Raw genomic sequence first — 97,951 nt, 5'->3', positions numbered from 1 at the left:
GTGGTGTATATTCAGTATGTGTAGATTTACAGAATAATATATATAGTGGAGGCAATGATAATACCATTAGAAAAATATCTTCTAATGGAGCAGAAATTTGGAAATATTCAAACTACAAAGATTGGGTATTGAGTATATGTATTGATTTAGAAAATAATATAATTACTGGAGATAGAAGCAGCTTAATAAAAAAACTACAAAACACACATACAGTACAAAAAGTAGCTTATTATAGTTAAACTCGGGAGGTAATAAAAATGAACAATCAAAAATATTTAACAGGATTAGAACACAAAGAAGGAAATATATATAAGGTGAATTTAATACACAATATGCCTTTTGACCAAACATATGGGTTAAATAAATCAGCTCAAGAATTAGAATTAAATGGAGTATTAGTTAATGAAGTAGTAGAAGCAGAACAAAGAGAAGGTTTTGCACCCATTATGTATGTAGACAAGACAACAAAAGAGATTACATATGAGTATGTAGAAATACCTTTAACACCAGAACAAGAAGTATTAAAAAAGATTAAAGAATTAGAACAGGAAAATGCAAATATAAATTACAGCTTAATGATGGGAGGATTAATATAATGTTAAATTACGATAAAATAAAATACTACTATGATAATAAAATGTGGACTAAAGAGATGGTCAAAAACTCAGTAGTTAAGAATAAGATAACAGAAATAGAATATAAGCAAATAATAGGTGAGAGCTATATGGTATAGTTCTTTTTTTATTGTAAGAAATAGAGAACCACATCAATATGCAGTTCTCTAAACACTTTAAAGAGGTGATAATTTGAAAAATAAAGATATTATAAAAAAACTAAAACATACACCAAATAATACAAATAAAAGATTTGAAGATATAGAAAACTTGAAAGAGATAGAAAGCGTAAATCACAGCATAGCTACAGGAGAATATATAATAGAAAACAGTAAGAAAGGATATTTGACTAATCTTAATATAAAAGGAAAGACACTAATTGATTTATGGGGAAAAACTAGTTCAGATTTTTCTTTATGGAAAGCAACTTTTTTAGATGGAAAAATAAACATACTAACAGAAAATGATATAAGATATTCTAATTTTTTTACGACCAATTATACTTTATATAAACCAGATACTATATATACAATAATAGTTGATGTTGATAAAAACACTTTACCTAGTACAAGTGGAATATATATTCATAGTTTAGGCGAAGAAAACTCAGTATTTATTCCTAATCTGACAAATATAGCTATATTAGGAGGAGTAATTGGTAAATTCAGATATACATTTACAACAATATCAGATTTAAGTAATTGTAACATTGTTTTAAGGAGTGTTTTAGATAATGATACACTTGCATCTGGTTATGAAGTAAGTTTGAAAATTACCATATTAGAAGGAGATTATACAGATATTAATATAGATTACTCTAACGAACTATTAAGTGTTGGACAAAGAGATAAAATAGAACTTTTAAGTTATCAATATAGTGGAATTAATATCTTTAATAAAAATGCCGATTTTAAAGATAATTATATTTTACAATACCTTAATGGAGAAGAACTTATTTCTGAAGCTAGCAATCATAAATATACATTAGATTATATAGAAATAGAACCAAATACAGAGTATACTTTTTATAATTGTAGTAGAAATATTTGTTGGTATGATATAAATAAGAGTTTTATACAAGCACCATTAAATGAAAGAATAATAGGAGATAAAGATATTTTTTATGTTACTAGAAGCCCTCAAAATGCAAAATATCTAAGAGTTACTATAATAAAAGATTTGCATGATGATGGTAATAAAACAATTATAACTAAAGGAAATGAATATGATAAAAAGACAATTCCATATACATTAAGAAGCTTACCAAATGGAATAAGAGATGAAATAGTCTACAAAAATGGTTCATATAAACTAATACAAAGATGTGAAGAAATAGTTTTTAATGGTAATGAAAATTGGATAGAAGTTCATGGAATGTATGAGTTTAGATTAAATTTAGATATATCTGTATTAAGATTAGATATGTCTAAGTTTGTAACTAACTTATACAAGCAATCTCATGTGGATTATATATATAATGTTCAAACTGAATCAGCATTATCTATATCAACAGAAAATGGAATAGGTGTAATAGATATAGTAGATACTTCGATATCTCCTTTTAGCATTGCCAATTTTAAAGAGAAATTAAAGAAAAATCCTTTAAAAATAATTTATGAATTAGAAATACCAAGAGAAATTGAGTTAAGTTACTTGAATTTAGAACAATATGATACTCAAACTAAATTTATCTGTGACTCTGGGGTTATAACTCCAAGTATCAACTTTGAAAGTACACAAAATTTAGGTAGTCATATAGAAGCTATCAGAGATAATATAAAAAACTCTAATATCAGAACTGATTTTCCATTTTCAATAAACTTTCTTAATGGATGGCAGCCATATCTTGGATATACTAGTTCTGTTGTAAACTATTGCACAAACAATAACTTTGTAACAATTAATGCAACAATTAATGGAGGTGTTACAGCAGCAGGTACTATTATTGGAAAGATACCTTTAAAATATGCACCTCGTAAAGGCATAATAGTAATATTTCAAACAACAGATGGAAAGTATTATAACGGAATCATTCGTACAAATGGAGAAATTGAGATATATTATAATGATATAACTTATAGAAGTTGGTTGTATTTATATGTAAATTATTTAATTTAGAAAGGAAAAAATATGTTAAATATAAAAAAGAAAAAAGAAATTTTAATAAAATATGGTTTTGAAAATGATTTAAATAATATAGATAATTATTTTGTTACAGAAGATAAACAATTATTTACTCCTTCAATAAAAAATGGGGTAGTAAATAAAGCGGGTGAACAAGTTTACAATGAATGGTTAGAACTTCGAAATAATCCAATTGAATCAGAAACATCAATTGATGAAATAAATACAAATAAGATTATAAGTTTAAAAGAAAATCAAAAGGAGCAAGACAATATGTTAATAGATAATGCTTACAGAATAGCTATGTTAGAACTTAACACAAATAATGTGCTATAAAGTTATAAAAATTTGGAGGTAAGAATATGTATAATATTTTAAAAAGAATGATTGAACAAAAAAATTATGAAACTAAAGAAGAGTTGCAAAACAAGTTAGATGTATTCTATGCATTAAATAGAATTAAAGAGAATGAATACACAGAATTAACAAACATGATAAATAAAGAAGAAGTACCAAAAGAACCTATTATCTAAAGCACACAGGTTCTTTTTTTATATCAATTTTAGTAGGAGGTCATCATGGAACAATTATTAACAGAATTAAGTAGTTTAGGAGCAATAGGAATCTTATGTGCTTTATTATTCAAAAATACTATGCAAGAGAAAAAAGAAGATAGAGACATGTATAAAAAGACAGTAGAAAACTTTATCGAACTATCTACACAACAACAGGAAATCAATAAAAATATACTTGTTGAAATGGGAGCAATGAAAACTGATGTGGAGGAAATAAAGGAAGATGTAACAGATATAAAGGTAATGCTACAGAAAGAAGGTGATAAATGATGAAAGTAGCAATAGTACCAGGGCATACTCTAACAGGAAAAGGAACTGGAGCAGTAGGTTATATAGATGAAGGAAAAGAAAATAGAATACTAACTGACTTAATAGTAAAATGGTTAAAACAGGGTGGAGCAACTGTATATACAGGTAAGATAGATAAATCCAATAATTACTTAGCAGAACAATGTCAAATAGCCAACAGACAAGATGTAGATTTAGCAGTACAAATTCATTTTAATGCAAATAGTACAACCTTAAATCCAATGGGTACAGAAACAATATATAAAACTAATAATGGTAAAACATATGCTGAGAGAGTTAATTCAAAATTATCAACTGTATTTAAAAATAGGGGCGCAAAAACAGATGTAAGAGGTCTTTACTGGCTTAGTCACACAAAAGCACCAGCAATATTAATTGAAACTTGTTTTGTAGATAGTAAGGCTGATACAGATTATTATATTAAATACAAAAATACAGTAGCGAGATTAATTGCAGAAGGCATATTAAATAAAAATATAAATAATGAGGATAAAATCATGTATAAACATACAATAGTTTACGATGGCGAAGTTGATAAGATACCTGCGACTGTAATTGGTTGGGGATATAAAAAAGAAGAATGCTTAGTTTGTGATATAAAAGATTATAAACCCTCCAAAACCGAGAATCTATATGTTGTAGGAGGAGGAGCATGTAATAAGATAAGTTCCATAACGACAGAAAAATATACTATGATAAAGGGTAATGATAGATTTGACACCCTTTATAAAGCATTAGATTTTATAAACAAATAAACTGATTAGGAGGTAGTAACTAGAAATAGTTACTACCTCTTTTTTTTAATCATTTTCAGCTTTCTCAATAATTATTTTTCCATCTTCTAGTGTAACTATAACTTTTCTTTCATCTTGAGATATACCCAGTTCTTTAACCCAATTGATAGGTAAAGATAATCTAGTAGTAGTATAGCCATTTCCACTTTTATGAAAACTTATATTTAATTCTCTTTGCTCCATTTAATTCCCATCCTTTTTTAATTCTTTTGTAAAGTAAACTAATAGTGAGATACTTATTAATAATCCGATGATATTCCATATATCAAAACTTTTTATTAAGAGTATTACATCGAACACTATAGTTATTAAAACAACAGCAATACATATTTTGTAAAATTTTCTACCCATGTTATTTTAGAAAGTATGTTATAATATTAGAAAGAAGTCACCTAGAAGGAAGGGTTTTTCCTTCTAGGCTTAAAACTTATAATTCTTTAATCAATCTAAGTATTGCGAGTACTAGATTAATTAAAACTAATGTGAAAGAGAAAACATTTTTAATTTTATTAAATTTGTTTTCTCTTTTATTTTTGACTCTTTCTAATCTGCCCACTTTCTTTGTCCTCCTTTCTTAGTTTTTGTCTTCTCACCTCCTTGTCTATAAATATATTATAATATTACGGTACGTACAATGCAACACTTTTATCCATATTTTTCAATAAATTTATAAAACCTATTAACATAAAATACAAAATATGATAAAAATAAGTGGATGTTTACATTATACACCCACTTATTTCAAATTTATTTCTCATCAGCTTTTTTTATTATAATCTCATCTTCCTTAAAAATAACTACTGCATTACGTTTTTCCCTTGTAAAGCCCATTTTTTCAAGTTGGCTTAAAGGTAAAGAAATTTTAGCTGAATAAGTACCTGAACCACCTTTACTGTAAACTATTTTAGATTCTTTTTGTTCCAAACTATTTTCCTCCTTTTTTATATTGCAATTTAACAAATATTAACAATAAAATGCTTACTATTAGCCCTATTATATTGCTAATATTAAAATGTAAGAATAAAAGTATTATGTCTATTACTATAGTTATAGCAACTATGATAATACAGATTTTATAAACTTTATCACTCATATTTTATAGAAAATGTGTTATAATATTTAGAAAGAAGTCACTAGGAAGAAGATTAAATTCTTCCTAGCTTACAAAACTATAAGTCTTTTAATAATTTAATTAGTTTATCAATTAAATTTATTAAAATAGGTAAGATAGAGAGAGCAGTTTTAACTTTGGCGAGTTTGTTTTCTCTATCTTTTTTTCTTCTTTCTATTCTACTCATTTTCTTTTTCACCTCCTTTCTATATTTATATTATAACATGCCGAACCGGCAAAAGCAATACTTATTTCCATATTTTTCAATAAATTTATATTAATGAACTATATTTCTTGCAAATAAAAATAAACGGTGGCAAAACCTAACTTGCCACCATCTTGCCACCGAAAATAAAGAATAGAATAAATTTAAATTAAGCATAATAAAACATAAACAACAAAACTAAACTTAATAAATTATTGAAATACCAACGCTTGTTAAAAAATAACAACAATAAACAAATAAAATAGATAAATATATCCAATTAAGGTATAATTAAGTTTTATATGATATAGTTATATTTGATAATTGACAATGGTAAAACTTGGAGGGAAAAAATGGATGAAAAAAAAATAGATAATATGAATTATTCATATAGTAACTATTCTAAAAAAACAGGTAAGCCAACTAGAAAAATAAAAAATAATAACCTTACACTTGAAACTAAAGAAGATAAACTTTGTTCTAGTTGCAACAAAGAAAATAATCCTAAAGATAATTACTGTAAATTTTGTGGAAATGAACTTTATGAAATAGTATCATTAAAATCGAGCGAAACAAAACTTGACTTAAAATCTAAAATAAAAGAACTCTCATATCACGCAAATACAAGAGGGATATTTTTAACGACTTTTTCAACTATATTCATATTGCTTGTTATTTCGTTAATATTTAAGGCTATAATTACTATTCAATTTAATGATATCAGTTACATGATAAATCCAGCACATATAATGTTAGCCCTTAATCTAGGTCAAATTAGCGTATCTATGTCTACTATGATGGGTTCTGGATTTATAAGTGCAAATATAGGATTGTTAATATTACTTATAATTCCTGTTTTAGGATTAATTATATCAAATTTAATTTTTATGAGAAAAAGATGTAAGGATTCAAAAACTACATTAGCCAATTCTCTTGGAGTGGGAATTTTCTATGGATTAATTTTAGCTATTTTATGTACTTTTACTAATGTTAAAACTAGCTCACATAGTATGCTAGAGTATGGATATGCTTTAGAGTATAGTTATGAATTTTTTAGTGCACTTTTAAATGGATTTGTATTAGGATTTATATGTACATATATAACTAATTATAGAAAAAGCTATGAAAAAGAAAATATGTATATGTCCCTTTTTTCAAATGCTATTAAAATATTCATATTAGGTTATGCTTTAGTGTTAGCAATACTTTTTATATTAACTATATCTGATAGTAGTTATTTAAATGAATTGAATATGAGTGGATATTCAAGTGGTATCGATTTATTTGCTGTATTGCCACAAATTGCTAGTTACATGTGGGCTTTTGCAAATGGAATTTCGGTAACAATAATAAATTCAACAGTTTCAATGCTTAGCTTAGGCTCATCCTCTTTATTTGGAGATACTAAATTAATGTTTTATGCAATGGGAGCTTTGTCTGCATTAATAATTTTATTAAATGGATATAAATTAAGATTTAAATATGATACAGATAATATTAAACCTGTAATAATATTTAGTATATATTATGCATTTTTAATGGGTATGTTGGCTCTATTTAGTACTTTTATACTTGATAGTAATATTAACTTCTTTAATACAACTAGCTATGGAACAACTCTAGTTATGCAATTTAAATTGTTCTCAACTATTATAATTTCATTTATATACAGTTTTGTGATATCTTTAATAGGATATAAGCTAAACTCAGCTGATTAAATATGATTGGAGGAAACTTCTGTGGAAGAAAATAATAAAAAGACAGTAGATGATAAATTTTCTAAGGTTAAGAAAAGATTTGGTAATGGAAAATTTAAGATTGAATTATATAAAGAAAAATCAAAGATAAATAGAGAAATTGATGATATTCAAGAAAAGAAGAGTAAAATATTTTTAGAAATGGGAATGTTGACTTATCAAAAAATTAGAGAAAATTCTATTGATGATGAGTGTTTTGATAAATTCTGTGATGAGTTATTAGAACTTGATAAGATAATTTATGAAAAAAATATGGAAATTAATGATATGGAAATTGCAGAAAGCAATGTAACTTGTGAATGTGGCTATATTGGAAATATAAATGACAAATATTGCGCTGAATGTGGTAAAAAATTTGAATTAGATAATGATTGCGATAATTTTATAGTTTGTGGTTATTGTGAAAGTGAAGTAGATTCGGAATCTGAGTTTTGTCCATGTTGTGGTAGAAAAATTATTATGGATTTAGAGTAATATTGGGGAACCTATGTATTATATACATGGGTTTTTTTATTGAAATCATTTGTATCTATATAGGAATGAAAATAAAAACCAAAAAAATGAAATAAATTTTCTTAAAACTGTGAAATATAAGGAAATACTTGGAATAAATCTATAAAAAAATAGAATTAATAAAAAAATATGAAAAAATATTGCAAAGAAAAAGTTTTCATGTTATTATTAATACATAAATTAAGAAAATAAATTTCAGAAATGAGGTAATCGAAAAAATGCTAGATAAGGTAAAGGGAAGACTAATAGTATCATGCCAAGCTTTAGAAAATGAGCCTCTTCACAGTTCTTTTATAATGGGTAGAATGGCTAAAGCTGCTCAAGAAGGCGGAGCAGTTGGCATTAGAGCACAAGGAGTTGATGATATTATTGAAATAAAAAAAGTTACTGGACTTCCTGTTATAGGTATTATAAAGAGAAATTACGAAGATTCAGATATATATATAACACCAACTAAAAAAGAAGTAGATGAGCTTTTAGCAACAGGATGTGAGATGATAGCACTGGATGCTACTAATAGAGTTAGACCAAACAATGAAGATTTAAAAGAAATTATAAATTATATAAAAGAAAATAATGTTTTAGTAATGGCTGATATTTCAAATTATGATGAAGCTGTTAAGGCGCAAAAATACGGTGTAGACTGCGTTTCAACTACATTATCTGGATACACTCCATATACAGAAATTTTAGAGGGTCCAGATTTTGTATTGATGGAAAGATTGGTTAAAGATTTAAAAATACCTGTAATAGCAGAAGGAAAAGTAAATACTCCTCAAGATTTAAAGAAAGTCTTTGAAATTGGAGTTCATTCATCAGTTGTAGGTTCAGCAATAACAAGACCACAATTGATAACAGAAAAATTTGTTAAAGCAATTGAAATTAATTAAAAATTAATTATATTTAACTATATTTGAAAATTAAAATTGGAGGTAAAGATATGAGAACAACAGATATGAAAGGAATTTATTCAGCATTATTAGTTTCATTTGATAAGGAAGGAAATATAAACGAAAAAGGGTTAAGACAAATAATTAGACATAATATAGATGTTTGTAAAATAGATGGTCTTTATGTAGGAGGAAGTACAGGAGAAAACTTCATGCTTTCAACTGATGAAAAGAAAAAAATATTTGAAATAGCTAAGGACGAAGTAAAAGAAGAAATAAAGTTAATAGCTCAAGTTGGTTCAGTTAATTTAAAAGAAGCTGTAGAGCTTGCTAAATTTACAACTGATTTAGGATATGATGCTATAAGTGCTGTTACACCTTTTTATTATAAATTCGATTTTGAAGAAATAAAACATTATTACAATACAATAATAAATTCTGTAGACAATAGATTAATAATATACTCTATACCATTTTTAACTGGTGTTGATATGAGTTTAGATCAATTTGGAGAATTATTTGAAAATGAAAAAATAATAGGTGTTAAGTTTACAGCAGCAGATTTCTACTTATTAGAAAGAATGAGAAAAACATTCCCAAATAAATTAATATTTTCAGGATTTGATGAAATGATGTTACCAGCTACAGTTTTAGGTGTAGATGGGGCAATTGGTTCTACATTTAATGTAAACGGTATCAGAGCTAGACAAATATTTGAACTAACGAAGAGTGAAAAAATATCAGAAGCACTTGAAGTACAACATGTGACAAATGATTTAATAACAGATATATTAGGAAATGGTCTATATCAAACAATTAAATTACTACTTGAAGAACAAGGCGTTGAAGCTGGATACTGTAGACAACCTATGAAAGAAGCAACTGATGAAATGAAATCAAGAGCGAAAGAAATATACAGAAAGTATTTTTAATAAAAATACTTTTAGTATGGGAGGATTGGTCAAATGGTAGGATTTACTTGGATAGATTTTGCAATACTAGTAGTTTACTTATTGGCAGTTTTATTTGCAGGATTGTTATTTTCAAAGAAGGAAATGAAAGGAAAAGAGTTCTTCAAAGGTGATGGAACTATTCCATGGTGGGTTACATCAGTATCAATATTTGCCACATTATTAAGCCCAATATCATTTTTATCACTAGCAGGTAATTCTTATGGTGGAACATGGATTTTATGGTTTGCACAATTAGGTATGTTTATAGCTATACCTTTAACAATAAAATTCTTCTTACCTTTATACAGTAGATTAGAGATAGATACTGCATATGAATACTTAGAAATGAGATATGAAAGTAAAGGACTTAGAGTACTTGGAGCTTTAATGTTTATAATATACCAAATAGGACGTATGTCTATAATAATGTATCTACCATCAGTAGTTTTAGCAGGTCTTACAGGAATACCTGTAAATGTGTTAATAATAGTTATGGGGGTAATAGCAATAATTTATTCATATACAGGTGGATTAAAAGCTGTTTTATGGACTGACTTTATACAAGGCATGGTACTAATAGTAGGTGTTACAGGTACGCTATTTTATTTAATATCAAGTATAAATGGCGGATTTGGAACAGTGATGGATACTCTTACAAGTGGGCATAAGTTCTTAGCAACAAATGAAGTTATGTTTGATAAAAACATACTATCTACAAGTGCATTTATAATATTTGTTGGAGCTGGTCTTAATACTTTTTCATCATATGTATCAAGTCAAGATATAGTTCAAAGATTTACTACAACAACTGATATAAAACAACTTAACAAAATGACATATGGAAATGGTGTTTTATCAATGGGACTTGCAACAGTATTTTATCTAATTGGAACTTGTTTATTTATATACTATACTCAAAACCCAGATTTAGCACAAACAGTTCAACAAGACCAAGTATTTGCATCATATATAGCTTATGAATTACCAGTAGGTATAACAGGAATACTACTTGCAGCAATATATGCAGCATCTCAGTCAACTTTATCAACAGGGCTTAATTCAGTTGCTACAAGCTGGACTTTAGATATACAAACTATTATAACAAAAGATATGAGTATGGAAAGACAAACTAAGGTTGCACAATATATATCATTAGGAGTAGGTATACTTTCTATAGTTGTTGCAATAATCTTAGCAAATGGAGAAATAAAGTCAGCATATGAATGGTTCAATAGTTTTATGGGGCTAGTTCTAGGAGTTTTAGCAGGAATATTTGTACTTGGTGCGTTTTGTAAAAGAGCAACTAAAATGGGAGCATATATTGGATTTGCAGTATCAGCAATTTTAGTTGTTTATCTAAAATATAGAATGCCAGAAGTAACTTCTTGGGCTTATTCTCTAATAACAATAACTACTTCTGTAGTAGTAGGAACAGTATTTAGTGCAATAGAATCTAAGGTTAAAGCAAAAGTATCTTTACCAAAAGCTGAAACTACAGTTTATTATGAAAAATAATATAGAATTTAAATAAGAAATTATCCTATAGAGTGGCTAGATTAGAGTGATTAGATATATAAATAATCTAGCTACTCTATAAGAATGTATAAAGAACTGTATATGTAAAAAACCTGAAAGTAGAATATACTTAAAATTATATAGGGAGATAGTGATTATGATATTTGGAAGTATAAATCATAGTAAGACATATTCAACATTACACGAAGACTTACTTAAGTGTTTTGAATATGCTAAAGAAAATTCATTGATAGATTACGAAAAAGGGACTCATACAATAGATGGTGATGATATCTTTGTAAATATTGTTGAGTATAAAACTTGTGAAAAAGAAGAAAGATTCTGGGAAGCTCATAAGAAATATATAGATGTACACTTGATGCTAGATGGATGCGAAAGAATAGATTTGAATTTTATAGAAAATTTAGAGCAAAAGACATATGAAGAAGATAGTGACTTTTTGCCTCTTGATGGGAAAAACAATGGCTATGTTGAACTTAGAAAAGGCGATTTCTTAGTATGTTATCCAGAAGATGCACATATGACAGCAATAAAAGTTTCAGAAAAAGAAAATATAAAAAAAGCTATTTTTAAGGTTTTGGTTAGATAATGAAAATTTATATAACTACTAAGGCTGAAAATAGTGATTTAACTTTCAGCGATTAGTGATATTTCGTAAATTTTAGTTAGATTACTATTTTCAGCCTTAGTTTTTTATAAGAAAGTTTAAATAGATATTAAAAGGTTTAGAATTGTATAGAGGAGTTAATTTATGGATAAAATAGATGTATTTTTATTAATAGGACAAAGTAATGCGAGAGGCTTAGGAAATCCAAAAGACAGTGTTATTCCAAATGAGAATTGTTTTGAATACTTAAGTAGCAACGAGATTATAAACATGAGATGTGAATTAGAGACTTCTGAAGGAGATGGTACTATAGCACCTGCATTTTCAAATGAGTGGAATAGACTTACTGGTAATAAAGTTTGTTTTATACACAATGCAAAGGATGGGTCAAGAATAAAAAATTGGAATCATGATAATAACTGGTTTTTAAATGACACTATAGAAAAATTTAATGCAGGGTGTAATACTTTAAGCAAGAATTATAAAATAACAAATAAATATGTTATTTGGATTCAAGGTGAAAGTGATGCAAAGTATGGTAGTGATGTTTTATACTATAAAGAGAGTCTAAAAAAAATTGCATATAGACTAAAGGAAGAATGTATCATTGATAAAATGTTTGTTAGTTTAACTGGTTATTGGCTTGGAGAAGATGAATATTTTGTTAGAACAAGACGAATTGCAGCAGCACAAGAATTTGCTTGTAATGAATGTGACATATTAAGCATAGGAAGCAAAATTGCTATGAAATTTCATGACCAAGGTCTAACTATTGATGATGTACATTATAGTCAAGAAGGTCTTAATATGTTGGGAGAAGATTTATGTAAGAATATTTATAAATATCATATAACTGAGAAAAAAATTATATTAAAGGATACCATAGATTTATCAGAAGCGAGAAAATATATCTGTGAGTTGGAAAAAATAAATAAAAAATTCATGTAATATAAAATTTTAATTAGTAATATTGGTTATAAAAATAATTTGTATGGAGATATGTTATGAAAAATTACGTTTGTATAGATATTGGAGGTACTTCAATAAAATATGGATTTATTAGAGAAGATGGGTTAATAATCGATAAATCCAGTTTAGATACTGAAGCAAAAGAAAAAGGTGGACCAGGAATATTATCTAAAATAAAGAAAATAGTTAAAAAATATATGAAAGAAAACAATATTGATGGGATATGTATATCAACTGCAGGTATGGTTGACCCAATTGAAGGTAGGATAGTATTTGCGTTAGAAGAATTAATTCCAAACTATAAAGGTATGGAATTAAAGAAAGAGATAGAAAAAGAATTTAATATAAAATGTGAAGTTGAAAATGATGTTAATTGTGCTGGCCTTGGTGAAATGTGGCTTGGAGCAGGTAAGGGAGCAACTTCTTCTATATGTATGACAATAGGTACTGGTATTGGTGGTTGTGTTATAATAAATAATAAGCTTATAAATGGATTTAGTAATAGTGCTGGTGAAGTAGGATATATGAATATGAATGGAAGTACTTTCCAAGAACTAGCATCAACTAGTAGTTTGGTAAAAAAATTAGCAAAAATAAAAAATATGGATGAAAATGACCTAAATGGGAAAATAATTTTTGATTTAGCAAAGAATAATGACGAAGATTGTTTAAAAGAATTGGATAATATGATAAAATCATTAGCAATTGGTATTGCAAATATATGTTATGTAATAAATCCTGAAGTTGTAATTTTAGGTGGTGGAATAATGGCACAAGAAGAATTTCTAAAACCTAAAATAGATAGAGCATTAAAGGAGATTCTTATAGAAAGAGTTTATAAAAATACTAATGTAGAATTTGCAAAGAGACAAAATGATGCAGGTATGCTTGGGGCATTGTATAATTTTTTAAACAAAATATAGAGAATAGAAGGTTTTTTAATGAGTATTTTAGAACAATTGGAATCACCAGCTTTTAAAGTTACAAAGTCAGATAAATTATTGATAGCTTATATAAAGGAAAATATAGAGGATGTATTTTATAAACCAATATCACAAATTGCTAAAGAGAGTAATATTGGTGAAGCAACTATAACTAGATTTGTTAAAAAAATGAAGTTTAATGGGTTGCAAGACTTTAAAGTTACTTTAGCGCAAGAAATATCAAGTAGTAATAAAAAAAATATTATAAATAAGAATATACAAAATGATGAGCCAGCTTTAGATACAGCCAAGAAACTTTTAAACTCAAATATAACTACTTTAGAGAATACTGTTGAGATAATCAATAGTGTAGATGTTCATGACTGTGCAAGACTTATAATAAATGCTAAAAAGGTTTACTTTATTGGTATTGGATATTCAGGTATAATAGCACAAGATTCAAACTATAAGTTTATGAGAATTGGGCTTAATTGTGTAAGTTTTGATAGTAGTCATACTATGATAATGATGTCTTCTATAATGGAAGAAGGAGATTTAATAGTTGCAATTTCTCATTCTGGGGAAACTGAAGAAATTATAAAAACTGTAAAACTTGCGAGAGCTAATAATGCTAAAATTATATCTATTACTGAAAATAAAAATTCTGAATTAAAGGATATTTCAGATGTGCACTTATCTTATGTATCTGGGGAAACTGTATTGGAAACTGGTTCAATATCCTCTAAATTGGCACAATTTTTTATTATTGATTTAGTATATACACAGGTAGTAAAAGAACTTTCAAATGAAGCTATTGAAAGAAAAATCAAGACTACAAATGCTATAAAACTGTTTAAAAATGAATAAAATCAGATATTTGTAATACTTTATGTGGTTTTCTTAAAAATTTAGTAATGGGGAGATTTTACATGTCTAAATTAAAAGACTATGATATTGACAAAGTAATACTTTTTAATAATTTATGTAGTGAAACTAAGAATCAACTTAAGGAAAAAGCTAAACTAAAAAGATTACAAAGAAAAGAAATTTTATTTTATGAAAAAGAACAATTGGACAGAGTATACGTACTTTTAGATGGGAAAGTATCTATTTTTAAGATAAGCGAAAATGGTGAGAGAAAGGTGATTTTTATATTAAATAATGGAGAAATTATAAATGACATTACCTTTGATTTTACGAAGAATTCTGCTGTTGGATGTGAGGCATTTGAAAATTCAATTGTGTCTTATTATAGCATTGAAGAATTTACAGAAATTATGAAAAATGATTTTCAGCTTACAAAAGATATTATTTCTTATATGGAGAGAAGGACAAGACGTTTATATAGACAGTTAAAAAATTCAATATCTATAAAAGTAGATAAGAAATTAGCAGCAAAATTGTATAGATTAAGTAAAGAGTTTGGAATTTATTGTGGAGAATGGACCTTATTAAATGTAAATCTTACAGTTACATATTTAGCTGATATGCTTGGCTGTAAAAGAGAGACAGTTTCTAGAATGATAAAAGTATTGCAAAAAGAAGAACTTATAAAGATTGATAATAAAGGTTTTTATGTAAAAGAAGCCGAACTATCAAAATACTTTAAAAATAATTAATTATAATTAAATAAAGATATTATTAAGAGAATCTATCCATAGATTCTTTTTTATTTATCTAAAATGATAATATTTGCCTTAAGTTTATTGAAACAGCTTAATTCTGATAGTATAATTAATTTAATATGAACAGTAAATATACAGATGTTGACACAGCTTCTATACTCAGAAAGGGATGTATCAAAATGAAAAATAAAAAATTCATAGGTTATGCTTTAGGTTTGATTTTTATATGTGTATTTGTGATGTTTTCTCTTTGGGATTTTACCTATAATGTTAATTCATTAGTAGAAAAAAGTAAAAAGATGCATTTAGAAGAGTTGTCATTGCAAAGTTCAAATACTATAAATGTTAAGCTTAACTCACTAACAAAGTTTATAAATAGTATTTCTAAAATTATTTCAGAGTCAGAGGGTATGAAGAAAGAAGATATAATGAAATTGCTAAATGATGTATCAAAGGAATCTGATTTTGAAAAAATCTATATTGCATATCCAGATGGTACAGCCTATACAGGTGATGGAAAGGTCTATAATATATCACAACATAGCTATTTTAAGAAAGCAATGAAAGGGGAAAGCAATATTTCAGAAATCATAAAATCATCTGTTAACAATGAAAATAGTTTTATAGTAGCATCTCCTATGTACAAAAATGGTAAAGTGATAGGTGTTCTGTATGGTTCTTATTATACAAGTAAATTAAGTGAATTTATAGATGTGACTAGTTTTAATGGAGAAGGAAGTACATATATATTTGAAAAATCAGGAAATCTTGTCTTAAAATCTACTCCAGGAGAAACTGATGACACCATAAATAATGTTAGCGATTTTTTTGATTTTATTTATGTTAGAGAAGATTACAGTTATAAAAACTTTATTGAAGATATATCAAATAAGAAAAGTGGATTTTTAGAATATAAATTCAAAGGAAAAGAGGAATATGCCACGTATACTCCAGTTGGTATAAATGATTGGTATGTATTGTCTTTTATTCCAAAGACTTTGATAGTGAAAGAGATTTCTAAGATAAACAAACTTGCAATTATATTAACAACTAAAAACTTCATAGCACTTTCAATTTTGATTTTAATTGTATTTTATAAAGAGAAAAAATCCAAAGAAAAGCTTGTAAAAGCAAATCTAGAGATATCTTCACTCACTAACAATATACCAGGAGGTGTTTTTAAATGTAGTGTAGGTGAAAAATATGAATTTGTGTTTTTAAGTGATGGATTTATTAACCTGTTTGAATATACTAAAGAAGAGATAAAATCCATGTTTAATAATAATTTTTATGATGTAATTTATAAAGATGATGTAGATAGAGTGAAAAATGAATTTGCACTTCAAATATTAGAATCAAAAGTAGTTGAAATAGAGTATCGAATGATTACTAAGAGTGGGAATTTTGTGTGGGTTGTAAATAAGTGTGAGCTTATAAAAGATTCTGATGGAAAAGAGTATTTCTACTGTGTGTTGGTTGATATAACAGATTTAAAAAAAGTAGAAGAAGAACTTAAGATTAATGAAGAAAGGCTTAGAATAGCCTTATCCAAGACTTCTAACATAGTATTTGACTATTATATGCATACAAAATCTATACATGTCTCTAGTGATGTCTCTTTAATATATGGATTACAAAAAAATATTGAAAATGGCATAGAATATTTTATAGATTCTGGGATAATACATCCTGACTTTGTTGATGTGTTTAAAGAATCTTTTAATAAAATGGAAAAAGGTGAAGAAAGTGTAGTATCTGTAATAAAAACAAGACTAGTCAATGGAAAATATATATGGAATAGAATGACTCTAACGAATCTATTTAATGGAGCAGAAATTCCAATTAGAGCGATAGGTCTACTAGAAGACATAAATGAGCAAAAAAAAGCTGAAATGCAATATAATCAAGAAGAGCAATATAGAAAAGCTATGTTGTCTGAAGCAATTGCTATATATGAAATTAATTTTTCTCAAGATAAATTTATATCAAGTAATATAAAGCCTGATAACAATTTAGGCTTAAGACCTGCTGGAAAATATTCTGAAGTAATGGAGGCTATTGTTGACGATATAGTTTTTATTTCAGATAGGGAAAACTTTAAAAAAGTATTTTATTATGAAAATGTCTTAGATTCATATAATAAGGGAGTAAATGAGTTAAAGTTAGAGTATCGAAGATATGACATTAATGGTAAGATTTTATGGGAACTTTGTACAATGCATTTACTTAAAGACCCCCAAAGCAATCAACTTAAAGGATTTGCGTACATTAAAGATATAGACAAACAGAAAAAAGAAGAGATTGAGCTTAAATTTAAAGCTGAACGTGATATATTAACAGGAATTTATAATAAAGGTACAACTGAAACTCTAATAAAGAGATTTTTGAGTTTAGACAGAGTTAAAGAAAGTAGTCATGCATTTTTTATTATTGATTTAGACGATTTCAAAGCTATTAACGATAATTTAGGGCATGTCTTTGGTGATAAAGTATTAGTTGAAGTATCAAAAAAATTAACTTCTATTTTTAGAGAGGATGATATAATTGGACGTATTGGTGGAGATGAGTTTGTAGTTTTCATAAAAAATATGAAGAATATAAAATTTATTGAAAACAAAGCGATTGAGCTATGTAATGCATTTAGAAATTATTATACTGGAGAAAATAAGTCATATAAAGTTTCTTGTAGTATTGGAATATCTATTATGCCAAATCATGGAACAACTTTTATTGAATTATATGAAAAAGCAGATAAAGCTCTTTATCATTCAAAAAATCAAGGAAAAGATAGATTTATTATATTTAATGACTCTATTTAAAGTTTAAATGCAAATGGAGGGCTTAAATTTTTAATATAAAGAATATTAAGTTGAATAAGAATATTTTAACTATCTTGATATGATTTAGTTATAAATGGAGGCATATTATGAATGGAAAATATAGATTTACTATTACTATGGTTATTTTTTTACTTATATTAAATACATCATTTGTTTTAGCCACTTCTGAGAAAGAAAAAGTAAGGGTTGGATATTGGCCTAGTTATGGAATTTCTGTTACAAAAGATGGTCAGTTATATGGATATACATATGATTATATGAATGAAATCGCTAAAATAAATAATTGGAAATTAGAATATATACCTTGTGGATGGAGTCAAGGTCTAGAAATGCTTAAAGAGGGAAAAATTGATATATTTGGAGCATTGCAAAAGGATGAAGAACGTGAAGAATACTATGATTATACAAATTTAAATTTTGGATATGAATATGGAGCATTGTATGTGAACTCCAAAAACAATACAATATCTTATAATAATCTAAAAGAGATTGATGGAAAAGTAGTAGGTACAGTTTCAGATAATCATTTTAAAAGTGTATTTGATGAATACTGTAAAAAAAATAAAATATCTGTAAAATATAAGTACATAGAAGGTGCAGAAGAACTTCAAAAGGAACTTGAAAAAGGAACCATTGATATGATACTTACAGGAAGCATTAGAGATATACCAAATACAAAGGTAGTATTACGTTTTTCATCAGAGCCTATCTATTATGCAACAACTAAGGGAAACAAAAAAATACTAGATGGTTTGAATTATGCATTAAATGAGATTAAGCGAGAAGATATATATTATGATGGTAATTTATTTAATAAACATTATAAGAGTACTGCAATAGCTAAAGAAGTATTTACTTTGGAGGAAAAAGAATATATAAAGAAACATCCTGTAATAAAAGTTGTATCAGGTCCTGATACGTCACCACTATCTTTTTTTGATAAAAATACAAATTCCTACAAAGGTATATCAATAGATATATTAAAATCAATTTCAAATAACTCAGGTTTAAAGTTTGAGTATATAAAGGTAGATAATTTTTCAGAGGGTTTAAAAATGGTTGAAAATGGTGAGGTAGATATTTGTGCAAATATGTTTATGTCACGGAGTACTGAGTTAGAGCATAATATTATATTTACTGATGGCTACCTTGAAACTACCATGTTAGGTTTGGCAAAAAATGATATTAGAATGGATGAAAAAACTAAGGTAGCAATGATTAAATGGACAGGGATAGAATCATTCGTAAAAGAATATTATCCAAATCAAGAAGTAAGTTTTTATCCAAATGCTAGTAAATGTATTGAAGCTGTCAAGAAAGAAGAAAGTGATGTATTTATAGGAAGCAACTATATCCTAAATAATATAATTAATACTGAAGAATCTGATGGGCTTATGTTTATGCCAATAAAAAATCAAGTCGTGGATATTGGAATAGGGGTTTCTGAAAAAGCAAATCCTGCATTATTGTCAATACTCAATAAATCCATCAATAGAGTTACAGAAGAAGAGGTTGCAATTGCAGTTACAGGCAGTACGAAGTACTTAGAGCATACAGTTACTCTATTAGATTTTATACAGCATAATATTATGGCATTTATTTTGATAATATTATTTATTATATTTATAGTTTTTGGAATATTTATTGTAAATTATAAGGTACAAATGAATAAATTAAAAAAGATAGCATATGTTGATGAAGTAACAGGTATAAGAAGTCTATTGAAATTTAAAATTGATGCTAATAAGCTTTTTGAAAAATATGGAACGTATAACTTTGTTATATATTATATTAACATAGATAAATTTAAATATATAAATGATATGTTTGGTTTTGAATTTGGAGACAATATTTTAAAATATATAGCAAGAAAAATAGGTGAAAGTATTTTTAAGGATGAAATATATGCAAGATTATCAGACGATAGATTTATTGTAATGACTAAAAAAAGTAATATAGAAAATTTAAGAAAAAGAGCAAATGATTTTTTTGAGATTGTGAATAGTGATAAAGAAAATACATTTAAAATAGATATAATACTTAAATGTGGAGCGTATTTAATTGATAAAGATGATGTAAATATTGATGTAATGATTGATAGAGCTAAGATAGCTTGTCAAACAATAGAAACCAATTATAAGAGTAAAGTTGCTTTTTATGATGATAAAATAAGGCTTTCTATACTTCGTGAAAAAGAAATTGAAAATAATATGGATAATGCACTTTTAAATAAAGAGTTTGTAGTTTATTTGCAACCTAAAATTAACCTTATAACAGATGAGATTGTAGGTTCAGAGGCTCTTGTTCGTTGGATTCATCCAATTAAGGGAACTATATCGCCTAATGATTTTATTCCACTATTTGAGAAAAATGGATTTATAGAAAAACTTGATTTGTATGTTTGGGATAATGTCTTTAGTACAATGTCAAAATGGATAAAAAATGGAATAAAGCCACCACCAATTTCTATAAATGTATCAAGAATTCATTTAAATAATAGAAATATAGTAACTAGTTTAAAATCTTTAATCAATAAGCATAATATACCAGCGCATCTAATAGAACTTGAGTTAACAGAAAGTTTATTTTTGTCAAATATAAGCATGCTTTTAGATATTTTAAATGATTTGCATGATATTGGATTTATTGTATCTATGGATGATTTTGGAAGTGGATATTCTTCACTTAGTCTTTTAAAAAAATTACCAATTGATGTATTGAAGATTGATAGAGAATTTTTAAATGAGACAATTACATCTACACGTGGAGAAAAAGTTATAAAGAATATAATTACATTAGGTAAGGATTTAGATATGCTAATTGTAGCTGAAGGAATAGAAACTGAAGGTCAATTAAATTTATTAAAAAATGCAGGCTGTAATATTGGACAAGGATTTTACTTTGCAAGACCTATGGATATAGAATCATTTGAAAAGCTTGTATTTAAAAGAACAGATTTTTAATTTAAAGTTATAAATAATAAAGAAATATTACTAGAGTTTAATAAACTCTAGTAATATTTTTTTTATTATTTTTAAAACTGTGATAATTATCACAGAAGTATCTAAAATAAAGTGTTAAGATTTAAACAAGATAATAAGTAAGCAAAACTAAAATATAAGAAAGGTGATAAAAATGAAATTAAAATTAGATTCATCCAAATTCAATGAAGGTCTGAATTTCCTAAAAAAAGACTACAAAATATTTGCACCAGTCATAATGCCATTTAAAGGTACTTTTTCAGATACGGACATGATAAGATACAAGGAAGTAAATACTTTTGAAGAAATGGAATTTGCTCAAAAATCAAACTTTTCACCAAAAGAAGTAGTGCTTCCTATTAATCAAGTCTTATTTTACTTTACTGAAAAAGAATTTAAGGAAAGCGATTTAGACAATAAAAAGATTTTAATTTTTCTAAGAGCTTGTGACATAAATGGAATAAAGAGACTCGATGAAATATATTTAAATAATGGAGAAGAAAAAGATTATTTTTATAAACATATTAGAGAAAAAATAAAATTTGCACTTGTAGGATGTAAAGAGAGTTTTAGAAATTGTTTTTGTGTAAGTATGGATTCTAATAAAACTGATAACTATTCACTTGGATTGAATATAGAAGGAGAAACATTGTACTTAGACATAAAAGACAATGAATTTGAAGTATTTAATGGAGAGCCATCAGAATTTGATGTTAGTCATGTAACAGAAAATTTAATTTCTATAGATATACCAGAAAATATTGATTCTAATGAGATAATAGGAAATCCAATATGGGATGAATATGACACAAGATGTATTGGATGTGGAAGATGTAATTTTGTATGTCCAACATGCTCATGCTTTACAATGCAGGATATTTTTTATAAGGAAAATGAAAATGTAGGTGAAAGAAGAAGAGTTTGGGCTTCATGTCAAGTAGATGGATATACAGACATAGCAGGTGGAAATTCTTTCAGAAAAAAACAAGGAGAAAGAATGAGGTTTAAAACTATGCATAAAATAAATGATTTCAAAAAAAGATTTGGATATAACATGTGTGTTGGATGTGGAAGATGTGATGATGCATGTCCACAATATATATCATTTTCAAAATGTATAGAAAAAATAAATGATTTAGTAACTAGTAAGGAGGAGATATAAATGAACTCATATATACCAGTAAGTGCAAAAATACTAGACATAGTTAAACATACTGATAAAGAATGGACATTCAAAGTGAATTGTGATACAAAAGGGGTTCTGCCTGGAAAATTCTATGAAATATCTATACCTAAATATGGTGAAAGTCCAATATCAGTATCAGGATATGGAGAAGATTATATTGATTTTACAATAAGAAATGTAGGTAAAGTTACTAGTGAATTATTCAATTACAAAGAAGGAGATTCGTTTTTTATAAGAGGACCTTATGGAAATGGATTTGATGTATCTTTATATGAAGGAAGAGAAATCGTAGTAGTAGCAGGAGGAAGTGCATTAGCTCCTGTAAGAGGAATAGTTGAATATTTTTATAATAATAAAGATAAGTGTGAAAAGTTTAAATTAATAGTTGGATTTAAATCACCAAAAGATGTTCTATTTGCAGAGGACTTAAAAAGATGGAGTGAAAAATTGGATATTTTAGTTACTGTGGATGGAGCTGATGAGGGTTATAGTGGAAATGTAGGATTAGTAACAAAATATATTCCAGATTTAGATATAAAAGATATAAATAATACTTCTGCAATTGTAGTTGGACCTCCAATGATGATGAAATTTACAGTAGGAGAGTTTTTAAAAAGAGATTTAGACGAAAAAAATATTTGGGTTTCTTATGAAAGAAAAATGTGTTGTGGAATAGGAAAATGTGGACACTGTAAGATGGATGATACTTATATATGTTTAGATGGACCAGTATTTGATTATTCATATGCTAAAAATCTTATTGATTAGGGGGTGGAGTTTGTGATAAGAGATTTAAATACTAAAAAAGTAATGAAAAATGCTTATAGAATTACAAAAACAAAATATAAAACTTCTTTAAGAGTTAGAGTGCCAGGAGGTCTTATTGACCCTGAAAGTTTAATCACAGTTTCTAGGATTGCAAATGAATATGGTAATGGTCAGATACACATAACTACAAGACAGGGATTTGAAATCTTAGGAATAGATATGGAAGATATGGAAGAAATAAATAATATCATACAACCTGTTATTGAAAAGATGAATATAAATCAAAGTGAGAAAAATGCAGGTTATCCAGCAGCAGGTACGAGAAACATAGCTGCATGTATAGGTAATAAAGTCTGTCCAAAAGCGCAGTATAATACAACTGAATTTGCAAAAAAAATAGAAAAAGCAATTTTTCCAAATGACTTACATTTTAAAGTGGCATTGACTGGATGTCCGAATGACTGTATAAAAGCTAGAATGAATGACTTTGGAATTATAGGAATGACCTTACCACTATATGAAAAAGATAGATGTGTGAATTGTGGAGCGTGTGTAAAAAAATGCTCAAAACTATCTGTTGGAGCATTAAAAACAGAAAATAATAAAGTAGTAAGAGATGGAGATAAATGCATAGGTTGTGGAGAATGTGTACTAAATTGCCCAACAAATGCATGGACTAGAGATGAAAAAAAATACTATAGATTAGCTATAATGGGTAGAACAGGTAAGAAAAATCCAAGACTAGCAGAAGATTTTCTTTTATGGGCAGATGAAGACAACATAATAAAAATAATACTTAATACTTACAAATATGTAGAGCAATATATAGATAAAGATGCACCAGGAGGGAAAGAGCATATAGGATATATAATTGACAGGACTGGATTCATGGAATTTAAAAAATGGGCACTTGAAGGTGTACAATTTGAAGAAATAACTAAAGTACATGAAAATATATACTGGAGTGGTGTTAAATATCTATAAGTAATAAAAAAATATATTTAAATAAATTATAAATTTAATAGAAGGAAGAGGGAATTATGCATAAAGAAACTTTGGATAAATTAACTAACGCAGCTATAAATAAAATAAATTTATTAAATACAAGTAAGATAAAATATTTAGTGTCTTCTGCTTTTGCAGGACTTTATGTAGGTATCGGTATACTTTTGATATTTACTATTGGAGGGATTTTGACAGATGCAGGTTCTCCTATGACAAAGATAATGATGGGGTTATCGTTTGCAGTAGCACTTAGTTTAGTTGTAATGACAGGAACAGAGCTGTTTACTGGAAATAATATGGTAATGTCTGTAGGTATGCTAAATAAAGGGGTAAGTATAAAAGATACTTCTAAAATATGGATATACAGTTGGGTAGGAAATTTAATAGGAGCTTTAATTTTAGGTATAATGTTTGTAGGAACTGGTTTAGTAGATAAAGGTCCTGTAGCAGAATTTTTTGCAAACACAGCAGCAGCCAAGGCATCTATGCCATTTATGTCTCTTTTCTTTAGAGGAGTTTTGTGTAATATCTTAGTTTGTGTCTCAGTTTTATGTTCATTTAGAACTAACAATGATAGTGCAAAAATAATTATGATATTCCTATGTTTATTTGCTTTCATAACAACAGGGTTTGAACATAGTGTAGCGAATATGACAATCTATAGTGTTTCATTATTTTCTCCAACAATTCAAACAGTTAGTATTGGAGGAGCTATTTATAATTTAGTAGCAGTAACACTTGGAAACATTGTTGGAGGAGCTTTATTTATGGGACTTGGTACTTACATACTAGGTAAAGAAAAAATTAAACAAGTTTGCTAGATAAATCTTACAACGCCCTCAATAAGTACAAATATTGTATTATTGAGAGCGTTGTTTTTAATTTTAAAAAAATATTTGAAAGAAAAAACGTATGCTGGCATATGAATATATATGTTATATATGATTATAAAGTTCGTTAATATATGAATTAAAATTAGAATTATAAATAGAAAAATTAGAATCCTCACGTAGAAAAGACGATTTTGAATACGATAATAAGTGTGATAAAATTGACTTTGTTGAAATTTTTAAGGAGGTATTTGATGACAAAAAAATTAATAATATCAAAAACTAAATTGTTTATTTTTATAATAGCATTTATATCTGCATTTATAGCTTTATTTGGAAGTAAAAATACACTTATAGGTGTGGCTATAGTAACAGCTATGCTAATGCTTTTGGAAAGGGATTTAACTATTTCTCCAATTAAAAATTTACTGAAATACTTGATAATAAACGTAACATTAGGAGTATTATCGTTTTTTGCAGTACAAAATATGTATTTAGGAATTTTATTAAATTTTATAGCATTATTTATAATAGGATATTTATTTAGTTATGACTTGAAAAGGGCTGTATATGTACCTTTTGGTCTTATGTATATATTTATGATAAGTATACCTGTAGGATTAAGCGAATTTCCTATAAGATTATCGGCTTTAGCTAGTGGTTCACTTGTCATAATGATTGCTCAATTTGTTATGAATAGAAATAGAATGAAAAAAATTGGTGACAAAGAATTAATATCTATATGTGATGAGTTGTTGGAAAAAATAAATCTTTTAAAAAATATTATTAACAGTGATAATTCTGTAAATAAGTCTAATATGAGAAAAATAGATAGTTGTAATTACACAATAAATTCTATATCAAAAGGTCTTAAAATGGTTATATTTGATAATAGAAAAGATGATTTTTTTATTAGTATTAAAGGAATGGATATAATAAATATCTTATTTTCATTAGAAAGAATAAGTTTAATCTTAGATAGATATAAAATAGATACTAAGGAATTTGAGGATGAAGACATAAAAAATATGCTAAAAGAAAGTAGTACAAATAGTAAAGAAGATGTTTTAGTTGTAGTATCTAAAGAAGTAAATTATATCAAGATGTGCTTAGAAAATAAAGATAAGATAACTGATAAAGAAATACTTGGATTTAGAGATTATGTTGTCGCTCAAGATACTAAAAATATAAATTTGAAAGAAATTTATAGTGCTTTAGAAAATCTATATGAATTTTTATTAGAGTACAAAAAGGTAAAATCAAAAGAGGAAAAAAGAGTTGAAAGAAAAATAAAGATACCACGTGAATTTAAAAGAATATCAATATATAAACAACATTTTAATTTAAAATCTATAAGATTTTCTTATGCAATAAAAATCGCTTTGGCTGCAGCAATCTCAGGTTTTATTATGGATTATTTTCACTTAAAAGATGGAAGATGGATAATGTTAACTGTGTTTTCATTAACGCAACCTTATGCAGAGAACTGTTTGCAGAAATCCAGAAAAAGAATAGAAGGTACACTAGTAGGAGCGGTAATATTTATTGTTTCATTTTCAATAATAAAAGATAATACATTAAGGTCATTAATAGTACTTTTAGCAGGATACATAAACTCATATGTAGTTGATTATAGAAAACTGATAGTGTGTGTAACTGTTTCAGCCCTTGGTTCGGCAGCAGTTATGGGAGACCCTAATGTTTTAACTATGAGTAGAATTTCATATGTAGTATTAGGTGCAATTATTGCATTAATAATAAATAAATTTGTTTTACCATATGATGCAAAAATGGGGTATCAGCATGTTATAGATGTGTATAAAGGTATAGTTAAAAATATAATTAATGAAGTTAATAAATCTATTGAAAATTCAACCAATGTTCATTATATAAAGAATCTATTATTAGTGCCATCACTTATTGAAGATAGACTTATGCTGATAAATACTATATACAAAGATGAACATCAAGATGATTTCTTAGAAAATCAACAATTACTAATAAGTAATATGTACAATTTATATATAAATGTCAAAAAGAATAATATTAGAGATGAAGATGTAGAAAGAATATTGAGAGATACTAGTTATATTTCAAATTATGATGCTGATAAATATGATGAAGGAAGAAGTGTAATTTTAGATAGTATTGAAAGTACAGTAAGTTTAGGTGATAAAATAATTTGTCTAAATTTACTTCAAACATTAAATGGTGTAAAAGAAATGTATAGAATAAGTAATATCAGTAAAATGTTAGTGCAAGAAGTTGCATAGTTTTCTAATCTAATCTAATTAAATTATATAAAAAGTCATAGCTTTAAAATAAAGTATATGACTTTTTCTTTTATACAATGTTAACAGAAAATAGTATATTAAAAACAAAAACCATATATTTATGAATTTTGTGTGAAAAAGGTTAAAATATTGATTTTTTTCATTGGTTGAAAAAACAATTTACTTAGGATAAACTATAATAGTATTCAAATATTATGGGGGTTAGATTTATGAGTAAAGATGTAAAGGTAAAGCGCAATAAGAAATATGATACATTTAGTATAACTATGGAACTTGAAAGACCTTTACTTTATGATGAGGTTGAAAACGAAGATGATAAAAATGATAATAGAAAATTTAATATAAAAAAGAAAATATTCATGGGAATAGGGATACTGTTTGTATTGATTCTGCTTAGTTTTTTCATATGGATAAACAAAACATATGAACCTCAAAAACTAGCAAAAGAAGCATTAGTTAGCAATAGTAAAGTTGAGGTAACCATAAATGAAAATATTTCATTTACACCGAAGGGTAGAAAAGTTTCTAAAGGTCTAATTTTTTATCCAGGAGCTAAAGTAGAAATTGAATCATATGCACCACTTGCAAGAAAAATAGCAGAAAGTGGATATGAAGTGGTAATTGCAAAAATGCCACTTAATCTAGCTATACTTGGAACTAATAAAGCACAGAAAATTATGGATTCTTACAATAATATAGAACATTGGGTAATAGGAGGTCACTCATTGGGTGGAGTTGTTGCATCTAATTTTGCACGTGACAATAAATTAATTGATGGAGTTGTGTTTTTATCTTCCTATCCAATGGGCAATGAACTAAAACAGCTAGGTAAAAAGGTTATATCTATATGGGGAAGTAAAGATGGAGTAGTTAATTTTAAAAATCTTATAGAAGCAAAAGAAAAACTTCCTGATGATACAACTTATGTTGAAATTGAAGGGGGAAATCATGCACAATTTGGAGATTATGGAAAACAAAAGGGAGACAATGATGCTATTATAAGTCAAGAAAAACAGCTTAAGATTACTGCAAATAGTATTATTAAATTTTTAAATAATATATCTTAAACAAAAGCTTGAAGTTTATAATATATATAAAGTATTATTTTAAGTAAATATTATTAATATAATAAAATTAAGAGTTGATTAAAAGGGGGATTTTAATATGGAATATGATATGCCACTTTATAGACCGCCAAGTGAGGCTTATAGTCTTATAATACAAGTTACACTAGGATGTTCTCATAATAAATGTACATTTTGTAGTATGTACAAATCAAAGAAATTTAAAATAAAACCATTAGAAGTAATAAAAAATGAAATTGATATATTTAGAAGACATTATAAAAATGTAGACAGAATATTTTTAGCAGATGGAGACGCATTGATAATACCAATGGAAAAACTAAGAGATATAATATTGTATATAAAAGAAGTTTTTCCAGAGTGTGAAAGAATTACTCTATATGGCTCTCCTAAGTCTATAGAGAAAAAAACTGATGATGAACTTAAAGAGTTAAAAAAACTTGGTGTTAAGATGATTTATCTAGGGCTTGAGAGTGGAAATGATGAGGTATTAGAAGATATTAAAAAGGGATTTAATAGTGAACAACTTATAAAAGTTGGTAGAAAAGTTAAGCAAAATGGTATTAAATTATCAGCTACTGTAATAGCAGGTCTTGGAGGAACTAAAAAAACGAATCAACATGGAGTTGATACAGGAAAAATGCTAGGAGCAATTTCACCAGATTATGTAGGTGTATTGAGTTTAATGGTAGAACCTAATACTGAACTTTACGATTTACTTCAATCAGGTGAATTTACAGTATTGGAAGATAAAGCTGTGCTACAAGAAATTAAAGAAATGATAAAAAATATAGATACCAATGAAAAAGTCGTATTTAGAAGTAATCATGCCTCAAATTATGTTAACTTAAAAGGAATATTACCTGAGGATAAACAACGTCTAATTGATGAGATAGATTATTATCTAAGTAACTTAAAATTAAAAAGAGAAGAGTATAGAAGACTGTAAAATTTAGCTATTCTTAATATATATGTGTAGATGTAAAATATTAAAATTATCTAGAGTTTAAGTAATCATGCTACATTAATAGTGTATCACTATTAATGTAGCATGATTTTTTTGTTAAGAAACATAATCATAAAATTATAGAAAAAATCTATCAATAATGATGAAAATATGCACTGGTTTAATAGATTTCTACGCATTATAATAGAGACATAAATTTAAAACACAAAAACTATAAACATAAAAACGTGTGGAGGAATAGAAATGAAAATATATCAAAATATCTTTGAACCATTAACTATAAAAAGGATGAATGTAAAAAATAGAATAGTTATGCCACCAATGGGAACAAACTTTGGTGGAGAAAGTGGAGAATTTAAAGATGAACACATTAAATATTATGAACAAAGAGCTAAAGGTGGAACTGGACTTATAATTGTAGAAAATGCTTGTGTAGATTTTCCTTTAGGTTCTAATGGAACTACACAAATAAGAATAGACCATGACAGATACATACCTGCTTTATATAAGTTAACTGAGAGTCTACATAAACATGGTGCATGTGTAGCTATACAAATTAATCATTCAGGTGCTTCAGCTATGCCAGATAGAATAAATGGATTAACTCCAGTATCTTCTTCGAACATACCCTCAAAAAATGGAGGAACAATACCAAGAGAATTAAAGAAAGCAGAAATACTAGATATAGCTAAAAAATATGGAAAGGCAGCAAAAAGAGCTCAAATAGCTGGTTTTGATGCTATAGAGATACACGCTGGACACTCATATCTAATAAGTCAATTTTTATCCCCAATTTACAATAAGCGTACAGATGAATTTGGTGGAAGTCTTGAAAATAGAGCGAGATTTGCAAAACTAGTAATTGATAAAGTTAGAGACGAAGTAGGAGCCTTATTTCCTATATCTTTAAGGATAAGTGCTGATGAATTTATAGAGGGAGGAAATACTTTAGATGATACTTTAAAGCTTCTTGAATATTTAAATGAAGAAGTAGATATATATAATGTATCAGCAGCATTAAATGATTCTATACAATTTCAAATCGATACAATGACATTAGAAGATGGGTGGCGTTCATATATGTCTAAAGCAGTTAAAAAAAGATTTGGAAAAACAACAATAATAACTGGAAATATAAGGAATCCAGAGATAGCATCAAAAATACTTGAAAATAATGAAGCGGATTTTATAGGTATGGGAAGAGGCCTTATAGCTGACCCTAATTGGGCTGAAAAGGTAGAAAATGGAAAAGAAGATTCGATAAGAAAGTGTATTTCATGTAATATAGGATGTGCAGGTAATAGAATTGGAGCAAATAGACCTATAAGATGTACAGTAAATCCAGACTTAATAAATGGAGAAGAATATAAACAAAGAAAAGTAAATAAGACAACAAATGTGGTTGTTATAGGTGGAGGAACGGCGGGTCTCGAAGCCGCAGCCACAGCAGCAGAGGTGGGCTGTAATGTATTTTTATTAGAAGAAAAAGCAGATATAGGAGGGCTTGCTGAGACAATATCAACTTTTCCGGATAAAAGTAGAATAAATGATTTTCCAAAGTATTTAAAACAGAGAGTTAATAAATTAAAAAATTTAATTGTTTTTAAAAATACAAAGGCCGATATTAAATTTATAGAAAATTTAAAACCTGATATAATTATAAATGCTACAGGTTCAAAACCATTACTTCCACCAATAACTGGTTTGATGGATAGGATAGACCAAGAAAATGGAAAGGTGAGTTCAATATTTAAGCTATTTAATGATATAGAATATTTTAAAACAAAAGACTTAGAAAATAAGAAAGTAGTAGTTGTGGGTGGTGGAGCTGTTGGATTAGATGTTGTAGAATTTTTCTCAGAAAATAAGGCTAAAACGTCTATAGTTGAGATGTTACCAGTTGTGGGCAAAGATTTAGACCCTATAACAAAGGTGACAATGATGAAGATGTTAAAAGATTACAATGTTGATGTTTATACAAATACAGCATTATTGGAAGTTGAGGATGATAATTTTAAAGTTAAGAAGAATGAAGAAGAGTTCTTACTAAATTTTGATTATGGATTTATATGTTTAGGAATGAAATCTAATAATCCAATTTTGAATAATTTAAAGAAATATTTTGAAGCTAAAAATGTGGAAGTTCTAAATATAGGAGATAGTAAAATAGCTCGAAGAATAATCGATGGAGTTAGAGAAGGAAGAAATATAATAACAACTTTAGAAAAGTTAAATCTTTTATGATAATAAATAATAGAGATGATTTTAGAAAAGTCGAATCTCTTGTAGAGAATAAATAATAAAAGTAAAGTAATTTTAGAAAAGTTAATTTATCTTTGTTTTATAACCTTAGTACTATTTTTAATTTTAATTATATCAAGTAAGACTATTGGCAATATAGTAGATTTAAGGGAATTCCTAAAAAGATTTCCCCTAAATCTCGTTTTAAGATAAATTAGTCATAAAATATTAAACTAATCTATCAATAGCTCCTGATTGAATGTGTTGAATACTTGATTGGATTTTTTCATATGACCAATCCCACCACTTAATTTTTAATAATTTTGAAATTATATCATCATTAAATCTTTTCTTTATAATTTTTGCAGGTATTCCTCCAACAATAGAATATGGAGGGACATTATTAGTAACTACAGCTCTTGTTCCAATAATTGCTCCATCACCAATTTTTACACCTGGCATAATTACAGCATCATAGCCTATCCATACATCATTTCCAATTACAATATCACCCTTATTATCCCAAGCATCTGTTATATGATTTATGTCTAAATCCCATTCTTCATAAAAGATTGGAAATGTATAAGTAGAGAGTGATTTCATAGTGTGGTTTCCACTAGTCATTAAAAACTTTACATTACATGCAATTGAACAAAATTTTCCGATTATTAATTTATCATTGTTTATAGGATATTGATATAGTACATTATTTTTTTCAAAATCCCTTGGGTCATTATAAAAGTCGTTATATATTGTATAGTCTCCAACTTTTATATTGTCTCTTGTAATCACATTTTTAAGATATATAGTTTGATAATCATTACTTCTTGGATATATTTTATCTGAATTTGGAATAGTCATGTTTAAATCTCTCCTTTATATTATGTTGTTTTCCTGACTATCCCATTATTACAATGCATCTCTTCACAGAATCACTCCTTATATATTACTTATTTATTTATAGTTTATTATTTTATTTTAAATAAAATATTTTTAACTAAATTGTATTTTATTACAATTGTCTATTTATTTGATTATATCAAAGTGATAAAAAATTACAAGTATTTAAGATATACTAAATATAAATCATTTTTTATTAAGTTAAATAATGCTATTATTGAATTAAACTTTAATTTTCAACAGTGATTTGACTAGAATATATTGGGTATGATAAAATTATGTTTATATAAATATTTATGTAGTATTTATGTAAATTTATTATCTATATTATATAAATAGATAGTATTTATATGTATTTATTTTTAGGAGGTTTTATTATGAGTCGACTAGAGAGACTCGAAATGAAGAAAGTAGAAACTAAGCATTTGCAACAATTCAATCAATTGTTACGTTATGTATTTCAAGTGACAAACCATGATTTACAACAAGTAGGTTGGGAGGAAAGAGAAATAACTCTTGCTAAACTACCTGTATTAAGACAAGCAGATGTATTTGGTTGGTTTGATGAGGATAAACTAGTATCTCAAATAGCTGTTTATCCATTTAAAATCAATATATTTGGTCAAGAATACGATATGGGTGGTCTTACTGGTGTTGGAACATATCCTGAATATTCTAATTTAGGTCTTATGGATAAATTGATGCGACAAGCATTAACAGATATGAGAAAAAGAAAACAATCTATATCTTATTTATTTCCATACTCAATTCCATATTATCGCCGTAAGGGATGGGAAATAATATCAGATAAGATATCTTTTGAAATTAAAGATACTCAGTTGCCAAAACCTAAAGCGGTATCAGGAGAAGTTGAGCGTGTAAGTATAGAACACGAAGATGTCAGAAATGTTTATGAACGATTTTCTAAAAAGAGCCATGCATCTATGATTAGAAGTGAGTTGGCATGGGAAGAATACTGGCGTTGGGATTTAGATGACTTAACATGTGCAATTTATTATGATAAAAACCATGAAGCACAAGGTTATGTGTTATATTGGATTTCTGATGAAATATTCTATATTAAAGAAATGGTATTTGTAGAAGAAGAGGCACGTACAGGATTATGGAATTTTATAAGTGCTCACTTTTCAATGATAAATAAAGTGGTTGGAAATACATATACAGATGAACCATTGGCATTTTTACTTGAAGATGGAGACATAGAAGAAAATATAAAACCATACTTTATGGGTAGAATTGTTGATATAGAACAATTTATAAATCAGTATCCATTTAAAGAACAAGAAAATGAAGTAAAGTTAGTATTTCAATTAAAAGACCCTTTATTAGATTGGAATACAGGAGTATTTACACTAAGTGTTTCTAAAGAAGGTAAAGGTATACTAACCTCTGGTGGTGATAAGTATGATTTGAAGCTTGATATACAAACACTTACAACTATGTTGCTTAGTTACAAAAGACCAACTTATCTTCATAGAATAAAAAGAATTACTTGTGATAAAGAAATAGTAGATTTATTAGAAAATCTTATTGAACGTGAAAATCCATATTTCTCAGATTATTTCTAATAAACTTTAATAAATTTTAAAATGTGTCTGGGATTGTACAGAGTATTTACTCTGAAACAATCCCTTTTTAACTTGTTCTTATTCCATTTTATCAATTAGATTATTGTTTTTACTGTAATTAATAACAAAGTTTCTAAAACTATTAACAGCAGGAGTTAAATATTTATTTTTCATTGTAGCTAAATATATGTACCTTTCATGTATAGGATTTGTTATTGATAAAACCTTTACATTAAAATATTTAAGAGCAAAAATATTTGGAACAACTGCTATACCATAGTTAATAGAAACTAAACCTGCGACAGCTGTATCTTCTTCTGTTTCACATACAATTTGTGGTTTTACATCAACTTTTTCAAAGAGCTTATCAATAATTGGTCTAACTCCACTATCTTCACTAAAGAATATAAAAGGATAATCCTTTGTATCCTTTAAGTCTACACTTTCATTTGAGGCTAAAGGATGGTTATATGGCACTATTACAACCAATTCTTCCTGAAGTATAGCTGTAAAATCTATGTTGGGTTCATTTGGAACAAAAGAGCAAAATGCTAAATCGAATTTTTCATCTTTTAAACTTTGGATAATCTTTTTAGTAGTACCTTGACCAAATGAAAATGAAATATTTTTATTTGACTCTTTTTCTAAAAACTTACCAAGTATATCTGGAATGAAGTAAGCTCCCAATGTATAAATAAATCCTAAGTCTATGACACCTTTTGATATACTTGTATATTCTCTAAGCTTTTTTTCTCCTCTTTCTAATTCACTCAATGCTTTATCAACATAAGTTAAAAAAAATTTACCATATTTAGTTAAGCGAACATTTCTACCTTGTTTTTCAAATAAAAAAGTTCCCAGTTCTTTTTCAAGAGCAGATATAGCATGACTTAAGCTTGGTTGAGTTATAGACAATTGTGTAGCTGCTTTTGTATAGTGCTCAACTTTGGCTAAAACTCTAAAGTAATGCAAATGATTTAGGTTCATTGATATTCAATCCCTTCATAAGAAATAAAATTCGGGTTATTTCTACAAAATTATACCATATTATACCATAATTCATAGATTAATTCTATCAATATTAAGAATAATATGTATTTTATTAATAATAATTAAGTAATATAATGAAATTACAAGAAAGAGTGTAAAAAAATTAAATGTAAGTATATAAAATGAAGTTGAAGTACTACTGTAGAATTAGTATTGTTATGACTTATAGTATTTTTACGATATAATAATATTGTGATGTAAAGAATATAAAATCTGATAAAACTTCTATATGTGTGGAGGAGAAATATGAATAATATAGTACAAGTAAAAAATATTAGAATAGGAGAAGGTATACCTAAAATCTGTGTACCAATAGTTGGAAAAACTAAAGAAGAAATTATTGAAGAAGTTAATGACTTAAAGGAAATTTGTTTGGATGTTGTAGAATGGCGTGTTGATTTCTTTGAGAATGTAGAAAATATTCAACAAGTTAAAGAAGTTATTAATGAATTAAGAAAATATATACCAGATACACCTCTATTATTTACATTTAGAAGTATAAAAGAAGGTGGACAAAAATTAATATCAAAAGATTATTATACTATTTTAAATAAGGAAATCTCTAATACAGGATTAATAGACTTAATAGATGTAGAGCTATTTATGGGAGATGAAATTGTAAATGAAATAGTCGAGTTTGCTCATGAAAAAGAAGTGAAAGTAGTCATGTCGAATCATGATTTTAATAAAACTCCCAAAAAAGAAGAGATTATATCTCGTTTATGCAAAATGCAAAAACTAGGAGCAGACTTACCTAAAATAGCTGTTATGCCAAAAAATGAAAGAGATGTTCTGGTGTTACTTACAGCTACAAATGAAATGGTTCAAGTTTATGCAGATAGACCAATAATAACTATGTCTATGGCAGGAATGGGAGTTATAAGTCGTTTGTGTGGGGAAATATTTGGCTCAGCATTGACTTTTGGAGCAGTTAAAAAGGTTTCTGCACCAGGTCAAATGTCAGTTGAAGAACTAAATTCAATACTACGTATATTACATAAAAGTATTAATTAGTTTAAAAGACTTGAGTATATATGATAAAGGTTGATGTTGTTTCAGGTTTTTTAGGAGTAGGAAAAACTACACTCATTAAAAAAATATTAAAGGCATAAGGTTTTGTAAATTCATCTGATGTATATTTAGAATTTAGCTATTCTTCTGGCAAAACTAATGTTTTTAAATATAGCGGAGTTAAGGATGGAAAAGTAGCTATAATAGGATTAAATTTAGGTAATAAAGTTTTAAAAGAATTATTTAATTAAATAACAAAAATATATAATTCTAATTTTGATTATTAAAAGATTATTATAAGAGTCTTTACTAATATAACTAATATGTGAAATTATGGAAAAATAATAATTTTATAAAAATAGATGATAAATATAAATTAAATTATATATGTATATATTGTAGTCCAATAGTGATATAATAATATAAAAAATTTTTATAGAGAGTGAGATTACATATGCGAAGACTTGAAGAGATATTAGAGTACAATAAATCATTTGTAAAAAATAAAGAATATGAACAGTATGCAACCTCAAAACATCCAAATAAAAAAATAGTAGTCCTATCATGTATGGATACAAGATTAACTGAACTTTTACCTAAAGCCATGAATCTTAAAAATGGAGATGTTAAACTGATAAAAAATGCAGGTGCTACTATAATGCATCCATTTGGAAGTATTATGAGAAGTATTTTAGTTGCAATTTATGAATTTGATGTGGATGAAGTTATGGTTGTAGGACATCATGGATGTGGTATGTGCAATGTGGATACGGATAAATTACTAAATAAAATCTTAGATAGAGGAATATCAAATGATGTAATACTTACACTTCGTAGTGCAGGAATTGATACAAAACAATGGTTACATGGATTTGATTCAGCAGAGGATTCTGTAAAAGATAGTATTAATTTAATAAAAAATCATCCTTTAATTCCAGAGGGAATTGTTGTGCATGGGTTGATTATATCGCCGGAAACTGGAAAAATAGATGTTGTTGTAAATGGATATGAGGATAAATAATATATTGTTATAGTATATAAGTAATATATTATTAAATAAGAGGTTGTTTCAAAATTTATTTTGAGACAACCTTTTTTAATTGATAAATTTATGAAAAGGTTTATCTTAAGGTTTCAATGAAAAATATAAGTAGTTAGCTAATTAAAAAACTTATTATTAGCTATTAAAATCATAACTAATCAATAGAAAAATATTTAATAAATGAAATTTATATGAATTTTTTATAAATATATTGAAAAAAGATAGCTGTTATAGTAAAATAATCATTAGCCGACTAAGTAATATAAAAATAAGGAGGGTAAGTATGAATAGCAATTCTGAAGAAAAATTAAATGATGTTTTCTTGCAATTGATGCGAATATATTTTATAAGAACTCATTTTTATTTTGATAAATTAGGCTTGTACCAGGGTCAGCCACAAATACTTTTTTCTCTTAGGATGAAAAATGGTCAAAGTCAAAAAGAATTAGCAGATAAAAGAAAAGTAAAAGCATCTACAACGACAGTTATGATAAAAAGAATGGAAAAAACTGGGCTTGTAGAAAGAAAACAAGATGAAAAGGACCAAAGAATTTCTAGAATTTTTTTAACAGATAAAGGCCTAGAAGTATGTAAGAAAGTTGAGGAATTTAACAAAGAATTAGAAAGAGAAATCTTTTTAGGATTTAGTGAAGAAGAAAAAATAGTACTTAGAAGACTTCTAATGCAAGTTAGAGACAATTTAAAAGCAGGATGTCATAAACATGAGCATGAAAAATATTTCTAAAGTTTAAAACAATGTTTTTCAATTTAATGCTATCAGACTAATTAATATTACAGAAGGGAAGAAGTGTATGTTTAAATTAATTAAATATTTAAAGAAGTCAGCCTTATCAATAGTAATAATAGTATGCTTATTGGTAGTTCAAGCAGTATGTGACCTTTCTTTACCAAAATATACATCTAATATAGTAAATATAGGGATACAGCAAGGTGGAGTAGAAAACTCTGTTCCATCTATAATTAGAAAAAGTGAATTAGATAAGATTACTTTGTTTATGGATAAAGATAATAAGGATAAAATATTAGACAATTATACTTTATTGAATAAGGAAGATTACAGCAAGTATAAAGAGAAGTATCCAAATTTAAGAGACGAATCTCTTTATGAGTTAAATACTAAAAACAAGGATACTATAGATGAGTTAAATACTATTTTTGGTAAATCTATTTTAATTGTATCAGGGCTTGAGGGGGACAGTAAGGAAGTAAAAGCAATGAAATCTCAGATAATGAGTCAACTTCCTACACAAGGGACTCAAGGTGAAGAAGTTGATATATTTAAAGTGTTATCAATGATGCCAACAGAACAATTAGACAAATTAACTAAAGAGATGAGCAAAAGCTTTGAAAGTATGCCAGAAAGTATGATAACACAAAGTTCAGTATCATATGTAAAAGCAGAATATGAAAACATAGGTATTGATACAGAAAATATGCAAAATAATTATATATTACTTACTGGTGCAAAAATGCTTGGTATAGCTATGATTAGTATGATAGCTACAATTACAGTTGGATTTTTAGCAGCAAGAGTAGCAGCAAGCGTAGGAAGAAATTTAAGAAGTGGAGTTTTTAGAAAAGTTATGTCATTTTCAAATAGTGAAATGAATGAGTTTTCTACAGCATCATTAATCACTCGTAGTACAAATGATATTCAACAGATACAAATGTTGATGGTTATGCTACTTAGAATAGTTTTTTATGCTCCAATAATGGCTATAGGTGGAATAATAAAAGTTTTAAATACTAATACTTCAATGGCTTGGATTATAGCAGTTGCAGTAGTAGCCATTTTATCTTTAATAATTGTATTATTCTCAGTTGTTATGCCTAAGTTTAAATTGGTTCAAAAGCTTGTCGATAAGTTAAACTTAGTAAGCCGTGAGATAATTACAGGTATTCCAGTTATAAGAGCTTTTAGTACTGAAAAACATGAAGAAAAAAGATTCGATGAAGCAAATAAAAATTTAACTAAAACAAATCTTTTTGTAAATAGAGTTATGACATGTATGATGCCTGCTATGATGCTTATAATGAACCTTATTACAGTTCTTATAGTTTGGAGAGGTGCATATAGTGTTGATTCTGGAGCAATGCAAGTTGGAGATATGATGGCATTTATACAATATACAATGCAGATAATAATGTCATTCTTGATGATATCAATGATATCTATTATGCTTCCAAGAGCATCTGTTTCAGCTACACGTATAGATGAAGTGTTGGTATCAGATATAAGTATCAAAGACCCAGAAAAATCAAAAGTACAAGAATTTAAAGAAGATAAAAAAGGTCTTGTTGAATTTAAAAATGTTTCATTCATGTATCCAGATGCAGAAGAAGCTATATTGACAGATATATCCTTTACAGCAAAACCAGGAGAAACAACTGCATTTATAGGAAGTACTGGTAGTGGTAAGTCGACTCTTATAAATTTAATTCCTCGTTTCTTTGATGTTACTGAGGGAGAAATATTACTTGGTGGAGTTAATATAAAAGATGTTGCTCAACATGATTTAAGAGAAAAAATTGGATATGTACCTCAAAAAGGAATATTGTTCTCTGGTACCATAGAATCCAACTTGAAATATGGCAGAAAAGACGCAACAGATGAAGAAATGAGAGCTGCAGCTGAAATAGCTCAAGCTACAGAATTCATTGATTCTAAACCAGAAGCTTTTAAAACTGAAATTTCTCAAGGTGGAACAAATGTCTCTGGAGGTCAAAAACAAAGACTTTCTATTGCAAGAGCAATAGCAAAAAATCCAGAAGTTTATATATTTGATGATAGTTTTTCGGCTCTTGACTTAAAAACTGATGCAGCTCTTCGTAAAGCTTTAAAATCAAAAACTGCTGAAAGTACAGTATTAATAGTTGCACAAAGAATTAGTACCATCTTGCATGCAGAACAAATAGTTGTTTTAAATGAAGGAAAAATAGTTGGAATAGGAACACATAAAGAGCTTCTAAAAAATTGCGAAGTTTATGAGCAAATAGCTTTATCACAACTTTCAAAGGAGGAGCTAGCTAATGAGTAGAATGGGAAAAGGTCCTATGGGAAAATCTATAGGAGCAGGACAAAAAGCAAATGACTTTAAAGGAACCATGCGAAAACTAATTGCATACTTATCTAAATTTAAAATATCAATAATTTTGGTAATTGTATTTGCTATTGGTAGTGCATCGTTTTCTATAGTAGGTCCAAAAATTTTAGGTAAGGCGACTACAAAGATATTTGAAGGATTAGTGAGCAAAGTCTCTGGAGGCAATGTAGGTATAGATTTTGACGCAATTGGAAAAATTTTAGCATTATTACTTTGCCTTTACTTGGTAAGTGCACTATTCTCTTTTATACAAGGATTCATAATGAGTGGAATTTCTCAAAAAGTATCTTATAATTTAAGACAAGAGATTTCAGTAAAATTGGATAGATTGCCAATGAAGTATTTTGACACTAAAACACATGGTGAAATACTATCAAGAATTACAAATGATATAGATACTCTAAACCAAAGTTTAAATCAAAGTATGACACAACTTATAACATCAGTAACAACTATGATAGGTGTTTTGATAATGATGTTATCTATAAGTGGTATTATGACATTAGTGGCAATTTTAATATTACCAATATCAATGTTTGTAATTTCAAGAATAGTAAAGAAATCACAAAAATACTTTAGATCCCAACAAGAATATTTAGGGAATGTAAATGGTCAAGTTGAGGAAACTTATAGTGGTCAAACAATAGTAAAAGCATTTAATCGTGAAGAAGAAGCAATTAATGAATTTGATAAATTAAATGATAGTTTGTATAATTCAGCATGGAAATCTCAATTTTTGTCTGGGATAATGCAACCACTTATGATGTTTATTGGAAACTTAGGATATGTAATGGTATCAATCTTAGGAGGTTGGCTTGCAATTAAGAAAACAATTGAGGTTGGAGATATACAGTCATTTATACAATATGTAAGAAACTTTACACAACCAATGACTCAGATTGCACAGGTTGCTAACTTACTACAGTCAACAGCAGCAGCTTCTGAAAGAGTATTTGAGTTTTTAGAAGAGGAAGAAGAAGACCAAGTTGTTGAAAATGCAGTTTCAATAGATGGTTTAGAAGGTAAGATTGATTTTGAAAATGTTAATTTTGGATATAATTCAAATAAGACTATAATAAATGATTTCTCAGTAAATGTTAAACCTGGTCAAAAAGTTGCTATTGTTGGACCTACAGGAGCAGGTAAAACTACTATAGTTAAGCTTTTAATGAGATTTTATGATGTTAATAGTGGTTCAATACTAATTGATGGTCATAATATTAAAGATTTCAATCGTAGTGAGCTTAGAGAAATGTTTGGTATGGTTCTTCAAGATACATGGTTATTTAGTGGCTCAATTATGGAAAATATAAGATATGGTAAACTAAATGCTACAGATGAAGAAGTTATAGAAGCAGCTAAATCTGCACATGTTCATAGATTTATCAAAACATTGCCAGATGGATACAACATGAAATTAAATGAAGAAGCAAGCAATGTTTCTCAAGGTCAAAAACAATTATTGACTATAGCTCGTGCCATTTTAGCAGACCCTAAAATCTTAATATTGGATGAAGCTACAAGTTCTGTTGATACTAGAACAGAAGTATTAATTCAAAAAGCTATGGATAATCTTATGGAAGGTAGAACAAGCTTTGTTATAGCACATAGATTATCAACTATACGTGATGCTGACATGATTCTTGTTATGAATGAAGGAGATATAGTTGAACAAGGAAACCATGAGGAACTTCTAAAGAAAGGTGGATTCTATGCTAATCTTTACAATTCTCAATTTGAAGAAGATGAAGCAATGTAGTAAGAATTTACTTTAAAATATGAGTATCGTTGTAAGAGAAATATAGAATAAACTATGTAGATAAGATTATATTTTGTAAGATATAATCTTATCTATTTTTTTATGTATTTACAAAGTTATGTATTTTGTTATAATATATAATAAGGAAAATGTTGGAGGTGATTATCAAAATGTATATTTAATCGTATTCTTTAAATTTTATTAATAATAAAATTTAATTTTAATAGTTAACAATTATGTAAAGTTATCTACTTTAGTTACTTTTATTAGTTGTGTAAAAAACTACTTAAATTTAAGAATTGGGTTAAATATAATATAATAATCACATATGAGTCAATTAAATTGACATATTTTTAATATATATTTAGAATTTTAATCCTTCTTATAATGTAAGTAGATTGTTTTGTATTACTTAGATTTATAAGGAGTTTTTTTATTGAAAAAACTACATAATATAATTGAGGAGAGGTGTTTTAAAGTGATTTTTTATATAAGATTAAGAAAATAACGCACGATTATGGTTATTATAATATTAAATTAGAAGTATCATTTAAGAATAAAATTAAACAAGCAAATTCTTAATGAATTTAATTATAGAGCCATAATCTCGTGCTATATATTAAATAAAAAATAGTATATAAGGAGAATATGGATATGGCAAAAAAAGGAATAATAGTAGGACTAAACATAAATAGTAAATCTGAGGATTTCAACGAACTAATGATTGAACTTGAAAACTTATGCTCTGCATGCAATATTGATGTTGTAGGAAGTATAACTCAAAATGCAAAGCAGGTTAATAGAGCATATTATATTGGTATAGGTAAAGTTGAAGAATTATTAAATATAATAAAACAAGAAAAAGCAGATATAGTTGTGTTTTATAATGAGCTTTCTACATCACAACTTAAAAACCTTGAAGAAAAATTAAACTGTGAAATTATAGATAGAACAGCATTGATACTTGATATATTTGCACAAAGGGCAAAAACTAGAGAAGCCAAGCTTCAAGTGGAAGTAGCAAGTTTAAGATATATGTTACCAAGACTTATAGGCTCAAATGAAAATTTAGGGCGTCAAAGTGGAGGAGTAGGTACTAAAAATAGAGGTTCTGGTGAAAAGAAATTAGAGCTCGACCGTAGAAGAATAGAAGAAAAGATAACTTCTCTAAATAGGGAATTAGATGATTTAAAATTCCAACGAGAAACTCAAAGAAATATGAGAAAAAAATCTAATCTTCCAAATGTAGCTTTAGTTGGATATACAAATGCCGGAAAATCTTCAATAATGAATGAATTAGTTGATATATTTAAAAACTCTGAAGAAAAGAAAGTATTTGAAAAAAACATGTTATTTGCGACATTAGAAACTTCTATTAGAAGCATAGTTCTTCAAGATAATAAAGAATTTTTATTGTCTGATACAGTTGGATTTGTAAGTAATCTACCACATGATTTAGTAAAAGCATTTAGGTCGACATTAGAAGAAGTGTGCGAAGCAGATGTGTTATTACATGTTATTGACGTTTCAAATCCAAGCTATAAAAATCATATTAAAGTAACAGTAGATACTTTAAATCAAATTGGCGCAAATGATATCCCTATAATAAATATTTACAATAAAATTGATTTAGTTGATGAAGAATTATTAAATGATATTGTAGATGATATAGGCAAGGAAGGTATATTTGTTTCAGCCAAAAAAAATATAAATATAGACAAAATGGTAAAATGCATTTGTGATAGCATATTTAAAGATTATATAAGATGTAAGCTTTTGATTCCATACAGTGAAGGAAATGTAGCTTCTTATTTTAATAATAATACAAGTGTCATAAATACAGAATATATGGAAGAGGGAACTCTTTTAGATGTAGAATGTAGTAATATAGAATATAACAAGTATAAAAAGTATGTTTTAGAATAAACTTTTTAAAAGGTATTGTAATCTAGAATTTATTTAAAGTAGTTAGTTTGGAGTTAAGTTGTAAAATTATTATAAATTATAATTTGTATAAAGCGGTATAGTTATCTAAGCTATACCGCTTCATTATATATGATAAAAAATAAGATTATTGACACAAAAGTAATTAATTACTATAATATAAAGTAACTAGTTACTAATTATAGTTATTATCAAGATTAAGGAGATAATTAACATGAAAAATATAGTGATAATTTATAAAAGTAAGTATGGTTCAACAAAAAAATATGCTAAATGGCTTTCAGAATCATTAGCTTGTGATATTTTTGAAATTAAGGATGTTAATCTAGAAAAGATTATAGATTACGATACAATTATTTTAGGTGGAGGTCTTTATGCTTGTAATATAGCAGGAATTTCTTTTTTTAAAAAGCACTATGAGAAATTAGCAGGTAAAAATCTAGTTGTTTTTGGTGTAGGAGCATCTCCATATGATGATTCAGTAATAAGAAAACTGAGAGAAGTTAATTTTAAGGATAAGTTGAATAATATTCCTTGTTTTTACTGCCGTGGCGAATGGAATGAAACAAAAATGTCATGGCTTGATACCACTCTTTGTAGTTTTCTTAAAAAGTCAATAGCTAAAAAACAACGTCAAGGTTTTAATCCAATAGAAGCTCCTTTATTATTAGGAGAAGATTTTGATTGGTGTGATAAAAAGTATCTAAATCCTATACTTGATTATGTGGATAAACTTCAAAACACAAGCTTATAACTATATTGTAATTTATAGAGTAATTAATTCTTAAAAATACAATTTTTTTATTAGTTCTCCTGTATCTAAAAGGGGGGCTTTTTTTATTTGTAAATTTATGTTATATTGATATGAATTTATTATTGTATAAAAATTATATTAATAGAAATTTAAACAATTTGTTTTAAAAATAGAGTAGTCTAATTCTTAAAGAGGGGGGTTTAAATAGTGGATATAAATAAGATAGTAATGATGCAAAGGGAATACTATAATACAGGTAAAACAAGAGATGTATCATTTCGTTTAGAGCAGTTAAAAAAGCTAAAGTCAGTTATATTAAAAAATGAAGATAAAATACTTGTGGCATTAAAACAGGATTTAAATAAATCAAATTTTGAAGGATTTATGACAGAAGTAGGTATTTTATATAGTGAGTTGAATTTTGCTATAAAAAATATAAAAAAATGGAGCAAAACAAAAAGAGTTCGTTCAAGTATGGTCAATTTTCCATCTATATCTAAGGTTGTTCCTCAACCTTATGGTGTTACACTTATAATGTCACCTTGGAATTATCCATTTCAACTAGCTCTTATACCATTGGTTTGGTCATTAGCAGCAGGCAATTGTGCAATAATAAAACTTTCTGAGTACTCTGTATCAACTTCACATATAATCAAAGACATACTTGAAAGTATATTTTCAAAAGAATATATTGCAGTAGTTCAAGGTGACCAAGAAGAAAGCGAAAAAGTACTTTTAGAAAAATTCGATTATATATTTTTTACAGGAAGCACTGCGGTAGGTAAAGTAATTATGAAAGCAGCATCAAAGTATTTAACTCCTATAACTTTGGAACTAGGAGGAAAAAGTCCTTGTATTATACTAGAAGATGCAGATATAAATCTTGCTGCAAAAAGATTGACATGGGGAAAACTAATAAATGCAGGACAAACTTGTGTAGCACCAGATTATATTTTAGTACATGAGAATAAAAAAGATGAGTTAATAGAGAAAATAAAATATTATATTGAACAGTATTTTGGAGAGAATCCATGTGATAATGAGCAATTTCCTAAAATTATAAATGAAAAGCATTTTAAGCGTATAATATCCCTTATTGATATGGAAAAGGTAGTATATGGTGGTAATTATAATAACCATACATTAAAAATAGAGCCAACTATAATAGATGATGCTAGTTGGGATGATGATATAATGAAGGAGGAAATATTTGGACCAGTATTCCCTGTTTTGACATACAAAAACTTAGACGAAATTTTGCAAGAAATTATACAAAGACCAAATCCACTAGCTCTTTATATATTTACAAAAGATAAGTATTTGGAAAATAAAGTTTTAGAAATGATTCCAGCAGGAGGGTGTTGTGTAAATGATACAATTATCCATATAGCTACCAACTACTTACCATTTGGAGGTATTGGTGAAAGTGGTATGGGTTCATATCATGGTAAAGCAGGATTTGATACATTTACGCATTACAAAAGTGTATTGAAAAAATTAAATTTAGATATTCCTATTAGATATGCACCATATAATGATAAATTAATTAAAATTCTTAAAAAAATGATGTAAACTATATTGTAGAAAAAATACAAATCAAATTAAAAATATATATTTTGATTATATTTTATCAAATTAAAAATTTTAATTTGGCATATTTGTTATAAAAGTAGTAATTTTGTGATAAAATTTAATTATATAGAAATAAGGAGGAAAAAATGAAAATTAATTGGAATACAAAGTACACGACAATAGCAATTTATACGTTTATAATATCTGCTTGTAGTATTATATTCTATCTTATATCATCACAAATTGATGTATTCTCTAACAATTTAGATATTATGTTTACAACATTACAGCCATTTATAATAGGGTTTGCTATTGCATATCTTCTGAATTTTATTTTGAAATTTTATGAAGAAAGACTTTTTATCAAAAGTGAAAAATTAAAAAACCTAAAACAAAAATCAAAAAGAGGATTGGGTCTTTTATTAACATATGCAACAGCTGCATTGATACTTTACTTATTTATGCAATTTGTATTACCTCAAGTAATTGAGAGTATTGTTGGATTAGCAAATGATATACCTATGTATGTAAACAACGCAACTAAGCTTCTTGATAAATTAATGACTGATTTAAATCTTGATGAACAATACTTTAATTTAGCAGTAGATAAATGGAATGAATTTGTCACATACATTATAAAATTTGTAACAGATTTAATACCAATATTAGGAAATATGTTGAAGGATATAGCTTCTAGTATATGGAATATTGTACTAGGATTGATTGTTTCAGTATATTTGCTAATTGATAAAGAAAAATTCTATGGATTAAGTAAAAAAATAACTTATGCACTTTTTACAGAAACACAAGCTGCTAAAATTCTAGAATTAACTCACAGAAGTAACTATACATTTGGTAGATTTTTAGGTGGTAAGATACTAGATTCATTTATTATAGGTATTTTAACATTTGTAATACTTACAGTGGTAAAAATGCCATATACATTATTAATATCAGTAATAATTGGTATTACAAATATTATTCCATTCTTTGGACCACTGTTTGGAGCAATACCATCTACAATAATAGTAATGTTTGTTTCTCCAATACAAGCACTATGGTTATTGTTAATTATATTAATAATACAACAAATAGATGGAAATATTATAGGGCCTAAAATACTTGGAGACTCAATTGGGATATCTGCATTTTGGATTTTATTCTCATTGTTGGTTGCAGGTAAATTATTAGGCTTTGTTGGAATGGTAATAGGAGTTCCTCTATTTGCAGTAATTTATTCTATAATTAAAGATATTATTGAGGGTAAATTAGATAAAAAAGGATTACCAACAGATACTTCTGATTATATGTAGTTAAAAATATATAAATTAATAAAATATTTAAAGCACTGAGACAATTAAAATCTTGGTGTTTTTTAGATAATAAATTCATTATAAAAGAGGTGTTTTTTGTGGCATTTATAGAATGTAAATTTAAATCAAAATATACAGGAGGAGAGACTGATATAATCGTAGTTTTACCTATAGCAAATGGAAAAGAACTATTTACTGGCAAAGAGATATATGACTTTGAAGGTAAGTTTAAAACATTGTACTTATTTCATGGGCTAGAAGATGACCAAAGTTCATGGATTAGATACACTAATGTAGAACATTATGCCAAAAGCAAAAATATAGCTTTAGTAATACCAAGGGTAGAAACTAGTTTTTACACAGATATGTTATATGGACATAAATATTTCACCTTTGTAAGTGAAGAGTTACCTAGATTTGTTAGAGCTATATTTCCTTTATCAGATAAGAGAGAAGATAATTTTGTAGCTGGAATGTCTATGGGAGGGTATGGCGCTTTAAAATTAGCACTTTCAAAACCAAATGAATTTTCAGCAGTAGCAAGTTTTTCTGGTTCACCTGATATGATTCATGAGTTGGAAAATCAGCAAATAGAAACAAATGCTGATATTCTATTCCATGACTTTGGGAAACCAGAAGATGCTAGAAATAGTGAGAATGATTTACTTTACATACTTAAGAATCTTAAAGAGAGTAATAAAGATATTCCTAAAATTTATCAATTTTGTGGTGATAGGGATTTTTTATATAAGAATAATCAAACCTTTAAAAAATATGCAGAATCTTTAGATGTTGATATTGTATATGAAGAGTGTGTTGGTGGTCATGAATGGCGTCTATGGGATTTATGGATAAAGAAATTTATAGATGCAATTGGATAAGCATTTTATTGTCATTAGAGCAAAATATTATAAAGTATTTTTAAACGTAATAAAGACTGAAATATTAAAATACAATTATGATTTCAAAATTTCAGTCTCTAAAAGTTCAATAAAATTTTATTAAGTTCTTATGCGAGTTATTATTGGCGTAAAATTATCAACTATATCTATATAGTATTTACTCAATTCTTCTAAAATATCTTCGCATAAATCAGTGCTGTGACCAAGGTTAATTAGAAACTGTTTTGTAAAATATTTTATTACAGATTGATAAGATATATCATATTTATGTGAAGTATAGACCCTAATTATCTCAGGTTTCATAGCGAGTATACCAATACAGGAAAGTATCAATTCGTCATGTTCTATAGATTCTTTTTCATTAACATATCTTTTCATGACCATTTCAGTTACACTTCGTTGATAGCTTAAAATAGCTTCCTCATAAGCTATATCCAAATAAAAGTTTCTATACGCTTCATTTTTTAAAAGAAAACAAAGGTCAGCATTCATAGCAAGAAAGAACATCATCATTGTACCTTCTTCATGATAATTATAGATTAAAGATTGCATTTCATCCCTTATATCTTCATATATTATAGCTCCTATTTCACTTTTACTTGAGAAATAATAACTTATTAAGCCTAAATTTATATTGGCTCTTTCTGCAATTTGCCTAGTGGTTGTCTTGTGATAACCTTGTTCAAAAAATAATTCTCTAGCAGCACTTATAATACTAGCTTTTGTTTCCTTACCTTTTTCTGATTTTGACATATTTACTGTGTATACCTTTCTTTTCAATCTTTTTTTGAAAATTTACTAACTATAAATATCGTAACCGAACCACCTATTATAGGTACTAAAATTCTGTCAAAGACAGTAAGGAGGCCAATCATATTTAAAAATGCTAATATTGCACTTACTATGACAGCACAGATAGCTCCTTTTTTTGTAGCACCTTTCCAGGAAAGACCAATGACAAATGGTGCAAATATCACACCTGTACATAATGGTGCTGGCCAAAATAATAGTTCTAATAAACTGTCAAACTTGAGTGCTATAATTGCTCCTATTATAGCTGTTAAAGCTGAGGCGATTTGAGAGTATTTAAGAGTATTTTTTAAATCATTAAACTCTATATTAGGATGTAATAATTTATTATAAATATCTCTCGATATTATGGCACTCATTGAGGTCATTAATGAGTCAGCAGTGGACATTATGGCAGCTAATATAGCAGCTAAGAATAATACAGAAACTAAAGGAGGTAGAGTTGTTGATATCATTTGAGGTAAAACCTGAACAGATGATATGTTTGGAAATAAACTACCACCAATAGCTCCAATTATGCCTATAGGGAAAGCAAGAAATAATAGTATAAATCCTGCAATAACACTGCTTTTAACTGCATTTTTAGCATTATCAGCACATTGGTATCTCAAAAAACTTTCATAAGAAAATATTGAGCCTAAAACCAATGGTAAAACTGTATACATAAAATCACTAAGCGACTTATTTCCTGGGAAGAATGGTTCTTTTACCATTGATTGTAACATAAGTAAAGGATTGTCGCCAACTAATTTTAAGCTTATATAAGCTACTATTGGCAAAAATACTACACAAATAGCAAGTTGAATAAATGCTGATACTGCAACTCCCCGCATTCCTGATGCATAAGTATATATAATGATTACTATGACTCCTACAATTACAGCTATATCATAAGGGATACCAAATGCAGTAGATACAGAACCAAAAGATATTAGTTGACTGCCCATAATAGCTAATATTGATATTGGTGTTACAAGACATTGATAAGCTCTTAAGAATATACTATGACCATATCTAGTTTCAATATAGTCAGCAGGTGTTATATCACATGATAAGCTTCTTAATTTTCCTGCAAAAAACGCATTTACAAAACAAGCTAAAGCCGCACCTATAGTAGAGTACATACCAACCCATAGTCCTCTTTCAGCTCCCCATTGAACTCCACCAACCAAACATCCTCCTCCAAAAGACGTAGCAGCAATAGTTGCGGCAAGTATGGGTAAAGGAAGATTTCTACCCGCAATTAGGAAATCGGATGCTGTTTTAACTTTTTTAGAAAAATAAAAGCCAATCCATATGTACACTGCACATGTAGCAATTAAAAGTAACATAATTTTTTCTCCTTATATAATATTTTTTAAATAAAATTTATAAAATATATTTATAAAATATATTTTATATAAAAGTAAGACAATATTGACTTTAACTGGCTTTGGATTAGTGTAGCTACAATAATTTAACATATTATGTTATGTAAAAGTTAGATAAAATAAGAAAATTGAAAATTCTGAAATTAAAGATTATAATAAACGTTTACTTGATATATTCTTTTTTGTAATTGTAACATGCTTTTATTTTAAAATCAATAGTACATGTATAAAAATAAAAGGAATTTAAAGGGCGAAAAAATATTTTTAATATCTGATTGTAGTATATAAAAAGAAGATAAAAATTATTCTTGAATAAATTTATAATAATTTAAAATAAGTAAAATTTTGATAAAATAATTTGGAATGTATGCTTTGGTGACACTTTATATGGATATATTAATAAAAATAACGATTTAAATTAAGTATAAATGCCTTTTTGGTTCATTTGAGTAATGAAAAAATAAAACCAAAAAGTGTTTGACAATTATGAATTTTAAGAATATAATTAAATTAAAATTATACACATATAAAAATTTGATTCGAATTATAGAAAGTGTAGAGATGGATTTGAAATTCAAATTATTATACGTGAATAAAAATAAATAAAGAATAAATTATATTAAGGAGGGGTAGATGTGAGTAGTCAAGAAAGCAAACCAAAAGGAAACCTTATATCAAACTTTAGAGATGATATGAGAGACCCTAAAAAGAGAGCAGTATACACTTACTCAGGTTCTATAAATTTGGCATATAATTTTATAGGCTACTTTGTATCAACAGTAACAAACATATTTTTAACTGATGTAGCAAAGCTTGGGGTAATTATGGCAGGTGGTATGCAAATAATACAATCTTTCATAAAGATGGCTGTGGCTCCAATAACAGGGACTGTATTTGACAAACAACCATTTAAAAAAGGAAAATATTATCCTTGGCTTAGATATACACCAGCAGCATTAGCACTAACATATGGAGTATTTTTCATAGTTCCATTAATGAAAATAAGTCCAACATTACTTTTACCTTTAATGACAGCATTATTGTTAATAGCATCTTGTGCTCAGCAAGTAGTTTTCACTATAATCTATGCTATTTACCCTGTGGTTACTAAAACACCTAGAGACAGAGTTATAGGTTCGACTACTACAAATATATTCAAAGAAGTTGGAAAATTTTTAGTAGGTTTTTCATATCCGTTATTATTAGTTTTATTTGCAGATGTACTAGGTGGAGAAGGAATGGGTTATTTAGGTACTTATCTATTCTTTGCAGTAGGATGTCTTCTAGTATTTTGGTTTTCTTCAACAGAGATAATAAAGTCTGGAGCAGAAGCTGAAGTACTTCAAAAAGAAGAAAAACCAAAAATTAAAGCAAGTGAAATGCTAAAAGCTTTATTTACTAATGTACCACTTATGATGGCATTCTGTTTAGAGTTTCTTATATGCATAAGATCTATAGGGCTAGGACCTTTAGCTCCTTATTACTTTAAGTATGTAATAGAAGATGAACGTGGATTAGCAGTATTTTTAGCAATAATGCCTTTGGTAAGTGTAGGCTTTATGTTTTTCGCACCAGTATTTATAAGAATTTGTAAAGAACAAAAATTAGCTTCAATAATTTCTTTCTCTATATGTGCATTATGTCACTTGTTAGTTGCATGGACTCCTTGGGGGAGAACAACTTTAGGTGTAACTATGTTATTGGCAATTGGTGGAGGTTTCTCAAATGTAGTATCAATAATAAATCTTAACTTCTTTGCTGGTTCTTGTGATTATGGACATTGGAAATCAGGAAAAGATTTACCAGGTTTAAGTATGTCACTATATCCAGTTGCAATACAAGTAGGTGTATTACTTGCGACTACTATAAGAACAATTTTAATGAATTCAATGGGATATCAAGCTGATATGGTAGTTACAGCAGCAGTTAAAACAGGTTTTATAAATATGATTTCTTACTCTATGGCAATACCTTTAATAATAGCTGTTGTTATAGCAATCTTATATCCAGTAAGTGATAAAAAATTAAATCAAATAAGAGAAGAATTAAATCAAAGAAACGCTTAATAAAAAATTTGAGTAAATGACTTAGTTTAGTTGTGAGAGTAAGTAGACGCAATAGCGTTTATATAAATGAAAATACATATACAGAGGGGGCTTTTAAAAATGATAGAAAAATTATTGAGAAATACAGTAAAAGAATTACATCAATATGTTCCAGGTGAACCAATAGAAAAAGTAAAAGAAAAATATGGTGTAAAAGAAATAATAAAACTAGCTTCAAATGAAAATCCTCTAGGACCATCACCAAAAGCAATGGAAGCTATGATTGAAATGTTAAAACAAGGTCAACTTTATCCAGAGCCAGAAGCTAATGAACTTAGAAGAAAATTAGCTGAAAAATTGAATCTAAAAGCAGAAAATTTCATTGTTGCTAATGGAGCAGATAACGTTATCACGCTAATAGGTGAAGCTTTTATAAATAGAGGGGATGAAGTTATATACTGTGACCCAACATTCCCGTCTTATAGAACAGCAACTGTTAAAAATGAAGGAATACCAGTAGAGGTACCTTTAACAGAGGATTATAAGTATGATTTACAAGGTATATTAGATAAGATTACAGATAAAACAAAGTTAATATGTGTATGTAATCCTAATAATCCAACAGGAACAATTGTAGATGATAAAGAATTGGAAGAATTTTTAAAGAAAGTCCCTGAAAATATTATAACTATATTAGATGAAGCATATATAGAATTTTTAACAGTACCTAATTATGTGGATGGGCTTAAATATGTAAGAGAAAATTACAATGTTATAGTGACAAGAACTTTCTCTAAAATATATGGTCTTGCAGGACTTAGAGTAGGGTATGGTATTGCTAAAGATGAGATAATAAGAACTTTATTTACCGTAAAAGAACCTTTCTCTGCTAATCGTGTTGCGATAAGTGGAGCAACAGCAGCACTTGATGATGATGAATTTATAAAGGAGACATATGAGTTAAATAGAGTTGGAATGGATTATTTCAAAGACGAGTTCACAAAAATGGGATTTGATGTTGTAGATTCACAATCAAACTTCCTTTATGTAGATATGAAAACAGATATACCTAAGCTATTTGAAGACTTAAAACAAAAAGGTTTTGTAATAAGACCAAATGCTACACATGCACGTGTAAGTATTGGAACTATGGAAGAAAACAAGAAATTTGTAGCAGTTTTAAAAGAAATATTAAATCTTAAGGAAGAGCCAAGTATTGGCTAATAGATAGAAATATTACGAAATGGGGTGTAACTATGAGTTTAAAAATAAACGCAGAGAGATGTAAAAGCTGTGAATACTGCGTTATATCTTGTAAAAAAGGAGCATTAAAAATATCCGATAATATAAACACAGAAGGATATACTCATGTAGAAGTCGATGAAAGCAAATGCATACTTTGTGGAATCTGCTATCAAGTATGTCCAGACAATGTATTTGAAATAATTAAAGAAGAAGCATGTCAAGAGGCTTAAAAGGAGTTGGGAGAATATGAAAAAAATGTGGAAGGGGAATCACGCCATTGCAGAAGCAGCTCTAAGAGGTGGTTGTGAGTTTTATGCAGGATATCCAATCACACCACAAACAGAGGTAATGGAATTTTTATCACATAGAATGTCTGAACTTGGAAGAACTTTTATACAATCTGAAAATGAAATGGCTGCTATATATATGGTATATGGAGCATATGCAAGTGGAATGAGGTCTATGACAAGTTCTTCAGGACCAGGAATATCTTTAAAACAAGAAGGAATCTCATATTTATGTGCAAATCATTATCCTTGTGTAATTGTAAATGTGCAAAGATGGGGACCTGGTCTTGGTTCACTAGATTCAGCACAAACAGACTACCTAAGAGACACTAGAGGGGGAGGAAATGGAGATTATCATCTAATAGTTTATGCACCAAATAGTATTCAAGAAACTGTAGATTTAATGTATAACTCATTTGATGTAGCGGAGAAATATAGAGTGCCTGTTGAAATTTTGACAGAAGCAGCTTTAGGTCAAATGATGGAACCAGTAGAGTTTCCTGAATTTAAGAAAAGAGAAGAAGACTTAGGTTGGACTTATGATGGAAGCAATAGAGACCATGCAAAAGTTCCAGATAACCAAAAACCAGCTTTTTGTATGGAAAAGCGTATGAGAATAACTGAAAATGAACAACAATGGGAAGATTATCAAGTTGAAGATGCAGAATATGTGTTTGTAGCGTTCGGGATACCATCAAGAACAACTATGAATGCGGTTAGAAGACTTAGAGAACAAGGCGAAAAGGTTGGAATAATAAGACCAATAACAGTGTGGCCTTTCCCATATAAAGCATTTGAAAAGGTAAATAAAGATGTAAAAGGATTTATCTCAGTAGAGTCAACTGATACAGGGCAGTTAGTAGAGGATGTTGCATTAGCTTCAAAGAAAATATGCAAAGAAAATGTACCTGTTTATGGATTATTTAGTGGAAATCATATACCAAAAACATTACAAGTAATGGACACTTACAGCAAAATAAAATCTGGCGAAATTAAGGAGGTGTTCTAATATGGCTACAGATAGATTAACACCTAGCATTGTTTCAATACCAAATAAATTTTGCCCAGGTTGTGGTCATGGAATAGTAAACCGTATAATAGCAGAAGTGATAGAAGAAAATGGATATGAAAAAAATCATGTATTAACTTTAGGCGTTGGCTGTGTTTGTAATATGAATTTTAGCTGGAATGGAGATAAGATGCAAACTGCACATGGTAGAGCTTCATCTACAGCTATAGGAGTAAAAGTAGCACGACCAGATATGTTAGTTATGACTTATCAAGGTGATGGAGATGCATATGTTATAGGTCTTTCTGAAACATTAAATACTGCATATAGAAATCATAATATAACTGTGTTTGTAATAAATAACAATAACTTTGCAATGACTGGTGGTCAAATGTCATGGACTACTATGCCAGGTCAAGTTACAACAACAAGTGTAAATGGAAGAGATATAAAAACTACTGGTAGTCCATTAAAAGTTCCTGAAATGGTGGCAAATTACTTTGATGTAGCCTATGTAGCAAGAGGTTCAGTTCATAGTCCAAAAGAAATAATTAATCTAAAAAAATATATAAAAAATGCTATAGAAGCTCAATTGAATGGAGAGGGATATTCATTGGTTGAAATATTAGCACCTTGCCCAACTAACTGGGGTGTATCATTAGAAAAATCTATCCAGTGGATTGAAGAAGAAATAGTGCCATATTATACTCTTGGCGAATTTAAGCAAAGGGATGGTGAATAGTTATGGAAAAAGAGTTAGTATTTGCAGGATTTGGTGGTCAAGGAGTCTTAACTTTAGGTTTAATTGTGGCTGAATCAGCACTTGAATTAGGAAAACAAGTTACTTGGATGCCAGCATATGGTCCAACTATGAGAGGTGGAAAAGCATACAGTGTGGTTAAGTTTTCTGATGAGAGTATAGGTGGACCTGATATGGAAGAAATAGATGTTTTAGTAGCAATGAATAAGCCATCCTTAGATTATATAAATTTAGTAAAAGAAGGAGGAACAGTAGTTATTAATACGTCTACGATAGATGAAAATATAGTATTAAGAGAAGATGTAAATGTAGTTAAAATAAATTGTCAGGAATTAGCTCAAAAGGCAAACAATCCAAAAGCCGCAAATGTAGTAGTTCTTGGAGCATTGATTGCAAAAACAGGATTATTTGAGAAAGAATTAGCTATAAAAACTATGTGTGATTTCTTTGAGGAAAAAGGAAAAGGCAAATTTAATGTTCAAAATGAAGCAGCATTCATGGAAGGCTATAATAACGCCATTTAATAAATTACCCTTATCTTAAGTGATTCATCTCAAGATTTAGCAGATTTTAAGTGCCAAGAGAAGCTTTATCTTGAGATGGAATTCACTTAAAATCACAACTATAAACATATAGGAGAGTGAATTTATGAGTTTGGAAAAACTTATTAGACCAAAGAGTATTGCTATAGTAGGAGTTACTGATAAACTTGGTTTTGGTAGAAGTGCTGCACTTAGCATAGTAAAAAGTAAAGATACAGATAGAGTATATTATGTAAATCCAAAAAGAGAAGAGTTATTTGACAGAAAATGTTATAAGACAATACAAGAAGTTCCAGAAGTTGTAGACTGTGTGGTAGTATGCACACCTAGAAATGTAGTTCCATCTGTATTAAAGGATTCTGGAGAATTAGGAACAAAGGCGGCAGTGGTATATGCTAGTGGATTTGCAGAAGAAGGAACAGAAGATGGAGTAGATTTAGAAAATCAACTTATAGAAATATCTAATACATATGATATGAAAATATTAGGTCCAAACTGTATGGGATTACTAAACTGTATAGATAAAGTTAATCTATGGGCTGGTGGTTCTAAGTGGGATTTGGATACTAAAAAACCAGGGATAGGAATTGTAGGGCAAAGTGGATTTATAACTGCAGAAATTGTTTCAAGTGATTATTTTAATATATCTTATGGTTTTTCAACAGGAAATGGAAATATAGTTACACTAGAAGATGCAGTAGACTTTCTTGTAGATGATAATTATGCATCAGTAATAGCTATTTATCTTGAGGGACTAAAAAATCCTCAAAAATTTATAAATGCACTAAAAAAAGCAGCTCAAAAAAGAAAACCAGTAATAATCTTGAAGTCAGGAAGGTCAGAAAAAGGAGCTATATCAGCTGCTTCCCATACAGGAAACTTAGCTGGTTCAAGTAAAGCTTTTGAAAGTATTTTTGAAAAGTATGGAGTAATTTCTGTAGAGAATTTAGAACAATTTATGAGTTTAGCTCAGGCTTTTAGTGTCTTAGAGGGTAATTTACCTAAAAATTCTAATTTTGCAGCAATAAACTTCTCAGGCGGAGAAAATACTATTTGTGCAGATTTAGCAGAAGAAAATTGCGTAGAACTTGCAGAAATATCTGCTGAAACTAAAGAAGAGATGAAAAAATATCTTCCAGGATTTGCAACACCTAAAAATCCATTGGATGCTACGACTGCACTATTCCATGAAAAAGATATGATAGTAGGATTATTACACACATTTGATAAAGATGATAGTGTTGGATTTACTATGATAGGTGCAAATATAAGAGATGAAGAAAATGAAATGCATGAGACTCTTTGTCAAGCTGTAAGCGAAGCTAGAGAGCAGGGATTAAAGAAACCTGTATTTGCAGTTCCTACACTTGAAGGAAATAGATATCTGAATTATAGGGCTAGGTTAGAAAACAGCCAAGTACCTATAATGTCATCAGTTGGGACTACATTTACTTGTTTCAATAAAATGGCTAAATTTGTAGATTATGATTATTCAAAGAGAACTTTAGAATTTGAAGCTGTTAAGAAAAGAAACTCAAATAATGTAGTAGCTTTATCGGAATTAGACAGTAAAATTGAAATGAAGAAATATGGAGTACCAGTGCCAGGTCAAGGTATTGCAAAAAGTATTGATGAATTGGATGAAATTTTAAATTATATAAACTATCCTGTTGTCCTAAAAATAAACTCTTCAGAGATATTACACAAGTCTGATGTTGGAGGAGTCAAAGTAGGAATTAATAATAGAGAAGAGGCAGTAAACGCATATAATGAGATTTTAACTAACGTAAAAGAAGCAAAGCCAAATGCCAAGATTGATGGTATATTGGTTCAAGAAATGGTTGAAAGTGGAATAGAAATAATTATTGGTATAACTAATGATGACCAGTTTGGACCAATGTTATTGGTTGGTTTAGGTGGAGTATTTGTAGAAGTATTTAAAGATACTACTTTATATCCTTTGCCTATAAATCATGATGAAGCTATAATGATGCTTAAGAAGTTGAAATCATTTAAGCTTTTAAATGGATACAGAGGTAGTGAACCTTGTGATGTTGATGCTCTTGCGGATATGATGGTTAAATTAGGTAAATATGCTTATGAAAACAAGGATGAGGTTAAGGAAATAGATTTAAATCCTGTGTTCGTATATCCTAAAGGAAAAGGTGTATGTGCAGTAGACGCCTTAATAGTTAAATATAAATAGTTAACAAGTTTTGGTATTCAACCATAATTAAAATACTGACTGAAAATCACACTAATTTATAGATTGTGATTTTCAGTCACCCCACATTTAATACACCTTATCTATTATACTAAAAATTTTAATGGTAATATTTTTATATTGTTACAGGTGGATTTGTTGGTACTGAATATGTACGAGTAGCCAATTCTTGGTCTACAAAGAATAACCCACCTTCTCCAGCAAGTTTAACACGTTTTATATTGTCTTCGCAAGTTGTCTCTTCTTCTGCTTGTTCAGATATAAACCAAAGTAAGAATTGAGAAGTTCTAAAGTCTGCTTCAGAGTTTGCTACAGCAGCTAGATTGTTTATTAAAGCAGTAACTTTTTGTTCATGAGCTAATGTACGCTCAAGAACATCCATTGCAGAAGTGAAATCTGCATCTGGCATTGGTATAGCATCAAGCTGAACATTTCCTCCTACATTATGTAAGTATTTGTAGAAATACATAGCATGGTCTGTTTCTTCTTTATATTGAACATAAAACCAATTAGAAAATCCTTTAAGTCCTTCTGCTTCAAGGTAAGAAGACATAGAAAGGTAAAGATATGCAGAATATAATTCATGGTTAATCTGTTCATTAAGTAATTTTTCCATTTTAGCTGAAATCATTTTTATACCTCCAAATTTTAAACGCTCTTATAAGATATAATAATATTAAATGGAAAAATATTCAACAAAAGTGATTAAATATTTTAATATTTTACATATTTAATCAAAACTTATACTACCATTAAAAAAATTATAGCTTACTATGGCTACAGAACCAATTAGTGGTGCATTTGCTCCAAAATTTGAATGCCTTACATTTATTTTTTTATATTTAGAAAAACTTGCTGAAGCAGTCAATTTCTTTAATAATGTATTTTCTATAAATGTACCAGGAATATTAAAGTCATAACCTATTATTATAGAACTACAATCAATTAAGGTAAGTGTATTTACTAATGCATATGATATATATGTACAAAATTCATCAAGTAAAAACATACCTAGATTGTCCTTGTTATTGGCTTCATCTATTAACTTGACTAGAGAAAAATCTTTACAATTAATTAGTGGAGAATCTGGATAAATATGACTTAACGATTCAATTCTTTTAATTAACTTACTCACACTTGTATAATAGTCTAGACATCCATTATTGCCACAACTGCATACTGGACCACTAAAATTAATAGATGTATGCCCTATTTCACCACTTTGCCCTAAATTACCAGTGTGAAGTTTATTTTCTAATACTAAACCAGCTCCAATTCCATTCATTATATGTAGATATATATAATTTGGAATATCTTTACCTAGACCATACATTTTTTCAGCCAAAGCACCTGCATTAGCATCATTTATCAAAAATATAGGTAAATCAGATATTTCTCCTATAAAATTTACTATGTTTAGGTTTGATACGTTTCCAAAGTCTGGAGGATTTAATATTATACCATTTATATTATCTACAGGACCTATTGAAGAAATCCCAATTCCAATTATATCTCTTTTGTTATTTTTCATTATTTTAGAAAACATTCGTTTTATTATATCTTTTAAAACGTCATTTGACAGATATTTAGGGTAAGTCTCAAAAAGTTGTTTGACAATATTACCTTTTAAATCTGCAATGATTACCTTACAAATATTTCTTCTTATCAAAATGCCACAAACACAAGGAGAGATATTAGAAATATCTAATAAAATAGGTTTACGACCTGATGAATGTGCATTTAAAGTTGATGATTCTATCTCTCTAATCATATTTTCATTAATAAGTTCAGTGACTAGGTTTGATAAAGTCATTTTAGTAAGACCTGTAGATTTAGCTAAATCAACTCTAGACATAGGAGTATTTGTAGAAAGTAGTTTCAGTATTATTAACTTATTTTTAATTTTTACATCTTTTATGTTAGAACCTTGTTTGTTGCTCATCGTAGATCTCCTTAAAAAAGTTAAGTATTTTTATGTATTTTCATATATATACTATGACCTTATAATAGAATAACATTTGATTAAGTTCGAAAATACCATTAATTAGAATATATCACATTATATATTAGAATAGCACTAAAAATATGCTATAATAGGATGAAAAAATATTAAAGTAAGTTAAGGTATACAATAATAAATTAGAATTTGAGGTGAAATACTATAGATAAATATACAAAAGAAGAATTGATACAAACACTAAGAGTTGTATCTTCAGTTATCGTAAGATGTGAAAAAGCACAACTAAAGTTTATGGAAGGGACTTCTCAATATTCACTCCTTAAGAATAGGATAAAAGCAATGTATATTTCAAAATCATTAATAACAGATGAAAATATAATTGATAAATATACAAAAGAAGAATTAATAGAAGCACTACGACCCGTATCTTCAAGTATAGGCAAATGTGAAAAAGCACAGTCAAAATTTGCAGAGGGTACTACTAATTACAAACGATTTAGAAATATAATAAAAGCAATGTATATTTCTAAATCATTAATAACAGACGAGATTAATAGAAGAAGTTAGATTCCAGATTTTTAAGTTATTAGAAGCTTATTTTTTAGGTTATTTTGAAAAAATAATTATTCCTATTTCTAAAATGGGAAAGTCATTTTATATAATCAATTAGAATAATAGTCATCCACTTAAATGCTATATTTTTGTGCCCTTTCTTAACTTTTTCATATCTAAAATTTTCTATTTTAATATCATGATGAAGGATTAGTCATACCTACTACACTTGTTACTATAATATTTCTGCTTAAATTTATTACAATTGTTCCTGCACATGTAGTTACAAATACAATAATAAGGGTTTCAAGAGCAAAACCGAACATTAAAGAAAGAAGCAGTGAAATATTGATTGTTATTTTTCTCATTAACTGTAAAATAACAATTAGTACAATAAATAGAAAGAACAGTGTAATAGCAAATAACATGCAAATGATAAATGATAATATGATTTTTGAAAAAAACAAATCCTAAATTGTCTTTGTGCTGTTATTGAAAAGAGCTACAGTACCACCAGTCAGTACAGGTATTAAAGATAGGAGCAGAAGAGAAATCATTTTTTTGACTCCTTGGTTCTTATCTCCTACGCAATACATTATATTTCGTTTATTCAAATAAAGCAATAAAAGATATCTTTTATTGCTTTTTATAATATGTTTATTCAATAGTGAAAGTCTTATATAATTTTTATTAAATTTTTATATGCAATAAATTTCATTATTGTATAATATTAAAATGAATACAAAGTGTATTTACTATCTTTTATTACAAATTGTTACCAAATATGTATACATTAGAATTAAAAAATGGAAAATTGTAACTAAAATGTAAATTTTTTCTCTAATCTATCTAATATTATGGAAACTTTTTGTAATTTATGATATAATAAGAAACATATAATTATTAAATTATAATAAATGACTATAGCGTAGATGTATTACTATGTTATAGTCATTTTTGGATTAAACTTGATATATCAAGGGGGAAGAATATGAGAACAATTAAAAGAGTTTTAGCATTAGGTTTAACATTAGCTATATTTCTAATGAACGCACCTAATGTAAGTGCATTAACATCAGATACCATTAAAGGTAAGAACATATACGAGACGGCTGGATTAATAGCAGATAAAACGAGTTATGATACAGCAATTGTGGTAAATATGGATAGTTCTATAGCAGATGGTCTTTCAGCAAGTGGTCTTGCTGGTGCTGTAGATGCTCCGATTTTACTTGCTCAAAAAAGTAACATACCAAATGAGACAAAACAAAGATTAAAAAATGTAAAAAAGATATACATAATAGGTAAAGAGTTATCAATAAGTAAGTCAGTAGAAACTGAACTGAAAAATACAGGAGCACAAGTAACTAGATTAGGTGGAGATGATAGAATAAAGACTAGTTATAGTGTTGCCAAAGAAGTAAGTAGCATTAAAAAAGTTGATGAAGTTATATTAACTAATGCATATAAAGGAGAGGCTGATACTATAAGTGCTGCACCTGTCTCAGTAAGAGATGTAGCTCCTATAGTACTTACAGATGGAAAAAGTGTTCCTTTTTCAACAAGTAATGTAAAATCATATGCTGTAGGTGGAAGTATTTCTATGAGTACGAGTTTAGTTAACAAGACTAACTCTAAGAGACTTGGTGGTTCAGATAGATATGATACAAATAAAAAAGTTATAAAAGAATTTTATCCAGATTCATCAGAATTTTATTTAAGTGATGGATATGATTTAGTAAATGCTCTTACAGGTTCTACAATTGCTAAAGATAATCCAATTGTATTAGTATCAGAAGATAGTGATAAATCCATACTAGCAGGAGCAGATAAGATTACTAGATTAGGCTCAATAAGCGATAGTGTATATAATAAGTGTGTTTCTGCTGCACAGAATAATGGTGATTCGTCTACAAAAGGGGATTCACCTATGAAAGATGAAACAAGTATATTAGGTGAACCAACAGCTAGCTTAGAAGCTTGTTTAAAATGGGCAAAATCTAAAAAAGCCAATGATTTATTTATAGAATTAATACCAATACTGTATGATACAGCTGTTCAAGAAGGTGTAAATCCTGTTTTAGCTGTAGCTCAATCAGCAAAAGAAACTGGTTTCTGTAATTTTGGTGGAGTATTAGATGCATCTTTTAAGAATCCTTGTGGACTTAAGACTTCTGTTGGTGGTTCTGATACTGACAAAAATGCACACTCAAAATTTGATACTTGGGAAGAGGGAATACTAGCTCAAATTCAACATTTATGTCTATATGCAGGACAACAGGGTTATCCACTTTCAAATCCAGTAGACCCTAGACATGAAAAATCTTTGTTTGGGAAAGCTAAAACAGTTGAAAGTCTTTCTAATAATTGGGCTGGTGGTCAATATGGACAAGACTTAGTTAGAATGATGGGAGAAATTGAGGCGATAAAGTAATTAAATTATTAATTTAATGGTTATATTTAATGAGTTTCATTAAATAACCAATTCAAAATTACAAATAAGGCAAATTTATTATGAAAAAGAGTAATGTTTTTAGTATTATATTTCCTACAATCATAATGTTATTGGTGTTTTTGACTTTTGCTACAGATATATTCAATATACCAGATATTCATTCTAAAGGGATTTTTGTAATAGGGATGATTTTAATTTTTCCAATTGCCTTTTTAATTCAAGGGATAGTTTGTGTATTGAGTAAAACCAACTGGATTTTATCACTTGTAGTATCTTTAATAACTTATATAATATTAATGTATATGTTTTTAAATGATTCAGCATATATCTATATTTTACTTTATGCCGCTTTTTATATGATTGGATATATAACCACTAAAATTTGTCAAAAAATGCAAATTTTTAAAAGATAAATTAACCAAAATATATTACTAAGGAAGTGTCTGCATTGATTTTTTTAAATCAAAAGATAGACACTTCTTTTATTGTAAAAATAAAATATTTATTTAAGAGGAAGTATTGTAAATAAAATTTAACTATTATCATTTTCTTTTAACAATTGTATACAATAAACCTGTAGTATAATTAAGATAGATAAAATAAAGGGAGGGATAATATGAATTTAATTGATAATCATATTCATACTAATTTTTCAAGTGATGGAAAGGATTCAATGGAAGATACAATAAAAAAAGCTATAAGTATAGGTGTTAGATATTTAACTTTTACAGACCATTTAGAACATGATGAAGGGAAGGGATTTTGTATAGATTATAACAACTATGTCCCAGTGTTTAATACACTAAAAGAAAAGTATAAAAAGGATATAGAATTATTGTTAGGTGTTGAAGTAGGATATAGAAAACATTTAAAAAATGAAATAAAAGATGTAATAAGTTCACATCCTTTTGATTTTATATTGTGTTCAACTCATACAATTGATAACGTACCTGTTCCATCAAAAAAATACTTTGAAGGACTTAGCAAAGAAGATGCGTACTATAAATATTTTAATAGCATACTTGAAACTAATCATGAGTTTAAAGATTATAATATATATGGACATTTAGATTATATATCTAGATATGGGATATATTCAGATAACAGAGTAATATATAATGATTTTAAAGATATTATTGATGAAGTTTTAAAGTCAATAATTAATAATGGAAGTGGAATAGAGTTAAATACATCTGGTTATAGATATGGATTAAATGCCATACATCCAAATGAAGATATCTTAAAAAGATATAGAGAACTTGGTGGTTTTATAGTTACTGTAGGTTCTGACTCTCATAGAGTAGAAGATATCTGCAAAGATTTTGATGTGGCTTACGATATGCTTAAATATCTTGATTTTAAATATGTATCATTATTTAAAGAAAGAGAAACTTATTTTTTAAACATAGAAAAAGTTAAATCTAATAATATAGCATAAAGAACTAATATGGCATATAGAGTCTTTTTAAATAATTTGAAAGTTAGTATAAAAATTAATAGCAGAATATTGTATCCTCTAGGAAAATACTAGAGGTTTTTATTTTGTAAAAAATGATAATAGAGAAGAGTTTAAGTTTAAGAAAAATGATTGTCTCAAATTAGAAAACTATTACTATTATATTTAACTATTATATCTTTTTATTATGATATAATAGTTAAATACATTAACCTATCTTTAAATCATGCAAATTATTAGAAAGAAGGGATAAAGTTGTCTAATAAAAATAAAGAAAATATAACCTTAAGCAATCAAATCACAGAATCAACTCAACAAACTTTAACAAAAGAGGCTATACTACATATACCAATGAGCAACTATGCTTATGGCTATGATAGAGAAACATTACATATAAGAATTAGAACCAAAAAAAATGAGGCAAAAAAAGTGACCTTAAGGATAGGAGACCAATATGTATGGGACAAAGGAGGTGCAGGAGGAGGGAATCTAAATGCATCTGGACTTGGTTGGTCTGGTGGAACAAATATAACAATGAACAAAGAAGTAGAAACAGAATTATTTGATTATTGGATAGCTGAGTGTAAGCCTTTAAATAAACGTTCGAGATATGGATTTATAATAGAAGGTCAAGAAGAAAAAATTTTATTTACAGAGAAAAAGATAATAAAATTAGGAAACGAAAATGATGAAAAAGAGTTATGCGAAATAAGTAATTTTTTTGGATATCCATATTTGAATTATATAGATATACCTAAAGTTCCAGATTGGGTAAAGGAAACTATTTGGTATCAGATATTTCCTGATAGATTTGCAAATGGAAATCCATCTATAAATCCAGAAGGAGTAGATATATGGGGCGCTATTCCAACAAGAGATAATTTTACAGGTGGAGATTTACAAGGTGTAATAGACCACCTAGATTATTTGAGCGATTTAGGGATAAATGGAATTTATTTTTGTCCTATTACAGTTGGAAAAACTAATCATAGATATGATACGATGGACTACATGGAAATAGACCCTACCTTAGGTGATAAATCTACTTTGAAAAAACTAATAGAAGAAGCCCATAAAAGAAATATAAAAATAATGTTGGATGCTGTATTTAATCATATAGGATATTATTCTAAGCAGTGGCAAGATGTAGTTAAAAATAAGAATAATTCGAGATATAAAGATTGGTTTTATATAAAAGATATGAGTAAAGTTGATACTCCAATAGAAGAAATAGATGAAAAAAACATACCTTATGAAACTTTTGGGTGTGAAAAATATATGCCAAAACTTAACACAGAAAATTCAGAAGTAATAGAATATTTATTGCGTGTAGGGAGGTATTGGATACAAGAATTTGATATAGATGCATGGAGATTGGATGTATCAAATGAAGTAGATCATGTTTTCTGGCGAAAATTCAGACAAGAGATTAAAAGAATAAAACCTGAGATATATATATTAGGAGAAATTTGGCATGGAAGTTTACCATGGTTGATGGGAGACCAATTTGACTCAGTTATGAATTATTTAATGTCAGAAGCTATGAAACAATTTTTTTGTACAAATGAGATAAATGCTGAAGAATTTAAATACATGATAAATGATGTAATAGTAAGCTATCCAATGCAAGTTAATGAAGTTATTTTTAATTTACTTGGAAGTCATGATACTACTAGAATATTGAGCTATGCTGATGGAAATGTGGATAAATTTAAACTTGCATATTTGTTTATGTTTATACAATCAGGAGGTCCGTGTATATACTATGGTGATGAAATAGGAATGCAAGGAGAACTAAGTCCAGTATCTGAAGGACAAAGAAAATGTATGGAATGGAATGAAGGAAAGTGGAATAAAGATATACTTGATTTTATGAAGAAGATTATTAGACTTCGTAAATCAAATAGAGAACTTAGAACTGTATCAAATGAATGGATACTAGCAGATAAAGAAAATGGAACAATTATATTAAGGAAAGAATCTATTACAATAATAATAAATAATTCATCCAAAGATTTAACCTTAAGATTACCAGATTATTTGGTAAATAGAAAAGTAAAAGATTTATATGAAGAAAAAATAGTTGATTTAAAGGAAGAAATAACATTAAAAAAATACAAGTTTATTATTTTAAAATAATATAACCATGTGTTTGTTAGATTATACTATAACTTTTTATATTATTTAAACAAAGTATCATTAATTATAATAAGTGAATTCAGTATAATTTTATATACAAATTATTTGCAGTAAAACTTGTTAAGTAAAGTTTTTATTTGAATAAAAATTAATATTGAAATTTTTAATTATTTTGTAGTTAAGTAAAGATGTATAATTACTGAATAAGTAGAGGGAAGAGAAAACATGAATGACTATGAAGAATATATAGTTACAGTAAAATCTAGTATCGTGAATCTAATTTTAGGTTTAATATTTTTATCAATTGGGATTGTATTAATTGTATTTTATGTATATATTAAACAGTATTATATATTATTAATTACTCTTGTACTTACAATGTATGGATTAATTTCAATTCTCAAATATACAAGAAAGTATATTATTTTTGATTTATATAATATTAAAGTTCGTAAATGTATAGGGAGTGAAAAAGAGTATTCATATAATGATATTACTAGAATTTCAATAAATAATAAGAAACAGGAATGTCCAGTTAATATATATGTGGATAATAATAAAATTGCAACTTTTTTTGTATCGGATAAAAGTTATATGTCTGCTATAGCAGAAATGAAGCGAAGAGAGTTGCCATTTGATGATAAAAGTATAGACTATATATCAGATATGCCACTTTGGATTCCAATTCCATCTAGTGAGATTAAAAAATTTTGCAATGAAGCTTCAAGAAAACTTGAAAAACAGGTTAAAGAGGATTTGTGTAAAATAGAAAAGGAGTTTGGAAAAGATATATCCTTTTCTTTTGGTATAGATGTTGAAGAAAAAATATTTGTATGTGTATTTTTAGTATGTATTATGAAGAATGGCAACTATACAAAAGTTATAAAAAAATACAGAGGAAAAAAAGCATGGGCTATGTTTCCTGTATATATAGTGGGTCCACAACTATATAAGAAAGAGATTGAAGATGGCAAATTTATTTGTAATATAAATTATTTAAATGCTTTTTCTGGAAAAATGTGGTCAAATTTTTCTAAAATGATAAAAAAATATGGTGTGCAAGAGAGTGAAATAGAAGTTGATTTTGAATTAAAGAGTGAATTGGATTAAATAGTTCTATAGAGAATATCTTAAATATAAGGTATAGACACAAAATAAATTAATTATTAGTCTAAAAAATCCTTATAGAGAAAGGGGTACAAGAATGCTAGAAGCATTTATATTTGATTTAGATGGAGTGATTACAGACACAGCATATTATCATTATTTAGCTTGGAAAAAACTAGCTGATGACATTGGCATAGATATAGATATAGAATTTAATGAGTCTTTAAAGGGTATAAGTAGAATGGAGTCATTAAATAAAATATTAGAATATGGATATAAAAAAGATTTATTTTCAGAAGAAGAAAAAATGAAAATGGCAGAAGACAAAAATAACTATTATGTATCTTTAATAAACAAAATAACTTCAAATGATATTTTGCCAGGTATAAAAAATTTACTTGATGATATAAAATCTAATGATGTAAAGATAGGGTTGTCTTCTGCAAGCAAGAATGCTACAAATGTATTAAAACATCTAGGCATAAGTGATAAGTTTGATTTTATAGCAGATGCGTCAAAATGTAGGAACACCAAACCATATCCAGATATATTTCTTATGTCAGCAAAGGGACTTGGTGTAAATCCTAAAAATTGTATAGGAATAGAAGATGCAAGTGCAGGTATTGATGCTATAAACTCAGCCAATATGTTTTCTGTTGGAGTTGGAGATTATAAAAATCTAAAAAAAGCAAATTTACTTGTAAATTCAACAAGTCAGTTAAATTTTAAGTATATATTAAGTGAGTATAATAAGTATATAGTTAGGAGCATTATATGAAATGTTTGTTTGATAATATAAATGAGTGGAAAGTTATACAAGACAAGATTGAAATTAAAGAAAATAGATTAGCAGAGTCTATAATGAGTATAGGCAATGGTTATATGGGTATGAGAGGAAACTATGAGGAAAGATATAGTGGAGATAGCCATAGAGGTTCTTATATAGCTGGAGTATGGTTTCCTGATAAAACTCGTGTTGGATGGTGGAAAAATGGATACCCAGAATACTTTGGTAAAATTCCTAACTCAGTTAACTATATAGGGATAAGAATTTTCATAGATGGGGTAGAGTTAGACCTTGAAAAATGTAATGTTGAAAATTTTTATAGAGAATTAGATATGAAAAATGGTATTTTAAAGCGTAAATTTACTGTGAATATTAATGGTAAAAAATTTGAAGCTAATATAACAAGATTTTTAAGCGTATCAGTTAAGGAATTAGCTGTAATAAAGTATGATATAAAAGCTTTGAATTCTAGTGCTAAAATAAAATTTATTCCATACTTAGATTCAAATATAAAAAACGAAGATTCAAATTACGAAGAAGAATTTTGGAATGCAGTTTCTTCAAGCTCCTCAGAATATAGAGGAAATATACTTTCACGTACAAAAGAAAATACATTTAAGACACCCATATTTACAGTAGGTGCAACGATGCATATTAAAACAAGAGGTAAAGTAGATGATATATCTTATTTAAGTACTGATAATTACTGTGAAAATTCAATAACAATGGATGTTTTAGAAAACGAAACTATTGGAATAGAAAAATATGTAACAATAACTTCCACTAGAGATTATAGTGAAAATGAGTTATTAAAGAAATGTGATGATATCTTAAATATAGAAATATCTAAAGAGTATGAAGAAATTTTAAATGAACATACAAAATTGTGGAATAAAAGATGGGAAAGTGCAGATATAAAGATAGAAGGAGATAAGAGTAGTCAACAAGGTATAAGATATAATCTATTTCAATTATTCTCGACTTATTATGGAGAAGATTCAAGATTAAATATAGGGCCAAAAGGTTTTACTGGTGAAAAATATGGAGGTGCTACTTATTGGGATACAGAAGCATATTGTCTTCCAGTCTATTTAGGTGTAGCAGATAAGAGTGTAGCAAGAAATCTTTTAGTATATAGATACAATCAGCTAAAGCAAGCAAAAGATAATGCCAAAAAACTTGGACTTAAGGGAGCACTATATCCAATGGTTACTTTCGATGGAGTGGAATGTCATAATGAATGGGAGATAACATTTGAAGAGATTCATCGCAATGGAAGTATAGTATATGCAATATATAATTATACAAATTATACAGGTGATTTTGGATATATAAAAGAAAAGGGAATAGATGTAATAGTAGAAGTAGCTAGATTTTGGGCTAGTAGGGTACATTTATCTACAAGAAAAGATTTATATATGATACATGGAGTTACAGGTCCAAATGAATACGAAAATAACATCAATAATAATTGGTATACTAATTATATAGCTAAGTGGTGTTTAGAATATGCTGTAGAAAATATCTTAAAATTAGAAAAAGAGTACAGTGAATGTATTAAAAGAAATAATGTAAGTAAAGAGGAAATTGAGGACTGGAAAATAATATCAAATAAAATGTATTTGCCATATGATGAAGAATTACAAATAATAGTTCAAAATGATAATTTTTTAGATAAGGAATTTATAGAGGTAAAGGATTTGCCAAAAGAGAATCTTCCTCTTAATCAAAAATGGTCTTGGGACAAGATTCTTAGGTCATGTTTTATAAAACAAGCAGATGTGTTACAAGGAATTTATTATTTTGGGAATATGTTTACTAAAGAAGAGAAAAAGAGAAACTTTGATTTTTATGAAAAATATACTGTACATGAGTCTTCTTTATCTTCTAGTGTTTATTCTATTATTGCTTCTGAAGTAGATGACTTAAAAAAAGCTTATGAATTATACTCAAGAACAGCTAGGCTTGATTTAGATAATTATAATAATGATACTAATGATGGTCTTCATATAACTTCAATGTCTGGCTCATGGCTTTCTATTGTACATGGATTTGCAGGGATGAGAACATGGAATGAAACACTATATTTTGAGCCTAAGTTACCTCAAGAATGGAATAATTATTCTTTCAATATAAATTATAGAGATAATAATATCCATGTTGATGTATATAGTAATTTAATTAAGATAGAAAATTTAAAGGGAAAATCAATAAAAATTATTGTATATGGAGAAGAGTATGTATTAGAAAAATCTATAGAAATTAATAGAAGTAAATTAAAATAATGTCTTAGTGTATAAATAGTTAAAATAAATTTATCTAATTTTAAATTTATTTTAACTATTTTTTATTTAATGCAAACCTATATATTATAACAATAATCGTGCTTTAAATTAAATATATTACATAAATCTTCATAAAATCTTCATAATTTCGTAAAGAATATGTAACAAAAGTAGGGTATATTGTATTCTGTAGAGAATATAAGGGAGGAAATAATTTATGAAGAATAAGAAGTTCATTATAGCAATACTGATAATAATAGTTGGAATAGGTGTGTTAGTAAAAGAATATTCAATTAAAGAGATAAATAAGGCTGATATAGATGTTAGTAAGTATATAGAATATGCTGATTTAGCAAGTGAAAATAATGCACAAGTTAATTGGAAGTATGTGGCTTCTATCATTGCTGTATTAAATAAAAATAAGTTAGAAAAAGTTAATGATTCACAAATAAAAGAAGTATCAGATTTATTTGTTAAAGATTTTTCTAAAAATAATAAAGTAGAAAATTTAAGTAGTGTTTTAGATGAGTTGAAATTTAATAATAAACAAAAAAGATTGGTTAATGATTATATAGAGGACCTTAAAGATTATGGAATAAAGCCAGAAAGATTAAAATCTGATACACAATATATGAAATTTATTAATGAGATTGAAACATCTGCTATACAAAACTATAAAAATTATAAAATATTGCCATCTATAACCATTGCACAAGCAATAATTGAGTCTAGTTGGGGTAAATCAAGTTTAGCAAAAGAGTATAATAACTTATTTGGTATAAAGGCTGATGCCTATTGGAAAGGAAAATCAGTTACTTTAGAAACAAAAGAACATTTAGATACAATTATAGATGATAAATTTAGAATATATGATGATAAAAGTGAATCTATAAAAGACCATGCAGAATTTTTAGCTACAAATAAAAGATATAAAGCCAATGGTGTATTTGATGCAAAAACATATATCTATCAAGCTAAAGCATTAGAAAAAGCAGGTTATAGCACTGCAAAAGATGAAAGTGGAAGTAACATATATGCAGAACGTCTAATAGAATTAATTCAACAATATAATCTTCAATTAATAGATAGTGAAATTCAAAGTAAATTGTAACTTTGGTGTAACATAAGGGTGATATATTTATCGAGGAGGTGGATTTTATGAAAAAAATATTCTCGGTATTTACAAGTTGTATGATTATTGCAACTACTATCACTGGATGTAGTAGTAGTGAGGTTATTAATGACACATCATCTATGTATAATGTCAAAAATCTGGACTTTAATTTTGAAGTAAAACCAGAAACTTTTGAGGTATCAGTAGAATCTAATGGTTTAAAGGAAAAGATATCTGAACCATTAAAAGAAAGGAAAGTATCAAATTTTAAACAGACAAAAACAGAGACATCATGGACATATCCTGATGAAAACATAGACATAAATATAAAAAAAGAGGAAAGCTATTTAGATGTAGATATTAAATCTAATTCAGAAAAAGAAGCTAGTTTTAATTGGCCAAGAATTGAAGGCGAAAGTTATGTGTTACCACTTTATGAAGGTAAATTTATACCAAGTGATGATAAATACTGGAAAGAGCATTTAAATGAATCAGCTTACAATGTCATAGAATCCTTTTCGATGCAGTTTTTTGCAGTAAATAAGACAAAGTATTCTGTGCTTTATATTATTGAAAATGAATTTAATAATGAGATTAAATTTAATTCTAAAGATAAAATTAATTTTACATTTACACATGAATATCCAAGTATAAATAAAAATAAAGAGTATGGATTTAAAATATATTTGACTGATAAAAATATTACAGATGTGGCAAAAACCTATAAAAATTATATAGTTGATAAAGGTGAGTTTAAAACATTAGAAGAAAAATCTAAGGATAATAAAAACATTGAAAAGCTTTATGGAGCTCCTCAGATTTATTTTGCAGACAAATCTATAATAACAGTAGGTGATATTAAATGGGACAAATTAAAGGAAAATTTATCAGATGATTTAATTAATTGGATGAAAGAACTCCTAAGTAAAAAACCTGATAATAGTGAATTTATAACTGTACTTAATCAAATAAAAACCCAAGATTATATAGATAAATATCAAAAAAATCAAATAGTTCAAGCCTTTAATCAAGTTATGCAACTAAATACTTTTTATAATAGTAAGGTTTTTGATAGTAATGATAAAGAAATAAAAAAAGTACTAGATAAAGGAATATCTAAATTAAATAGAGTAGAACTTATAGAGTTTAACAAAACGTTATTAAAGTCAAAATTGGGGAATAGTGTGAATAAAATTGATACATGGGCAAGATATAATACAATTGATGTAATTAATGATATGAATAAATCTGGTATTGATAATGCTTGGATAGGGTTTGATGATATGGAAGAAGGTTATGTATCACCAGAAATAGTCAAAAGAGCTAATGATTTAGGTTATCTTGTAGGACCATATGATTCATATCATTCTATACACAAGCAAGGGGAAGAAAAATGGAGTACAGCATCATTTAAAGATAAGTCACTATATGAAAATGCTACTATAGAAAATAAAAAAGGTGAAAAAGAATCTGGATTTCAAGGAGAAGGAAGACAACTAAATCCTACATTATCTTTACCAAGTGTAAAAGAGAGAGTAAAAAGTATATTGAATGAGGGGTATGAATTTAATTCTTGGTTTATAGACTGTGATGCTACAGGAGAAATTTTTGATGATTATTCTCCAAATCATATAACAACACAGTCACAAGATTTAAAAGCTAGACTTGAAAGAATGTCATATATAAGAGATAATGCAAATATGGTTATAGGTTCAGAAGGAGGAAATGATTTTGCAAGTAGCACTATAGCATTTGCACATGGGCTTGAAACACCAGCGTTTGCTTGGGTAGATAAAGATATGAGTAAGAACAAAGAAAGTGAATATTATGTTGGTAGATACTATTCTCCAACAGGAGGAGTGCCAGAAGTCTTTTCAAAGCAGATACCTGTAAAAGAAAAATATAAAAAAATATTTATAGACCCAACTTATTCTTTACCTTTATTTAGATTAGTTTATAATGATTCTGTTGTATCTTCTCATCAATGGCTATGGGGAACTTTCAAAATTAAGGATGAAGTTGGAAGTAGAATGATGAAAGAAGTATTATATAATACACCACCTATGTATTATATAGATAGAACTGAATGGGAAAAACATAAAGGTGAAATAATTTCTCATGATAAAGTATGGTCAGAGTTCAATAAAAAGGCTATTAAAAGAGAAATGACAGACTTTAAGTTTATTTCTGATGATAGATTAGTTCAAATGACTAAATATGGAGATGATTTAAAAGTAGTAGCTAATTTCTCTGAAAAAGATGTTAAATATGAAAATGAAATTGTAAAATCAAATTCTTTGGTAATATATGATAATAATAAGAAAATTATGTATAAACCAGAATAATAGATTTAATGAAAATAAATTCTATCAAACTCACATATAAAATAATATTTAATTAAACTATACAAAATGGTGATTATAATTAATTTTAATAATTAAGATAGTCACTATTTTTATATCATTTTTAATATTGAAAGCTTTACTTCAGTAATATTAAATATTCTCATTATTCTAACATATGTCATACTCATTGTGCCTCTTAATAAATATAAGTTTTATTTTTATTTTAGACAATATATTGACTTTTTGCATTTGAAATAGTATTCTTAGATAAGACACTATATTGTCTAATTGAAGTAATATTATTTTATGAATTATGAATGAAGCAAATTTGAAAGATTTAATAAACACTAAAAATAAATACTGGTTCATAGAGAAGGGAAAATATTAAAGAAAATGAATACAATCATTAAAGTTCAAGATTTGGTAAAAGTATTTGATAATCAAGAGGTCATAAAACATTGCAATATAAATGTAGAGAAAGGAAGTATTTATGGATTTTTAGGTGCAAATGGAGCTGGAAAAACTACAGTACTAAAATTGATAGCAGGTTTATTAAAACCAACCACTGGGAATATAATGATTTCTGATATGAATATATCAGAAAATCGTAATAATATTTTAAGAAAAATTGGATGTATTATAGAAACACCAATTTTTTATGAACATTTATCAGCTGAGGAAAATTTAAAGATACATAATGCTTACATGAATTTTTATGATGCAGATATAAATGCTGTTTTACAAAAAGTAGGACTCGAAAATACTGGAAAGATACAGGTATGTAAGTTTTCTTTGGGTATGAAGCAAAGGTTGGGGATTGCTCGTGCAATGATACATAATCCAGATATTCTTTTACTTGATGAACCTATCAATGGTCTTGACCCTATGGGAATAAAACAAATGCGTGATTTATTCAGAACACTTGCAAAAGAATATGATATGACACTTATTATTTCAAGTCATATATTAAGTGAAATAGAGTATATAGCTGATACAATAGGCATTATTTCGAATGGAAGTATTTTAAAAGAAATTCCTATGTCTACAGTAAAACAAGAATTTCCTAATGGCTTGGAAGAGTATTTTTTTGAAATAATGAATGGAGGAAACAACTGTGTATAAACTTATAAAATTAGAACTAAAAAAAAATAATATTCGCCCTTATCTTCATGCCATGGGTATCATTACCTTATGTGTATTAGGATTTTTGTATACATTTGCTATGATTGCTTATACAGGGGGGGATACAGATTCTGCTGAGTTTTCTAATTACCATAATATTTGGGTAATCACTAACGTTCTACAAATGTCAGCTTATGCCATTTTATCAGCTGTATTGTTTTCCACATTTGTTATAAAAGAATATTCTGTAAAAAATGCAATTTTGATTTTTACTTATCCAATAAATAGAAAGACTTTATTGAATTCAAAGATTGTATTGATAGCTACATTATGTTTGAGTTTTATGTTGCTTGGGACGATTATTTCCCTCCTTATATTTATGGTTACAGAAGCTTTTTTTCCTATGATTTCTGATAATTTTACTCTTGGATTGTTTTTTAAGATTATTATTGAAACAATTTTGTGTGCTGTATTCTCTTTATTTATAGGTGTAATTTCTGCTAGCATTGGATTTCGAAAATATTCCATTCAAACAACGATTATAGTCTCTGTTATTCTTGCTTCCTGCACTGCTAACATTATAACAACTATGATTCACACATATATTCCTTTTATTATTGTCTGGATAGTAGCAGCAGTATTAGCTGGACTTTCGTATTTATGGCTTATCTCAAAAGTTGAAGACATAGAAGTATAATTGTATACTTAATAAAGGTAGTTCTAATGAATAAAGCAACAGATAATAATGCGTCATACTTTATTTATCTGTTGCTTTTTAACATTTTGTGGATGATTAAAGTCTGTTTTCCAATCGGTTTGTACATTTAAAAATAATTTTTAATTATTTTATACTTTATGCTTTTGATTCATTCTTATATAGATACTTAGCAAGAATTGAAATTAATAGCATAATTATGAACATACATACTATAGGTATATAGACTGTGGAACTGAAAATTTCAAATAATTTTCCATGCATAATTTGACCAACTGGAGCAACACACTGTGATACAGCGGTAATAGTAGCCATTACTTTACCCAATAATTCATTAGGAGTTTGTTTTTGAACAATAGTTAAAACGAATATAGTAATAATTGTCATAGACATGGCTATAGGTATAACACAAATAAATAACAATATAAAAGATGGATAATATCCTAGTCTAAGCATTAAAGGTGAAATAGAAATAGCCATTGGTATCATCAGAATACTAATTAACATTAACCAGCGATACAGTGTATTCATTTTCATTTTTTTAGCAAACAGACCTATTGAAAGTGCACCTAAAACACTACTAAATTCAATAATTCCTATCCCTATGCCATACATATTATTACTACTATGCATTGTTATACGTAAAATATATTGTATTCCTACAAGTAAGAATGGAGTCAAAAATAAATTTAAAGAAGCAGCTAGAATCATGGCTTTACTAATATAAGATTGTTTTATAACATAAGAAAATCCTTCTTTCATATCACTGACTATTGTTGATACTATGCTTCCATTAACTTTTCTTTTATTAAAAGGTATATGAATAAACATTTCCATTACTGCGGATAGAAAAAATGCAATACAACTTACAATAAGAAGCATCTTAATTCCAATAAGGCCATATAACAAACCTCCAAGTACAGGAGCAAACATACTTGAAAGAGAGCTTATTCCGTTTACAATTCCATTTGCTTGTTCTAAATCTTTTTCATTTGCTATTAAAGGTATGCTTGCTTGCACAGTAGGTTGATACATAGAACTAATAATTGATAATAGTACCATAATAACCCCAATTAATACAATAGAATTATTTAAATTAGAAAGAAGACAAATAAAAGTAAAAATAATAACTGAACTAATAAAATCAAATATAACCATTAAATTTTTACGATTAAATCTATCAGCTATTGCACCACCAATTGGAGAAAATAAAAGAGGTATGCTTGATATTGCGTATAAAGTTGCAAATATGTCTGCACGTCCTGTCATATCTAAAATATAAGTGGAAAGTCCAAATCTTAACAACGATGAACCAAGTATAGAGACAATTTGACCAAGTACTATTAAATTAAAATTCTTATTAAAACAACTATTCATTTTATTTAAATCTTGCATTTCTAGAACACCTCACTTTTTAAGACTGACCGTCGGTCTATAAAAATTATAATCAATCACAAATAAAAAGTCAATAGAAATATTTAATTTATAATTTTAAAATTATATTTTTATTTTAAATAAAAGGTATGATATCTATCAAAAATATATCATATCTTATAAATAGCGATATTTCTTTCATACAAAATTAAAAATGGTAATTTGAAATAGTTATAATGAATAGTATTAATATATAGATATAGGGAGATTGATGAAATCATGCATGAAAAAGATAAGGTTATATATAATCTGGAAGAATGTGAGAGTCTAGAAAATACACTTTACTTCTCTCAATTTAATACATATAAAAATTTTAAGCTAGTTTCTAAAAAATCTGGAGTAAATTTATTAGATACATCTATTTGTGGCATGAATATCCACGATATAAAATTGATTGATACAATAGAATGTATGTCGTTAGAGGATGAGCAGATGACTGGTAAAAAGTTAATTTTAGTTGGCGATATAAATACTAACATAAGGTTAGAAAATATAAATAATGCTAAAAGAAATAGGAATTTTACAAAGAAAAATATACTTGAATTAAAAATACCTTTTAGTACATTTATACAAATGCCTAGAGGAATAAAAAATAACGATAAAATTAATTTAAAGTATATTATACAAGATATAACATCATCCATTTTAGATGACAATAATTTATTTATAAGTGTAACTACAATTATAAGTTATGACAATAATTTTAAAATAAGATAATATTTAAATTATAGAAAGGTGGGTGCAATGAGAGGTATCAATGAATATGGGGGAGATTTTAGTTATAAGTTATTATCTAGAAGCCCTATAATAACAAAAACTACTTTTAGTAATATTGTTTCAAATGATATGAGTGGAAATATTTTAGAGGTAGAAAAATATGTTGATAAAGAATGTGCATCTGTATTTGATATTTTAACATATACTATTATTGTTACAAATATGAGTAATCGCAAAACTGGGAATATATTTTTTAAAGATTATATTTCTAAGTACATAAAATTTATAAATAATACTGTAGAAGTTAATGGTATCAGAAAGGGTGGATTAAATCCACAACAAGGTTTTTACATAGGTAAAATAAATGGAAATTGTAAAAAAATAATATCTTTTAAAAGTATAGTATTAGCAAATTCAGCATGTAGGGTTATAGAAAACCACGCTAATATATATTATTATTATAAGTATGATATGGAAAAATTTCCAATGAAAATATCAATAGAAAGTAATCGTGTTTATACAAGTATTAAAAAAGCTGTATTTAAACAATTAAATATAAGCAATACTTTAAAAGCACCTAAAAATCTAAAAGATATATTAAAAGTGAAGACAAATAGCAAAATACTTAGTATAAAACTTATAAAAAATCCTATAAATAAAGACAAAAATCTAAAACTATGCAATTTAATAATTGTTGGAAGTATAGAGTTTGAAATTAACTATAGTTGTAGAAATTATAGTAGATTTAAATCAGTAAATAAATTAGATAATAGTTATAACATTCAAGAAGATAAGGACTATAGAAGTAATATAAAAATGGCTAATGAAAATATAGAAAATTACAAAAATCAAATTAATATTACTCCTAGCAAAGTTAAAAAAGTTACTAAAACCTTTGGTTTCTCTTGCTTTATTTGTTCACCTGTTGGAATAGTTTATGAAGATGTAAAAAGTATAAATATAAAAACTGAACATATATCAATAAATGAACTGAATAATGGTGAATTATTCATAAATACATCGCTTTTATTATACTATTAATTGGTTGTACATAAAATTTAAAATTACTAAAACAATTATATGGTTTAATGTATACAAATATTATTATAGATTAGATATAAGGTGATAATTATTGTTAAAATAGCATCAATTATAAAAAATCAGTTAATCAAGTATTTATGACTTATAAATTGATTATAAAGCCTTAACAATAAGCTATTATCAAATAATTTATTATAATATTATAATGACAAGTATATAGTTTAAGAATAAAAGTGTTAGAAAAGTTAGAGATAAGAAATTTGTGATTCTTGAGGAAATTTTAGCTTGCAATATATCTGTAATAAATATAGAAATATAAATTTAATAACCACAGTATTCTTAGGAATACACCAAATAATTCAATGTTTGTAACATATACTGTTAGATAATGTGTTGAACTATAATACTTATACTGGATTTACAGTAGTTATTATGAAATAGAGTTAAATAATAATTGTAATAAATAAAATTAAGCATCTAGATTTATGCTAAAATAAGACAAATATGTTAAAAAAATGATAAGTTATGAGAACTTTTGCCATCTTCAATTAATATATTATTACTAGTAATAGCTTTAAAATCATATTACTATTATACAAATTTTAGCTTTAAAAGAAGGTGACAAAAAGTAAATGAAAATATGCATAACAGTAGGTCATAGTATACTAAAAGGTGGAAAAAGTACAGGTGTAAATGCAATAGTTGATGAGTATAGTTATAATAAAAAATTAGCTCCTATGTTAGCAGAGATGCTCATAAGTCAAGGTAATACAGTAGATGTAATAATTTGTCCAGAAAGACATTTTGTAGCAGAAAAAGAAGAGTTTTTTTATAGAGTTCCAAAAGTAAATAGTGGCAAATATGATTTACTAGTAGAGCTACATTTAAATAAAAGTGATGGAAAAAGCTTTGGTGCAGAAGTACTTTATTATGGTAATGAAGGATTAGAATATGCTAAAAGAGTATCTAATAAACTTGGAGAATTATTTGAAAATAGAGGAGCTAAAAAAAGAGAAAATTTATATATCTTGAGAAACACGAATCCAGTTGCAATACAAATTGAAAGTTTTTTCTGTGATAATGTGGATGATTGCAATAAAGCCAATGAAGCAGGTTATGACTATATAGCACGATTAATTACAGAAGGTATTTTGAATAAAGATATAGGTATGTGAGATTATGGTAATTTAGGTATTGATTAATACCTTTTAATCTTAGATATAAATTGAAAAATTGTCTAGGAATATAAATTAAACCTAAGAAGTATACTAATTCAGTTTATTTAAATCAATTTAATTATCTAAAAAAAATACCCCTTGAAAATATTGACTTATCAATGTTAATAAGGGGTATTTTTTTAGATTTTATTTTGATTTAAGGACTAGTTCATAATTTTTTCTGCTAAAATCTATATATAATGATAAAAAGTATAAAAATATCGGTGTCTTACATTATAATAATATAATGGAGAAAAATATAATTGATAAGATAAAAATAAACATAATAAGGTGGTAATATATGAAATATACATTCGAAAGTTTTAAATTGGATAAAAAGATACTTAAGTCATTAAAAAATTTAGAATATAATGTACCTTCTAAGGTACAAATAGAAGTTATTCCAGAATTGTTAAATAGTAAAAATATAGCAGTAAAATCAAAAACAGGAAGTGGGAAAACAGCAAGTTTTGCAATACCGATATGTGAAAATATTGATATAGAATACAATAATATTCAAGCACTTATAGTAGTACCAACGAGAGAATTAGCGCTACAGGTAAAAGATGAGATATCAAGTATAGGAAGGTTAAAGAAGGTAAGATGTAGTGCTATATTTGGTAGACAATCTATAAAAGAACAAGTAGCTGAGTTAAAGCAAAGGGTTCATGTCGTTGTAGCTACTCCGGGTAGAATAATTGACCATATAAATAGAGGCACTATTAATTTAGAAAAAATAAAGTATTTAATAATAGATGAAGCTGATAAAATGTTTAATAAAGGTTTTCTTGAACAGATGGAAACAATATTAACAAATATACCTAAAGAGAGAACCTTAGGTCTTTTTTCAGCTACAATAGGTGAAGAGATAAAATATATATGTGAAAAATATACGCCAGATTACGGCATTATAAATGTAGAAGGAAATGAAAGTAACACTAATGAAGGATTAAGACAAATAGATGATAAAATAATCAAGTCAAAGGAAAGAAATAAGTATGTAGTTTTAAAAGAATTAATATACAGCGAAAATCCAAGGAGTGTAATAATATTTTGTAATACTAAAGAAAAAGTATCTAAACTATATAATAAAATGAGTAAGGAAGGTTTTTTGGTAAGAGAGTTACATGCAGATTTATCACAAGAAAAAAGAATATTTGTGATTAAGGATTTTAAAAATATAAAGTTTAATGTATTAGTTAGTAGTGATGTAGCATCTAGAGGAATACATATTGATGATATTTCTTTAGTCATAAACTATGATGTGCCACAAGATAAGGAAAACTATATACATAGGATAGGTAGGACTGGTAGAAAAGGAAATAGTGGAAAAGCTATCACTATAGTAGATGAAAAAGATGAGAAATATATAGATAATATAGAAACATATGTAGGATATAAAATAAATGAGTTAACTAATATAGAACAAAGTAGTATTATTAAGGGTAAAGTTTTGTTTGAAGAATATTCAAAAGAAATTTTGAAAGAAGTATCGAAAAGAAAAAAAATTGCTAAAAATTCAAACAAAAGTAAAGATATAAAATCAAATCTAGAAAATGAAGTAGTTAAATTGTATTTAAATGCTGGTAAAAAGAAGAAGATAAGGGTCTTAGATATAGTTGGAGCATTTAGTAATATAAAAGGTATTACTAATGATGATATAGGTGTAATCGAAGTTCAAGATTTATGTTCATATATAGATATATTAAATTACAAGGGAGACTTGATATTGAAAAGATATAAAGAGATTCCTATAAAGAAAAAAATGGTTAAGGTAAAAAGAGATATACAATAATTCAATTATCATTATTAGTTAATTATTATAATAAATTGCATTGGTTTTGTATTTTCTAAGTATAATGAGATTATAAAGGCTAGATAAAATAAAATTAGAAGAAAAAAGAATTTGATTAAGAGGTACTATATGAAATATTTTGGAAATGGGTTAAGTGAAGTACACAAAGAATTAAATAAAATCATACGTAAAGAAGAAAAAATAGAACAGGTAAAAGCACTATTTTTAGAAATTCATTCAAAATTACATCTCTCAGAAATATCAAATACAGAAAAAAATGAAGTGGACAAACTTATTAATGACTTAAACAGAAATGAATATGCTATTATGCCAACAAGTAAAGACGAAACTATTGCATGGGTTTTGTGACATATCTCAAGGATTTAAGATTTAACAGTAAATGTACTAGTTGCCCAAAAAGAACAAATTTTTAATGAACAATGGAAAGAGAGATTGAATATTTTTATTACAGATACAGGAAATGCTCTCTCTGATGATGAAATTATGAATTTAAGTAAAAGTATCAATACTAATGAATTGCTTTGCTATCGAAATGAAGTTGCAAATGGAAAGAACATTTTCGTACAAAAAAGAAACTTTACAGAAGTTAGATTATAATAACTTAAGTAAACAACAAATCAACTAAGGTATTATTGATTTTGGTTATACTCTAAGTTATACTATTTTTAAGTGTCTATGACAATAGTCATTTTAAATGTAAATCATAAACATATATTTATAGAAATATTAAAGGGGGAAACATATGGCATACTTTAAATATAATAACAAACAGTGTTACTATAATGAAATTGGAGATGGTACACCATTACTTTTTTTACATGGAAATACAGCCTCATCTAAGATGTTTGATGATATAATCGATTTTTATAAAGATGAATATAAAATAATATTAATTGATTTTGTTGGTCATGGCAAATCTCAAATGGTTGATAAGTTTTCTGTCGATTTATGGTTTGATGAGGCTATGCAAGTTATATGTTTTTTAGAAAAGATGAACTATAAAAAAGTAAATATAATTGGCAGTAGTGGAGGAGCTCTTGTTGCATTAAATGTTGCACTTGAAAGACCCGATTTAGTGAATAAGGTAATTGCAGATAGTTTTGAAGGAGAAGCTCCTCTAGAGTCCTTTGTGCAAAATGTGAAATTAGAGCGTGAAGCATCAAAGCAAGATGATGATGCAAAAGCTTTTTATATTTACAATCAAGGCGAAAATTGGGAGCAAGTAGTAGATAATGATACAGAAGCTATTTTTGAACATTATAAAACTATAGGTAAATTTTTTCATAAACCTCTAGAAACTATGCAACCAGATGTACTTTTAACAGGAAGTAAAGAAGATGAATTTGTATCTTTAGTAGCTCATGATTTCTTTGAAAATACTTTTTCATCACTTCTTGAAAAAATTAAAAATGGAAAAATGCATCTGTTTAATAAAGGTGGGCATCCAGCTATTTTATCAAATGGATTAATTTTTTCAAATGTAGCAAAGAAATTTTTAAAAGAATAATTTAATGATATAATTTGAGCATGGAATAGAGTGTGTTATGGAAATAAAGAATACTTTATATTTTATAAAGGCGTTGGAATATATGAAATACGTACATACAAATATAATAGCAAGAGACTGGGAAAAGCTGTCTGAATTTTATAAAGATGTATTTGAATGCAGAAAAGTACCACCACAAAGAAAACCTAAAAGGTGAATGGTTGGATAGATTGACAGGGATAAAAGATGCTCATATTGAAGGTGTGCACTTAGCTTTACCTGGATATGATGATTGTTTACCAACATTAGAAATATTTTCATATAATTTATATGGTGAAGTGCTTCAAAAAAATATAAATAATTATGGTTTTTCACACATCGCATTTGAAGTTGAAAATGTTGAAGAAACCCTAAATAAAATAAAAAGTGCAGGTGGAGGTCAAGTTGGAGAAATTGTTAAAACAAAATATCCTAATGGACAAGTTGCTACATTTGTATATGCAACAGATATAGAAGGAAATATTATTGAATTACAGAGCTGGGATTAAATAATAACACAAACAAATTTTTATTTATATTACAAAAAATTTAAAAAGGGTGTTATTAAAATATGTAATTAGACATATCTATTATGTATTGATAACACTTTTTTAATAAATTGGTCATCCTACAATTTTATCAAATGGTCTTGCTTTCTTAAAAATAGCTAAAGGTTTTCTTAAGAAGTAATTTAAAAAGTTTTTGTATATAATAATGAATAACAAACAATGGAAGAGAGACTTATAAAAAATAACAAACATTGTTTAAAAAGGATACTTGAGTATCTCATAGAATTTATCAAGTATCCTTTTAAATGCTAAATTAATTTACAGAGTTTTTCTAATGAGGCAGATTTATACTTATTTTTATTTATTACTACAGTAATATCATTAAAAAGTTTAAAATCAGGAATAAATATCTGTAGAAGGTTTCCTTTTTCTATTTCTTGCTCAACTAGAATTTTAGGAAGAATTGAAACACCTAAACTATTTTTAGTAGCTTCTATTAGGGATTGTGAATCTACACTTTCCCAGCTTGCATGTACTTTGTAACCTTGCAAGGTTACAGCTGATTCAAAAGTTTCACGTACAGCACTTCCTCTTTCTCGTAATAGTAAATCCATACCCAATAGTTGAGATAAACTTAACTCGGCAGTATTGCAATAGCTTGGTGAAGATACAATGCATAATTCATAAGAAGAAAATTTTCTGATTTCTAATGCGCCTTGTATGATTTTCCCTTCAATAAAAGCTATATCAACCTTTCCTTGTTTCAATAATTTTAATGCTTTTAATGCACTATGAACTTCAACGTTAATCTTAGTATTTGGAGATATTTCTTGAAATTTCCTTATTAATTGAGGCAGCCATATTTGAGCAAACGTAATACAAGACGCAATATGTATGGGCGTTTCACACTCTAAGTTTTTAATCCTTGATTCAACATTTTCTAAATTTTCAAGTATTGGCAAAATTTCTTGTAAAAGAAGTTCTCCTGTTTTTGTTAATTTAACACTTTTATGTAATCGCTCAAATAATTTGGTTTCAGCCTCATTCTCAAGCTCTCTTATTGCATGGGAAACTGCTGATTGTGTAATAAATAGATTATTTGCAGCTTTAGTGAAATTTTCTACTCTTGCAACTTCTCTAAAAATAATGCAATGTTTAAAATTCATAATTAGACTCCTTTACTCATGAATTAAATTCATGTCTGCAACAATATTTTATCATTTTACAAATAGCAGTACAACATTTATAATATGTCCATGTGCACATAGAAAGGAATATTATGAGAAAAAATATTAAATTGTATTTATGGCTTTGCTATATAAGTTTATTTATAAGTGCCTTTACTTTTGGTGGTGGATACGTTGTTGTTCCTATGATAAAAAAGTACTATGTTATGGATAAAAAAATATTTAGTGAATCAGAGCTTATGGAAATGGCTACAATTGCTCAATCTTCACCTGGAGCAATTGCAATCAACTTAAGCATTTTAGCAGGTAAAAGAACAGCTGGATTTATAGGAGTAATTATCAGTTGTATTTGTTCAATTATACCTCCTATAGTAATTTTAGGACTTGTTTCAAGGTGGTATGTTGCGTTTTCTTCAAATATTTATATAATTGCAATCTTAAAAGGTATGCAGGCATGCGTTGCTGCATTGATTGTAGATTTGACTATAGATATGTATAAAATGATTCTTAATGAAAAATCAATGTTATTAAATCTATTAGTACCATTTTCATTTATTGCTTGTACTTTCCTTAAAATTAATGTAATACTCGTATTACTTTTAAGTTGTTTGATTTGTTTATTTGCTATATATATTCAACTTCGAAAAAAGGGGGAGAGTATATGATTATAAATTTATTCTTTACGTTTTTGAAAATAGGAATGTTTAGTATAGGTGGTGGTTATGCTATTATTCCAATTATACAGGAACAGGTAGTTTTTAAGCAAGGATGGATAACACAAAAGGTTTTTACTGATATTATTACAATTTCTCAAATGACTCCAGGTCCATTAGCTGTTAATACTTCTACTTTTGTTGGTATGCAAGTGGCAGGAATTGAGGGTGCTATATCAGCAACAGTTGGTTGTATAATATCAGGAATAATTATTTCTATGTTTTTATATGGATTTTTTAAAAAATATAAGAGTTCGAAATTTGTTTTTGAAATTTTAAATGGACTGAAAGCATCCTCTTTAGGATTAATCATCTCAGCAGGATTTACAATTATATTGTTGACATTTTTTGGTTCTTCAAATTATTATACTACCAATATTTTCAAAAATATAGATATTATAGCTGTTATTTTATTTTGTTGTTCATTGTACTGTTTACGAAAATATAAGATTGGACCTATACTTATGATGGTGTTATCTGGATTGTTTGGATTAATTGTATATTTATAAAGAAGGTTAATATATAAGCAAAGAAAGATTTACATATAATTTGCAAAGCTTAAGATATTATGGAGTCTCCTATATTTTAGGAAACTCCTGTTTATCAATTACAAATAACATAGTAGTATTTTATTTTTACTTACTATATATCTTACCTTCAATTAAACAAGTCCATTATCTCACTATCAGATAAACTTCTTAATACACCTTCGTTAGAAAGCTCTCCATTTATAAATTGATTTATAAGCTCTTTTTTATTTTCTTGTAATTTTATTATCTTTTCTTCTATAGTGCCTTTAGCAATTAACTTTATAACTTGTACTACATTTTTTTGACCGAATCTATGAGCTCTGTCACTAGCTTGATTTTCTACTGATGGATTCCACCATGGGTCAAAGTGAATTACAATATCAGCAGTTGTAAGATTTAATCCTGTACCACCTGCCTTTAAAGATATTAAAAAAACTTTTTTGTCAGTACTATTATTAAATTTATCTACAAGTTCAAGCCTTTCTTTAGCATTAGTTTTACCATCTATATAGTGATATGCAATTTTACACTTATCAAGTTCCTTGCCTATATTTTTAAGGACAGATGTAAATTGTGAAAATAATAATATCTTGTGATTTTCATTTATACTATCTCTAAGTATTTCTAGACATGTTTCTATTTTTGAACTTTTTTTATTATAATCTTTTACCACTATACTTGGGTCTAAACAAAGCTGTCTTAGTTTAGTTAAATAAGAGAAAATAACTATTTTATCTTTCTTAAGATTTTTATCTTTCATTTTATCTTGTATATCTTTTGCATACACACTATATATTTTTTTCTGTTCCTTATTTAATTCAACAAAAAAGTTTTTCTCAATCTTGTCTGGGAGTTCTTTCATTACTTCTTTTTTACTTCTTCTAAGAATAAAAGGCTTTATAAGTCTTTTTAAATTTTCAACATTATCTTCTTTATTTATAAATAACTCTTGAAATTTTCCTCTACTATATAAATATCCAGGCATTATAAAATCAAATATAGACCATAACTCTACTAAATTGTTTTCCATAGGTGTACCAGTAAGTGCAAATTTATTTTTTGCATTTATATTTTTTACAGCTTCTGTTACTAAAGCCACTGGATTTTTAATGTTTTGAGCCTCATCTATTACACAATAATCAAAAATTATTTCATTATATTTTTCTAAGTCATTTCTAAGAGTACCATATGTTGTAAGGACTACATTAAAATCGTTTATTTCTCTAAAGCACTTTTCTCTATCTTTTTTATTTCCATGTATCAATAGAACTTTTATATCTGGAGCAAATTTTTCAAATTCATTTTTCCAATTATAAATAAGTGATGTTGGCGTAACAATAATACTTTTTTTATTGAATACAGATAGTAAAAATGTAATAGTTTGTATTGTTTTTCCAAGACCCATTTCATCAGCTAATATACCACCAAATTTATAAAAATCTAAAACTTTAAACCAATTAAAACCATTTATTTGGTAGTCACGTAGATTTGCTTTTAAATTACTTGGAATTTCTGAATTTATAACATTAAAATTTCTAAATTTAGCACATGTATTTTCTAATTCATTTTTACCAGTTATAAATTTTAAATCTTTACCTTTTATCATTTCATTTATATATAGAGCTTTATTATTATGAATTTTATTATCTTTTGATTTATCAATTACATCCAAATTTTCAACCAGTTCAAAAAAATCTTTAGTTTCTTTTTCTGATAAGTCTATAAAACTTCCATCTTTTAGCTTATAAAAAGTACGTTTTTCTTGGAGAGCTTTTAGAATATCTTTGTACTCTTTTGGATTTATATCAGATATATTAAAATTAAATTCTAGATAATTTTGATTAGTTTGATTAATTGAAGCTTGAATTGATGAAGAATTATATATTTTCTTCAATTTAAACTTTTCAGAATAATAGATATCTCCAAATTCCTTTAAAGATTCTAACTGTGAATCTAAAAATGTAAATAGGTCATAGTCAGTTCCTTTAAATGTATATCTGTTATTTTCTTTTACAAATTGTGAAGAAAGCATTTTATTTTCAATTTTAGCCTCCTTTTGTATATTGGGAAGTATAAATTTTTTACCACTTTCATCATCATAGATATACTTTATGTCGCAACATACATTGCCATCAATTATATCAAAGTAAAACTCTGTTTCAAAATTATTTGCTATATTATTTTTTATGTTTTCATCCAAATAAACTTCTTTGGATATTGACTTTAATTTAGGCACTAATAGCCCTAAAACATCTTTAGAGTCTTCTTTATCAAATTTTAATTCCTTAGATTTTGATAATACTTGATAGATTTTTGAATAATCTCGAGCCTTTTTATGAGACAATAAGTAGATATTATTCTCATATAAAAGTACATCACCTTTTCTACTAAGTGGAACAGGTAGTAAGTCTTTGGAGGATAAGACAATTTTATCTTCTATATTTTTAAAATTAAATTTTATTGGTAAAATATCACTTGATACTTTTGGATGATATTCTTTCTTAGAAAAAATTAGAGTAAAATCCTTGTCCTTAAGAGCATTCAAAAATTGTTTCAGAGAACTCATATTTATTTCCATGAACTTTTTTGAGTATGACGAAGAAAAATTATATGAAAGATTTGTTCCATATTCTTCTATCATATCTATTAACTTCTCATCTTCATCAGCAAAATAATGGATGTTAGGATTATAAATAAATTTTTTTCCAAACTCCAATTCATATCCATTAAGTTTTGAATATGCAAATTCAGTGATATTTTTTAAAACATACATTTTATCGATTCCAATTTTAAACTCAGCAATTGCTTTGTTTGAATCAATGTTTAATAATACATCTAAATTGACTCTTTCTTTTTTAGTATCATTTAAAAAAGAAAGTAGTTGTTTACTTAAGTCCAAGCCGACTTTAGAATCAGTCTTAGAAAGTTTATCTTTATCATCATCTAATATATCTATTAGAACAGGAGGAATGTCATTTTTACTTTTTATTTGCTTTAGGCTTTTTATCACAATAGCAACTAGATGTTTACATATAAAGATGCCTCGATTTGTAATATTTGATTGACAATCAACACAACTACAGTCACTTTCAATTATTTTAAAGTGTTTTATATCTATTGTTATTGAATTAAAATAAAAGCTATAATTATCCTCAGAATTGACTCCACCACGAAATGTTAGCAAGTTATTTTGTAAGTCATCAATATCAATGTCTATATAATCAACTAATTGATTACTATAGTATTTTATACCTCTTGACCATCTTGATGGTTCTGTATTTCTTTTGATTAATTTATATATCATATCTATTTTCATTTTATTCACCTTACCTCACTGTATATATTATAATCTAAATCTATTCAATTTACACTCTAAATACAGTGTTTAAATTAAAGCATATATAAATAGCTTTTATCTATTGCAAAATATATATAAATAACAATTTGCTATTAGATTTTTATTGTAATCTCCTGTAAACTAGGAGTGAAAAATAATGATTTAAGTAGTTTATAAATGTATATAAAATTTAATTATTAAAAACATATTTTAAGTTTATGATATTTAAATTAAAAGAATGTATAATAATTATAGTGTTTTATATTTATCATTGGGAAAGGAAGATATTGATATGGATAGTTATAAATTGATTAAGGCTAAGATACCATGTAAGGAAACAGGAATAGAAATAAAGAAGACTTTATGTGATATTTGTTCTCCAGGAATTCATTGTGGAATTGATGCATATGTCAAAGATGGCAAAGTAATAAAAATAGAAGGAACAAAAGAGCATCCAATGAACAGAGGGTTGTTGTGTACAAAGGGGCTTTGTAATAGAGAATATATGTATCGAGAAGATAGAATAAAAACACCACTGAAGAGGATTGGAAAAAGAGGTGAAGGAAAGTTTAAGCCAATATCATGGGAAGAAGCTTATAGTGAAATAGGGGGAAAATTAAATAAAATAAAAGACGAATATGGAGCAAAACATGTAGCATTTTTTACAGGGTATGGAAAGTGGTATAGACCGTTTTTACAAAGGTTTGCATCTTCATTTGGTTCTCCTAATTATGGTACAGAATCAAGCTCCTGTTCAACATCAGCACAGATGGCTGGAAATGTTGCAACTGGGAGAAATTTTACAATGCAGGATATGGAAAATGCAAATACTTATTTAGGTTGGGGGTTTAATCCATACTACTCTAAATTTTTAAATAGTGTAAATTTAAGTAAACTAAAGGAAAAAGGTTTAAAATTTATAATTGTAGACCCTAGGATAACACCAACAACTCAAAAAATATCAGATTTGCACTTGAGAGTTAAGCCTGGTACTGATGGAGCTTTAGCTCTAGGAATGGCTAATTTATTTATAGAAAAAGATTTGATAGATAAAGAATACATAGAAAAACATGTACATGGGTTTGATGAATACAAGGAATATGTAAAATTATTTGATTTAGATACTGTCAACAAAATTACAGGGGTTTCTAAAGATGATATAGTAAAAGCTGTAGAGATGTTATCGAAAGGTCCATTTTGTATAAATGAAAGTGCTGCTCCAGTAGTTCATCACCAAAATGGATTTCAAAATTATAGGGCAATGATGTCTCTATCTGCTATAACAGGTAATTATGATAAAATTGGAGGTAACATACCAAAACAAGATTATTTTGCTGGTAAGGTAGGAGGATTTCAAACATTAGAAAAAGAGTTTGTAAAAGAAGTGCTACCTAAAAATATAAATGAAAGAATTGGTGGGGAAAGATTTCCTCTTTGGAATGAAATGGTAAATCAATTTCAAGCTATGGATTTAACTCGACAAATAGAAGAAAAGACACCTTATGAAATAAAAGCATTGTTTTGTCATGGTATAAATGCTAGAATGTTTCCTAATTCAGGTAGGCTTTTTAACGCTCTAAACACTGTAGATTTCTTTGTCAATATAGATTTATTTATGACAGATGCATCAAAATATGCAGATATACTTTTACCTGCATGCACATCTTTTGAAAGAGAAGAATGTAAGAGTTATCCAGGTGGATATATTACATATACGAAAAAAGTAATTGATACATTATATGATTCAAAATCAGATGTAGAAATACTTTCTGACTTAGCAAATGTTATGGACATAGATGATGATTTCTTAAAAGCAGGTTATGAAGCAAGTATAAGACATATGTTTAAAGGAACTTGTGTAGATGTAGATGAACTTAAAGAAAGTGATTCACCATTGAAATGTAAAGATTTTAAATCATATGAGGTAGGTTCGTATACAATGGAAGGTTATGATACTAGTACATCTAAGTTTGAATTAAAATCTACAATTATTGAAAAATATAAAGATTTTGGATTAGATACATTACCAACATACAAAGAATTTAATGATGATATAGATGAGTATAATTACCTATTAACATCAGGTGCAAGAATTCCAAATGCATTACACTCAAGACTTCATGATGTTAAGCTTTCGAGAATATTAAAAAATGAGGCTAGTTGTGACATTTCTAGTTTAGATGCAAAAGACTTAGGTATTAATAATGGAGATTATATAAAAATAACTACTAAAATAGGAAGTTTGAATGTCAAGGTCAATGTTACTGATAGAGTTTTATATAAAAACATACATATGTATCATGGATATAGAGAAGCTGATGTAAATAGTATCATCTGTGATAATTTTGACCCTTATAGTGGATTCCCTGCATATAGAAGTTGTAAGTGTAAGATTGAAAAAGTGAATAAATAATTGGGGGGATATAATGAAAAGTTTATTTGAATTCAATAAAGAGTTATGTACAGCATGTGGGGCTTGTTTGCTTGCTTGTATAGACCAAAATGATAATGACATAGATAATGGTGAATTTTTTAGACATGTATTTACAGTGGAAGAAAAAGAAAAGGTAGAATATTTTTCATTATCATGTGTTCATTGTGATGAAGCAAAATGTGTAGATGTATGTCCTAAAGATTGTTTTAAAAAAGAAAATAAATTTGTCATATTAGATAATCAAGATTGTATAGGATGTAAACTTTGTGAAAAAACTTGTGAATATGGAGCTTTGATTTATGGAAATGATGGTAAAGCAAACAAGTGTAATGGTTGTGTTGAACGAAATGAGTGGGGTATGGATGCACCTTGTGTAATGGTATGTCCTACAGGAGCATTAAAGTTTAATATGGAAGTAGATTAATTATAAATTATAATTTATACTAAGATGTAAAATGAACTTTGTAAAAGACTACATTAAATTTGTATTATAACTAATTTAATATAGTCTTTTTATGTATATACTTATAAAATAAAAAATTGAGATAGTTAGAAGTTTAAATTTTTATTTTAAAAAGTTTGTCTTATGGATTACTAATCAATTAACATGTTTAAGAATTTTTCTTTATGATTTAAAAAATCTTGAGTAAGTTGATAATTTTCACTATCTTCGCATTTAACTTTATTAATGCCATTCTCATTTATTTCATAGATGATTGAATTAGGATAACAAATTAATATGGGTGAGTGTGTTGCTATGATGAATTGGCAATTTTGGGTTACTAATTCGTGTAATCTTGTTATAAAAGCCATCTGTCTAGCAGGTGAAAGTGCTGCCTCTGGTTCATCTAATATATATATTCCTTCTTTAGAAAATTTATGAATAAATAATGAGAAGAATGATTCACCATGAGATTGTTCATGCAATGATACTCCTCCATAATAGTTTATAGTTTTTACTCCTGACGAAAACCTAGAAGCTTTATCTATTGCAGTAGCTACATTATAAAAAGATTCAGCTCTCAAGAAAAAATTTTGCTTAGGTTTTTTAGGTCCTTTTGTGATTGTTATATATTTATGAAGTTCAGAGTGGCTATTATAAGTACTAAAGCCAAAGTTTTTTGTACCACCTTCAGGGTTGAATCCATATTCAATAGCTATTGCTTCTAATAATGTTGATTTTCCACTTCCATTTTCACCAATTATAAAAGTTACGTTTTTATGAAACTCAAGTTGATATAAGTTTTTTACTATTGGTAGATTAAATGGATATTCATTTATACTATGTATACCTTTTCTGTTTAGTTTAACTGACCTAATATATTGATTTATTTTTTCAGCATTCAAATTTAAAACTCCCTTTTATTGATTTTAATATACTTATTATAACTTAAAATTAGTGACTATATTTAGGTTTTTATCTAATAAATTTTAATATAGATATTAATAATTTTTAAATTGGAATCTAGATATAGATATTCATAGTGTTAATTATCAGAAACCTTACACTAACAACAGATAATTTTAATTACTCTTAAAATATTTACTTAGGAAATTAAAATATTTTATATTTTTAACAATAAAAATATATCTTTTATTATAAAAAAAATATTGAAAAACGATATTGTATGATGTAGTATATAATATATAAAATATTTTAAAGGAGTTGATATAGTGTCTGATAAATTTATAAAAAATCTATTAAATGGTATATTACAAATTTTATTTTTTCTTTTAGCATTAGTACTTTCTGTAGGAGGAATTAAAGGCTTTAGTTATATTTGTTTTAGTGGTGAAGCAACTATACAAAGTTTTATATCTGGTATGTTAAGGTTTTCTTTGGTTGTATCATATTTTATTATAGTAAAGTCATTGTTAGAAATATTAAATAGTTCTGAATATAGCTTATTCATAAATGAAAATGCAAAAAGATTTAGACTTATTGGCTATCTTTTACTTTTAAATTCTGTTATAGAATTTAGTTCAACTTTCGGTACTACTGGAACAGGAATGAGGTTCCTAGATTTAGGATTCGGATTTTACTTCACAGTCCCAACTCTTGTATATTTTGTGGTTGCTCTTATGAGTTTTGTGATTTCAGACGGATTTAAGAAGGCAATAAAGATAAAAGAAGATAATGATTTAATTATTTAGGAGGCACACTATGTCAATTATAGTAAATTTAGACATGATGTTTCGATAACTCTATATTTATGTTTAGTATATGGTAATAAAATATTTAATATATACTCAGTCTTTATTTTAATATATCCAGTATTCGTTCCATCACTACATCCATAATAATTCTTCTGAAGTAAATGATACACGAGATATATTTAATTCTTTACTAAATTTTTTCGTATCTAATTTTTTATTGATTAATATACAGTCTTCCACGGAGGTTGATTTGCAATAGCAGTAATGATATGTAAATATCTATATTACAACTTTTTCATATGTTTTAATTTTATAAAAACGAGTTAGACAGCCCAATTATATTAAATAAATTTGATATTAAAAAGGGCTATATAAGTGGGTAAGGAAATAGTTTTTTTCTATTGGAAAAATAAATAAAATTCTATTATAATTTAATATGTGACAAAAGTTTGCAAAAAACAACATTAAGTGAGGGGGACTTATTTTATGATTTTTAACATGAAATATTTTTTGGAATTATTTCAAATAATAATGAAATCATTCAATGTAACTGTGATTTTAGCAATAAGCTCACTGATATTTTCATTAATTATAGGAACGATAGTAGCGTTATTATCTTAGAAGAAAAAGTGCTTTAAAAATACTTGGAGATGAAAATATTGAAATGATTGATTTTTCAGCAATGACAGGTGAAGATTTTGCTATTTATATGAAGGAAAGACCTAGTTTATTTATGTATATAGGGGTAGGAAATAAAGAAAAAAATATAAATTACAGACTTCATAATAACAAGTTTAATATAGATGAAAAATGTTTAAGCACAGCATCTTCATTATTTGCACAACTTGCAGTAGATTATCTTTGTCAATGTTAGATTATAATTATAAGAATATATTCTATTTAAAAATAAAATGACTAAGTTATTTTTAGATTTCAAATTAACATATTAATTTTAGTATCAAATATATGATTAGTCTATTATATTTATTAAAAAAGGTGGATACTGATGATAAAAGTAGAGAATTTACATAAAAGTTTTAAAGGTACAGAAGTTCTTAAAGGTATAAATTTAGAAATAAATCAAAGTGAAGTAGTAGCTATACTTGGTCCATCTGGAACAGGTAAATCTACGTTACTTAGATGTTTAAATTATTTAGTTGAGCCTACAAAAGGAAAAATAATGATTGGAGATGTAAAAGTAGATGTAGAAAAAGCAACAAAAAAGGATATAGCAAATTTAAGAAAACATACATCTATGGTATTCCAAAATTATAACCTATTTAAAAATAAAACAGCATTAGAAAATGTAATGGAAGCATTGATAGCGGTACATAAAAAGAGTAAACAAGAAGCTAGAGAAATTTCGATAAAATTAATAGAAAAAGTTGGGATGTTAGATAGAAAAGATTTTTATCCATCAAAGTTATCTGGAGGTCAGCAACAAAGAATAGGTATAGCTAGAGCGATGGCAGTAAATCCAAATGTAATATTATTTGATGAACCAACATCTGCACTTGACCCAGAACTTGTTGGAGAAGTTTTAAGTGTTATAAAATCGCTTGCAAAAGATGGAATAACAATGCTTATTGTGACTCACGAAATAAATTTTGCAAAAGAAGTTGCTGATAAAATTATATTTATGGATAATGGTGTGATAGCTGAAGAAGGAACTCCTGATGAAATATTTAATAATCCAAAAAATGAAAGAACGGCAAAATTTTTAAATATTATTAGGAAAGAAGAAGTATTTAATTAAAAACATATAATTGAAGTATGTCTTAAGACATATGAGATACTTTCATAAAAGTAAGCTAATTAACATACAAAATTAATAGATATCTTAATTTATATAATTAAGATATCTATTAACTTTTTGAGTAAAAATATAAATTCTAGATTTAGACGTAATGCCTATAATTTGAATTAATTAAAATTATGTGTATTGAATCATATAAGTTTAAATATCAAACTTATTTTGGAAACAAAAGATTTCAAACTTATTTTTGTTAAAAGATAATAGACCTTCATCTCTCATTTTTCCAAGTTCTCTTGACATAGAACTTCTATCAACACATAAAAAGTCAGCCATTTCATTTCTTGAAAAAGGGATTGTAAACTTATAGTTACCTGTTCTCTCTATTTGATTTGAAAAGTACATGAGCAATTTTTCACGAGTTGTTTTACAAGAAAGCAACTCTATTTTGTTATGAAGTAAAATATTTTTTTCAGCTATTAATTGTAACATATTTTCAACAAGTCTATTGTGAAATTCACATGTAGACGAGCAAATACCAGTCACACTTTTAAACTTTATAAATAGAACTTCACATGAAGATGTTGTC

91 protein-coding genes (1 of these 91 only partly in view) are annotated in these 97,951 nt (G+C 27.2%); 76 read left to right on the top strand and 15 right to left on the bottom strand.

All coding sequences use genetic code 11. The features are described from left to right. The 8 genes from IR151_RS12810 to IR151_RS12775 all read left to right on the top strand — a co-directional run. The coding region (locus IR151_RS12810; RefSeq protein ID WP_227434940.1) for a hypothetical protein at positions 1-239 on the top strand (239 nt) is incomplete at its 5' end. An 18-nt stretch (positions 240-257) separates the two neighbouring features. After that, the gene (locus tag IR151_RS12805; protein WP_021426480.1) at positions 258-596 is read left to right on the top strand and encodes a hypothetical protein; all 339 of its coding nucleotides are present in this window, start codon (positions 258-260) and stop codon (positions 594-596) included. Next, positions 596-733, top strand: a complete 138-nt coding sequence (locus IR151_RS12800; RefSeq protein WP_021426479.1) for an XkdX family protein — start codon at positions 596-598, stop codon at positions 731-733. The genes IR151_RS12805 and IR151_RS12800 overlap by 1 nt, the downstream gene beginning before the upstream one ends. A 73-nt stretch (positions 734-806) precedes the next feature. Then, positions 807-2,732, top strand: a complete 1,926-nt coding sequence (locus IR151_RS12795) for a hypothetical protein (protein WP_227434938.1) — start codon at positions 807-809, stop codon at positions 2,730-2,732. A gap of 12 nt (positions 2,733-2,744) precedes the next feature. Further along, entirely contained in the window at positions 2,745-3,074 is a 330-nt protein-coding gene (locus IR151_RS12790; RefSeq protein WP_021426477.1) for a hypothetical protein, read from the top strand. 26 nt (positions 3,075-3,100) lie between these two features. After that, positions 3,101-3,271 (top strand): hypothetical protein, encoded by a 171-nt coding sequence (locus tag IR151_RS12785; protein ID WP_227434936.1) that lies wholly within the window; start codon positions 3,101-3,103, stop codon positions 3,269-3,271. A gap of 45 nt (positions 3,272-3,316) precedes the next feature. Next, a complete protein-coding gene (locus tag IR151_RS12780) occupies positions 3,317-3,583 on the top strand; it encodes a hypothetical protein (RefSeq protein WP_021365420.1) in 267 nt (88 codons plus the stop codon). Next, entirely contained in the window at positions 3,583-4,377 is a 795-nt protein-coding gene (locus IR151_RS12775; protein WP_227434934.1) for an N-acetylmuramoyl-L-alanine amidase, read from the top strand. The genes IR151_RS12780 and IR151_RS12775 overlap by 1 nt, the downstream gene beginning before the upstream one ends. Positions 4,378-4,422: 45 nt before the next feature. Here IR151_RS12775 and IR151_RS12770 read toward each other — a convergent pair whose 3' ends face one another. The 4 genes from IR151_RS12770 to IR151_RS20245 form a co-directional block, all read right to left on the bottom strand. Further along, on the bottom strand, positions 4,423-4,599 hold the full coding sequence (locus IR151_RS12770; RefSeq protein ID WP_227434933.1) for an AbrB/MazE/SpoVT family DNA-binding domain-containing protein: 177 nt from the start codon (positions 4,597-4,599) through the stop codon (positions 4,423-4,425). A 244-nt stretch (positions 4,600-4,843) separates the two neighbouring features. After that, positions 4,844-4,972, bottom strand: coding sequence for a hypothetical protein (locus tag IR151_RS20250; RefSeq protein WP_255611776.1), 129 nt, complete (start codon positions 4,970-4,972; stop codon positions 4,844-4,846). A 191-nt stretch (positions 4,973-5,163) separates the two neighbouring features. Next, the gene (locus IR151_RS12765; RefSeq protein WP_227434931.1) at positions 5,164-5,340 is read right to left on the bottom strand and encodes a hypothetical protein; all 177 of its coding nucleotides are present in this window, start codon (positions 5,338-5,340) and stop codon (positions 5,164-5,166) included. Positions 5,341-5,585: 245 nt separating this feature from the next. Then, complete coding sequence (locus IR151_RS20245) at positions 5,586-5,714, bottom strand: hypothetical protein (RefSeq protein ID WP_255611777.1); 129 nt, start codon at positions 5,712-5,714, stop codon at positions 5,586-5,588. 371 nt (positions 5,715-6,085) lie between these two features. Here IR151_RS20245 and IR151_RS12760 point away from each other — a divergent pair, with 371 nt between their 5' ends. The 20 genes from IR151_RS12760 (at position 6,086) to IR151_RS12665 (ending at position 31,705) form a co-directional block, all read left to right on the top strand. Beyond that, complete coding sequence (locus IR151_RS12760) at positions 6,086-7,450, top strand: hypothetical protein (RefSeq protein ID WP_227434929.1); 1,365 nt, start codon at positions 6,086-6,088, stop codon at positions 7,448-7,450. A gap of 21 nt (positions 7,451-7,471) precedes the next feature. Then, positions 7,472-7,963, top strand: coding sequence for a zinc ribbon domain-containing protein (locus IR151_RS12755; RefSeq protein ID WP_227434928.1), 492 nt, complete (start codon positions 7,472-7,474; stop codon positions 7,961-7,963). Between the two features lie 257 nt (positions 7,964-8,220). Further along, positions 8,221-8,892: an N-acetylmannosamine-6-phosphate 2-epimerase gene (locus tag IR151_RS12750; protein WP_227434926.1), complete on the top strand. Its 672-nt coding sequence runs from the start codon at positions 8,221-8,223 to the stop codon at positions 8,890-8,892. Between the two features lie 50 nt (positions 8,893-8,942). Further along, on the top strand, positions 8,943-9,824 hold the full coding sequence (locus IR151_RS12745; protein WP_413927364.1) for an N-acetylneuraminate lyase: 882 nt from the start codon (positions 8,943-8,945) through the stop codon (positions 9,822-9,824). 33 nt (positions 9,825-9,857) lie between these two features. Beyond that, positions 9,858-11,360 carry a sodium:solute symporter gene (locus IR151_RS12740; protein WP_227434925.1) on the top strand — a complete coding sequence of 501 codons (1,503 nt, stop codon included), beginning with the start codon at positions 9,858-9,860 and terminating at the stop codon, positions 11,358-11,360. Positions 11,361-11,517: 157 nt separating this feature from the next. Then, positions 11,518-11,970: a YhcH/YjgK/YiaL family protein gene (locus tag IR151_RS12735; RefSeq protein ID WP_227434923.1), complete on the top strand. Its 453-nt coding sequence runs from the start codon at positions 11,518-11,520 to the stop codon at positions 11,968-11,970. Positions 11,971-12,132: 162 nt separating this feature from the next. Then, entirely contained in the window at positions 12,133-12,936 is an 804-nt protein-coding gene (locus IR151_RS12730) for a sialate O-acetylesterase (RefSeq protein WP_227434922.1), read from the top strand. A gap of 56 nt (positions 12,937-12,992) precedes the next feature. Beyond that, positions 12,993-13,880 carry an ROK family protein gene (locus IR151_RS12725; protein WP_227434920.1) on the top strand — a complete coding sequence of 296 codons (888 nt, stop codon included), beginning with the start codon at positions 12,993-12,995 and terminating at the stop codon, positions 13,878-13,880. An 18-nt stretch (positions 13,881-13,898) separates the two neighbouring features. Further along, on the top strand, positions 13,899-14,747 hold the full coding sequence (locus tag IR151_RS12720; RefSeq protein WP_227434919.1) for a MurR/RpiR family transcriptional regulator: 849 nt from the start codon (positions 13,899-13,901) through the stop codon (positions 14,745-14,747). 62 nt (positions 14,748-14,809) lie between these two features. Continuing rightward, entirely contained in the window at positions 14,810-15,499 is a 690-nt protein-coding gene (locus IR151_RS12715) for a Crp/Fnr family transcriptional regulator (protein WP_227434918.1), read from the top strand. A 185-nt stretch (positions 15,500-15,684) separates the two neighbouring features. Further along, complete coding sequence (locus IR151_RS12710; protein ID WP_227434916.1) at positions 15,685-18,324, top strand: diguanylate cyclase domain-containing protein; 2,640 nt, start codon at positions 15,685-15,687, stop codon at positions 18,322-18,324. 107 nt (positions 18,325-18,431) lie between these two features. Further along, positions 18,432-21,308 carry an EAL domain-containing protein gene (locus IR151_RS12705; RefSeq protein ID WP_227434908.1) on the top strand — a complete coding sequence of 959 codons (2,877 nt, stop codon included), beginning with the start codon at positions 18,432-18,434 and terminating at the stop codon, positions 21,306-21,308. Positions 21,309-21,480: 172 nt separating this feature from the next. Beyond that, the gene (asrA, locus tag IR151_RS12700) at positions 21,481-22,488 is read left to right on the top strand and encodes an anaerobic sulfite reductase subunit AsrA (RefSeq protein WP_227434906.1); all 1,008 of its coding nucleotides are present in this window, start codon (positions 21,481-21,483) and stop codon (positions 22,486-22,488) included. Continuing rightward, a complete protein-coding gene (gene asrB / locus IR151_RS12695) occupies positions 22,489-23,280 on the top strand; it encodes an anaerobic sulfite reductase subunit AsrB (RefSeq protein WP_227434905.1) in 792 nt (263 codons plus the stop codon). 12 nt (positions 23,281-23,292) lie between these two features. After that, entirely contained in the window at positions 23,293-24,264 is a 972-nt protein-coding gene (gene asrC, locus IR151_RS12690; RefSeq protein ID WP_227434903.1) for a sulfite reductase subunit C, read from the top strand. A gap of 56 nt (positions 24,265-24,320) precedes the next feature. Next, a complete protein-coding gene (locus IR151_RS12685) occupies positions 24,321-25,106 on the top strand; it encodes a formate/nitrite transporter family protein (protein WP_227434902.1) in 786 nt (261 codons plus the stop codon). A gap of 263 nt (positions 25,107-25,369) precedes the next feature. Continuing rightward, positions 25,370-27,388 carry an FUSC family protein gene (locus IR151_RS12680; protein WP_227434900.1) on the top strand — a complete coding sequence of 673 codons (2,019 nt, stop codon included), beginning with the start codon at positions 25,370-25,372 and terminating at the stop codon, positions 27,386-27,388. Between the two features lie 230 nt (positions 27,389-27,618). Then, positions 27,619-28,476 carry an alpha/beta hydrolase gene (locus IR151_RS12675; protein ID WP_227434899.1) on the top strand — a complete coding sequence of 286 codons (858 nt, stop codon included), beginning with the start codon at positions 27,619-27,621 and terminating at the stop codon, positions 28,474-28,476. A 97-nt stretch (positions 28,477-28,573) separates the two neighbouring features. Further along, entirely contained in the window at positions 28,574-29,443 is an 870-nt protein-coding gene (locus tag IR151_RS12670) for a radical SAM protein (protein WP_227434897.1), read from the top strand. A gap of 261 nt (positions 29,444-29,704) precedes the next feature. Next, entirely contained in the window at positions 29,705-31,705 is a 2,001-nt protein-coding gene (locus tag IR151_RS12665) for an FAD-dependent oxidoreductase (protein ID WP_227434896.1), read from the top strand. Between the two features lie 225 nt (positions 31,706-31,930). On the opposite strand, the gene IR151_RS12660 is transcribed toward IR151_RS12665, so the two are convergent. After that, entirely contained in the window at positions 31,931-32,563 is a 633-nt protein-coding gene (locus IR151_RS12660; RefSeq protein ID WP_227434894.1) for a CatB-related O-acetyltransferase, read from the bottom strand. Positions 32,564-32,979: 416 nt separating this feature from the next. Between IR151_RS12660 and eis the strand changes: the two genes are divergently transcribed. Continuing rightward, on the top strand, positions 32,980-34,191 hold the full coding sequence (gene eis / locus IR151_RS12655; RefSeq protein WP_227434892.1) for an enhanced intracellular survival protein Eis: 1,212 nt from the start codon (positions 32,980-32,982) through the stop codon (positions 34,189-34,191). 78 nt (positions 34,192-34,269) lie between these two features. Here eis and IR151_RS12650 read toward each other — a convergent pair whose 3' ends face one another. Further along, complete coding sequence (locus IR151_RS12650; RefSeq protein ID WP_227434891.1) at positions 34,270-35,178, bottom strand: LysR family transcriptional regulator; 909 nt, start codon at positions 35,176-35,178, stop codon at positions 34,270-34,272. A gap of 309 nt (positions 35,179-35,487) precedes the next feature. On the opposite strand from IR151_RS12650, the gene aroD reads away from it, so the two are divergent. From aroD to IR151_RS12595, 11 genes are all read left to right on the top strand, one after another. Then, on the top strand, positions 35,488-36,255 hold the full coding sequence (gene aroD / locus IR151_RS12645; protein ID WP_227434885.1) for a type I 3-dehydroquinate dehydratase: 768 nt from the start codon (positions 35,488-35,490) through the stop codon (positions 36,253-36,255). Positions 36,256-36,275: 20 nt separating this feature from the next. Further along, positions 36,276-36,353, top strand: coding sequence for a GTP-binding protein (locus tag IR151_RS20490; RefSeq protein WP_227434955.1), 78 nt, complete (start codon positions 36,276-36,278; stop codon positions 36,351-36,353). Positions 36,354-36,706: 353 nt separating this feature from the next. Then, positions 36,707-37,273 carry a beta-class carbonic anhydrase gene (locus tag IR151_RS12635; RefSeq protein ID WP_227434884.1) on the top strand — a complete coding sequence of 189 codons (567 nt, stop codon included), beginning with the start codon at positions 36,707-36,709 and terminating at the stop codon, positions 37,271-37,273. A gap of 304 nt (positions 37,274-37,577) precedes the next feature. Further along, on the top strand, positions 37,578-38,039 hold the full coding sequence (locus tag IR151_RS12630; protein ID WP_227434883.1) for a MarR family winged helix-turn-helix transcriptional regulator: 462 nt from the start codon (positions 37,578-37,580) through the stop codon (positions 38,037-38,039). A 67-nt stretch (positions 38,040-38,106) separates the two neighbouring features. Then, positions 38,107-40,353 carry an ABC transporter ATP-binding protein gene (locus IR151_RS12625; protein WP_227434882.1) on the top strand — a complete coding sequence of 749 codons (2,247 nt, stop codon included), beginning with the start codon at positions 38,107-38,109 and terminating at the stop codon, positions 40,351-40,353. Then, entirely contained in the window at positions 40,346-42,178 is a 1,833-nt protein-coding gene (locus IR151_RS12620) for an ABC transporter ATP-binding protein (RefSeq protein WP_227434881.1), read from the top strand. Before IR151_RS12625 ends, IR151_RS12620 begins: the two co-directional genes overlap by 8 nt. A 654-nt stretch (positions 42,179-42,832) precedes the next feature. After that, positions 42,833-44,104, top strand: coding sequence for a GTPase HflX (hflX, locus tag IR151_RS12615; protein WP_413926913.1), 1,272 nt, complete (start codon positions 42,833-42,835; stop codon positions 44,102-44,104). 232 nt (positions 44,105-44,336) lie between these two features. Next, positions 44,337-44,876 (top strand): flavodoxin domain-containing protein, encoded by a 540-nt coding sequence (locus IR151_RS12610; protein ID WP_227434879.1) that lies wholly within the window; start codon positions 44,337-44,339, stop codon positions 44,874-44,876. 207 nt (positions 44,877-45,083) lie between these two features. Next, positions 45,084-46,448 carry an aldehyde dehydrogenase gene (locus IR151_RS12605; RefSeq protein WP_227434878.1) on the top strand — a complete coding sequence of 455 codons (1,365 nt, stop codon included), beginning with the start codon at positions 45,084-45,086 and terminating at the stop codon, positions 46,446-46,448. 146 nt (positions 46,449-46,594) lie between these two features. Then, positions 46,595-47,761 (top strand): AI-2E family transporter, encoded by a 1,167-nt coding sequence (locus IR151_RS12600; RefSeq protein ID WP_227434877.1) that lies wholly within the window; start codon positions 46,595-46,597, stop codon positions 47,759-47,761. Between the two features lie 98 nt (positions 47,762-47,859). Further along, positions 47,860-48,642, top strand: a complete 783-nt coding sequence (locus IR151_RS12595; RefSeq protein WP_227434876.1) for an alpha/beta hydrolase — start codon at positions 47,860-47,862, stop codon at positions 48,640-48,642. Positions 48,643-48,762: 120 nt separating this feature from the next. On the opposite strand, the gene IR151_RS12590 is transcribed toward IR151_RS12595, so the two are convergent. Next, the gene (locus IR151_RS12590; protein WP_227434875.1) at positions 48,763-49,416 is read right to left on the bottom strand and encodes a TetR/AcrR family transcriptional regulator; all 654 of its coding nucleotides are present in this window, start codon (positions 49,414-49,416) and stop codon (positions 48,763-48,765) included. Between the two features lie 23 nt (positions 49,417-49,439). Continuing rightward, complete coding sequence (locus IR151_RS12585; protein WP_227434874.1) at positions 49,440-50,804, bottom strand: sodium:solute symporter family protein; 1,365 nt, start codon at positions 50,802-50,804, stop codon at positions 49,440-49,442. A 674-nt stretch (positions 50,805-51,478) separates the two neighbouring features. Here IR151_RS12585 and IR151_RS12580 point away from each other — a divergent pair. The 7 genes from IR151_RS12580 (at position 51,479) to IR151_RS12550 (ending at position 58,937) form a co-directional block, all read left to right on the top strand. After that, entirely contained in the window at positions 51,479-52,909 is a 1,431-nt protein-coding gene (locus IR151_RS12580; RefSeq protein WP_227434873.1) for an MFS transporter, read from the top strand. Between the two features lie 99 nt (positions 52,910-53,008). After that, the gene (gene hisC, locus IR151_RS12575; RefSeq protein WP_227434871.1) at positions 53,009-54,112 is read left to right on the top strand and encodes a histidinol-phosphate transaminase; all 1,104 of its coding nucleotides are present in this window, start codon (positions 53,009-53,011) and stop codon (positions 54,110-54,112) included. Between the two features lie 32 nt (positions 54,113-54,144). Then, positions 54,145-54,363: an indolepyruvate ferredoxin oxidoreductase subunit alpha gene (locus IR151_RS12570; protein ID WP_227434869.1), complete on the top strand. Its 219-nt coding sequence runs from the start codon at positions 54,145-54,147 to the stop codon at positions 54,361-54,363. Between the two features lie 16 nt (positions 54,364-54,379). Continuing rightward, positions 54,380-55,429, top strand: a complete 1,050-nt coding sequence (gene vorB, locus IR151_RS12565) for a 3-methyl-2-oxobutanoate dehydrogenase subunit VorB (RefSeq protein WP_227434866.1) — start codon at positions 54,380-54,382, stop codon at positions 55,427-55,429. Position 55,430: 1 nt separating this feature from the next. Continuing rightward, entirely contained in the window at positions 55,431-56,171 is a 741-nt protein-coding gene (locus tag IR151_RS12560) for a thiamine pyrophosphate-dependent enzyme (RefSeq protein ID WP_227434863.1), read from the top strand. Positions 56,172-56,173: 2 nt separating this feature from the next. Beyond that, the gene (locus IR151_RS12555; protein WP_227434861.1) at positions 56,174-56,713 is read left to right on the top strand and encodes a 2-oxoacid:acceptor oxidoreductase family protein; all 540 of its coding nucleotides are present in this window, start codon (positions 56,174-56,176) and stop codon (positions 56,711-56,713) included. Positions 56,714-56,837: 124 nt separating this feature from the next. Continuing rightward, positions 56,838-58,937, top strand: a complete 2,100-nt coding sequence (locus IR151_RS12550; protein ID WP_227434860.1) for an acetate--CoA ligase family protein — start codon at positions 56,838-56,840, stop codon at positions 58,935-58,937. Between the two features lie 133 nt (positions 58,938-59,070). On the opposite strand, the gene IR151_RS12545 is transcribed toward IR151_RS12550, so the two are convergent. Next, positions 59,071-59,586 (bottom strand): ferritin, encoded by a 516-nt coding sequence (locus IR151_RS12545; RefSeq protein WP_227434858.1) that lies wholly within the window; start codon positions 59,584-59,586, stop codon positions 59,071-59,073. A 99-nt stretch (positions 59,587-59,685) separates the two neighbouring features. Next, the gene (locus tag IR151_RS12540; RefSeq protein ID WP_227434857.1) at positions 59,686-60,897 is read right to left on the bottom strand and encodes an ROK family transcriptional regulator; all 1,212 of its coding nucleotides are present in this window, start codon (positions 60,895-60,897) and stop codon (positions 59,686-59,688) included. 243 nt (positions 60,898-61,140) lie between these two features. On the opposite strand from IR151_RS12540, the gene IR151_RS12535 reads away from it, so the two are divergent. The 12 genes from IR151_RS12535 to IR151_RS12480 all read left to right on the top strand — a co-directional run bounded on the left by IR151_RS12535 (position 61,141) and on the right by IR151_RS12480 (position 76,974). Further along, complete coding sequence (locus tag IR151_RS12535) at positions 61,141-61,482, top strand: hypothetical protein (RefSeq protein WP_255621603.1); 342 nt, start codon at positions 61,141-61,143, stop codon at positions 61,480-61,482. 976 nt (positions 61,483-62,458) lie between these two features. Then, on the top strand, positions 62,459-63,901 hold the full coding sequence (locus IR151_RS12530) for a cell wall-binding repeat-containing protein (RefSeq protein ID WP_227434856.1): 1,443 nt from the start codon (positions 62,459-62,461) through the stop codon (positions 63,899-63,901). A gap of 80 nt (positions 63,902-63,981) precedes the next feature. Beyond that, positions 63,982-64,335 carry a hypothetical protein gene (locus IR151_RS12525; protein WP_227434853.1) on the top strand — a complete coding sequence of 118 codons (354 nt, stop codon included), beginning with the start codon at positions 63,982-63,984 and terminating at the stop codon, positions 64,333-64,335. A 203-nt stretch (positions 64,336-64,538) separates the two neighbouring features. Then, a complete protein-coding gene (locus IR151_RS12520; protein ID WP_227434851.1) occupies positions 64,539-65,360 on the top strand; it encodes a histidinol-phosphatase HisJ family protein in 822 nt (273 codons plus the stop codon). Between the two features lie 273 nt (positions 65,361-65,633). Beyond that, on the top strand, positions 65,634-67,517 hold the full coding sequence (locus IR151_RS12515) for a glycoside hydrolase family 13 protein (RefSeq protein ID WP_227434850.1): 1,884 nt from the start codon (positions 65,634-65,636) through the stop codon (positions 67,515-67,517). A 225-nt stretch (positions 67,518-67,742) separates the two neighbouring features. Continuing rightward, positions 67,743-68,627 carry a hypothetical protein gene (locus tag IR151_RS12510; protein WP_227434849.1) on the top strand — a complete coding sequence of 295 codons (885 nt, stop codon included), beginning with the start codon at positions 67,743-67,745 and terminating at the stop codon, positions 68,625-68,627. A gap of 94 nt (positions 68,628-68,721) precedes the next feature. After that, positions 68,722-69,402 (top strand): beta-phosphoglucomutase, encoded by a 681-nt coding sequence (pgmB, locus tag IR151_RS12505; protein ID WP_227434848.1) that lies wholly within the window; start codon positions 68,722-68,724, stop codon positions 69,400-69,402. Then, positions 69,399-71,696, top strand: coding sequence for a glycoside hydrolase family 65 protein (locus IR151_RS12500; RefSeq protein ID WP_227434847.1), 2,298 nt, complete (start codon positions 69,399-69,401; stop codon positions 71,694-71,696). The genes pgmB and IR151_RS12500 overlap by 4 nt, the downstream gene beginning before the upstream one ends. A 217-nt stretch (positions 71,697-71,913) precedes the next feature. Continuing rightward, on the top strand, positions 71,914-72,807 hold the full coding sequence (locus IR151_RS12495) for a glycoside hydrolase family 73 protein (protein WP_227434846.1): 894 nt from the start codon (positions 71,914-71,916) through the stop codon (positions 72,805-72,807). Positions 72,808-72,854: 47 nt separating this feature from the next. After that, positions 72,855-75,155, top strand: a complete 2,301-nt coding sequence (locus tag IR151_RS12490) for a glycoside hydrolase (protein WP_227434845.1) — start codon at positions 72,855-72,857, stop codon at positions 75,153-75,155. Positions 75,156-75,548: 393 nt separating this feature from the next. Next, positions 75,549-76,277 (top strand): ABC transporter ATP-binding protein, encoded by a 729-nt coding sequence (locus IR151_RS12485; RefSeq protein WP_227434844.1) that lies wholly within the window; start codon positions 75,549-75,551, stop codon positions 76,275-76,277. Further along, positions 76,270-76,974, top strand: coding sequence for an ABC transporter permease (locus IR151_RS12480; RefSeq protein ID WP_227434843.1), 705 nt, complete (start codon positions 76,270-76,272; stop codon positions 76,972-76,974). Before IR151_RS12485 ends, IR151_RS12480 begins: the two co-directional genes overlap by 8 nt. Positions 76,975-77,130: 156 nt before the next feature. On the opposite strand, the gene IR151_RS12475 is transcribed toward IR151_RS12480, so the two are convergent. Further along, complete coding sequence (locus IR151_RS12475; protein ID WP_227434842.1) at positions 77,131-78,387, bottom strand: MFS transporter; 1,257 nt, start codon at positions 78,385-78,387, stop codon at positions 77,131-77,133. 258 nt (positions 78,388-78,645) lie between these two features. Between IR151_RS12475 and IR151_RS12470 the strand changes: the two genes are divergently transcribed. From IR151_RS12470 to IR151_RS12435, 9 genes are all read left to right on the top strand, one after another. Then, complete coding sequence (locus IR151_RS12470; protein WP_227434841.1) at positions 78,646-79,143, top strand: SPOCS domain-containing protein; 498 nt, start codon at positions 78,646-78,648, stop codon at positions 79,141-79,143. A gap of 27 nt (positions 79,144-79,170) precedes the next feature. Then, positions 79,171-80,184, top strand: a complete 1,014-nt coding sequence (locus IR151_RS12465; RefSeq protein WP_227434840.1) for a DUF11 domain-containing protein — start codon at positions 79,171-79,173, stop codon at positions 80,182-80,184. A gap of 632 nt (positions 80,185-80,816) precedes the next feature. Continuing rightward, positions 80,817-81,359, top strand: coding sequence for an N-acetylmuramoyl-L-alanine amidase (locus tag IR151_RS12460; protein WP_227434839.1), 543 nt, complete (start codon positions 80,817-80,819; stop codon positions 81,357-81,359). 343 nt (positions 81,360-81,702) lie between these two features. Then, positions 81,703-83,196 carry a DEAD/DEAH box helicase gene (locus IR151_RS12455; RefSeq protein WP_227434838.1) on the top strand — a complete coding sequence of 498 codons (1,494 nt, stop codon included), beginning with the start codon at positions 81,703-81,705 and terminating at the stop codon, positions 83,194-83,196. Positions 83,197-83,325: 129 nt separating this feature from the next. Continuing rightward, positions 83,326-83,565, top strand: a complete 240-nt coding sequence (locus tag IR151_RS12450) for a hypothetical protein (RefSeq protein ID WP_227434837.1) — start codon at positions 83,326-83,328, stop codon at positions 83,563-83,565. Between the two features lie 84 nt (positions 83,566-83,649). Continuing rightward, the gene (locus IR151_RS12445; protein WP_227434836.1) at positions 83,650-83,814 is read left to right on the top strand and encodes a hypothetical protein; all 165 of its coding nucleotides are present in this window, start codon (positions 83,650-83,652) and stop codon (positions 83,812-83,814) included. 145 nt (positions 83,815-83,959) lie between these two features. Beyond that, a complete protein-coding gene (locus IR151_RS12440) occupies positions 83,960-84,724 on the top strand; it encodes an alpha/beta fold hydrolase (protein ID WP_227434835.1) in 765 nt (254 codons plus the stop codon). Positions 84,725-84,806: 82 nt separating this feature from the next. Then, the gene (locus IR151_RS20485) at positions 84,807-84,920 is read left to right on the top strand and encodes a VOC family protein (RefSeq protein WP_413927363.1); all 114 of its coding nucleotides are present in this window, start codon (positions 84,807-84,809) and stop codon (positions 84,918-84,920) included. Between the two features lie 4 nt (positions 84,921-84,924). Further along, complete coding sequence (locus IR151_RS12435) at positions 84,925-85,251, top strand: VOC family protein (RefSeq protein ID WP_413927362.1); 327 nt, start codon at positions 84,925-84,927, stop codon at positions 85,249-85,251. A gap of 308 nt (positions 85,252-85,559) precedes the next feature. On the opposite strand, the gene IR151_RS12430 is transcribed toward IR151_RS12435, so the two are convergent. Further along, entirely contained in the window at positions 85,560-86,417 is an 858-nt protein-coding gene (locus IR151_RS12430; protein WP_227434834.1) for a LysR family transcriptional regulator, read from the bottom strand. Between the two features lie 113 nt (positions 86,418-86,530). Between IR151_RS12430 and IR151_RS12425 the strand changes: the two genes are divergently transcribed. Continuing rightward, positions 86,531-87,103, top strand: coding sequence for a chromate transporter (locus IR151_RS12425; protein ID WP_227434833.1), 573 nt, complete (start codon positions 86,531-86,533; stop codon positions 87,101-87,103). Next, on the top strand, positions 87,100-87,660 hold the full coding sequence (locus IR151_RS12420; protein WP_227434832.1) for a chromate transporter: 561 nt from the start codon (positions 87,100-87,102) through the stop codon (positions 87,658-87,660). The genes IR151_RS12425 and IR151_RS12420 overlap by 4 nt, the downstream gene beginning before the upstream one ends. Positions 87,661-87,808: 148 nt before the next feature. Here the strand turns inward: IR151_RS12420 and IR151_RS12415 are convergent, their stop codons facing one another. Beyond that, positions 87,809-90,997, bottom strand: coding sequence for a DEAD/DEAH box helicase (locus tag IR151_RS12415; protein ID WP_227434831.1), 3,189 nt, complete (start codon positions 90,995-90,997; stop codon positions 87,809-87,811). 259 nt (positions 90,998-91,256) lie between these two features. Here IR151_RS12415 and IR151_RS12410 point away from each other — a divergent pair, with 259 nt between their 5' ends. Beyond that, positions 91,257-93,431, top strand: a complete 2,175-nt coding sequence (locus tag IR151_RS12410) for a molybdopterin-dependent oxidoreductase (protein WP_227434830.1) — start codon at positions 91,257-91,259, stop codon at positions 93,429-93,431. Positions 93,432-93,444: 13 nt separating this feature from the next. Further along, positions 93,445-93,876, top strand: a complete 432-nt coding sequence (locus tag IR151_RS12405) for a 4Fe-4S dicluster domain-containing protein (RefSeq protein WP_227434829.1) — start codon at positions 93,445-93,447, stop codon at positions 93,874-93,876. 170 nt (positions 93,877-94,046) lie between these two features. On the opposite strand, the gene IR151_RS12400 is transcribed toward IR151_RS12405, so the two are convergent. Further along, positions 94,047-94,799, bottom strand: coding sequence for an AAA family ATPase (locus IR151_RS12400; RefSeq protein WP_227434828.1), 753 nt, complete (start codon positions 94,797-94,799; stop codon positions 94,047-94,049). 327 nt (positions 94,800-95,126) lie between these two features. Between IR151_RS12400 and IR151_RS12395 the strand changes: the two genes are divergently transcribed. The 4 genes from IR151_RS12395 (at position 95,127) to IR151_RS12385 (ending at position 97,365) form a co-directional block, all read left to right on the top strand. Beyond that, positions 95,127-95,606, top strand: coding sequence for a DUF2975 domain-containing protein (locus IR151_RS12395; RefSeq protein WP_227434827.1), 480 nt, complete (start codon positions 95,127-95,129; stop codon positions 95,604-95,606). A 489-nt stretch (positions 95,607-96,095) separates the two neighbouring features. Next, positions 96,096-96,230, top strand: coding sequence for a hypothetical protein (locus tag IR151_RS20240; protein WP_255606519.1), 135 nt, complete (start codon positions 96,096-96,098; stop codon positions 96,228-96,230). A 43-nt stretch (positions 96,231-96,273) separates the two neighbouring features. Further along, a complete protein-coding gene (locus tag IR151_RS12390) occupies positions 96,274-96,483 on the top strand; it encodes a hypothetical protein (protein WP_227434826.1) in 210 nt (69 codons plus the stop codon). Between the two features lie 132 nt (positions 96,484-96,615). Further along, the gene (locus IR151_RS12385) at positions 96,616-97,365 is read left to right on the top strand and encodes an amino acid ABC transporter ATP-binding protein (RefSeq protein ID WP_227434825.1); all 750 of its coding nucleotides are present in this window, start codon (positions 96,616-96,618) and stop codon (positions 97,363-97,365) included. A gap of 201 nt (positions 97,366-97,566) precedes the next feature. Here the strand turns inward: IR151_RS12385 and IR151_RS12380 are convergent, their stop codons facing one another. Beyond that, positions 97,567-97,951 carry the 3' portion of a Crp/Fnr family transcriptional regulator gene (locus IR151_RS12380; RefSeq protein ID WP_227434946.1) on the bottom strand. It continues 332 nt past the right edge of the window, so the window shows 385 of its 717 coding nt (coding positions 333-717); its start codon lies off the right edge, out of view; the stop codon is at positions 97,567-97,569.

This window comes from Clostridioides sp. ES-S-0006-03, assembly GCF_020662275.1.
Classification (GTDB): domain Bacteria; phylum Bacillota; class Clostridia; order Peptostreptococcales; family Peptostreptococcaceae; genus Clostridioides.
Note: the sequence above shows the minus strand (reverse complement) of the source record. Positions and strands in the feature narration are given on the sequence as shown.

What these genes read in the sequence shown, in the direction of transcription:
- IR151_RS12805 (WP_021426480.1), top strand. Translation starts at nt 258, where the DNA reads ATGAACAATCAAAAATATTTAACAGGATTAGAACACAAAGAAGGAAAT.
- IR151_RS12800 (WP_021426479.1), top strand. Translation starts at nt 596, where the DNA reads ATGTTAAATTACGATAAAATAAAATACTACTATGATAATAAAATGTGG.
- IR151_RS12790 (WP_021426477.1), top strand. Translation starts at nt 2,745, where the DNA reads ATGTTAAATATAAAAAAGAAAAAAGAAATTTTAATAAAATATGGTTTT.
- IR151_RS12785 (WP_227434936.1), top strand. Translation starts at nt 3,101, where the DNA reads ATGTATAATATTTTAAAAAGAATGATTGAACAAAAAAATTATGAAACT.
- IR151_RS12780 (WP_021365420.1), top strand. Translation starts at nt 3,317, where the DNA reads ATGGAACAATTATTAACAGAATTAAGTAGTTTAGGAGCAATAGGAATC.
- IR151_RS12775 (WP_227434934.1), top strand. Translation starts at nt 3,583, where the DNA reads ATGAAAGTAGCAATAGTACCAGGGCATACTCTAACAGGAAAAGGAACT.
- IR151_RS12770 (WP_227434933.1), bottom strand. Translation starts at nt 4,599, where the DNA reads ATGGAGCAAAGAGAATTAAATATAAGTTTTCATAAAAGTGGAAATGGC.
- IR151_RS20245 (WP_255611777.1), bottom strand. Translation starts at nt 5,714, where the DNA reads ATGAGTAGAATAGAAAGAAGAAAAAAAGATAGAGAAAACAAACTCGCC.
- IR151_RS12760 (WP_227434929.1), top strand. Translation starts at nt 6,086, where the DNA reads ATGGATGAAAAAAAAATAGATAATATGAATTATTCATATAGTAACTAT.
- IR151_RS12750 (WP_227434926.1), top strand. Translation starts at nt 8,221, where the DNA reads ATGCTAGATAAGGTAAAGGGAAGACTAATAGTATCATGCCAAGCTTTA.
- IR151_RS12745 (WP_413927364.1), top strand. Translation starts at nt 8,943, where the DNA reads ATGAGAACAACAGATATGAAAGGAATTTATTCAGCATTATTAGTTTCA.
- IR151_RS12740 (WP_227434925.1), top strand. Translation starts at nt 9,858, where the DNA reads ATGGTAGGATTTACTTGGATAGATTTTGCAATACTAGTAGTTTACTTA.
- IR151_RS12735 (WP_227434923.1), top strand. Translation starts at nt 11,518, where the DNA reads ATGATATTTGGAAGTATAAATCATAGTAAGACATATTCAACATTACAC.
- IR151_RS12730 (WP_227434922.1), top strand. Translation starts at nt 12,133, where the DNA reads ATGGATAAAATAGATGTATTTTTATTAATAGGACAAAGTAATGCGAGA.
- IR151_RS12725 (WP_227434920.1), top strand. Translation starts at nt 12,993, where the DNA reads ATGAAAAATTACGTTTGTATAGATATTGGAGGTACTTCAATAAAATAT.
- IR151_RS12720 (WP_227434919.1), top strand. Translation starts at nt 13,899, where the DNA reads ATGAGTATTTTAGAACAATTGGAATCACCAGCTTTTAAAGTTACAAAG.
- IR151_RS12715 (WP_227434918.1), top strand. Translation starts at nt 14,810, where the DNA reads ATGTCTAAATTAAAAGACTATGATATTGACAAAGTAATACTTTTTAAT.
- IR151_RS12710 (WP_227434916.1), top strand. Translation starts at nt 15,685, where the DNA reads ATGAAAAATAAAAAATTCATAGGTTATGCTTTAGGTTTGATTTTTATA.
- IR151_RS12705 (WP_227434908.1), top strand. Translation starts at nt 18,432, where the DNA reads ATGAATGGAAAATATAGATTTACTATTACTATGGTTATTTTTTTACTT.
- asrA (WP_227434906.1), top strand. Translation starts at nt 21,481, where the DNA reads ATGAAATTAAAATTAGATTCATCCAAATTCAATGAAGGTCTGAATTTC.
- asrB (WP_227434905.1), top strand. Translation starts at nt 22,489, where the DNA reads ATGAACTCATATATACCAGTAAGTGCAAAAATACTAGACATAGTTAAA.
- IR151_RS12685 (WP_227434902.1), top strand. Translation starts at nt 24,321, where the DNA reads ATGCATAAAGAAACTTTGGATAAATTAACTAACGCAGCTATAAATAAA.
- IR151_RS12680 (WP_227434900.1), top strand. Translation starts at nt 25,370, where the DNA reads ATGACAAAAAAATTAATAATATCAAAAACTAAATTGTTTATTTTTATA.
- IR151_RS12675 (WP_227434899.1), top strand. Translation starts at nt 27,619, where the DNA reads ATGAGTAAAGATGTAAAGGTAAAGCGCAATAAGAAATATGATACATTT.
- IR151_RS12670 (WP_227434897.1), top strand. Translation starts at nt 28,574, where the DNA reads ATGGAATATGATATGCCACTTTATAGACCGCCAAGTGAGGCTTATAGT.
- IR151_RS12665 (WP_227434896.1), top strand. Translation starts at nt 29,705, where the DNA reads ATGAAAATATATCAAAATATCTTTGAACCATTAACTATAAAAAGGATG.
- IR151_RS12660 (WP_227434894.1), bottom strand. Translation starts at nt 32,563, where the DNA reads ATGACTATTCCAAATTCAGATAAAATATATCCAAGAAGTAATGATTAT.
- eis (WP_227434892.1), top strand. Translation starts at nt 32,980, where the DNA reads ATGAGTCGACTAGAGAGACTCGAAATGAAGAAAGTAGAAACTAAGCAT.
- IR151_RS12650 (WP_227434891.1), bottom strand. Translation starts at nt 35,178, where the DNA reads ATGAACCTAAATCATTTGCATTACTTTAGAGTTTTAGCCAAAGTTGAG.
- aroD (WP_227434885.1), top strand. Translation starts at nt 35,488, where the DNA reads ATGAATAATATAGTACAAGTAAAAAATATTAGAATAGGAGAAGGTATA.
- IR151_RS20490 (WP_227434955.1), top strand. Translation starts at nt 36,276, where the DNA reads ATGATAAAGGTTGATGTTGTTTCAGGTTTTTTAGGAGTAGGAAAAACT.
- IR151_RS12635 (WP_227434884.1), top strand. Translation starts at nt 36,707, where the DNA reads ATGCGAAGACTTGAAGAGATATTAGAGTACAATAAATCATTTGTAAAA.
- IR151_RS12630 (WP_227434883.1), top strand. Translation starts at nt 37,578, where the DNA reads ATGAATAGCAATTCTGAAGAAAAATTAAATGATGTTTTCTTGCAATTG.
- IR151_RS12625 (WP_227434882.1), top strand. Translation starts at nt 38,107, where the DNA reads ATGTTTAAATTAATTAAATATTTAAAGAAGTCAGCCTTATCAATAGTA.
- IR151_RS12620 (WP_227434881.1), top strand. Translation starts at nt 40,346, where the DNA reads ATGAGTAGAATGGGAAAAGGTCCTATGGGAAAATCTATAGGAGCAGGA.
- hflX (WP_413926913.1), top strand. Translation starts at nt 42,833, where the DNA reads ATGGCAAAAAAAGGAATAATAGTAGGACTAAACATAAATAGTAAATCT.
- IR151_RS12610 (WP_227434879.1), top strand. Translation starts at nt 44,337, where the DNA reads ATGAAAAATATAGTGATAATTTATAAAAGTAAGTATGGTTCAACAAAA.
- IR151_RS12600 (WP_227434877.1), top strand. Translation starts at nt 46,595, where the DNA reads ATGAAAATTAATTGGAATACAAAGTACACGACAATAGCAATTTATACG.
- IR151_RS12590 (WP_227434875.1), bottom strand. Translation starts at nt 49,416, where the DNA reads ATGTCAAAATCAGAAAAAGGTAAGGAAACAAAAGCTAGTATTATAAGT.
- IR151_RS12585 (WP_227434874.1), bottom strand. Translation starts at nt 50,804, where the DNA reads ATGTTACTTTTAATTGCTACATGTGCAGTGTACATATGGATTGGCTTT.
- hisC (WP_227434871.1), top strand. Translation starts at nt 53,009, where the DNA reads ATGATAGAAAAATTATTGAGAAATACAGTAAAAGAATTACATCAATAT.
- IR151_RS12570 (WP_227434869.1), top strand. Translation starts at nt 54,145, where the DNA reads ATGAGTTTAAAAATAAACGCAGAGAGATGTAAAAGCTGTGAATACTGC.
- vorB (WP_227434866.1), top strand. Translation starts at nt 54,380, where the DNA reads ATGAAAAAAATGTGGAAGGGGAATCACGCCATTGCAGAAGCAGCTCTA.
- IR151_RS12560 (WP_227434863.1), top strand. Translation starts at nt 55,431, where the DNA reads ATGGCTACAGATAGATTAACACCTAGCATTGTTTCAATACCAAATAAA.
- IR151_RS12555 (WP_227434861.1), top strand. Translation starts at nt 56,174, where the DNA reads ATGGAAAAAGAGTTAGTATTTGCAGGATTTGGTGGTCAAGGAGTCTTA.
- IR151_RS12550 (WP_227434860.1), top strand. Translation starts at nt 56,838, where the DNA reads ATGAGTTTGGAAAAACTTATTAGACCAAAGAGTATTGCTATAGTAGGA.
- IR151_RS12545 (WP_227434858.1), bottom strand. Translation starts at nt 59,586, where the DNA reads ATGATTTCAGCTAAAATGGAAAAATTACTTAATGAACAGATTAACCAT.
- IR151_RS12540 (WP_227434857.1), bottom strand. Translation starts at nt 60,897, where the DNA reads ATGAGCAACAAACAAGGTTCTAACATAAAAGATGTAAAAATTAAAAAT.
- IR151_RS12530 (WP_227434856.1), top strand. Translation starts at nt 62,459, where the DNA reads ATGAGAACAATTAAAAGAGTTTTAGCATTAGGTTTAACATTAGCTATA.
- IR151_RS12525 (WP_227434853.1), top strand. Translation starts at nt 63,982, where the DNA reads ATGAAAAAGAGTAATGTTTTTAGTATTATATTTCCTACAATCATAATG.
- IR151_RS12520 (WP_227434851.1), top strand. Translation starts at nt 64,539, where the DNA reads ATGAATTTAATTGATAATCATATTCATACTAATTTTTCAAGTGATGGA.
- IR151_RS12510 (WP_227434849.1), top strand. Translation starts at nt 67,743, where the DNA reads ATGAATGACTATGAAGAATATATAGTTACAGTAAAATCTAGTATCGTG.
- pgmB (WP_227434848.1), top strand. Translation starts at nt 68,722, where the DNA reads ATGCTAGAAGCATTTATATTTGATTTAGATGGAGTGATTACAGACACA.
- IR151_RS12500 (WP_227434847.1), top strand. Translation starts at nt 69,399, where the DNA reads ATGAAATGTTTGTTTGATAATATAAATGAGTGGAAAGTTATACAAGAC.
- IR151_RS12495 (WP_227434846.1), top strand. Translation starts at nt 71,914, where the DNA reads ATGAAGAATAAGAAGTTCATTATAGCAATACTGATAATAATAGTTGGA.
- IR151_RS12490 (WP_227434845.1), top strand. Translation starts at nt 72,855, where the DNA reads ATGAAAAAAATATTCTCGGTATTTACAAGTTGTATGATTATTGCAACT.
- IR151_RS12485 (WP_227434844.1), top strand. Translation starts at nt 75,549, where the DNA reads ATGAATACAATCATTAAAGTTCAAGATTTGGTAAAAGTATTTGATAAT.
- IR151_RS12475 (WP_227434842.1), bottom strand. Translation starts at nt 78,387, where the DNA reads ATGCAAGATTTAAATAAAATGAATAGTTGTTTTAATAAGAATTTTAAT.
- IR151_RS12470 (WP_227434841.1), top strand. Translation starts at nt 78,646, where the DNA reads ATGCATGAAAAAGATAAGGTTATATATAATCTGGAAGAATGTGAGAGT.
- IR151_RS12465 (WP_227434840.1), top strand. Translation starts at nt 79,171, where the DNA reads ATGAGAGGTATCAATGAATATGGGGGAGATTTTAGTTATAAGTTATTA.
- IR151_RS12460 (WP_227434839.1), top strand. Translation starts at nt 80,817, where the DNA reads ATGAAAATATGCATAACAGTAGGTCATAGTATACTAAAAGGTGGAAAA.
- IR151_RS12455 (WP_227434838.1), top strand. Translation starts at nt 81,703, where the DNA reads ATGAAATATACATTCGAAAGTTTTAAATTGGATAAAAAGATACTTAAG.
- IR151_RS12450 (WP_227434837.1), top strand. Translation starts at nt 83,326, where the DNA reads ATGAAATATTTTGGAAATGGGTTAAGTGAAGTACACAAAGAATTAAAT.
- IR151_RS12440 (WP_227434835.1), top strand. Translation starts at nt 83,960, where the DNA reads ATGGCATACTTTAAATATAATAACAAACAGTGTTACTATAATGAAATT.
- IR151_RS20485 (WP_413927363.1), top strand. Translation starts at nt 84,807, where the DNA reads ATGAAATACGTACATACAAATATAATAGCAAGAGACTGGGAAAAGCTG.
- IR151_RS12430 (WP_227434834.1), bottom strand. Translation starts at nt 86,417, where the DNA reads ATGAATTTTAAACATTGCATTATTTTTAGAGAAGTTGCAAGAGTAGAA.
- IR151_RS12425 (WP_227434833.1), top strand. Translation starts at nt 86,531, where the DNA reads ATGAGAAAAAATATTAAATTGTATTTATGGCTTTGCTATATAAGTTTA.
- IR151_RS12420 (WP_227434832.1), top strand. Translation starts at nt 87,100, where the DNA reads ATGATTATAAATTTATTCTTTACGTTTTTGAAAATAGGAATGTTTAGT.
- IR151_RS12415 (WP_227434831.1), bottom strand. Translation starts at nt 90,997, where the DNA reads ATGAAAATAGATATGATATATAAATTAATCAAAAGAAATACAGAACCA.
- IR151_RS12410 (WP_227434830.1), top strand. Translation starts at nt 91,257, where the DNA reads ATGTATAATAATTATAGTGTTTTATATTTATCATTGGGAAAGGAAGAT.
- IR151_RS12405 (WP_227434829.1), top strand. Translation starts at nt 93,445, where the DNA reads ATGAAAAGTTTATTTGAATTCAATAAAGAGTTATGTACAGCATGTGGG.
- IR151_RS20240 (WP_255606519.1), top strand. Translation starts at nt 96,096, where the DNA reads ATGATTTTTAACATGAAATATTTTTTGGAATTATTTCAAATAATAATG.
- IR151_RS12390 (WP_227434826.1), top strand. Translation starts at nt 96,274, where the DNA reads ATGATTGATTTTTCAGCAATGACAGGTGAAGATTTTGCTATTTATATG.
- IR151_RS12385 (WP_227434825.1), top strand. Translation starts at nt 96,616, where the DNA reads ATGATAAAAGTAGAGAATTTACATAAAAGTTTTAAAGGTACAGAAGTT.